We start from the raw sequence: 113,549 nt of genomic DNA, 5'->3' as shown, positions 1-113,549 counted from the left end.
CTTGAAAGCAAAAATAGCCCGTATGTAAACTACGTTGTAGTAAAGTCTGGTAACGAAAATAGCCCTAAAATAAAGGCTCTTGATAAAGCAATAAACTCATCAGAAGTTAAAAAATTTATCGAGATCAAATACAACGGCGCTATTCTTCCAGCATTTTAATTAAAATTTTAAATAAGCGACGTGAAAGCTTTTACCTTTTTAGCGTCGCTTAAACCAAACAAAAAAGGAAAAACAATGAAATTTATCAAACTTTTAACCGCATCTTTAGTTGCTCTAAGCCTTCACGCAGCCGACAAAGACCACACTATCGTAGTCGGCGTTTCACCAGTACCACACGCTGAAATTTTAGAATTTGTAAAGCCAAAGCTAAAAGATAAAGGCTATGATCTTGTTATCTCTGAAATTTCAGACTACTCTATCCCAAATGTCGCGACAGAAGATGGCAGCTTGGATGCAAATTTCTTTCAGCATTTACCATATCTTGAGGAGCAAAACAAGGCTAGAGGCTTGCATCTTGTAAGCGTTGCAAATGTCCATGTCGAGCCACTTGGCTTTTACTCTAAAAAGATAAAAAACATAAAAGAGTTAAAAGATGGTGCAAAAGTTGCGATCGCTTACGATCCATCAAATGGCAATAGAGCGCTTAGAATTTTAGAAAAAGCTGGCCTTATCGAGATCGATAAAAACGTAAAAGTTGCAACCATAAATGATATAACTAAAAATTCTAAAAATTTACAATTTGTAGAGCTTGAGGGTGCTCAGATACCAAGAACGCTTGATGATGTCGATATTGCTGCCATTAGTACAAATTTCGTCCTTGATCTTGGCATGAGCGTGGCAAAAGACGCGCTTTTGCTTGAAGACGCAAACAGCCCTTATGCTAACATCATCGTCACAAAGGCTGGCAACGAAAATAACCCTAAGATCAAAGCTTTGATTGATGCGGTGCTTAGCCCTGATACTAAAAATTTCATCATCACTCGCTATAAAGGCGAAGTTATACCTGCATTTTAAAAATGGGGCGAGCTTTCGCCCTATTTTGTTTCTACTTTCATCTTGTTTTAATAAGCTATAAACTCTCTTTATTTTTGTCAAAAAGCTTAAGCTATGCTTTGCTAAAATGGCTCACTTTAAAATTTTTCAGGAATTTAAATGCTGCATGATGTTATTGATTTTATAGTTGCGAGCGTAAGTAGCTGGGGTTATGCTGGCATATTTGTGATGATGTTTTTAGAAAGCTCGTTTTTTCCATTTCCAAGCGAGGTCGCAATGATACCGGCTGGCTATTTGGCGCATAAAGGTGAAATGAGTTTAATTTTGGCCTTTCTTGTAGGCACGCTTGGAAGCCTGCTTGGCGCTATTTTTAACTATTATCTTTGCTACTTTTTTGGTCGCGAGATCGTTTTAAAATACGGCAAATTTGTGGGAATCACTCACGAAAAAATGGATAAATTTGAAGCATTTTTCAATAAACACGGCGAAATTTCTACATTTAACTCACGTCTGATTCCTGGCATTCGCCAATACATCAGCCTACCAGCTGGACTTGCTAAGATGAATATATTTAGATTTTGTCTATTTACCACACTTGGAGCTGGGATTTGGTGTGCTGTTTTGCTTGGAGTTGGCTATTTTCTAGGTTCAAATCCTAGCAAACAAACACTTTTAATAATCACGATCGCTCTTTTGGCTGTTGTTTCAGTAATAAGTGTGGTTTATATAATAAGGCAAAGAAAAGCCTAAATACATATAAAAATATGTAAAATTTAGTGTATTTTATAAAATTTTTATTTGTGGTATTTAGTTAGATTTAACCTAGCAAATCGCCCTCATCTTCTCTAATCTAGCTAAATTTCTTGAAATTTTATCTAGCTCAAATTTACTGAATACTTCATTGCCAGAATAGAAAAATCTAACTTTTGGGGCTTGATCTAAAGTAGAAATTTTTAGTCCAAGTTCACTTATAAGGCGATTTATTGTCCCTTCGTTGCCATCAATTATGCTTATATTTGACGGCAAAATTTCTCTTAGGCTATCTTTAAAATAGTTAAAGTGCGTGCAGCCAAGCACTAAAAACCCAAATTTGCTTAGATCAAATTTGGCTAACTCTTCTTTTAGATATGATTTTACGTTTTTGGTATCAAATTCCCCATTTTCAGCAAAATTTACAAGGCGAGGTAGAGCGAGCAGCTCAGTCTTATCTTTTGCGTGTAAATTTGCGATCAGCTCTTTTAGTTTTGCACCATTTACGGTGACCGGAGTGGCTATGACAAGCGTTTTTAAGGCATCATCATGGCTTAAGTCATGAGCCTTTTTTACGGCTGGCTCCATGCCTATTATAGGTATATTTAAATTTGTTCTAAGCTCTTTTATCGCTACGCTTGTTGCTGTATTACAAGCTACTACAACGGCATTTGCGCCATTTTCTATGAGAAATTTCACCGCATCAAAGCTAAATTTTAAGATATCATCCCTGCTCTTTTGTCCGTATGGGACATTTTTCACGTCTGCGTAATATAAAAATTCATGCTCGCTAAGCTTGCTTAAAGCTTCATTTAAGACACTTAGTCCGCCAAGCCCCGAGTCAAATATACCTATATTCATGCCCATCCTTAAAGCCTGCAATTATAGCAAATAATATCTTTGTAAGCCGTTTTTTATTATACTTTGGCACTTTTTAAACTTGGAGTTAAATTTGGCAGTTGATAAGATCATTTTCTATCTTTGTTCGACTTTGATCGCTATAAGCATTATTTTTTCACTATCTTTGCCAGTTTTTACGGTTTTATTTTTTAATTACGACGAATTTCACTTTTTTATTCGCCAGTTCATTGTTGGTTGTATCGGAATTTTCATTATGTGGTGGCTCTCTAGACTCAATCCTGAAAAGACGCTTGTTTGGATAGGGTTTGGCCTTCTTATATCTTGCGGTATCGCCATGGGGCTAATGCATGCATTGCCAGCTTCAATGGTGACTGATGCTGGTGGTGCTAGGCGTTGGATCAGGCTACCTGGTTTTTCACTAGCTCCAGTTGAGTTTTTTAAAATCGGTTTTGTCTACTTCTTGGCTTGGAGTTTTACTAGAAAATTTAGTGAAGGCAAAAGAACCTTGCTAGATGAGATTAAGATACTTATGCCTTATATTATTCTTTTTGGTGTTGCCATCTTTCTTATCGCTGTTATGCAAAATGACCTTGGTCAAGTGGTTGTGCTGGCGCTTACATTTGTGACGATGGCACTTTTCGCAGGAGCAAGTGCGAGACTTTTTAGCATCGGTATCTTAGGAGCTGCTTTTGTTATGACAGTAGCGATAATCAGCTCTGAGCATAGAATTTTACGTATAAAGTCATGGTGGGGCACGATACAAAATATGGTGCTTTCTTTCTTACCTGACAGCGTTGCAGATGTATTAAGAGTAGCTGATGCGCCAGAGCCATATCAAATTTCTCACTCATTAAACGCTATAAAGCATGGCGAATTTTTCGGCGAAGGGCTTGGCGCTGGTATCTTTAAGCTCGGCTTTTTAAGCGAGGTTCATACTGACTTTGTGCTAGCTGGTATCGCCGAAGAGGTCGGTGTATTTGGTATTTTGTGTATCGTAGCTATATTTATAACGCTACTTTATAGAATTTTTAGAATTTCAGCTAGAAGCGAAAATAAGGTCTATCATCTATTTACGCTTGGTGTCGGGCTTATCTTATCGTTTTCATTTTTAATGAATAGCTATGGCATCACATCGATCACGCCTATTAAGGGTATTGCTGTGCCATTTCTTAGTTACGGCGGTAGCTCTGTGCTTGCGATTTGTATCGGTATCGGCATGGTTTTGATGGTTAGTAAAAGGGCAAAATTATGATTGTTATTTGCGGTGGAGGCACTGGTGGGCATTTAGCGATCGCAAGAAGCTTTTGCGAGGAGCTAAATAGAAGAGATATTAAGCCCATTTTTATTGGTTCAACTAGTGGACAAGATAAATTTTGGTTTGAAAATGATGAGAATTTTTTAGAAAAATTTTTCTTGCCAAGTAGTGGCGTGGTAAATAAAAGAGGTTTTGCTAAACTAAAATCACTAACAAATATCGTAAATCTTGCTTTAAAATGTAGAAAAATTTTTAAGCAAAATGACATTAAGGCAGTCATTAGCGTTGGTGGCTATTCAGCAGCGCCAGCAGCCATTGCTGCCATTATCTCAAAAGTGCCACTTTTTATCCATGAACAAAATGCTGTAATGGGCAAATTAAATAAAATTTTAAAGCCCTACGCGAAAGGCTTTTTTAGCTCTTATGATGAAGCTTCGCCCTACCCTTACCCTGTGGCAAAGAAATTTTTCGATAGTGCAAGAATGAGAGAGGAGCTAAAGACTATTTTGTTTTTGGGCGGCTCGCAAGGCGCAAAAGCGATAAATGAACTAGCTATAAATTTAGCTCCATATCTTAAAGAAAAAGGCATAAATATAATTCATCAATGTGGTAAAAATGGCTTTGATGAACTTAAAAAAAGATATGATAAACTTGGCTTTGATAGCACAAATCTAGAAATTTTTGAATTTAGTAAAGAGATAGAAAAAAAGATGAGCAAGGCTGACCTTGCCATATCAAGAGCAGGAGCTAGCTCGCTTTGGGAGCTTTGTGCAAACGCCCTTCCATCTATCTTTGTGCCATTTCCTTATGCCGCTGGTAATCACCAGTTTTATAACGCTAAATTTTTAAAAGATAAAGGCATTGCTGAAATTTGCTTGCAAAATGGAGAAATTTTAAACAAAGACGAAGTTATAAGAATGATAGAAAATTTTGATCTAAACAAAAGCAGTAAAGCTCTAAAAGAGATCCTTTTGCCAAATGGAGCAAAAGAGATAATTGATAAAATTTTAAACTAGCTCCTCACCTATCGCACAAGCTTTTAGTTCTTTTAGCTCAAAGATTAAGTAGTGATAAATAAGCTCATTTGTGTTTAAAATTTTTGCACTAAAGACCGGTTTTATCATAGTTATTATCTTGTCAGTTATACCCGCGATCTCCACCAGTAAAAGCTCATCTTTGCGTTGTTTTGCAGCCTTAATACAATTATAAAAGAACGTATAAATTATCTTAAAATTTTGCAAAATAACATTTGAAACTATCCTAGAATGAATATGCAAAACATTATGTATACGCTCTTGTAGAGTATTTAGCTCCGCAAGTAGTGATTTTATTTGAGTAGTATCTGTTGTTCTAGAAAAGAGATTTTTCGCTTTATTTTTGTTTTGTATTTGATATTCTGCCACTAAAATTTCTATTATATTTAAAATGGCAACATAGCTTTCTTGCAAATTTTCATTTGCCTTAAAGCTCACACCGTTTTTCTCAATTTTATAATTTAAGCTTCTCTTTATCTGCTCCAAATAAGTACTAATATTTTCATAATAGTCCTCTGTATTGAAGACACTTTTAAAAAAATCGCTTTCACCTTTTAAATTTGTAAGCTTTTTTTTAAGTTCATCAGCATTTTTATTAAACTCAACAACTCCAACTGCCAAGCCGATCTCGTGCTCACTATTTTGTTCTAATGCTGTCAAACTCTCTTTTAGTACCGAAATTTGTTTTTGAATATTTTGAAAATCCATTTTTTCTCTTTTAATTTTTTGCTTATTTTACTATAAAAATCATGAAGTTTGTCATTAAGAATTAAAAAGATGGTGCGCCCGAGAGAATTCGAATCTCTGACCTTTTGAACCGCAATCAAATGCTCTATCCAGCTGAGCTACGAGCGCACAAGAAAGTTAAGTCGAAATATTAGCCAAACTTTCCTTAAAGAAAAATTGTATTCATTTTAATTTTATAACTGTTTTAGTAAAATCCGATAAAAACAAAAGGAGTAAAAATGAATGATTTTTTCGATAGTTTAAAAGAGATAAAAAAAGAACTTACTAAAGAGCAAGGTGAGATCAAAAAAACTCAAAAAGAAGCCGTTTCTCATACAAAAGAAGAGGCGATCTCATATAAAGAAAATAAACTAAAAAACGAATTTGCAGAGTACATTAAAGGCCAAGATATAAGAAAAATATAAATTTGGAATGCTTATTGCTAAAACATGTAATATTTTATGTGGAGTAAGCAATGAAAGTTACGCAAACATTAGAATCTCTAAGTATTTTAACTGATAATGACACTTTGTTTCGTGAGCTTAGAGATATGATAAGCAGAAATTTTACAAAAATTTTATCTAATAAAAATAAGGTTATTTCGTTTTATGAAGAGAGCGAAATCCCACAACGCAAGTGCTTTTTAAAATTTATAAAAAAACTTTATGAAAAGCAAAGTGATGATAAGCTTGATATTCGTTTTGCAAACTATAAAACCATAAAGCTTGGCTTTGTTCAAAAAAATACCCTAACTCCAGTCATTAGCCTAAACGTAAATTTTGTAAAAAATGAAGTCAAATTTGAACTAAAAGATGCACTTTGCAGAGACTTTGCTAGCTACATCAGCGAGAGTCTGGTAAAAAGTAATGTTACTTTTAGCAAAAATGATGATTTTTTAAACATCACCATCTCAAACGACAACGACATAAACACATTAAACAAACTGCTCTACAAAAGAAGCTATCCAAAATTTAGCGTAAATTTTATCTATGATGAAAAAGACTACAAAGCCTTTAAACAAGGTATAAAAATAAAAAGCTCATCTAAATTTGTAAGCAGATTTTCTGTGCTTGCAAATTTGCTTGAGGAAAATTTTGGGATTTTGGGTTGCAAAAAAGATGATGACTTTGAAACTATCAGACAAAGCTATCTTTCACTCGTAAATATCTATCACCCAGATAGGCACGCCAACAAAAATCCTCTCATACAAGAAGAATACGCAAAGAAATTTAAAAATATTCAATCTGCTTATGAGAGCCTAAAACCATACTTTAAAAATCAAGAAAATTTTGTGATGGTTGGCTAGAGTACAGCTTACCATAGAGCTATTAAAGAGAGCAAAAATGAATGGTGAAATGTTTAATATATGCGCCATTATTGTTGCCGTAAAGCAGGCCATAAAGTCAAATTCTCCTATCCTGTATAATGGTACTAACTACGAAAATAGTATAAATTTTCACTTTCTCTCAGGCCATAGGGCAAATGGCGTAAATGAGTGGTTTGAGCACGCATTAAAACTTGGATTAAGCGATGTAAGACTTACTGCAAATTTAACTGGCTCATCAGATGAACGTTTATTGCTTAGCTTTTCAAACTCTACCGCAAAATCGATCATTTGCATTTTTAAAGAGCACATAAGCTGCTTTGTGCCCTACTGGAAATACAACAAAGATCAAAGAGGCTGGGACATAATATATAAAGAATTTGGTTGTAAAAAAGATGTAAATTTAGAAAATTTTAGCGACAACACAGAGGCTTTTATGGCCATACTTACTAAGATAGCGGCCTTTGCAGATGAGATAGAGTGTGAGAATTTTGGTGAGTGTTTTCGCAGGGCATTAAAATCACTTAGATCTTCAAGCAATGATGATCAAAAGATATTTAATGCACCGCTTATGCCAAAGAAAAATTTAGCCCTTTTTGCTGCGGCAAGCTTGGCTGATGTCTTTGGTGGTATGGGCTCTTGGAACGACGATGCAGCAGGTATGGCACAATATAAAAAACGTGGCAAAGAGTACGAAGAGCTTAGCAACGAGCTTTTTGTGCAGATGCGCAAGGCCATACTTTTTGCTGTAAATGAGTGGTAGTTAGCCGTTTATCTGATAGACTCTTTTTCGCTGGCTTGAGCTGCCGATGTTTAGAATTTTGCGGTATTTTGTGATGGTTCGGCGAACGATTTGGATGTTAAATTTAGCTTGGATTAGCTCTTGGATTTTTAGGTCAGAAAGTGGTTTTTTGTGGTCTTCACCTTTAATAAGCTCTAGCAAAAATTCTTTTATCGCAGCGTTTGAGGTCTCCTCGTCAAAACCAGTTGAAAAGAAATTTTTAAGTGCGACCGTGCCTCTTGAGCAGCTTAGATATTTATTTGCGATCGCTCTTGATATGGTTGATGGGTTGCGCCCAAGCTCGTCTGCTAGGTCTTTTAGCTTCATAGGCTTTATATCGCCACCCAAAAAGTAGTCGTACTGATACTCAACTATCATGAGCCCTATCTTATAAAGCGTCGCTTTTCTCATCTCAAGGGCGTCTATGAGCTCGCTCGCCTCTTTTATGCGTGAGCTTACAAAAGCCTCTTTCTCGTCTAATCCCTCGGTATCGACCAAAATTTCTGGATAGTACTCGTCATTTATCTGCACACTTATACCGATACTTGTGCTTAGCACGAAGATGTCAGGTACTGCTTCTTTTTTATCTTCAAGATACTCAATGGCCGGTGGATTTTTAAATTTTTTTATGATTTTTAGCGCATCGTCGTAAAATTTAAGCTTTCTAAGCTTTTCTATATTTTCAAAATTTAAGATGATCTTTTTTGCGCACTCCATGATCTCATCACTTGCCTCTACCTCGCTTAGCTGAAACAAAAAGCTCTCTTTTACATCCTTTGCCCCCACGCCACATGGCTCAAGGTAGGCAAATCTCGCCCTAACCCGCTCTACTTCGCCCTCCTCAAAGCCCACAAAAATTTCATCATCATAAGAAAAATAGCCCTCATCATCTAAGCACTCGATGATCTTATATGCGATATCTTGGGACTTTTGCGTGGGGAAAAGTGGTGGATTTATCTGACTAATGAGCTTTTCATAGAGGCTTTCTTTACAAATGCTCAAAGCCTCGATACTCTCGCTAACCGAGTATTTGCCAACCTGCTCGAAAAAATTTCGCTTTTTCTCGCTTTTTTCTAAATTTTTATGTTCGATCGTGGCAAATGGATTGTCTTTTATAAAAGGCTCAAGCGTCTCTTTTAGCTCATCAAGCCCGCTTTGAAGGATAGGAAGCCAGCTTCTTAGCGTTTGGTTTAGTTTGATCTTTGGCGCTAAAGTTTGCTTTTGCCTTAGCATCATCTACTCAAGCAGCTTAAATTCTTCGCCAAGATAGTGCGTTCTAACGAGCTTGTTGTTTGCCACTTCGCTCGCACTGCCGCTTGCTAGTAGCGAGCCATCTTTGATGACGTAGGCCCTGTCACAAATAGCTAGCGTCTCACGAACGTTGTGGTCAGTTATCAAAACGCCGATACCTAGCTTTTTAAGGTCTCTAACGATACTTTGGATGTCGCTAACTGCGATAGGATCGACGCCTGCAAATGGCTCATCAAGAAGTAAAAATTTTGGCTTTATGATGAGGCTTCTTGCGATCTCACAGCGCCTGCGCTCGCCGCCACTTAGGCTAACGCCCTTTCTTAGGCGGATAGGCTCGATATTTAGCATATTTAGCATCTCATTTACTCTTTTTGCTATCTCTTCTTCGCTTTGATTTAAAATTTCAGCCCCAAGGAGTAAATTTTCTTCTACACTTAGCTCTTTAAATATACTTGACTCTTGCGGCAAATAGCCGATGCCAAGGTGTGCCCTTTTGTGAAGTGGGACATTTGTGATCTTTTCGTCATTTAAAAAAACATCTCCGCTAGTTGGCGAGATGAGCCCGCAGATCATATAAAAAGTGGTCGTCTTTCCAGCACCATTTGGCCCAAGAAGCCCCACGACTTCGCCGCTATTTACCTCTAAAGATATCCCTTTTATGATCTCAGTTTTCTTAATCGTCTTTTTTAGATCTTTTACTTCTAGTTTATGCACTTATAACCTCGTATTTTCTGCCGTTTTTGCTAGGAGAAATTTTTACTAACGTATAGCTCTCGCCATTTTTCTTTAGAGCTTTTTCTAAATTTTCATTGCCCCACTCTACTAGATGAAGCCCCTCTTCAAATAAATTTTCAAAAAGGCCATTTTTTGCCATCCCGTCAAATCCGATCTGGTAAATGTCGTAATGGTAGATGTCTTTACCATAAATTTGCATCAAAGAAAACGTAGGCGACGTCACGCTCTCATCTATGCCATGAGCCTTGATGATCGCCTTTACAAGCGTCGTTTTGCCACTTGCTAGATCGCCACTTAGTAACACCACGCCACTTTTTGGCAGCACCCGCACAAGCTCGTTAAGCTCATTTTCTAAAAGCTCAAAAACCATCAAAGCTCTTTTACATATTCGCTTTGAGCGCTTTTTGGTATGCTTTTTGTAGTTGGGATCGCTAGCACCTCGTATCTCGCCTCACGCGTTAGAAATTTGATGCTAACCACATCGCCAACCTTAACATCTTTTGCCGCTTTTGCCTGCACGCCGTTGATGCTCACAACGCCACTTTTGCACATATCTTCGCTAACAGCACGCCTTTTGGTGATATTTACTACGTTTAAAAATTTATCTACTCTCATGCGGCGGATTTTAACAAAAATAGCCTTAAATTTTTAATCCTTTAGATATTTTAAAAGCTCTTTTAAATTTAGAGGTATGACGCTGCCATGGGTTTTATTTTTAAAAAGCTCAAAGTGAGAATTTGCACCACTTTGCTTTAAAATTTGGGCTAGATCGCTCACCTTTAAAGTGCCAGGCTTGTCAGTCTTGCCCTTTCTCTTTTCAAGCTCGCCAACGCTAAGAAAGACAAATTTAGCCTTTAGTTTCTCTTTAAATTTACCCTCACTCACATTTTGCTTTAAAATTTCAGACTCACCCCACCAAAGAGATGGCGAAGCGATAAAGAAATTCGAAAATACGCCCTCGTTTTTAAGCAAGGCATAAAGCGTAAAAAGCCCGCCAAAAGAGTGTCCGTAAAGGCTCTTTTGGCTGCTTTTCACGTTAAATTTCTCATCAATTAACGGCACTAAATTTTTAGTTAAAAAGTGGTAAAACGCATCTGCGCCACCACCCTTGCTAAACTCCTCGCCATCCGCCTTTGGAGTGAGATCTCTTGTGCGTTTTTCTACCTCGTAGCTTTTGTCTGTGTCATATCCTATGCCTATTATTAATGGTGCAGCCTTGCCATCAAATTCATTTAAGAGCATATTAAACTGGGCATTTGCATCAAGCAAGAAAAGCACATTTTTAAACTCACTTTGCCCCTTTAGCTTGGCTGTGAAAATTTTATAAATTTCATCATTTGCACTCATTTTAAAGGTTGAAATTTCAAATTTACTAGCAGCTTTTTGGCTAAGTGGCTCAGGCGTTTGGCTGGGCCCTGCGTGCAAAGTCTGTGCCACACCAAGCGTAAAAAGCAAAAATTTAAACGCTCTTACCATTTTGCAGCGACCTTAAACCAAAATCTCCTGCCCTCTTGCGGATACCAGTAGTAGTTGCCGTCGTCTGCTAGCGCCTCATCGTATCTTACTTTATCAAAGATGTTGTAGGCATTTAGGCTAAGTGTTAGGTGCTTGTTTGCATCCCAGCTGACGCCTGTATCGAAGGTGAGTAGGTCCTTTGCGTTCTCTCTTATGCTGTTGCCAGCACCAAAATTTACACTTGTTAGCTTACTCTCATAGTTTGCGCCAAAAAATGTCTTGACACTTTTTATAGGCTTATATGTAAGCATGGCGTGAAGTGTGTGCTCTGGCGTTGCTGTTAGGCTTTTACCATCAAGTCTGTTAAGCCCTGTTTGGCTAAATTTCATAGGGCCTCTTGGCGTGTTTATAGTTGGATCACCAGTTTTTATCTTTGACTTATTATAGGTGTAGTTTGAGCTTAAATTTAGATTTGAAAGGATGTCATAGTCGCCACTTAGCTCCACGCCCCAAACGGTCGCACCCTCAATGTTAAAGTAAGTTCCCCAACCAGGGCAAGTAACGTCTGGTGCATTTGTGCAAGTGCCAAAGGCTGGAATTCCATTTACTCTTTTACTGCCATCAGTGTCTAGGATCTTATCTTTAAACTCATTTCTAAAAAGCGTCACAGAGCCTCTAAAATCAGCCTGATTGTCATAATATGCCCCAACTTCATAAGTCGTGCTCTTTTCTGGTTTTAGGTCCTTGTTGCCAAAATCAACTATACTCCAAGCCTTTTGAATAGTGCCTACTTCTGGAGAAATTTGATTGACATCTGGGGTTTTGTAGCCAGTCGCTACGCCACCTTTTAGGCTTAGTGTATCTGTGGCGTTATAGACTAAGTAGGCTCTTGGCGAGAGGTGGTTGCCAAAAAATTCGTTGTGTGTGAGCCTTGAGCCAAGCGTTAAAAAGAGCTTCTCATCTAAAATTTGCCACTCATCTTCGATAAATCCCGCATGCTCGCTCATCGAGTAGGTCTTTGGGTCTTTTAAGCCGTTTTTTGAAGCGTTTGAGATGATGAAGGTCGTGCCGACATTTTGCTTGCTAAAGTCATAGCCAAAAGTTAGAGTGTGTGCGCCAAAAAAGGTTGTAAATTTTGAGTTAAAGTTATGATTTTTAGCTTTTGCTGGTATAAATTTGTCAAAAAGGCTCGTTCTTTGCGTCTGGTCATAAATGTAGCTGATATCGGCATTTAGGCTATCAAATTCTCCAAGATAACCCACGCCATAGCTCTTTTTCTCGTAGTCGTAAGCATTTAAGACGTTCTTTTTTGGATCTGGATCGGCTGACTTGCCAACAGTGCGCGAGTAGTCGTGCCTTTCGTTTGAGCCAAGGATAAAAAATTTATTGTGCTCATCTGGCGTGATCCAAAGTTTTGCGCTTAAATTTCTCTTATCGCTCTTTTGATATCCGCCCTTGTAATTATCCTCATCTCTTAGCTTTTTATATCCCCAAAGCTGAAGCGCAAAAAGCTCTTTATAAAGAGGTAAATTTAGATAAAAGTCGCCCTGCCTGCCATCGCCTATGCCTTTATGCGCGTTTATCATCGTTGAGATGCCGACGTTGCCGCTAAATTTTGAAAAGTCCTTTTTGGTAATGATATTTATAACGCCTCCAACCGCGTCGCTACCATAAAGCGAGCTCATAGGACCGCGGATGATCTCTATGCGCTCGATCGCCTCGGCTGGTGGGATGAAATTTGAGTTCATATCCCCTGCTCCGCCTTTTGGATTTGCACTGCTTGAATTTACTCTTTTACCATCAATTAAAACTAGCGTTTGAGAGCTTTCCATACCGCGTATCGAGATACCGCTAGCTGCTCCGTCCTCACCGCCAACGACATTTACGCCTGGCACTTTTTGAGCGATTGAGTGAAGCGAAGTAAAGCTATCTTTTGTAAGCTCATCGCCACTTATCACGCTTATGCTCGCAGGAGCCTCTTTGATCTGCTGCGAAAAGCCACTCGCACTTACTACAACACCATCAAGCCTTGTTTCGTTATTGTCTTTATGCTCTGCTCCAAAGAGTGAATTTGCCACACAAACACTAAGGCAGATGGCAATAAATTCTGTTTTTCTCACGACTATCCTTTTAAAAATTTAATTTGAAAAAATTTGAAATTTAACAAAGTATCTTTTAAAACAATATTAATTATCATAATTTTAAATAGTAATCTTTTTTATAAAATTTTCTAAGAAAAAACTTACATTATTTATTAAATTAGTTTATTAAAAATTAATCAATTTAGGCTAAAATACGACCATTTTAACAAAAGGAAGAGCTATGAAAAAAGACGTAAAAAAAGTGGTTTTAGCATACTCTGGCGGACTTGACACAAGTATCATTTTAAAATGGCTTCAAGATGAATATAACTGCGAAGTAGTCACATTTACAGCTGACATCGGACAAGGCGAGGAGCTAGAGCCTGCACGCAAAAAAGCCTTAACACTTGGTGTAAAGCCTGAAAATATTTTTATAGAAGATTTAAGAGAAGAATTTGTACGTGATTATGTGTTTCCAATGTTTAGAGCAAATGCAGTCTACGAGGGCGAGTATCTGCTTGGCACTTCGATAGCGCGCCCACTAATAGCAAAACGCCAAAGCGAGATCGCAAGACTTGTTGGTGCTGATGGCGTGAGCCACGGAGCAACAGGCAAAGGCAACGACCAAGTTCGCTTTGAGCTTGGATACTACGCGCTCGGCGACAACCTAACTATTATAGCTCCATGGCGCGAGTGGGATCTAAATAGCCGCGAAAAACTTTTGGCATACGCTGAGAAAAACGGCATAGATATCACTAAAAAACCAGGCAAGAGCCCATACTCAATGGACGCAAATTTACTTCACATAAGCTATGAAGGTCTAGTACTTGAAGATCCAAGTCACGCACCAGAAGATGATATGTGGAGATGGAGCGTAGACCCTAAAAATGCCCCAGATAAGAGCGAGATCATCGAGATCGGCTATGAAAAAGGCGATCCAGTTAGTATAAATGGCAAAAAAATGAGCCCAGCTGAAATTTTAACCGAGCTAAACCGCCTTGGCGCAAAACACGGCATCGGCAGACTTGACATCGTAGAGAACCGCTCAGTTGGTATGAAGAGCCGCGGCTGCTACGAAACACCTGGTGGCACGATAATGCTAAAAGCTCACCGCGCGATCGAGAGCATCACGCTTGACCGCGGCGCAGCTCACCTAAAAGATGAGATCATGCCAAGATACGCTGAGCTAGTTTACAATGGCTACTGGTGGTCACCTGAGCGAAATATGCTTCAAGCTCTCATCGACAAGAGTCAAGAGCACGTAAATGGCTCAGTTAAAGTTGAGCTTTATAAAGGCAATGTGACTATCCTTGGCAGAAGCAGTAAAAATGATAATCTATTTAGCGAGGCATACTGCACATTTGAAGAAGATAGCGTTTATGATCAAAAAGATGCAGCTGGATTTATCAAACTAAACGCGCTTCGCTTCATCATCGCACGCAAAAATGGGCGAAAATTTGACTAAAAATAAAATTTAAAAGGATAAAAATGAAAGTACTACTAATAAAAGATGTAAAGGCGCTTGGTAAAGCTGGCGAGATAAAAGAGGTAAAAGACGGCTACGGCAACAACTTTTTAATCGGCAAAGGCTTTGCAAAAGCAGCTACTCCAGACGTTCTTCGCCAATATGAAGCAGCTCAAAAAAGAAAGGCCGAAGAGCTAAAATATGAGATCGCAAATTTAGAAAAGCTTAAAGAAGAGCTTGAAAAAGTGACAGTCGTCATCAAGAAAACTCTTGGTGCAAATGGCTCGCTTTTTGGCTCAGTTTCAAAAGAAGAGATCGCAGCAGAGCTTGAAAAAACGCATCATTTAGTTGTTGAGAAAAAAGCGATCGACATGGACACTCACCTAAAAGCAGTTGGCCTTTATGACGTTCATGTAAAGCTTGGACACTCGATAAATGCGAGCTTGAAGGTTGATGTGCAAGGAGAGTAGATGTTTCATGCGACAACCATCTTAGCCTACAAAGGCAAAAATAAAGCGGTCATCGGCGGTGACGGACAAGTGAGCTTTGGCAATACTGTCTTAAAAGGCAATGCCGTAAAAATTCGCAAAATTCACAACGGCAAAGTTCTAGCTGGTTTTGCTGGTAGCACTGCTGACGCGTTTAATCTTTTTGATATGTTTGAGAAAAATTTAGAGCATACAAAGGGCGATTTGCTAAAGGCGGTTATAGAATTTAGCAAAGAGTGGCGCAAAGACAAGTATCTAAGAAAGCTTGAAGCGATGATGCTTGTGCTTGATAGGGATAAAATTTTCTTACTTAGTGGCACTGGAGATGTTGTTGAGCCAGAAGATGGCAAGATAGCAGCTATTGGAAGTGGTGGCAACTACGCACTTTCAGCGGCCCGTGCCTTAGATAAATTTGCCGATATCGACGAAGAAGAGCTAGTCAAAGAGAGCCTCAAGATCGCCGGCGAAATTTGCATCTATACAAATACAAACATCAAAACTTATGTTTTAGAATAAGAGAGAAAATGAACTTAACACCAAGAGAAATTGTTAAATTTTTAGATGACTATGTGATTGGTCAAAAGGATGCCAAAAAGATAATAGCGATCGCGCTTCGCAACCGCTACCGCCGCATGAAGCTTGAAAAAAGCCTGCAAGATGACATCATGCCAAAAAATATCTTGATGATCGGCTCAACTGGCGTTGGCAAAACTGAGATCGCAAGGCGTCTTTCAAAGATGATGGGACTGCCTTTTATTAAGGTCGAGGCTAGTAAGTATACTGAGGTTGGTTTTGTTGGTCGTGACGTTGAGAGCATGGTAAGAGATCTTGCTATGGCATCATATAACCTCGTAAAAAACGAGCAAAGCGAGAAAAACCAAGATGAGATCAACGCCTACATCGAAAAAAAGATCGTCTCAAAACTTTTGCCACCACTTCCAAAAGGTGCTAGCGAAGAGAAGCAAGCAGAGTACGCAAAGAGCTATGAAAAGATTCTAAATAGGCTAAGAAACGGCGAGCTTGATGAGCTAAGCATCGAGATAGAGGTGCAGCAAAACCCGCTTGAGGCTGGCTCAAACGTGCCACCTGATATGGCGCAGATGCAAGAGAGCTTTATAAAGATAATTGGCATCGGCGGTAAAAACATCAAAAAAGAGATGAAGGTAAAAGACGCTAAAAAAGCCCTTCAAAGCGAAGCAAATGATAAAATTTTAGACATTGAGAGTATAAAAACCGAGGCTTTAAGAAGGGCTGAAAACGAAGGCATCATCTTTATAGACGAGATCGACAAAGTAGCCGTTGGCTCAGGTAGCTCAAATAGACAAGATCCTAGCAAAGAAGGCGTGCAAAGAGACTTGCTGCCTATCGTTGAGGGCTCAAATGTAAATACAAAATTTGGAAATTTAAAGACAGATCATATTTTATTTATTGCTGCTGGTGCCTTTCATATAAGCAAACCAAGCGATCTCATCCCTGAGCTTCAAGGCCGTTTTCCACTAAGAGTAGAGCTTGATAGCCTTGATGAGGACGCGCTTTATCAAATTTTAACTCAGCCAAAAAATTCGCTTTTAAAACAATATATCGCCCTACTTTCAGCCGAAAATGTCGAGCTAGAATTTGACGATGAAGCAATAAAAGAGATAGCTAGGATCGCTCACGCAGCAAATGAAAAGATGGAAGATATCGGCGCTAGACGCCTTCATACGGTGATCGAGCGCGTGATAGAAGATATCAGCTTTGAGGCTAGCGAAAAGAGCGGCGAGAAGATAAATGTGACAAAAGAGCTTGTAAAAGAGCGTCTAAAAGACGTGGTCGAAGATCAAGATCTAGCGAGGTATATACTTTGAAATCAGGCTTTGTTAGCATCATAGGGCGCACAAATGCTGGCAAAAGCTCGTTTTTAAATGCTTTGTTAAACGAAAAGATCGCCATCGTCTCGCACAAACAAAATGCAACTCGCAGAAAGATAAATGGTATCGTAATGAACGGTGAAGATCAAATCATCTTCACCGACACACCTGGACTTCACGAGAGCACAAAGGCGATAAATCAACTACTAATTAGCCAAGCCATAAAATCGATGGGAGACTGCGATCTCATCGTATTTTTAGTGCCTATTCATGATGACACAAGCGACTATGAGAAATTTCTAGCACTAAATCCTGAAAAACCACACATCTTAGTGCTAACAAAAGTCGATGAGAGCTCAAATGCGAAAGTCTTAGAAAAGATCACCCAATATCAAAAATTTCAAGATAAATTTGCATCTTTGCTTACCTTTAGTACCAAGCAGCCAACCTATAAAAAGCCGCTTCTTGATGAAATTTGCAAGCTTTTGCCAGAGCATGAGTATTTTTACGATCCAGAATTTCTCACGCCGACAAACGAGAAGGAAATTTTTAGAGAATTTATACTTGAAGCGATCTATGAAAATTTAAGTGATGAGATCCCATATCTTAGCGATGCGATCATAAAAAGCGTAAAAGAAAAAACAGGCATAACTGAAATTTATGCGAGCATCATCACTGAGCGCGAAATTCACAAAAGTATGATCATCGGTAGGAATGGTGAAACGATAAAACGAATAGGAATTTTTGCAAGAAAGTTAATACAAAATTTAACCGGATCAAAGGTCTTTTTGAAACTCGATGTAATCGTTAAAAAAGGCTGGAGTAAAGAAGAAAAGAGCCTTAATAAAATAATTGGATATTGATTTTTTATTGTAAAAATATTAAAATACAGCCCAATTAGAGCATTATGAGGTAAATTTTTATGTTAAAGCTTAGAAAAATTAACGATAATCCAATCGTTACGCTAGATCCTTATGAATATGAAGGTTTTAGATTTTCTAATAGCAATGTCGATACGCTAAATCTCTCAAAGAATATTCTAAAAAGAGACTTCTTTATATCTTACATCGAGTACAAAGATATAATAACAGCTACCATAAATATCTCAAGAACAATAGATGATGAGGATATTGAGAACAATATCTCAATAAAAATTTACGAAGAGCTCTCTCTTGATCCTGCAATTGACTATAAAATAGTTTATTTTGAAAGCAATGTTGAAAAAGAAGATAGAATTTTTAATGTTTTTATTGCTACAAATGAAACGATAAATAAAATTTTTAAAAATATTTCTAAAAGAGTACCTTTTATAGATTATGTCGTTGTAGAGCCGCTTTTATATAGTGCTATATATAAAAAAGGCTTACTTCCTAGCACTCAGAGTGATTGTTTTTTGACATTTAGGGCCGATGAAGCATTTATAAGCATTTATGTAAATGGAGAATACCTTACATCAAGAGGTTTAAGATACACACTAAATTATCTAAAAGATAAATTTATAGAGCAAAGTGGCGAAAGAGTAAGCCTAGAAAGCTTTTTGGATATCCTGAAAACAAGAGGACTTTTAGATAGCAATGAAGAAGGCTTTAGCTACGATCTAAATACTGTTTTTGAGGACTACATATTTTACGTAAATGACACGATAAATGTTGTCAATAGAATCTATAGCATAAATATAAAAAATATCTATATTGACTGTGACTATAAAATAGAGCGTTTTGAAAAATTTATCAATACAAAACTTGGAACAAATGCTACGAAATTAAATACAAGCACTGTAATAAATTCTAAAAATTTAGCCATTAGCGAACGGTATAATATGATGGCTTTGTATGCAAATTTTTATAAAAAAGAGGCCTTTAATGCCGATTTTAACTTCTCAAATTTGCTTAGACCTGATCCATTCACAAAAAGAAAAAGTGGTAAATTTATACTGACATGTGCTGCTGCTTTTTGCCTAAGCATGTCCTATCCACTTTATAATTATATAGCTGGTAGTATTTTAGAAACAGATTCGCAAAGACTAAGCGATGAGCTTGATGTTCTTAATGCACAAGCAGCACAAATAAGAAGTACTCTTGAAAGACTAAAAAAAGAGCAAAATGATATAAAAGGATTAACTGATAAAGAGGAAGAGAAGTTAAATTTTAGAAAAGGGTTGCTTCAAGAAATTGAAAACAAAAAAGATCACTACGTAATGAAAGGTTTAAATCTTTTTGAAATTACAGATATGATAAACAACAATAGCATTTTTATAACAAATATTAAAAACAACGATAAAAATTTAACAGTAACAGTTGTTAGCGATAATGAAAAAAGGATTACGCAGCTAATAAAAGATATTAGCAAGATGCCTAAATATTCAGTAAATACAAAAAAAATTAAAGAAGATAGGCAAAACAACGAGTATGAAAGTAATATAAGTATAGAGATTAGACAATGAGACAAGATGTTTTAAGTAAAATAGATAAGTATTTTGATGCAAAAAAACAAAGCGAAACAAATATAATTTTTTTGGGTTCAGCTTTAATCATTATTTATATTGTTTATATGCTTTGCTTTGATCCGTCGCAAGATTTTTATGATGAAAGATTTAATGCGCATACTAAAATCAGCAACGATCTTTCAAGAACAAGAGATTATTTAAGATCGACTAGCTCACCTAGTGGGGATAAAAATTTTAAAATAAATGAAGAGTCAAAAATACTTGAAACGCTTAAAGGCAAATACTCTAGTGTTTTAAAATTTAATGCTCATTTTGACTCAAAGCTAAAAGAACTATCGTTTTTATTATTTAACGATCAAAATTGGGCAAATTTTTTAGATAACATCGTATCTTTAGCAAAGCAAAATAATATAAAAATTTTAGAATTAAAAAGTGATATAAAAGAGCCAAATTTCCAAAAAATTGAGCAAATTTTAAATATTGACTTGACATTTTTGGGAGGTTTTAAAGATATGCTTTCATATATAAATGGCCTTGAAGAATCAAAGCTAGTAGTTGATCTTCATAAAATGGATGTAAATTCTACCCAAAAAGAGCTTGGCGCTAAGATCTCAATATCTGTTTGGGGGATGAAATACTAATGAAAATAAAAATTTTATTGGCTTTTTTATTTTTAAATATTGCTTTTGCTAATCAGCTTCAAGAGGAAATGGACTCTTATGATAAAATTTTTGAAAAAATAAAGGAAAAAAGAAGCGGTCTTAGCGATATTGAGCTTTCTAGTATAAAAAATCCTTTTAAGCAAGAACCTATCAAGACGATAACAGATCAAAATTCATCAATTATCACTCAAGCTTCAAAAGGGCTTAGTTTAAAAGCAATTTTATTAAACAAAGCAAATATTGATTCCAAATGGTATGCTGTCGGTGATATTGTTGATGGTTACAAAATAGCCAATATTACTAGAAATAGTGTCTTTTTAGTAAAAGGCGATGAAAAACAAGAGCTAATTTTAAAAAATGGAAGTAAAAATGTTGAGATTAAAATTAAATAAAATATTAATAATAGGTGGACTCATTTGCTTGAATATGAATTATGCTAGTGCCAATGAAAGTAGTTGTTTAAGTAAGAATTTTAATATGAAAATTTCAGATGATGTTGCGCTAGTAGATGTGTTAAATCAGCTTTCAGAGATGTGTAACTTTAGTATTGTTGCAAAGGACACTTATAGCAAGACAGAGCTAAAAGATAAAGTTTTTGGCGTTAATATCAGAAATATGAGTCTTAGCGAAGTTTTTGACCTGCTTTTAAGTGAGAAAAATTTAAGCTACGAGTTTTCAAATAATGTATTAAAAATTTCATCTTTAAAAACTCAAATTTTTAAACTAGATTATATAACTTCTATTAGAGAAGGAACTGCTGTCACCCAAGCTTCGGTGGATGCCACTCCATCTGAAATTTCTAGTGGTTCAAGTAGTAGCGATAATTCCCAAGATGATAGTTCTCAAGGCTCAAGCAACCTTATAAAAACTACTGAGAGGTTTGACTTTTGGGAAAAACTAGATGCTGAACTCAAAGCTATTTTAAATAATAGTAGTGAACATATCACAGCGCCTGATCCTATCATAAATCAAAATGCGGGCCTTATCACTGTTACGGCTACTCCTTCTCAACTTAAGCGTGTCGAGAAATATATAGATGAAATGCAAAAAAGACTAAAAAAACAAGTAATTATTGATGTTTCTATTATTTCAGTTGAATTAAATAATGAATACAAACAAGGCGTTGACTGGAGTAAATTTGAACTTGGATTTAATACATACATTGGTAATTCAAGAAACAATCCGAGCTCAAGTGCAACTTGGACAAATAAAGGCAATAGCCTAAGCGATGGATTTGGACGTACATTAAATATCGCAGCTAATTTAAATTTTAGCCTTGATGGAATGATAAATTTTCTTGAAACAAATGGAAAGACAAAGGTTATATCAAGTCCAAAAGTAACAACACTTAATAATCAGCAAGCTCTAATCTCAGTTGGTGATAACATAAACTACCGTGTTCAACAAAAAACCGATAATGGAAACAGCAATAGTGATAGGCTAACAACTACTTATAAACAATACTCTGTTTTTATAGGCATATTATTAAATTTACTACCAGAAGTCTCTGATAATAATAAAATCATGCTTAGAATCAATCCATCGCTTAGTAACTTTAAATACGCTGAAGACGACACAAGACAAAATGCGTTAAGAGAGATTGCTCCAGATACAGTGCAAAAGAAGCTTTCAACTGTTGTTCAAGTTGATAGCGGTGATACTATTATTCTTGGTGGATTAATAGGTCAGACAAAGGGTAAAAACAATACTTCCGTACCTCTTCTTTCTGATATCCCACTTATAGGTGGTGTCTTTAAAAGCACAAGAGACAATATAAAAACAACAGAACTTATCTTTGTCATCACTCCTCATGTAGTTGATTTTGACAAAAAAAAGCCACTTAATCAATCATTAAAAGACTTAGGTTTTTCTAAAACGATCTATGAATAACAAGAATATTTATACAGATATAAAAGATATCTTTATCAACGAAGACGAAGTAGCTGATTTTGTTAATCTAGATAACTCAATCACTTGTTACAATAAGATCGTCTCGGCTCTAAAAAAGCCATTAAAACTTATACTTTTTTATGGCAAGCCTGGCAGTGGAAAGACTTTTTTGCTAAACAAGATAGCCTCTGATCTTCAAAAGGATAAAAAATTAATTTTTTTCCCACATCCTTTTTTTAGCGAGGCTACATTTATAGAAGCTCTTTGTGAAGATATATACGGAAATAAACTTGATAATATAAATAATTTTGAAAGTTTTGTTGCACACTACTCAAAAGAATTTAAAAATAAAGATGAAATTTTACAAAATCAAATAGTCGTTATCTTGGATGAAGCACAACTTTATCCTACTGAATTGATCGAAAAAATAAGGCTAATGGCCGATACAAGATTATTTAAATTTCTATTTACGATTCATAAAACTGAAAATGAAGATGTGTTAGCAAAGGACTATTTTCAAACTAGAATTTGGGAGAGCATAGAGCTTGGAAGTGCAAACACGAATGAAATCATAGTTTATTTGCAAAGAAAAATAGGACAAAAAGGCTACGATAAATACCTAAATTTTCAGAAAAAAGACTATAACAAAGCCTATGAGCTTTGTTGCGGAAATCTACGCACACTAAATAAAATTATGTATAAATTTTATGAAATTTGTGAATATTACGAACAAAATCAGCCATCAAAATTAAGTAGCGAGGACTCAAATATTAAAATTTTGACAATGTCTGCACTTGATACAGGAATAATTCATGCTTGAATTACAAGAAATTCAAAGGTTAGAAAAGCTTTATGAAGAGTACGAAAAAAAGAATAAAAATAGCCTTTTAAAATTGTTGTCACATAAAAAGCTAGGTCTTTTAATAATTACGATCTTGCTAATTGCTTTTATCTTTGGTGCTTTTTTATTTTTCTCAAATGCTAAAAACAAAAAAGAGACAAATCATACTCCAGCTTTAGTTGAGAAAAATTTGACAATACAAACAGATATAAAAGAAAAGAACATAACCTTTGCTGAAACTAATGTCAGCAAAAATATTTTAGAAGATGGCAAACAAAAAAGCGAGCAAGCAAAAGAGAGGTTTGAATCAGATAAGAAGCAAGATGAGCTTGCTGAGAAAATAGCCAAAAAGCTAGAACAATCCATAAAATTAAATGAAGATAACAAAGAGCAGACAGCAGATAAAAAGCAAAGAAGCGGTGGCGGTTGGTTAAAGCTAAATTTACCAACTGAAAATGAAAATATGCAAAATGAACAGCCTTTACCAAATGAAGAGATAATAGAATTAGAACCAAAGGCAAAGCCAAAAATTGATATTCAAATTTCAAGTGAAAACAATGAAATTTCTATACTAAAAGAAAATTTTAATAAAAATAAAAATCCAGAAATCGCCCTTAAAATAGCAAGAAAATGCTATCAAGATAAAAGATATAGTGACACTATAAAATGGGCACTATCGGCAAATAATTTAGATAGTAACATTGAGGAGTCTTGGGTTATGTTTGCTAAGGCAAAATATATGCTAAAACAAAAAGATGACGCATTGCGCGCATTAGAAGAATATAATAAAAATAAAAATAAGCTAGAAATAAATGAGCTAATAAATAAGATAAAAAGTGATACGTTGTGAAATTTTTGCTTATTATATTTTTATCATTAAATGCCTTTGCACTTGGGGCGGCTGACATTAAAAGTTATTTTGAAAAAGCTGAATATCCTAAAATTTGTAATCAAAAAATACAAGATCTTTTAAAAGATTCACAAAATGAAGAATTTCTTAATATCTTTGGCATATCTTGCTTAAAAACAAATGATATAGATAGGCTCGCTCTTCCAGCAAGCAAACTATCAAAAACGCAAAGCTCAAGAGAGAATGCAGCATATTTTGCAGATATATTGCTTAAAAAAAAGCTGTTGCTTCATGCTATCTTAGATGGGGCTGATATAAGTTATATTAGGCTTCCAAAGAGCGATTACATTCTTTCATTTATATTTGATAAATTTGTCAAAAAAGAATACGTTGAGGAGCTTGGCGTATTTATTTTTGAAGAGCCAAATTCAGACACAAGATATGAACTTAGTACAATCGTTAGCCCAAATTTTGCAAAAATGATTTTAAAAATTTTTAAAAATGACGATCTTACTTCGCAGATTGAGTATAGATAAAGAGAAGAGATGAATAATTTAGAAAATTTAACGCTAAAAACATTAGAGCAACTTAATAAACTAAATGATGAGCAAATTTTAAAGATTATAGAGATAAAAAAGATAAATAAAAAAAGTCTTTTGGCTATTTTGCTTGAAGAAAATATGCTAGAAGAAGAGATTTTTTTTGAAATTCTATCTGATATTTATAGAAGAGGACACACTGACATTGATGAAATTTCAACTAGCCTTCAGATAGATCAAAAGCGCTTCATTCAATATGTATGTGATAAATTTAAAATCACATTTTTTGATCTTGATGATATAGATATCGACTACCGTATCAGTGAAAAGCTAAGCACCTCGCAGCTAAAATCATATAATGCGATCCCTGTAAAAGAAGATGAGATAAGCGTTTATGTTGCTTTTAAAAATCCTTTTGATGTGATCATTCAGGATAAAGTTCAAAATTTATTTAACAGAAAGCTATTAAAAGTAGCTTGCGCCGATCCAGCCCAGATAGAAAAATATATAAACAAAATAGCTCTTAATGAAAGCATTAAAGACGTTATTACAGAGATCAGAAAAGAGCTTTCAAGCTCTAGTAGTCAAGGGCAAAGCACAGAAAGCTCTGGAATTTTAAAGCTAATTGAGATAATTTTAAAAACATCTATTCAAAGCAGAGCAAGCGATATTCACATCGAGCCAACCGAGACAAACTGTATCGTAAGAAGCAGAATAGATGGCATGCTAAGTGAGACATTTATATTTGATAAAGATATCTATCCGCCGATGGTAAGCCGAATGAAGCTACTTTCAAATATGGATATCGCGGAGCGCCGCCGCCCACAAGATGGTAGATTTTCAGCTCAAATTTTAGATAAAGAGTACGATTTCCGTATCTCTACACTACCTATTTTAAACGGCGAAAGCATAGTTTTAAGAATTTTGGACAAATCAAAAGTTATCATAAACATTGAAGACCTCGGTATGCATCCAGATAACTTTGCTAAATTTAAAAAGAGCATGAAAGCACCTTACGGCATCATCCTAGTTACTGGTCCGACAGGATCAGGAAAAACGACTACACTTTATGGTGCATTAAATGACATAAAAAGTGTAAAAACTAAGATTATTACCGTTGAAGATCCGGTCGAGTATCAGCTAAATATGATCCAACAAGTACATGTAAATGAGAAGGCTGGGCTTACTTTTATATCAGCTCTTCGCTCTATTTTAAGGCAAGATCCAGATATTATCATGATAGGTGAGATCAGAGATCAAGAGACGCTTAGGATCGCAATTCAAGCGGCACTAACTGGTCACTTGGTTTTTTCTACACTTCATACAAACGACGCTATTAGCGCTTTACCTCGTATGGTTGATATGGGTATTGAGCCATATCTAGTAAGTGGCGCACTAGTTTGCATCGAGGCTCAAAGGCTTGTAAGAAAGCTTTGTCCGTATTGCAAACAAAAAGTCACGCTATCTCAAAAAGCTCTTGACGAGATTAAGAAATTTCTTCCTGAAGATTATCAATTTTATAAAAGCATAGGTTGCCAACACTGCTCACAAACTGGATATCTAGGGCGTGAAATGATAAGCGAAATATTATCTATCAGCGATCATATAGCAAGTATCGTAGCAAATAACACTTCAAAAGAAGAGCTTAAAAAGGCCGCCTATGACGAAGGCTTTATAGATATGTTCCATGATGGCGTTATACGCGCAGCAAATGGTGTAACAACAATCGAAGAAGTATATAGAGTTGCCAAGATATGAAATTTTACGAAATAGAATATATAAAAGATGGCAAACGCCAAAAGATGAGCCTAAAGGCCAATAGCAAAAATGATGTTAAAAATCGCGCAAATATTCAAGGCATGATAGTAAAGATCAAAGAAACTCAGGTTTCAAGTATCAACAATGATTTTTTGGACTTGCAAGAAAAATTTAACAAAATATTCTCTTCTTCAAAAGTAAAAATTCCAGCTCTAGTCGCTACCATAAGGCAACTTAGCGTTATGACTAATGCTGGTATATCAATACATGATGGCATAAAAGAGACAGCAAATGCTACTGAGGATAAAAGGCTAAAAACAATATTTCAAACGCTAGATGAAGACCTAAATCAAGGTGCAAGTTTAACTCAAAGTATAGAAAATTTTCAAGAAGAGCTAGGCGATGTCACTGTCGCTATGGTAAGGCTTGGAGAGAGCACTGGTAATATGGCTGATGCATTATCAAAGCTAGCTTCTATCTTGCAAGAAGTCTGGGATAACCAACAAAAATTTAAAAAAGCTATAAGGTATCCAATAACCGTAATATGCTCTATAATTTTGGCTTTTATTGTGCTCATGACATCAGTTGTTCCACAATTTCGAGAAATTTTTAGCCAGCTTAATGCCGACCTACCTCTTCCTACTAAAATTTTACTAAACATTGAATACATAATGAGCAATTACGGTATATACATAATAGTTGTTCTTGTCGCATTTGCTTTTTTGCTAAAAAGGCAATATTCAAATGATGAAAATTTTAGGGATAAGGTCGATAAATATCTACTAAAAGTCTATCTTGTGGGCAAAATAATATTTTTTGCAAATATGAGTAGGTTTAATCTAATATTTACAGAGCTTGTTCGCGCTGGACTTCCTATCGCTGATGCACTAGATACCGCCGTTGTAACTGTTTCAAATCAAGACATAAGAAATAAACTAACTGCTGTAAAAGTACTAGTTGGTCGCGGCATAAGCTTAACCGAGGCCTTTAGGCAAACTGGGCTTTATGAGGGTATGCTTATACAGATGATAGGTGCTGGCGAACAAAGTGGTAGCTTAGACGACATGACACAAAAAGTTACTGATTATTATAGAGTGAAATTTAATGATATTATTGATAATATTTCAAACTATATTGAGCCGATACTACTAATATTTATCGCAGCTATGGTGCTTTTGCTCGCCCTTGGTATATTTATGCCAATGTGGGATATGGCAAAAGCTGTTAAAAATTAAATCAACATTTAAAGGAGTAAAATGCCTATAGAAAGAGAATATGGCGTTGATGAGAACGCATTTTTAGTTTCAAAAACGGATACAAAAGGAAGGATCACTTATTGTAACGAGCCTTTTTTAAATATCGTAGGAGTAAAACAAGGTGATCTCTTGGGAAAACCGCACAATATAATAAGGCACACTGATATGCCAAGAGTTATTTTCAAGCTACTTTGGGAACGTATACAAAATAAAGAGGAAATTTTTGCCTTTATTAAAAATAAAACTCTAAATGGTGGATTTTACTGGGTATTTGGCAATATCACAGCCTCGCTTGATCAGCAAGATAATATCGTTGGATACTATTCTGTTAGACGTAAGCCAAATGCAAAAGCAATAGAGATCATAAAACCACTTTATGCAAAATTACTTGAACTAGAACGAGATGGCGGTATTGAAGCATCTAAAAAATATTTATTAAAATTTTTGGAAGAAAAATCAACAAGCTATGATGAATTTATAAACAACTTGCAAAGGTTCTAGATATGTTTAAGAAAAAATCAAATGCAATAAATGAGATTTTAAGTGTTGTCAAATCGGCAAGCAATGGCATACTAGAGCCTCGCATTGTAAATGTTGGAGAAAAGGACGAGATGTATGAAGTCGCCCTTGGCATAAATGATTTGTTAGATCAAGTTGAAGCACTTCAACGTGAAATTTCAACCTCAGTCCAAGCTGCACAAAACTCAAAAACATATAGAAATATATTTGTAGAAGGGTTTAGGGGTTTATTTAAACGAAATGCCATATCTATGAGCAGGGGTGTCACAGGCATAAAAGACGGCCAAAAAAGCAAGGTTAGAGGTCTTCTATCAAGCGAGCTTGACAAACTTGGAAACGGTATAAATGGCATAAATTATGTAAGAGATGATCTAAATGAAAGTATCAAAAATTTAAGCCAAACAGCAACAGATGCTAAACAAACTGCACAAATAGCAAGAGAAAATATGTCAAATATCGTCGAACTTAGTCAAAACATGGGAGAGCTTGATGGTCTAGTACAAAGCTGCTCAAATGCTACTGGTATGCTAAGCACTAGGGCTTCTGAAATAAGCTCTGTTTTAAATTTAATAAAAGATATTGCCGATCAGACAAATCTACTTGCTCTTAACGCCGCCATTGAAGCTGCTCGTGCAGGAGAGCACGGACGTGGTTTTGCGGTAGTTGCTGATGAGGTAAGAAAGCTAGCTGAAAACACACAAAAAGCCGCAAGCGACATAGAAGTTAATATAAAAACGCTTCAGCAAGAGGTAAATGATATCGATGAAAATTCTAAAAAAATCGATGAAATTTCTAAACTAACAACACAAAATGTAGAAAATTTCAAAAAGGTATTGAGCGAGTTTAATGCAAACGCACAAAATACTGCTCAAACATCAAAATATGTCGAAAATAAAACCTTTGCCATAATCGCAAAAATTTCACAAATCGCTTACAAAACTAAAGTGTACTCTGATCTTATAAACGAGCAAGGATACAGCGAGGAAATACGTAATTTAGCACAAAACCTGCTAGACTGGTATGAGAACGAGAGTATAAGTGAACACAAGCAAAATAAAAATTTTGATAAGTCAAAAGAGCTTACATCGTCGCTAAATAATGAAATCAAACTCTTGCTCGAGAAGTCAGCTTCTGGCTATAATGAACAAAATTTAAATTATTTTGTTGATAAGTCTAAAAAAATAGAAGATCTAAGCGAGCAAATTTTTGCTTCGTATAACGAAATTTTTAAAGATAAAAACTAAAGTGTTAAATTATCTTTGATGTTTTTTGGGGTGGTCAAAAAATAACGCTTTTGCACTACCCTCTTTTAACTCACTAAATTTACATCCAAACTCAACGCAAAATATTCCAGAAGTTGGGATATTGTCTATTGATGAATCGCTTAAATACTCGCAAATTTCAGTTATGCTTGGATTATGCGTGATGATAAAAATTTCATCCAAACTCTCATTTATATTTTTAACAAATTTTAAAAGATCTTCAAAACTTATATCATAAAGCTCATCTATAAGACTGGTCTCTTCTTTAAATTTTAAAGTTTTAGCGATAATCTTTGCCGTTTGCTCGCACCTTCTAGCACTGCTTGAAAAGATAGCCCCTGGCATCACATCATACATTTTTAGTCTGTTTGCCATAAATTTAGCGTCTTCTTTGCCTTTTTGACTAAGCTCCCTTAAAGCATCTTTAGCTCCGTCCTTATTCTCATCAACCGCTTTTGAATGTCTTATGAAATAAATTTTACTCACTATCTCTCCTTTGAGAAATTCTTTATCAAGCAAAGCTCTTCTTTACTAAATCCAGCTTTTAAGCGATCTTGCTCATTGATCTCTCTAACATTTTTAAATGAATTTGGATATAAACTTAAGATAATGTCAAAGTAGCTATTTTCGTCAATGCCCTCTTTTTTGCAAGAAAATTTAAACCACTTATCGCCTTTATAAACATGAGAGATTTCTTCTTTTAAGATGACTTTCAGGCACTCAATAAGCTCTTCATTTCCGCCCTCGCCTTCAAGCCTTTTTATAATATGAGCGTTTGCATCAAGCCCATTTGCCTCCATATATCTTGGCAGTAGCGCCATACGGCTAGTTAGACTACTTGAAGTCTTTTGAAGTGCGATAAAAAGCCCATCATGTACACTTAGCTCGCCGTATATACCGCCACGCTTTAAGAGCAAATTCTCTATCATACAAAAGTGTCTGATCTCATCTTCAGCTACTTCTAGCCAGTCTTCATAAAATTCTCTTGGCAAATTTCTAAATCTATAACAAGCATCAAGCGCGATGTCAATAGCATTAAATTCAATATGAGCTACCGAATGGATAAAATTTAAATTTTTATCCTTTGGCTTTACTTTTTTGTTTAGCTCTTTCATGCTAATTACTTCACAAAATTTTGCATAGCTAGGCGTTATTAGCTCATTTGGTTTAGAGCTTTCACAAAAATTTATATTAAAATCTCGTTTAAATTTCTCATAAAATAGCTCAAATTTTAAAAATTTAAGCCCAATCTCGCCTTCATTTAAAATTTCCCAAATTTCATCGTAAAAATTCATATTTTCTCTTTATATAAATCTGTATTTACGAGTTTAAATTTATATAAATAATGCTTAAAATTTGAGCCTAGTATTTGTTTTAAAAGGTTTTTAGTAAAAATTTCTGATTTATTTTGCTTTGCCATATCCAGCAAATCTATTTGCTGCCAAGCAACTTGAGTTTGAACATCTTACAAGGTAGCTATTTATCTCTTGATTTCCTTTTAGATGCACATTTTTTTGTTTTAGATTCATATAGCTATGAATTATCTTTCCGCCAGAATTATGTATAAATTTTACCGTCTCATCGCCAAGAACAGCTGTAACTATGCCGACATGAGTGATATTTTTCTTATCTTTATTTTTCTGAACACCCTTGCCAAGAGTATTTGAGAAAAATACAAGATCGCCTATTTTTGGATTTTTATGAGTAATTAAATTTTTACTTTCATAAAAATTATAGATCGCTTTTGACTTTCTACCGCCATTATCGTAGTAGCGATTTATTGTCTTTTCATCAAAATACATATTTTGATACTTTGCATTTACGATAGAAACGAATCCTGAACAATCACCGCCAGCTCTTGTATTTAGGTATTTTTTAAAAAAAGAACCAAATTTTTTATCTTCTCTATCATTATCTTCATCTATGATTTCACCAATCATTTGCTCGCTAAAATCAACACTTGAAGTTACGGTTTGATTTGTTTCATTTTGCGGAGTTGTCGGTTGATTAGAGGTAAAAGAACAACCTGTAAAAAATATAATGCTAAGAATAAAAAAGATTTTTTTATTTATTGAATTTGACATATTTATATCCAAAATTTTAATGTTTGCAATTTTAACTTTTAAACGTAAATGAACCGGAAATAGTGCTTTGCTTTCTTTATTCTAAGTTAAAAAGCAATATAATATCGGCAAAAAACATATTTTCTTAAGGCAAAAAAACAATGATGCACTATTTAAAGATAAAAGGAAATGCCAAATTAAGTGGCGAAGTAAAAATAAGCGGTGCCAAAAATGCTGCTCTACCGATCATCGCCCTAACCTTACTTGCAAAAAAAAGTGTAAATTTAACAAATATCCCAAATGTCGCTGATATAAAAACGCTTTGCCAACTGCTAACTAACCTAGGAGCAAAGTGCGAATTTAAAGATAAAAACTCACTAAGCATAGACACAAGCAGTGTAAGCTCAACTACTGCAAATTATGACATCGTTAGAAAGATGAGAGCATCTATCTTAACTCTTGGACCGCTTCTTGCACGCTTTGGCCACTGCGAAGTGAGCCTACCTGGAGGATGTGCGATCGGACAAAGACCTATTGATCTGCATCTAAATGCGCTTGAAAAAATGGGAGCAAATATAGAAATAAAGCAAGGCTACGTCATTGCAACAGCGCCAAATGGCCTAAAAGGCGCAAAGATCGTTTTTGATAAGATCACCGTAACTGGCAGCGAAAATATCATCATGGCTGCAGCTCTAGCGCACGGTACGACAGAGCTTTTAAACGTAGCGCTTGAGCCTGAAGTGGTACAAATTTGTGAAATTTTGGCTAAGAGTGGCGTTAAAATAGAAGGCATCGGCACAAGTGAACTAAAGATAACTGGAAGTGGCCAAAAATTGCTTGAAATTTGCGATATTGAAGTAATTCCTGATAGGATCGAAGCTGGCACATATCTTTGTGCTGGAGCTATAACAAATAGCAAAATTTCAGTCACAAAGGCAAATGCTGCACACATGACAGCCATTTTAAATAAATTTGAAGAGATGGGCTTTGGTATCGAAGTAGACGGCGATAAGATCACGATATTGCCAGCAAAAGAGATAAAACCAGTGGAGATAAGAACCACTGAGTATCCGGGCTTTCCAACAGATATGCAAGCTCAATTTATGGCGCTTTGCCTTGCAGCAAATGGCGTTAGTACGATAGATGAGAGACTTTTTGAAAACCGCTTTATGCATGTTAGTGAGCTTGCTAGAATGGGAGCAGATATTAAATTAAATGGGCATATCGCAAGTGTTTATGCGCCAGCTAAGCTAAACGCAGCCGATGTAATGGCAACAGATCTTAGAGCAAGCTCAGCGCTGATACTAGCTGCTCTTATAGCAAATGGCGAAAGCTTGGTACATAGAATTTATCACCTTGATAGAGGATATGAAAATTTAGAAGAGAAATTTCAAGGCCTTGGTGCAAATATTATTAGGCTTGAGGAGTAAAAATGCTACTAAATGATGCATTAGATGCGCTTAAATCTAAGTTCAAATTAAAAATAGATAGTGAAATTTTACCTATCATCATGGCTCTTGGTAAAACATTGGCAAATGATGTAGTGGCGGTAAAAGACTTGCCATGTTTTGATAACTCTGCGCTTGATGGCTTTGCTGTGAAATTTGAAGATAAAGACAAGCCATATAAAATAGTTGCAAGTGCCTTTGCAGGCGATGAAGAGCAGCTAATAATCGGCAAAAACGAGTGCGTGAAGATAATGACAGGCGCAAAGATGCCAAAGGGTGCTGACACGGTCATGAGATTTGAAGATTGTGTGGTTGAGGGTGAGTTTGTAAAAGCACCAGAAAAGCTTAAAAAAGGTGACGCTTACCGCTTTAAAGGCGAGGAGGCAAAAATAGGTGAAATTCTCCTAAAAAGTGGCGAAATTTTAAATACTAGAAGCGTGATGATGCTAGCAGCTCAGGGCATAAGTTTTATAAATGTTAAAAAACAGCCTAGTGTTGGAATTTATTCAAGTGGAAACGAGATCATCGAGCCTTGGCAAAGAGCGAGCGAGGATGAAATTTACAATGCAAATGCCTTTGGCATCGCTGCACTTTTAAGTTCTATTGGGCAAGATAGCTCATATCTTGGCATCATAAAAGATAATTTAGACGCCGTAAAACAGGCGTTTTTAAATACTACAAACTATGACATTATTATCTGCTCTGGTGGAGCAAGCGCTGGTGAGGCTGACTTTATGAAAATAGCTCTAAGTGAGCTTGGATACAATGAAATTTTCTCACATCTTGATATAAGACCTGGCAGACCTTGTAAGGCTTATGAAAAAGATGGCAAGCTTGTCTTTGTGCTCCCTGGAAACCCTATGGCAGCTTATGTTTGCATGATGATGCTTGTTTTGCCTCTTTTAAGAGAGGATTGCTTTGTGATGCAAAATACTACGAATGCGCAAAATTTAAAGGTAAAATCAGGTAGGATCAATGCCATTTTTGGAAATATTGAAAATGATAAATTTATAGCAACAAATGGTGGAAAATACGGCTCTGGCATGATAGATCATATTTTAAAAAGCACTTTTATTTTTTTAACTAGCCCAGATCAAAGCGAAATTTTGCAAAATAGTGAAATTTCTCTTATAAAACTTCCATAAAATCTTGACAAATGAAAAACAATCTGATAGAATGCGGACTTCATTTTAACTGCGGGAATAGCTCAGGGGTAGAGCACAACCTTGCCAAGGTTGGGGTCGCGAGTTCGAATCTCGTTTCCCGCTCCATCTTTTTTATACTCATTTTTTTATTTTCCACAAAACTTTTTGCAAATGAAGTCAGTATCTATCCAATGTATTGCGTTGTAAATGATCAAATTTCACTTAGTACTTTTGGCTTTGAAGGCGAAGACAATGAAATTTTAAACCTAGAGGGCAAAAGAGCTGCCAAGATAGATAGCAAAAGACTCTATGAAATTCTAACAGCAAATTTTAAAACATATAATGACAAAAGCGGTGGAAGCGTTGCTTTTGTAAAAAACTGCTCTATCATGGATGAGATTCAAATGCAATTTTTAAGATCAATTAGTGATGAATATCCAGGTATCAGCATAAGTGATCTTAGCATCAGTCCACAAAATAAACTTCCAGCAAATTTTAAAGACTTAGTTTTTAAAAATATATTTTTAAACGATCAAAATAGCCAAAAAGGCGTCTTTAGAGCCTCATTTGAGGACGTTGATCTAAGCTTAAAGAGCCTTTATTTTAAATTTAGCTTTAACGCCAAAATGCCAGTTTTTATCGCTATAAATTCAATAAATACAAACCACATTTTAAGCTTGCTTGACTATCAACCAACGATGATCGAGTTTAGCAAATGGCCACGTGACGCACTCTTTGGACTTAGTGCCTCAACGCTTGTCACAAAAGTACAGATAAAAAGTGGCGAAATTTTAACCAAGCGTCAGTTTAACGCCATAAGCTTAGTCAAAAAAGGTCAAATGCTAAATGCGGTTTTAAGCGAGGATGGCGTTAAGATAATAGCTGAAGTAAAGGCACTTGAGGATGGAAATTTAGGCGATATGATAAAAATAAGAACAAAAGATAATAAAATTTTACAGGCTACAGTTTCAGGTAAAGATGAGGCAGTGATAAGATGAAAAAGGTAGTTTTTGCAGCCACTGGAGCAAGCGGGGCTGGATTCTTTTTAAAGCTTGTCAAGGCTGCCAAAGATAGTTGCGAGGCTCATGTCATAGTTAGTAAAAATGCCTTGAAAGTTTTGGAGGCTGAAGAAAATTTGAAGTTAAATTTAAATGATCTTGGCGTGAAAATTTATGATGATCAAGACCTTAGCGCAGGCCCAGCATCAGGCTCGTTTGGCACGAATGCTATGATCATAGCGCCCTGCTCTACTAATACTTTGGCAAAGGTCGCAAATGGTATAAGCGACACGCTCATTACAAGAGCTGCAAGTGTCGCGCTAAAGGAGAGACAAAGGCTAGTTTTGGGAGTTAGAGAGATGCCGTTTTCTACGATCACGCTTTCTCAGATGCAGCTTCTCTCATCTCTTGGAGCCATCATTGCTCCACCAGTTTTGGGCTACTACGCAGGCATAAAGAGCCTTCTTGATATGGAAAATTTCATCATCGGCAAGTGGCTTGATGCCTTAAAAATCCAAAATAATCTTTACAAAAGGTGGCAAATTTGAAAAAATCTTGCATCTATCCAGGGACCTTTGACCCCATAACAAACGGCCATTTGGACGTTATCATAAGAGCTACAAAAATTTTTGACAAGGTAATCGTCGCAGTCGCAAAAAGTGACAGCAAACAGCCGATGTTCGCACATGAAAAGCGCATAGAGATGGCAAAAGAGGCAGTTTGTGAGCTAAAAAACGTAAGCGTTCTTGGCTTTGATAACTTACTTGTTGATTTTGCTAAATCACACGGTATAAACACCGTCATCAGGGGACTCCGCGCGGTTAGTGACTTTGAGTATGAGCTACAAATCGGCTACGCAAACGCTGCACTTTGGGACGAATTTGAGACGGTTTATCTTATGCCAAGCTTAAATAACGCCTTCATCTCAAGCTCGATCGTCCGCTCAGTCTTGCGCCACGACGGCGATGTGAGCAACCTAGTGCCAGCAAAAATTCTTAAAAATTTAAAGGCGTAAAATGTATGTTTTGTTTGAGGGCATTGACGGCGTTGGCAAGAGCACGCAGATAGAAATTTTAGCTTCTAAATTTAGTGATGCCATCGTCACAAAAGAGCCAGGTGGCACGCAGCTTGGTGAAAATTTACGAGAAATTTTACTAAGCTCAAGCATAAAAATAGGCAAAAGGGCTGAAATTTTACTTTTTTTAGCTGACAGGGCTGAGCATTTTGAAAAGCTAGTCGCTCCAAATTTAGGCAAACTGATTTTAAGCGACAGAGGCTTTATCTCTGGCATCGCCTACGCTTTGGCAAATGATGAAAACTTAGATGAAAACGTTCTTTTAGAGCTTAATAAATTTGCACTAAATGATAAATTTGCAGACAAAATAGTCTTTTTTGAAGCAAGTCATGAGCTTATAAGCTCGCGCCTAAAAAGTAGAGGCACCAGCGATAAGATCGAGGCTCGCGGGCTAGAGTATCTTTTAAAAGTGCAAAGCCTGATGAAACAAATTCTTATTAAAAATGGCTTTGAGACGCTTTTTATAGACGCATCTAAAAGCATAGAGCTAATTTCAAAAGAGATAGAAAATTTTATAAATTTTAAGTAAAATCACAAAAAAATAAAAAAAGGATAATGCGATGATAACGGCACTTCGTGGCATGAAAGATATGCTTCCAGCTCGCGCTAAACTTTACGCACGGATAATCAAAACCTGCGAGGAAGTCGCAAAAAACTACGGATATGAGCAAATTTTGACCCCACACCTCGAGGAGACAGCACTTTTTAAAAGAAGTGTCGGCGAGAGCAGTGACATTGTTGGCAAAGAGATGTATCAGTTTGAAGACAAAGGCGGCAACGACGTTTGCTTGCGTCCTGAGGGCACAGCTGGCGTGGTTAGAGCCTTTATCGAGGCAAAACTTGACAGGGCAAATGTGACAAAGCGCTGCTTTTATCACGGCTCGATGTTTCGCTACGAACGCCCACAAAAAGGCCGTTTGAGAGAATTTCACCAGTTTGGCTGTGAGTGCTTTGGCGAGGGCAGCGTCTATGAGGATGCGAGCATTATCTTGATGGTGAGCGAAATTTTTAACAGACTAAACATAAAAACAACCCTAAAAATAAACTCCCTTGGCGACGAGAGCTCGATGAAGTCTTACAAAGAAAAGCTCGTTAAATTTTTAGATGAAAATGACGACAGAATTTGCGAGGACTGTAAAAGACGCAAGCTTTTAAATCCTATCCGCGTGCTTGACTGCAAGGTTGAGAGTTGCCAAGAAATTTATAAAAATGCCCCAGTTATCACTGATAGCTTAAGCGATAAGGCGCAGGCTGACTTTGAAAAACTGCAAGAAATTTTAACGGCAAATGGCGTTAAATTTGAGATAGACACTAAGCTTGTTCGTGGGCTAGACTACTACTGCAAGACGGCTTTTGAGTTTATCAGCAATGAGATAGGCTCACAAAGCGCAGTCGCGGGCGGAGGCAGATACGACAGGCTCGTAGAGTACCTTGGCGGTAGAGCAAGTTATGGCGTTGGATTTGCGATGGGCGTTGAGAGGATAATGGAAATTTTAGGTGAAGCTGAGGATGAGCGAGCTGGAATTTATCTTTGTGCGCTTGATGCGACGAATTTAGACTTTATCTATGCGCTTGGCTCAAAGCTTCGCAAAAAATATCAGGTTGAAATTTCTTATGAAGCTAAAAAGCTTCAAAAACATATGCAAAATGCCGACAATAAAAATGCAAAAATTTTCCTTTGCGTGGGCGAAAACGAGATGAAAGAGAATAAAATTTGGTATAAAAATTTAGAGACCAAAGATGAAAAAACGATAAATTTAGATGAGCTTGAAAAGGAGCTGGGATGAATGATTTTGGACTTAGCATTTGGGGCAATTCAAATTTTATTATAGAAGATGGCAAAGTCTGTATAAATGCAGCCAGCAAACCAGCGATCATCGACATCGTAAAAGAGATAAGAGACGACGGATATAGAGGGCCACTACTGCTTCGCTTTCCACACCTTATCCAAAAGCAGATTGAGCAGATCCACGCAAGCTTTGCGAAAGCAAAGAAAGAATTTGCCTACAAAGGCAGCTTTAATGCCGTATTTCCACTTAAAGTGAATCAATATCCTGGCTTTGTAAAAAATTTAGTGCACCTTGGCAAGCCCTACAACTACGGCCTTGAAGCTGGCAGTAAGGCTGAGCTACTTTTAACTATGGCTTACAATAACGAAAAAGCTCCAATAACCGTAAATGGCTTTAAAGATAAAGAGATGATAAATATAGGCTTTATCGCCGCTGAGATGGGACACAACATCACGCTAACGATCGAGGGCTTAAACGAGCTTGAAGCGATAATCGCCATCGCAAAAGAGCGCTTCAAACCAAAACCAAAGATCGGACTTAGAGTAAGACTACACTCTACAGGATCGGGTCTTTGGGCAAAGAGTGGTGGCATACACTCTAAATTTGGCCTAACATCAACAGAGCTAATAGAAGCTGTAAAGATGCTAAAAAAGGCAAATTTACTCGAAAATTTCACGATGATACACTTTCACATCGGCTCTCAAATAAGCGAAATTCACCCGCTCAAAAAAGCACTCATCGAAGCTGGCAATATCTACGCTGAGCTTAGAAAAATGGGTGCCTCAAATTTAAAAGCGATAAATTTAGGTGGTGGCCTTGCGATCGAGTACTCGCAGTTTAAAGAAGAAAGCAGCAGAAACTATACTCTAAACGAATATGCAAACGACGTTGTTTATATGCTCAAAACCATAAGCGAGCAAAAAAAGGAGATCGAGCCAGATATTTTTATAGAGTCAGGCCGCTACATCGCCGCTTCTCACGCGCTTTTGGTCGCCCCTGTGCTTGAGCTATTTTCTCAAGAATACACCGAAGAGAAGCTAAATTTAAAGAAAAATAATCCAAATTTAATAACCGAGCTAGTTGATCTTTACAAGTCAATCAAGCCTTCAAACGCCCTAGAATACCTACACGACGCCATTCACCACACCGAGAGCATCCTCACACTTTTTGACCTAGGCTATGTCGATCTGCAAGATAGATCAAACGCAGAGGTGCTTTTAAGGCTCATTAGCAAAAAAGCTGTCGTGATGCTTGGCAACAAGAGCAACTCAAGCGATCTAACTAAAATTCAAAAAGAAGTGCAAGAGAGATACTTGCTAAATTTCTCTATTTTTCAAAGCTTGCCAGACTTTTGGGGTCTAAAGCAAAATTTCCCTATCATGCCACTTGATAGGCTCGATGAGCGCCCTACTCTGCCAGCTTCGATCTGGGATATCACCTGCGATAGCGACGGCGAGATCAGCTATGATGACGAGAAAAACCCACTACTTTTGCACGACGTGGATGTGGAAAAAGAAGATTATTTCTTGGGATTTTTCCTAGTTGGCGCATATCAAGAGGTGATCGGCATGAAACACAACCTCTTCACCCATCCGACAGAAGCCACGATAGAGCTTTCAAATGATGGCTACAAGATCACAAATTTACTTGAGAGCCAGTCTATTTTAGACATTATGGAAGACATGGACTATGATATCTACGAGATCCAAGACACCCTAAACGAGCGCTTAGTAAAATCAACTTTGATAAACGAAACACAAAAGAAGCAAATTTTAGGCGAACTTTATCTATTTTTAAATGATAATAGCTACTTAAAGACAATCAACTAAAAAGGACGAAAATGCAACTAGCAAACAGAATGCAAACATTAAGCGAATCAATCACAATCGCTATCAGCACAAAAGCCAAAGAGATGAAGGCTGCTGGTATCGATGTGATCTCGCTTTCAGCTGGTGAGCCTGACTTTATGACTCCAAAAAAGATAAGAGAAACTGTAAAAAACGCACTTGATAATGACAGCAAAAGTGGCAAATACACGCCAGTGCCTGGCCTGCCTGAAGTGATAGAGGCTATCAGAGTAAAGCTAAAAAGAGATAACGGACTTGACTACAAAGCAAGCCAAGTGGTGACAAATATCGGCGCAAAACACTCACTTTTTAACGTATTTCAAGCGCTTATCAACCCAGGCGATGAGGTCATAATCCCTTCTCCATACTGGGTGAGCTACCCTGAGATCGTTAAATTTTGTGGTGGCGTGCCTGTCTTTATCGAGGCAAATGAGAGTACAAATTTCAAAATCACAGCCGAGCAGCTAAAGAAAGCGATCACACCAAAAACAAAAGTCTTTTCACTAAATCACCCAACAAATCCAACTGGGGCTGTATATACAAAAGAGGAGATCGCGGCATTTGGCGAGGTTCTAAAGGGCACTGACATCATCATCACAAGCGATGAAATTTATGAAAAAGTGATCTACGGCAAAGAATTTCACGCAGTAGCCTCAGTGAGCGAGGATCTTTTCAAAAGAACGGTCACGATAAATGGCCTAAGCAAGTGCGGAGCGATGCCTGGCTGGAGATTTGGCTATATAGCAAGCTCGATGGACTGGCTCATCGCTGGCATCAAAAAGCTTCAAAGTCAAAGCACAAGTAACATCAGCTCGATCGTGCAAATAGGTGCAATACCATCACTTCTGGGTGAAACTGACGAAGATATCGAAAACATGAGAAAAGAGTACGAAAAAAGACGTGATGTGGCTGCAAAAATGATAAACGATATCCCGGGACTAAGCGTTGTAGCACCTGATGGCGCGTTTTATCTATTTGTAAAATGCAAAGATGTAGATAGTGACTCGCTTAGATTTTGCAAAAAAATGCTTGAAGAGGCAAATGTAGCCACCGTGCCAGGTGTGGGCTTTGGCATGGAGGGATACTTTAGAATTTCCTTTGCGACAGACATCGAGAGCATAAAAAGAGCGATCGAGAGGATCGCAAATTTTGTTAAAAGCTACAAAATTTAATGATCAAATTTACTATTAATGGCAAAAATTTCGAGCTTGAAAACGATATCAGCGTTTATGAATTTTTAGCAAAAAATGGCTATGAGTTTAAATTTATAGCCCTTGAGCGAGACGGAGAAATTTTGCCAAAAAAGCTTTGGCGTGAAAGCTTTATGAGCGAGGGCAAAACTTATGAGATCGTCACTTTAGTTGGCGGTGGATGAGGAGAAAATGATAGAGATTGTATTAAATGGCGCAAAATTTAAGGTGCCAGTAAAGAGCCTTGGCGAGCTAAAAGAGCTTGCGCTTGGCGATAAAGAGAGTGAAATTTATAAATTTTTAGAGAAATTTAACGCGACAAAGCCAGACATTTTTATCGTTGATGGCTTTGCTATAAAAGAAGATAGCGAGCTAAAAGATGGCTCAAACGTCGTATTTATAAGGCGTGGCGTGATGCCTGAGCGTGAAGTTTTACGCGCGATGATCGCTTCACGAAACAGCCCTGAGCTAAATTTAGCCCTAAGCAAGGCAGTGATCGGCGTGGCTGGACTTGGTGGCCTTGGCTCAAATATCGCGCTAAGCCTAGCTAGAGTTGGCGTAAAAAAGCTAGTGCTTGCCGACTTTGACGTCGTTGAGCCAAGCAATCTAAACCGCCAGCAGTATTTCGTCCGCCACATCGGCATGAAAAAGACGCAGGCACTTAAAGAGCTGATAAATGATGTAAATCCCTTTGTCGAGGTCGAAACGCACGATATATTTTTAGATGAAAAAAACGTAGCTAGCGTCTTTGGCGAGTGCGAAATTTTATGCGAGGCCTTTGACAATGTCGCTGGAAAGGCGATGATACTAAATGAAGCAGGTGCTAGTCTAAAAGATAAAAAGATCATCGGCGCTTCTGGTATGGCAGGATACTTTAGCTCAAATCTCATAAAAACCATAAAATTTGCCAAAAATGTCTATCTTTGCGGTGACCTCACAAATGAAGCAAAGATCGGTCAGGGGCTCATGGCTCCGCGCGTTGCGATCTGTGCAAATCATGAGGCAAATTTGGCCATTAGGCTACTTATGGGCTTGGAGGCGTAAGTGCAAAGTGATAGCTTGATCCTTGGCGGCAAGGAGTTTCAAAGCCGCTTTATCCTTGGCTCTGGCAAGTACTCGCACGAGCTCATCGACTCAGCCATAAACGAGGCTGGAGCGCAGATCCTAACCCTTGCTCTTAGGCGCATAAATGAGAGCAAAGAGCGAAATATACTTGACTTTATCCCAAAAGGTGTGACGCTTTTGCCAAACACAAGTGGCGCTAGAAATGCCAAAGAGGCCGTTCGCATCGCCCAGCTCGCACGTGAGCTTGGATGCGGCGAGCTTGTTAAGATAGAGATCATAACTGACTCTAAATTTCTCTTCCCAGACAATATTGAAACGATAAAAGCGTGCGAAGCCTTGGCAAATGACGGCTTTGTGCCAATGCCATATATGTTTCCAGATCTAAATGCCGCAAGAGCGATGCTAAGCGCAGGGGCAAGCTGCATAATGCCTCTAGCTGCGCCCATTGGCTCAAACCAAGGGCTAGTTTTTAAAGATATTATTGAGATTTTGATAAACGAGCTTGATACGCAGATCATAGTTGATGCTGGCATAGGTAGGCCATCACAAGCGTGCGAAGCGATGGAGATGGGAGCGGCTGCGATCATGGCAAACACAGCCATCGCCTCATCTAAAAATATCCCGCTCATGGCAAGAGCCTTTAAAGAGGCGATCATCGCTGGTCGCAACGCCTATCTAGCAGGCCTTGGCGCAAAGAGCAAAAGCGCAAATGCCTCATCGCCGCTCACTGGATTTTTAGACTGATGAAATTTACAAGAACCGACCACATGCAGCTGCTACCTCACATGCAGGATGTTGGTAGCGACATTATGGATGTGATTTTAAAAGAGCGCGCGAGCTACAAGCCTGAAATTTACACCGAGGCAGACGTAAAAGCAGCTCTTAATGCAAAGCACTGCTCACTTGAAAATTTAAAAGCCCTGCTCTCGCCTGCTGCAGCGCCATTTTTAGAGCAAATAGCCCAGATCGCCCAAGCAAAAACAAGGGCAAATTTTGGCTCAAACATCACGCTTTTTACCCCACTTTACATAGCAAACTATTGCGATAACCTCTGCGTTTATTGCGGTTTTAACGCTAAAAATAATATAAAAAGAGCAAAGCTAAGCGACGAGGAGATCACAAGGGAGCTAAGAGAAATTTCAAAGAGTGGCTTAGAAGAAATTTTGATCCTAACTGGCGAGAGTGAGACTAACTCAAGTGTCGCTTATATCGCAAACGCCTGCGCTTTGGCAAAGAAATTTTTTAAAGTCGTTGGGGTTGAAATTTACCCGCTAAACTCTGAGGGCTACGCCCTGCTTCACAAAAGCGGCGCAGACTACGTGACCGTCTTTCAAGAGACCTACAATCCCACAAAATACGAGAAAATCCACCTTGGTGGCAATAAAAGAATTTTTCCATACCGTTTAAATGCGCAAGAGCGAGCGCTTCTTGGAGGCATGAGAGGGGTCGGCTTTGCGGCACTTCTTGGCATAGACGACTTTAGGCTTGATGCTTTTGCGACCGCACTTCACGCAAGCTTAGTTCAAAAAAAGTATCCGCACGCAGAGATCGCATTTTCATGCCCAAGACTTCGCCCTATCATAAACAACGACCGCATCAACCCGCGTGACGTGGGCGAGCGCGAGCTTTTACAAGTGATCTGTGCTTATAGAATTTTCATGCCAACAGCTAGCATAACGATCTCAACCAGAGAAAAGGCAAAATTTCGTGACAACGCCGTAAAGATCGCCGCAAATAAGATAAGCGCTGGCGTAAAAGTAAGCATCGGCGCTCACGGCGAAGAGAAAAAGGGCGACGAGCAGTTTGAGATAAGCGACGACAGAAGCGTGGATGAGATAAAAGCAATGATAAAATCAAACGGCCTAGAACCACTAATGAGCGAGTATGTCTATGTTTAAAATTCTCTGCATTGCAGACTTTGAAAGCTATAATGGTGATGACTTTTTAAAGAGGATACAGCTACTTTGCAAGGCTGGCGTGGATGAAATTTTGCTTCGTGCAAAGGGGCTTAGTGAAGCTAATTTTTACGACCTTGCTAGGGTTGTGGCTCAAATTTGTGAAAACTACCGCAAGAAATTTATCATTAATCAATTTTTTGACGTAGCTTGCAAGCTAAAGAGCGACTTTTTGGCTCACTTCAGCGCAGCTTGATTTTTTTAAAAATCACGCCGTTTTTTTAGAGGAATTTAGAAAAACAGCTAAAATTTACGCCCCAGCTCACGACCTAGAGCAGGCTAAAATTTCAGCTACAATCGCTGACGTGCTCGTTGCTTCTCATATATTTGCCACCTCTTGCAAGGCTGGTTTAGAGCCAAAAGGGGTAAATTTTATAAATGAGCTAAAAAGCTTTGATAAAGAAATTTACGCACTTGGTGGACTAGACAGTGGAAACTACAAAGAGGCCATAAAAGCAGGCGCAAGCGGAGTTTGTTTTATGAGCCTAGCGATGAACGACGATATAGAGCTTATAAAAAGATAGTAAAGAGCAAAAATGGCTAAATTTAGCATAAATTACATAAAATAATACGTAAAATTTTACTCATTTTTGCTAGCGATATATGTTTTTATATCAAATATAAGTAGCGTAACAAGCGATGGCAGCATATAGGAGTTTAGCACTAAAAGCAGCGACTTTGTCAAATTTGACTTTATTAAAGTCTCTATATCAAAGCTGCTGTTGTAGTTAAAAAAATATAGCAAGGCAAACTCGCTAACAAGAACTATGCGAGTGATCTTTAGCAAGATGTCATTTCCCAGTCTTGCAAATTTATCATCGACCACAAGCGACAAAGTGATCCAGTCAAGCAGCTAAATTGAGCAGGCTAAAGCATAAACAGTAATGCTTTCATCAAATTTTTCAAGTAGTAAAAATACCAAAGGTTGCAAAAATACAAGGCTAGCGATAAACCAAAGAAGTGAGCTAAAGGCTAGCAGGCAAACACAGCCAAAGATAGAAATGGCAGAGATAAAGCCAAAAAACCTCTAACCCAAGATAGTAGGCCAGCGCATAGGATAAAAAAGAAAAAACAAGCCAAATTTTAATAATAAGTCGCCACCTATTTGCAAAGGCAGCGGCTTTTAAATTTAGGCTATCTGTCAAACCCATTTACGAGATTTTCTTTTGTTTTGGACGGAAAACTTTCATCACGTTTTCATCTGTCTCGATAAATGCACCCTCGATCAGGTCGATGCAGTATGGCACCGCTGGAAATACCGGCTCCAAGCACTCTTTTATCGCTTTTGGCTGGCCTGGTAAATTTATGATTAGCGCATGGCCTCTTATGCCTGCTGTTTGGCGTGATAGGATCGCTGTTGGGACGTATTGCAAGCTTGCAGCTCTCATTAGCTCGCCAAAGCCTGGCATCATCTTCTCGCAAACTGCCTCAGTAGCCTCTGGGGTGACATCTCTCACTGCTGGTCCTGTGCCACCGGTAGTGAGCACAAGGTCGCAGCCAAGCACGTCCACCATGTACACAAGCCTCTCTTTTATCAGCTCAAACTCATCTGGTATAACCTCGTAAAAGTACTCACGCTCGCTCACTATCCAGCTGTCAAGCACCTCTTTGATCGCTGGACCTGATTTGTCCTCGTATGTGCCTTCGCTTGCACGGTCAGAAAGGGTTAATATACCTATTTTTGCTTTCACTTTTTCTCCTTTAGTAGTTTTCATTTAAAATTTTTGCCAGCGTCTCTTTATCTACACTCTCGTACGCTAGCAGATATGAGCTGATCTTTGCGATCTGCTCGTTTGTACCCTTTAAAAAGGACATTATCTCTTCTTTTGCTTGTTTTAAAATTTCTTCTACATCATTTGGATTAGGGACAAATGAACTTCCCATGCCATACTCATAAACCATCTTTGAAGCGATCTCTTTTGCTAAATTTAGATCATTGCTAGAGTTTGAAAAGATATCGTTCTCATCTATCTCGAGCTTGCACATGCCAGAGATTAAAACCTTTATGCGTGAGAGCATCTGTGACTTTGATTCGATCTCTTGCTCAGTCGCCATAAAGCGGTCTTCAATGAGCGAAATTTTTTCAAATTTCACATCAAACCAGTAAGCACTTAGCGCCTTTGCACCTTGATAGATGGCTTGAATTTTCTTCTCGCTCTCGCTATAGCTTAGCACCTTTTTCTTGCCGAGCAAGACCTTGTTTAAAACAACCTCAAAGTCCCTCATCCTAAGCACGCTTTCGCCGTTTCTTAGGGCATTTATCGCTGCTTCATTTACAAGCGTGCTAAGTGCCGCACCAGAAAAGCCAACGCTCATTCTAGCGATATCCTCAGCTGACACTTCGCAGTTTTTATCTCTTAGATATGTGTTTAGGATCGCCACCCTGTCGTTAAAATCAGGCATTGACAAAAATATACGCCTATCAAAACGCCCTGATCTAAGCAGCGCCTCGTCGATCATCTCGATCCTGTTTGTTGCAGCTATTACTATGACACCTGAGTTATCTTCAAAGCCGTCCATCTCGGTTAGCAGCTGATTTAGCGTAGCTTCTCGCTCGTCGTTTCTAGCGCCACCCCTACTCTTACCAACAGCGTCTATCTCGTCGATAAAGATGATTGAAGGTGCGTAGGATTTGGCTCTACTAAAGAGCTCTCTAACTCTTTTTGCGCCCATGCCGACGTAAATTTGCACAAAGCTTGCGCCATTTTGGTAAAAAAACGGCACATTTGCCTCACCAGCAACTGCCTTTGCCACAAGCGTCTTACCAACGCCTGGAGGGCCGATCATTAGCACGCCTTTTGGCATTTTGATACCAAAATTTCTATATTTTTGTGGATTTTTAAGAAAATCAACTATCTCACTAAGCTCGCTTTTAACCTCGCTAATACCTGCCACATCGCTAAATCTCACATTTGAGATGACTGGCATCGTGTTTTGATTTAGCACGCTTTCTATCTCAAATGCGCCCTCTTTTTTGCTAAGCAGACTCTCCTCTTTTTTTCTGATACTTCTAAAGATATAAGCGTACCAAAGCACGAAGCAGACAAAGATGATAAATCCCCAGATCATACCAGGAGTTATGTATTGCTTAGTCTTTTCAACAGGCACTTTTTTAATAAGCTCTTTTAGATCGATACCCTCTTTTATGATTGAAAAACGATTGTTTTGTGCATAAAGCACGACTTCATCGTCATCGATTACAGCGCGGTCTATAAAATTTCCATCCATTAGCTGCATATATTGCGAATATGTGATATTTCTTGGTTCTTTACTAACGGCAAATAGCAATACGCTGATTAATGCGATAGCTGCGATTATTAGGATATTTTTCTTATTAAATTTAAATTTTTGCATAATTGGCATCTGGCTTAACTTCATATTCGCTTACCTCCACCCACTCTTTTGTTATATCTTTTTGGCTTAAAATTTTAGCTTTGTTGTAAAACTGATCAAAACCCTCGTAAAACTCACCATTTTTTTGCTCGACTAAAATTTTCAAAGCTCCGTTATGCTTTTTTCTAAAATTTTCATTATTTTGCAAAGCTATGCCTTGTAAAATTTTTAGCCTACTTTTTGCCACATCGCCGCTAACATCGCTTTTTAGCGTAGCTGAGTGCGTATCACGCCTTGGCGAATAGACAAAAGCATGCAGATGTGTGATAGGAAATTTTTTAAAATTTTCCACCGCCTCTGCCCAAATTTCCTCACTCTCGCATGGATGACCCACGATGTAGTCCGTACCAAGCGCAAAGCCAAGTGAGCTAAGCTCATTAAAAAGTTCCAAATCACTAAATGCGTTATTTCGTCTTCGCATGATCTTTAGCATAGCCTGACTCGTGTGCTGAAGTGCGATGTGTAAATGACGCTCCAGCCACTCTTCTTTTAAAATTTCTCTAAAGCTCTCATCTATCTGGCTTGGCTCAATACTTCCAAGTCTAATGCGCCTTATGCCAGAAATTTTACCTAAGTTTGCCAAAAGCTTACCAAGAGAGCTATTTGTATCTTTGCCGTAACTGCCTATATTTGTGCCGGTTAAGACAAGCTCATTATAGCCGTTTTGGGCTAAAATTCTTGCCTCTTTTAATATCATAGCCTCATCCATGCTTCTAGCCTTACCACGAACTGAAGGGATGATGCAGTAGCTGCAGCTAAAGTTACAGCCTTCTTGAATCTTTATAAAAGCCTTTGTGTGATTTTCGTAATTTGTAACTATATTTTTATCAACTGAGTTTAAATTTCCAAGCTCAAAAAATGGTTTTTCTTGCTTTAAAAGCTCATTTAGATCGCTCTTTTTACTGGCTCCTAGCACACCAAATATACCGCTATTAAATAGCTCTTTGCCCTTGCTAACCGCTCCACATCCAGTCAGCACCACCTTAGCCCCGCGCCTTTTTACGCCGTTTATGTAGTTTCTGACACCGCTATCAGCAGAATTTGTAACAGTGCACGAGTTTATGACCACGATATCAGCGCTCTCTTCATCATTTGTGATCTCGTAGTCTTTGATGTAGCTTTTTAAAAGCTCGGTATCATAGATATTTGTACGACACCCAAATGTTTTAAAAAATATCTTTTGCATCAAATATTTTCGCTCTCTTGCTCACCGTGTGCGGTATGATCGCTTGGATTTTCTTTTTTACCTATAAACATGGTTTGTGTTGGATAAGCGATCTTTATATCATCTTGAGCTAAAAACGCTTCTATAATCTCAGCGCTAATAGTACTTCTAAGAGCCAAAGTCGCATAAGAATTTGCCATATACCAGCATGAGACATTTATACCATAAGGCTCAAAAAATGTATAAATTCTTGGCTCGACGTTTGGATTTTTGATGCTGTATTGACTTCTTAGTTTATTCATCTGGCGTTTTGCGATATCGGTATAGCCTTTTGAGTATTTTTTAACGACATTTCTTGCTAAATACACAGCTTTTTTATGATTACTATCAAAGCTTATAACGATATCTATACCATCCCAAACGGTCTTCATACCATAATGAGCATAGTTTGCGATGAGGTCAGTAAAGATATAGTTATTTGGCACAAAGATAATTCTACCTGCACGGCGATTTGTTTTATAGGTTGAGTAGCTAACATCCTCAAAAACGGTCAGCCTAAGTAAAGAGATATCGATCACATCACCCACAAATTCACTGCCATCATGAAGCACTCTGATCCTGTCACCCACATGTATAGAGCCGCCAAACATGATCACCATCCAGCCAAGCATACTCATAAACATATCTTTCATCGCAATGGCGATACCAGCTGAAGCAAAACCTAGCACGGTTACTAGATATGTGACATTTTCGATGTATGAAAAAAGTAAGATTATGATGATAACGGTGATATTTAAAACATTTAAAAATTTATTGACCGTGTAAAATCTCTCATTATCAGTAATCGTTCTTTTAACGATAAATTTAGCGATAAATGTTAGTCCGATCGTCAAAAGGATGATGATAGCTGTATAGCCCATACTTAAAAACTGGGCTTTTATATCAGAGGTGGTTAAATTTATAGCCTCATCAGCCCTTTTTTCATAGACATTATAAGTTGTATCAGCGATCTGTTTTGCCGCTTTAAAGTCGCCTATTTCTTGTTTTACCAAGTTTAAGCTTTCCCTATTTTGCTCATTTTCTTCGATCAAATTTAGTCTATTTAGTAAATTTTCTTTTGTTTCAAGCTTTTCTAAAAGCGTATCAAGCTCTTTTATATGCCTTTGATACTCAATCTTATCACTCTTTATCTTTTTGATATACGAAAAGCCAGATATAAGTGCAACAGGACTTGTTATCCTTGGTGGAGTATCCATTTCAGGAGCTGCCAACATATTTGAAAATGGCGTTTTTTCATACTCTTTTAGTAAATTTATCTGCTCTTTTAGAGTTTGGATTCTCTTTATGATATCGCTGCCTCTTCTTGAGCTTTTGTCTAGCTTTTTTAGTTCATTTTCATTTTTTTCAAGCTCATCAATAAGCCTTTGATAAGTGTTATAGTTCGCATATCTTGTGATCCAGATATTGTTTTTTAAGGAGTTATCTAGATTTGAAATATCTTTTATAAGCTCGTTATTTTGTAAATTTTGCGAGCCATTTTGCTCAAGCGTAACGTTCTCCTCAGCGTAAAGGGCAAAGCAAAAAAGTATTAAAACTAGGATTTTTTTCATTTAAATTCTCTTAAAATTTTTAAAACATCTTCTTTTTTGACGTCATTTTTGATGATCGCACTGCCGATTTTATCTGCAATGATGAAATTTATCTTATCATCTTTTGTCTTTTTATCCATAAAAAATGCCTCGTAAAATGCATATTCATTTTCTATTTTGTAGTTTACTGGAAGGCCAAATTTCATTAAAACCTGTTTGATATCCTCTGCCTGCGCCTCACTCATGAGCCCTAGTCTTACACTTAAGCGATTTGCCATATTAATACCTATTGCTACTGCTTCGCCGTGTAAAAATTCTTTATAATTTGTCTCATTTTCTATAACGTGAGCAAAGGTATGGCCGTAGTTTAGGATAGCTCTTAGCCCTTTTTCTTTCTCATCTTGTTCAACCACTTTTGCTTTTAAAATTACCGACTTTTCAACCAGCTTAGCTAAATTTTCATCGTCTAAATTTATGCTTTTTAGCCAATCAAACATCTCTTTATCAAAGGTTATCGCCATTTTTAAAGCCTCAGCCACGCCAGCTGCAAATTCTCTTTTTGGCAATGTCTTTAAGAAATTTATCTCGCAAAAAACTGCCTTAGGCTGACAAAAAGAGCCTATTAAATTTTTGCCAAATTTATTATTCACTCCAGTTTTTCCGCCCACACTCGCATCAACTTGTGCTAGAAGCGTGGTTGGGATATTTATGAAATTTATCCCCCTTTCATAGATACTCGCCGCAAAGCCAGTCATATCGCTTATGACACCACCACCAAAGGCGATTAGCGTAGATGAGCGATCAAATTTACTCACAAAAAGCTGCTCTAAAATTTGCTCTACCGTTTCAAGGTTTTTATACTCTTCGCCGTCAGGCACACTTATGATAAATTTCTCATCACACTTCAAAACACTAAGTAGCTTTTCAAGATGAAGCCCCGCTACTTTGGCGTTTGTAACGATGCCAACCTTGCCTTTTAGCTCTAGTCTCTCAAGCTCATTTATATAAATTTTATAGCTTGATGCTTTTTCTTTAAGATTTAAATTTATCTGCATTTTTACTCACTTACTGGCACAAAAAGCTGTGCATTTTGGCTTAGTTTTTTATAAAGCCTATTTAAATTTGTCGATAAAAAGGCAAATGCCCCACCATTTGCCACGCTTTTAGTAAACATCACAAAATGAAGCAGATCTTTTGTATTTTTTAGTTTTACAAGTGGATTTTTAAGATTGTGATTTTCTATCTTTATACGCTTAGAAAATAGCGCGCTAATGCTCTCAAAATGCTCTCTTAACGCTTCATCGTCGCTGTGTTTATTATCAAAATAGTAAAATTTCATCTCCAAATCAAGCTGTGCACAGCAGTCAGTTATCACAGCTGATTGATTCTCCACTTCTTGACTTTGATCGCCTAGTATCACGCCCTCTTTTATATTTGAGAGCAAAATTTTACCCGTTTTTAGCACTGGAAGTTTTAGCTCATAAAATAGCTTTTTAAATTTAAAAAAGTATTTATCATCGCTTAAGATTAGGCCGATGTCGTGCTTTAAAACATCATATTTTATAGATTTGTTATCACTATTAAAATAATCCATCAAAACGATGATATTTTTCTCTTTTATCGCTTTTAAAGTATCTAAATTTTCACCTAAAGTTGGATTTATCACTCTAAAAAAAAGGCGTTTATTATTTAGCTTTGAATGCAAATACAAGCTATCCTTTATGAGCTTGCTAACACGTTCTTTATCCATTGAGATCATATCGATCAGCACATAGATGTTGCTACCAAATGGACTTGGAAACTGCCCACTTTCACGCTTGATCGAGCGATAAACATTTTGAAGCACATTTGGATCACCAACGATTAGTAATATATCGCTTGGCTGTATCATTACATTTGGCTTTGGCAAGATGATCTCGCTACCTCGATATATGAGAGCTATTCGCCATTTCTTTTGAGCTACTGAGCTAATGTGACGATACATATAAGAGCTACCTATTGGCACCTTAACTTCCATGATCTCGCCCTCACTAAGCCCGATATTATCAGCTAAAACCGGCAGATCTGGTAAATAGTCCATAAGCCTTGATGCTGCAATATCTCTGATATCAACCACGCTTAAGTGTTTATCGCTTGCAAATGTTTCTTTGCATTTTTCATCAAGCTCCCATGAGCTCATAAAAACAGTCTCGGTCTTTGTGCTGATCTGTCTTAAATTTTCATAAATAGCAACCGCCTCATTTTTATCATCACAAACTATACAAAACTGACTAAAATAGCCATCGCTCACGCTTTTTAGCTTTGAGAGGCTAGTTGGATCAAACTGGTAAAATGTAAAATTTTCATAATTTGATTTTTGGCTGTAATCTTCACTTGAAACAACGATATAGTGATGTAAATTTGATTTTGTTTCAAGCAGTCTGTTTAAAAAATTTCTTGCGAAAGTTCCATCTGCGATTATTAAAATTTTCTTCATCAATTCTCCGTATTTTAAAGCTCACATTATAACAAAAGGTCTTTAAAATAAGCTATTTTGGCTATAAATTTAAAAATTTACAGCCAAGAAAATTTAAGAGATTATTTCAGAGATTAGCGTATCGATTGCTAAATTTGTAGCCTTATTTATCGTATCAAAAATAGTACTTGAGCTTGGATCTGGACAGAAAATTTCTTTTGTGATCATGCCTGATTTTAGTGAAGTGTTTACATTAAATAGCTCATAAGCTAGCGAAACTTCAGCCTTGTCACCTCTTATTTGAAGAGAGATAATGCTTACTTTTAGTCTAAGATCTTTTGCATTTGGTGAAAATATCGGCTTAGCAGCACAGTTTGAATAAAGCCCTTTTACAAGCGATTTATAAACCATTTCACTTGGCTCAGAGACAAATTTAGCATCACTTAGGTATCTGATTTTGTTATTTTCAGCCACAATCAAAATTTTTCTAGTATCAACCATATCAAGAGCACTCACATTTTCGATAAATACATTTTTTAGCTCTTTTTGTTTATTTTCAGCTGAGCACTCTTTGTTTGAGTAGTGTATCTCATACATCGTGGCTTGTGGTACGTCGGTCTTTAGCGAGCAGCCAAAAAAGAAAAAAGCAGCCGCTATGTATATCAAATTTCTCATTTTTTATCTCCTTTGTCATTTGGCACCGGATTTGTGAAGAAAAACTCGTAAGGATTATCTTCAAGCCTTTGAAGTGCGCCTCTAAATTCACGAAGTGTCTTGTCAAATCCATTTAAAAAATCACTCGCTTCTCTTAATAACGGCCCAACTGTATTTCTAAGGTCGTATTCGCCATCTTTAGCCTTTTTGGCGATGAGCTCTTGCAGCGAATTATATCCGGTAATAGCCGAATTTGCCGATACAAAAACTTGGTTTGCATTTGAAATTAGAGTGTTTAAATTTTTAGCAAGCTCTTTTGTGTCGGTTTTGTTTAGGCTATCGGTGAAATTTTTTACATTTTTAACGATGCTATCAACCTCGCTTAATCCATCTTCGTCTGTTAAAACCTGAGTAAATTTATCGATATTTTTAAGGATCGACTCTACGTGAGCGATATTTTCAGGAGAGAAAAAGTTATCGACCTTGTCAAGGGTTTGATTTATCTTTAAAGTGATGTTTTCTGCATTGTTTCCAAGTTTTGAAAACAAGCTCTCTTCAAGCTGCAAGACAGGCTTTTGATCTGGTGAAAAATTTTTTGTGCCACGGCTTATATTTATACTAGCAACGCCACTAATAGCCTGAACTTCAATACTTGCAATACTGTCAGCCTTTATAGGCAGATCTTCTCTTATCTTCATCGTGATATTTATAAGAGCGTTTTTGTCATCGACAAAATTTATATTACTGACCGTTCCAGCCGGCACTCCGATAAATTTAACTGTTGAATCGACCTTTAGGCCACTTGGTAGCTCGGTTGTATGAATGTAGTACTCTTTAAAATCAACCTTTGTGTTGTTTTTGCTAGTCATCCACCAGATAAATACCGCAAACGCTGTAAGGCAAGCCATAAAAAACATGCCAACAATAGTATAAGAATTTCTATTTTCCATCTACTTTTTCCTCATTTTAAATAGCTCTTCAAGTGGGTTGTTTTTAAGATATTCAAGCTCTTTTATATTTCCCTCAAAGGCTATTTTTTTGTTATCTATTATCAAAAATCTATCCAAAATATCAAAAATACTATCCGCATCATGTGTCACCATGACAACGGTCACGCCGATGCTATCACGAAGCTCTTTTATGAGTGCATCCATCTGGCGTGAACTAACAGGATCAAGGCCGCTATTTGGCTCATCTAAAAATAGCACCCTAGGACTTAGCACCAAGGCTCTTGCTAGCGCAGCACGCTTTTTCATACCGCCACTTAGCTCACTTGGATAAAGCATAGAAACCTCTTTTTTAAGTCCAACTTTTTGTATCCAAAACATCGCTATCTCATCGATCTGGCGCTTGCTAAATTTAGAGTACTCATGCAGTAAAACACCTACGTTATCAAGAATTGTCATAGAGCTATAAAGTGCACCAAACTGAAACATTGTCCCACTTTTTAGCTTTATCTCTTGCTGTTCTTTGGGGTTACTTTTCCACATATTGACGCCATCAAAGGTTATATCGCCCTTATTTGGCTTTTTTAGATATATCATCGTCTTCATGAGCGTCGTTTTACCAGTGCCGCTACCACCTAAAAAGCCATAAATTTCTGCCTCTTTTACACTCCAGCTCACGTTATCGTGCATGATCTTATCGCCATAACTTGTAGTTATATTTTTTCCAACTATTATCTCATTCATATTTTTAACCACATAAAAATTATCGCAAAAAAAGCATCAAGCGCGATGACCCAAAATATCGCATTTACAACGCTAACAGTTGTCATTGCTCCAAGACTCTGAGCATTTTGACTCACGCCAAACCCTCTCATGCACCCAATGATCGCTATTACCGCGCCAAAAAATGGAGCTTTTATCATACCAACAGCAAAATGCCTAAGCTCGACCATCTCGCGAAATCTATTTAGATAGTCGCTAAAACTGATATCAAGTATCGTTTGGCAAATGATCATCTGTCCTAAGATGCTTATCGCGTCAGCTATAAAGATAATAACAGGCACACAAAGCACCATGGCAATGATGCGTGGCAGCACCAAAAAGTTAAACGGCTCAAACCCCATCGTCTTCATCGCATCTATCTCCTCAGTTAGCTTCATGGCGCCTATTTGCGCTGTAAAGCTAGAAGCTGACCTACCTGCGATGACAATAGCAGCGATGAGTGGAGCCACTTCTCTAAGCGTCAGCATACCCATGATCTCTACTATAAAGATACTTGCCCCAAAGCTTGCAAGCATCGCACTGCCAAGATAGGCAAGCACGACACCTATCAAAAAAGCGGTGAGTGAAACGATAAAAACGGCATTTACGCCGCCATCTTTTATATAGTTACTAAATTCTCTAAATCTAAGACTGGCTGGATTAAATAAAATTTTTACGCTTTTTATTAAAAATTCGCCCAAAAATGTACCAAACTCAGCTAAATTCACAAAACCTTCACAAATTTTTTCACCGAGTCGTGAGAAAAAATTTAGACTATTGTGCGGCGGCATGTAGTTAAAATCGATCTTTTCATCATTTAAAAGATCGCCCATTGCCTTTATATTCTCATCATTTGTAATGATCTCAAATTTCTTACCATTTAGTGCATTTCTTAAAAGTATCAAAACAGCGTAATCAATGCTTTTTAGCTCACTAAAATCAAATTTAACATTGCCGCTAAGTTTTTGGATTTTTTTAAAAATGCTTTGTAAATTTTTTGCGTCTTTATAGCTAAACTCACCTATAAATTTTATAGTCTGAGCGCCATTTGCCACTACAAAAATGACATCATTTTTATTTTGCAAAAAGTTCCTTTGCCTTAAAATTTCTGGATTATACTATAAATTTTGTTAAAATAAAAAATCAGAAAATAAGGGATAACAATGAAATTTGAAGTTATAAAAAAAGATGGCAACGCAAGGCGTGGTATCCTAACAACTGCCCATAGCGTTATACAAACGCCAGTTTTCATGCCAGTTGGCACGGTTGGCGCGGTTAAAAGCTTAGACGCCTTTGATATGAGTGAAATTTTAGACGCAAAGATAATCTTAGCAAACACTTACCACATGTATCTACGCCCTGGTAGCAAGGTCGTGCGCGAGTTTGGCGGACTTCATGGATTTTCTAAATTTGAGCGCTCATTTTTAACTGATAGCGGTGGATTTCAGGCATTCTCGCTTAGATCAAACACCAAAAATGATGATGGCGGGATAAAATTTAAAAGCCATATCGACGGCAGCACGCACTATTTTACGCCAAAGTCCGTTCTTGATACGCAATACGATCTAGGTAGCGACATTATGATGATACTTGATGATTTGGTTGCCCTACCTGCTGAGCCAAAGAGGATCGATCTAAGCATAAAGCGAACGATAAAATGGGCAAAAGAGGCGATTGATTATCATAAATTTATGCAAAGTAAAGGCGTTGGCTTACAGCAAAATATCTTTGGTATCGTTCAAGGAGGTACTGATTATGATGCGCGTAAATTTTGTGCGCAGGCCTTAAATGAAATGCCATTTGATGGCCTTGCGATAGGAGGTCTAAGCGTTGGCGAGAGCAACGAGGCGATGTATGACACTGTTGAGGCGGTTATGCCATTTATGGATGAGCTAAGGCCGCGTTATCTAATGGGCGTTGGCACACCAGAAGATCTCGTGGAAAACGTGGAGCGAGGCGTTGATATGTTTGACTGCGTAATGCCAACAAGAAATGCAAGAAACGGCACGCTCTTTACTAGCTTTGGCAAGATAAATATAAAATCAGCCAAATTTATAAACGACCACGCGCCAATCGACCCACAGTGTCAGTGCTATACCTGCAAGCACTACTCCAGAGGCTATCTAAATCACCTTTTTAAGGCAAGGGAGCTCACATTTTTTAGGCTAGCAAGCCTTCACAACCTGCACTACTATCTAAATTTAATGAAAGAGATGAGAGAGGCGATAGAAAGAGGCGAATTTGCCAAATTTAAGAAAGATTTTTATGCTAAAAGGGTAAAAAATGAGCTATAAAAGTTCAGTTTGTGGATATTTTTATGGCGATGAATACGACTATATTTTACTTGTTTCTTTCACACAAAAACAAAGCTATAAATTTTTATTTAAAAATAGCAAAATTTACAAAGAAGATTTTGATCACGAATGCGATAAAAACGAGTTTGAAGCGGCCCTTAAAAAACTATGTAATGAATATGCAAATAAAATTTTAGAGCATCAAGAAGAGCTAAACGAGTATGAAAAAATTTATGCTAGTCGAAAAAACTTTAATAAATTTATCAAAAGACACCACTTTTTAAAATACGAGATTAGAAAATTTCAAAACAAGATATCTCATTTTTATGAAACCCTTTCGATTTGTCAAAGCGAGCAACAAAATTTAAAAAAAGAGCTTAAAAATAGTACTCATGAGGCAAATGTTTTTAGAACAATGGCTAATGAATATGCCTGCAGAATCGATGATATTTATACATTTATACAAAGTATAAAAAACGACAAAATTAATCAAAACATTTATATTTTGACAATGATATCAGCTGTAATGCTACCACTAAATCTAATAACTGGGTTTTTTGGCATGAATACACAAGGCTTGCCATTTAATGAAACTAAAAATGCCACTATGATAGTTGTATCAATAATGCTTGGAGTAATTCTTTGTTGTGTTATTTTTTTATTTTGGTATACAAATAAGAAGAAGTAGAAAATAAATAAATTTAGTATATAAGGTATCTGAAACTTTATATAAAATTTTTTATATATTTTAAATTTTTATAGCCTAGCGGTAAAAACAATAAAAATAAATAGATTTTTTAATATTAAAAAAACAAAAAATATTTAAAAAAATTAAATTTAAAAAGAAGATTAAAAGTCCTGAATAGACTTCAGGACAGATAGTAGAATTATTTTCTAAGTTCGCGGATCTTAGCAGCTTTACCACGAAGGTCACGTAGATAGAATAATTTAGCTCTTCTAACACGACCTTTTCTAAGAACTTTTATCTCTTCTATAGAATCACTAAAAATTGGAAAAATTCTCTCAACGCCAACACTATTAGCGCCAATTTTTCTAATGATAAATGTTTCGCCAGTACCGCTACCACGTCTAGCTATACAAATACCTTCAAAATTTTGAATTCTAGTTTTATCGCCTTCGTGAATACGAGTAGCAACACGCAATGTATCTCCTGCACGGAAGTCAGGAATATTTTTACTAGCAATTTGAGCATTTTCAAATGCTTCAATGTATTTATTTCTCATGTTTTTCCTTATTTATGTGGCTTAAGCTTTTGATATAAATCAGGGCGAAAGAACCTTGTTTTGCAGTGAGCCATCTTATTTTTTAAAGTGTGGATTCTAGCATGGTTACCCTTTAAAAACTCTGAAACCACAAAGATTGATCTAAAATTATCAGGCTTTGTAAAAGATGGGGCTTCAAGCAAATTATCCTCAAAACTCTCAACTTCAAGGCTCATATCGTTTCCTAAAACTCCAGGTACATTTCTTGATATTGCATCGCTCATACAAAGCGCAGGAAGCTCTCCACCAGTTAAAACAAAATCACCTATACAAAAAACTTCATCTGCCCAAAGCTCAACAACTCGTTCATCAAGACCTTCATATCTACTGCAAACAAAACAAATGTGATCTTTTTTAGAAAGCCTCTTTGCATCATTTTGATTAAATCTTTTACCAACTGGTGTCAAAAATATCACGTGAATATTTTTATCTTTTGCTTTTAGAAATTTGATCGACTCATCCAAAGGCTGTGGAAACATCAAAAGCCCTGCTCCGCCTCCGATCATATAATCATCAACTTTATTATGCTTATCTTTAGTAAAATTTCTTGGATTTATAAAATCAATTTCAATAAATTTATTACTAATCGCACGTTTTAAAATAGAATCACAAAAATAAGGTTTAACTAAATTTTCAAAAAGTGTAATAAATGTAAATTTCATGAATTTTCTAAAATGGATATAGCACCTTTTACCAAAATCTCTTCATTATCTAAATTTACACTTATAATAAAATGCTCTAAATATGGAATGTAAAAATTCTTTGGATTGCCGCTCATAATAAGCTTTTCATCTGTTTTTATGTATAAAAGTGAATTTGCAAAATTATCTTGGATATCTTCTACAATACCCAAAATTTCACCATTTTCTATAACTTTTAAGCCAATAATATCAAACTGAAAAAATTCATTTTTTTTTAATTTGCAGTTTTTTCTAGTGAGCTCTTTTGTGGTGTATATAGTTCTATTTACAAGCACTTTAGCAAGATCTAAGTCATCAAAATTTTCAAACAAAACCAGTTCTTTTTGTCTATTGTAGTCTTTTATAGTCAGCTGATCATTGTTTTTATCAAAAAAGGTTGCACCTTTTTTAAACTGTTCTGGGAAGTCGCTCTTATTGTGAAGCTTCAAGTAGCCCTTTAAACCAACACATCTTCCGATGGTAGCGACTTCAACAACATCACTATTCAATAGCTTTTACCGTTACTCTATAGCTTGTATTATCTTTAGCTTTACAACCAATAATAACGGTCTTTATAGCGTTTATCATTTTGCCATCTTTACCGATAAGTTTTCCCGTATCAACCTTGTCGGCACTTATAATTATCTCAGCAAAATTTTCACCAAGTTCCTGACGATCAACACTTACTTTATCAGGAAAATCGGCAATCAACTTGGCATATTCGTATAAAAAATTTTTAACCATTATTTTGTAATTTGTGCAACTCTATCGCTAAGTTTAGCACCAACGCTTTTCCAGTAATCTAATCTCTCTTTGTTGAAATTTATAACATTTGGCTCAACCATAGGATTGTAATAGCCAATACTTTCTATCCAGCCACTATCACGTCTTTTTCTGCTATCTGTAACAACTATACGATAAAAAGGTCTTTTCTTACGTCCCATTCTTGTTAGTCTTACTACTGTTGCCATATTATATTTCTCCTCTTGTTTTTAAATAAAGTTTAAATTTGGATAACAAATATCCAAATTTAAACCCTTTTATCAAACAGGTCTTTTAAAATTTGCTTGAGAAAGCATATTTGCAAGTCCTTTTGCTCCACCTTTTCCTGAAAATTTCTTAGCAAGTTTTGAGGCATTTTCAAACTGCTTTAAAAATCGATTTACCTCTATCTGAGAAAGTCCAGAACCAGCCGCTAAACGTCTTTTTCTACTATTATTCAAAAGTTCAGGATTTTCACGCTCTTTTTGCGTCATAGAGTTTATCATAGCTTTAATATGTAAAATTTCTTTTGAATTATCAAGGTCTATATCTTTTATCTGATTTGCTATATTTGAAAGACCAGGTATCATCCCCATCAAAGACTTCATACTGCCAAGCTTTTTAACACTCTCCATCTGCTCTAAAAAGTCATTAAAGTTAAACTGACCTTTTTTTATCTTTTGATTTAGACGTTTTGCCTCTTTCTCATCTATAATAGTTGATGTTTTCTCTACCAAAGTGGCCAAGTCACCCTCACCCATTATACGGCTTACAATGCGGTCTGGTATAAAACTCTCGATATCAGCTACTTTCTCGCCGGTACCGACAAATCTAAGTGGAATGTTTAGCTGTTTTGCAATACTAATAGCTACGCCACCTTTTGAGTCAGAGTCAAATTTAGAAAGGATAACTCCAGAAATTCCTAAAATTTCATTAAAACTTGTAGCTGTTTTTACGGCATCTTGTCCGCTCATAGCATCAGCTACGTAGAAAATTTCATGTGGATTTATTGCATTTTTTACATCTTTTATCTCTTGCATCAACTTTTCATCGATCGCAAGACGACCAGCGGTATCCACTAAAAGCACATCATAAAGACCACTTTTTGCTTTTTCTAGTGCTTCTTTTGCTACTCTTATAGGATTACTTTCATTTTCTATATAAAAAAGATCGATTTCATTTGCTTCGCAAAGCTGTCTTAGCTGCTCGACAGCCGCTAATCTTTGCAAGTCACAAGCTGCAACTAAAACTTTTTTCTTTCTTAATTTTAGATAGTTTGCAAGCTTGATAGTTGTTGTTGTTTTACCACTACCTTGCAAACCAGCCATTAAAACAATGGTCGGTGCAACTGGTGCATAGACAAAGCCTTGATTGCCAGGAGCTGTTAAAATAGTCGTTAAATTTGACTTGATCGCATCTAAAAAATTTTTTTGACCAACGCCAGTTTGCTTTAGTTCGCTTTCGATAGATGCGAGTAGATCTTTGGTAACTTTGTGGTGAACATCAGCTTTTAAAAGAGCTTTTTTGAGCACGTCAAGTGCGTTTTTTAGAGCTTTTTCGTCATCTACAAAACGTATCTTACTAACGGCTAATCTAAAAGACTCGCTAATTTGTTCGAACACTAATCACCTTTCTAAGTTGTTATTAAAGGGCATATATTACTAAATAATTTCTTTATTGCTCTTTAAATTTCAAATTTATTAGATAGCTCAAATCCAAGAGAGCTAAATTCTCTTGGGATCGGCGCTTTAAATTTATAGTTTAAAAGAGCGATAGAATAAGCATGCAAGAACATTCTATTTGCCCTATTTTTGCCGTACTTCTCATCGCCAACGATAGGTAAATTTAAGCTAGCCAAATGCACTCTTATCTGGTGTGTTCTACCTGTTTTTATGACAACTTTCACCAGCGTTTTTTTGCCCACAACCATGAGAGGTGAAATTTCACTGATCGCCTCTTTGCCATCTTTTGATATCTTTGAAAAAGCACCATTTTTATTTTTTATCGTTAAGATTGGCTCATTTACGACCACTTCCTCGCTCATGATACCTCTAACTGCGGCCACATAATTTTTCTCAACCTTCATCTTTTTAAACTCATTTATAGCAAGGCTCGCAAATTCATCATTTTTTACAAGAAGTAGCACACCACTCGTGTCTTTATCGAGTCTATGAAGGAGTGGAAATTTATAAATTTGACTGATTTTTTCGCTAGTTATAGCAGCAGGCTTACTGATGGCTATTAAATTTTCATCTTCAAATATAATGCTTGATTTTGGCATCTCTTCGACGCTAAATTTAGTATTTTCACTCATCAAGGCACGAGCGATCATTACCTTTTGGCCCTTGGCATAAACTAAGCCGCTGTCAATTAGCTCCTTTGCTTCGTTGTTCGATATGTTTTTTTGCTTGGCTAAAATTTTATAAGCTTTTTCTTCACTCATAAAGCGCTCCTTATATCTTCTATGATCGCATCAGCGCTTGCTTGCACAGCGATCTTACTCTTTTTAGTGTCACTACCCATTATGCCGCCTATCTCGCTAGCCTTTACAATATAAATGTTTTCAACTAGGCTAAATAACGCCTTTTGATTAAATATAAACTCGCCACTAATTATCACCGGGTTAAATTGCGCGCACTCGATTGGATTGTGCCCGCCAATATTTGGAACAAAACTGCCTCCAAGCACTACTATATCGCTAATAGCATAGACATTTACAAGCTCACCTAAAGTGTCAAGCAAATTTACTTTAGCTTCAAATTTATACGTTTGACTAAATTTTGAAAAGCTAAAATCATGCTTTTTGGCATACTCGCTTGCTAGCTTTTCCACCTCTGCAAATCTCTCAGGATGACGCGGCGCAACGATTAGAAGATCATTTTCTTTTAAATTTAAATTTTGCAAAATTATCTCTTCTTCGCCAGCGTGAGTACTTGCAAGCACGATCACCCTAGCTTTTGGCTTTTCATAAATTTTACTCGCACTTGGCAAAAACGCAGCTTTTATGTTGCCAACAACCTCTATTTCGCCTGCTCCAAGCGACTTTAACCGCTCTTTATCAAGCTCACTTTGGGTGTAAATCTTATCTATAAATTTAAAAAGATATCTATAAAAAAAACCAAATTTTAAGTAGCTTTTGTAGCTTCTATCTGAAATTCTTGCATTTATGAGGATCACACGGCTGCCCTTTAGCTTCGCCATGAAAACTAGCATAAGCCAAAGCTCAGCCTCAAAAATAACTAAAATTTTGCTCTTTTTTAGCCAAAATGGCAAAAAAATTTCAAATGGCAAAAATCTCGTGTTAGAGCAAATTTTACTTGCCGCTTCAAAGCCCGTATTTGTTACCACGCTTATAGCTTTACTATCAAATTTTTGCATCAAAGGCTTGAGTGCTTGCACCTCGCCAAACGAACAAGCATGAAAATGAACATCTGTATCTTGAAATTTAGGATTATTAAATAGGAAAAAACGTGCTGGAATCGACTTATGATACTTTTTTTTAAAACTTAAAATAAATAGAAAGATAGCCCCAAAGAGATAGAGTATTGAGGCTAAAAAATAATATATTATTATCACGAAATGTGTTATTGCTCTTGTTTGTATAAAATTCTACCACAATGCGGACATGTAACGATATCTTCGCCTTTTATAACCGCAGAGAAAGTTTTATCATTTATCTGCATAAAGCAACCATAACAAGCTTGTTTTTTAACAGGCACAACGGCTGTGTTGTGAGCCCATTTTCTGATCTTTTCGTAAAATGCTAGGATTTTTTGGTTCATCGCAGCGACAAGTTTATCTTTTTTAGCATAAACCTCTTTGCGCTCTTTTTCGATCTTTTCAAGCTCAGATGAAACCTCGCTTTTTATCTTTTCTAAATTTCCTTCAAGCTCTGTTTTTTTAGCATTTAGCTCATCTTTTTGACTATTTTTACTATCTATTAGCTTCTCAAGTCTAGCAATCTCTTCATTTGCAGCCTCAAGTTGCTCTTTTGCAATATCTTCTTCAAGACTTAGGGCTTTTATCTCCTTTTCACTTTTTGCACTTGAGCTTTTTTTAGCTACGTCTTTTATCTTCGCACTAAACTCGGTAATATGAGCATTTGTGCCTGATTTTTGAGACTTTAAGTCATTTACCTCTTCATCTAGTCTTTCTATATTAACCGTTATAGTTTCGCACTCTTCTTCTATATTTTTATAAGCCTTTTCTATATCCTGAATGCGTGGTATAAAGCCATCTATTTGTTTATCAAGGTCAGATAATTCAACTAATTGTTGTAAGTATTTATTCATAATGTTTCCTTTTTTGTTAGCAATATGTAAATGGATTTTTAGAATTGCGTATTATAACTTCAATTTTCAGATTTTGCAAATATTTTGCTAAAAAATCACCAAAATAACGTTCGCTTTCATAGTGATTTATATCGATTAAATTTAGCCCGTTTTCCTTTGCATAAAGAGCTTGGTGATACTTTAGATCGCCTGTCAAAAAGGTATCTGCTTTGACTTCTTGTATGAGATCTCCGCCACTTCCAGTGCAGATACAAATTTTAAAAATTTCATCTTTTGCATGAACTACTCTTAAATTTTCTAGCCCAAGTTTTTCTTTTACAAATTCACAAAGCTCGCTAAATTTCATCTTCACATCAGCATAGATCAAAAAGCCCTCTTTGTTTGAAATTTCAAGCCCCAAAACCTGCATCACAAATTTTTCATTTAAAAATGCAAGGTCAGCATTTGTGTGAAGCGAGATGAGCGAGATATTTTTTATCATCATCTCTCTTATGATTGAGCTTGGATAAAGGCTGTAGTCTAGGCTTTTTAGCCCCTTAAAAATGAGCGGATGATGAGTGATGATGAGCGAATTTGGCAATACACTTTGCAAAAGTTCGCTATCTAAATCAAGACTTAGATAAATTCGCTCAAATTCGCTATCAAATGAGCCAACTTGAAGGCCAGTATTATCCCAAGACTCTTGGCTCGCAAATGGGCAAATTTCATCTAGAATTTTATAAATTTCAGCTATTTTCATAAAATTTTACTTTTGCTCTAAACTCTCTTTATATGTTAACGCACACTCTTTGGCCAGCTCGCGGATTTTTAGGATGTAATCTTGCCTTTGTGTAACACTTATCGCCCCACGCGCATCAAGGACGTTAAATGTGTGAGCCGCAAGCATGCAGTAGTCGTAAGCTGGTAGTGAAATTTTAGCCTCTAAGCAGCGTTTGCACTCGTTAAATGCGTTTTCAAACTGGTTAAAAAGCATATCTACGTTTGCTACTTCAAAGTTATATTTACTCCACTCATACTCTCCTTGCTTATGCACGTCGGCATAGGTTACGATGTTGCCATTAGAGTCGTCCCAAACGATGTCATACACGCTATTTACGTCTTGGAGATACATGGCTAAGCGCTCAAGGCCGTATGTTATCTCACCAGAGATCAACTCGCATGCGATGCCACCAACTTGTTGAAAATATGTAAACTGCGTAACCTCCATGCCATCTAGCCAAACCTCCCAGCCAAGCCCCCAAGCGCCAAGTGTAGGGCTCTCCCAGTTATCTTCAATAAAACGGATGTCGTGATTTTTCAAATTTAGACCAAGTCTTTCAAGGCTTTTTAGGTAAAGCTCTTGGATATTTTCTGGGCTTGGTTTTATGAGCACTTGAAACTGATAGTAAGCACCAAGGCGGTTTGGGTTTTCGCCGTATCTGCCATCAGTCGGACGGCGGCTTGGAGCTACGTATGCAGTCGCCCACGGCTTTGGTCCGAGGCTTCTTAAAAATGTCGCTTGATGATAAGTACCAGCACCAGCTGGCATGTCGTATGGCTGGAGTATCACGCAGCCTTGCTCTTGCCAATAGTTTTGAAGGGTTAATATTATTTGTGAAAATGTCATTGCTTTCCTTTTAAAATTTTACTTTACATAGTGTATAACTGCGCCAGGTCCTAATGGTAGATCAAAAATGTACCAAAATGACATTAGCGCTGTCCAAGAAATTAAAAATGCAACCGTATAAGGAAGCATAATGGAAACTACTGATCCGATTTTTAACTCTTTATTGTATTTTTGCATAAAAGCTACTATCAAAACAAAAAATGGCATCAAAGGCGTTATGATATTTGTAGTAGAGTCGCCTATTCTAAAAGCAGCCTGTGTAAGCTCTGGCGAGAGTCCAAGATTCATAAACATTGGTACAAAAATCGGAGCCATCATCGCCCACTTTGCAGAATCAACAGCTATAAATAAATTTACAAAAGCAATCAAGAAGATAAAAACTATGATAAGACTAAGTCCAGTTAGTCCGACCTCTTTTAGAAAAATAGAACCTTTTATAGAAAGTACTAGCCCAATATTTGAGGTATTAAAAAGATATGTAAACTGGGCTGCAAAAAATATCAAGACCAAAAACCCTGATAGCTCAGAAATAGATTGTTCCATAAATTTTATGGCGTCATTACTGCTTTTTATAGTCCTAGCACCTACACCGTAAGCTACGCCTACCACTATAAAAAGCAACATCATAAAAATAACAATAGAATGCATAAAAGTAGATTTCATAAAGCTATCATTGCCTTTTGCCCCAAATAAAGAGCCTGAAGGTAAAATAGCCATAAGCAATAAAATCACAAAAACAATCAATGCTATTAGTGAAAATTTTTAAGCCACGTTTTTGCTCTGCACTTATCTCGCTATGCTCTTTTAGGCTAAAATCGCCCAAAAAATCAAATTTACCAAGCCTAGGCTCTACGATTTTATCCGTTACAAACCAGCCAACAAATACGATCAAAAATGTTGAAGCTATCATAAAGTACCAATTTGCAGTTGCTAGTACCACATAATCCGGATTTAACACGCTAGCTGCTTGCATAGAAAATGCCGCAAACATCGGGTCATTTGTACCGATTAATAAATTTGCCGACCAGCCACCGCTAACACCAGCAAAAGCAGCAGCTAATCCAGCAATTGGATGGCGACCAAATCCAGCAAATAAAATAGCTCCAAGCGGGATTAGCACGACATAGCCAACCGAGGAAGCAACATTTGACATTACGCCAAGAAAAATAACGATTGGAGTTACCCACATTTTGGAAGATTTTAAGGCAATCTTTGTCATAAGTGCTGATAAAAGTCCAGACTTGTCTGCAATACCAATGCCTAGAATAATCGCAAAGACTACTCCCAAAGGATAAAAATTAGTAAAATTTTTAAGTACAGACGAAACAAAAGATCTAAGACTATCAGCAGAAAGCAAATTTATAACATTTGCATTAAGCTGTGATATTTGTCCATCTTTGATAGCTTGATAGCTTACACCAACCCCCATCTTTTCTAACACAAACGATATTATTATCGTAATAATCGAAAGATATATAAAAAGCATAGTTGGATTCGGTAATTTGTTACCAAAATTTTCAATAAAACTTAAGATTGAACTATTGTTTTTTTTATTCATTTTTTTCTAACCTAAAATAGATATAAAAATTTTTATCTCATCGCTGCCGTAAAGCTCAAAATCCGTTTCATAAGCTCTTTTTGACTCACTACTTTCAAAATACTTCCAAATTTCACCCCAAAATTTTGCAACATTTTGCGGCTCTCTTGCAAAACTAAAAACGGCGTATTTGCCACTTTTTATCTCTAAAATTTCATCACTTTTGTGGCTTAATCTTGTGCCGATGAAGTTATCGTAATGTCCATCAAAATCGCTTTCATAGTTGCAGTAAACGCTATAAATTTCACTCTTGCCATCGTAGTGCTCACTCATAAATTTAGACCATAAAGCTGAAATTTTACCATTGATGCCTATCTCATCTTCATTTTTAGTACGAGTTTTTACTCCGTAAATTTCAAAGCTATCCTCTAAATTTATAATCTTCATAAACTACTTTTGCCCATTAAAATTTTCAACCGCTTGGTTCCACATGAGTTTGTATTTTCGTTTTAAAAATTCAACTTCATCTTGTGAAATTTTAAGCTGTTTTGTAAGAGTCTCTACCGTTTTTCTATCTTCGTCATAGAGCTCTTGCATCGAAATAAGCGCCTCTTTTAAAAATTTATTCTCATTTCTTAAGGTTTCAAGCGTCTCATCCTTTGCGTCAAGCACCTTTTCGTGTAAATTTAATATCGTTCCAATCGTCTTTTCAACAAAGCTGATACCATCTTGGCTTTGCGGCTGCATAGATAAATTTTGCGAAACACTAGGCACCACGCTCATCGTTCCTTCGCTCGCTTCTATCAAAATTTCTCCATTTTCCTCTTTGGTTTTCAAAACGCCACGATTTATCATATCTTCGATAACTTCACGCTCCAAGTGCACAAGTTTGCAAAATTCATCAACTCCAAGATAGGTCTGCACCGCTTCTCCTTTTTACAGTATCACTTCAACCTTTGAAGAGTCTTCCTCTAAAGCCTTTATCTTCGCCTCTCTGTCAGCTTTTAGAGCACTTGCTAGACTATCATCTTCAAGGGCTAAAATTTGCACCGCAAGATAGGCCGCATTTATCGCTCCAGCTTTTCCGATAGCTAAGGTTGCCACTGGCATGCCACTTGGCATTTGCACAGTTGAGTAAAGTGCGTCAACACCGCTAAGGGCCGAACCTGCCATTGGTATGCCGATCACTGGTTTTGTTGTATTTGCAGCAATCGCACCAGCTAGGTGAGCCGCCATACCAGCAGCTGCAATAAAGACCTTTGCACCCTTTTTCTCAGCATTTGCGACGTACTCACTAGTTCTTTTTGGACTTCTGTGGGCTGAGCTGATTATCAGTTCATATTTTACGCCAAATTTTTCAAGAGTTTTTGCCACCTCGCTAACGATCTCATAGTCACTTTTACTTCCCATTATAATAGAAATAAATTTCATATTTTCTCCCTTAAAAAGCTAAATTTTGGTAGCTTAACACCAAGGCTTATCTCATTTTCATTGCCGCTATGAATTTCACTCATAATCTTGCCTTTTTTGGTGATGAGCTGCTTAAATTTGATAAATTTCTTGCCCTCTTGTGAATAAACCTTTGAGATTTCATTTTCACTATCTTCTATAACCGATCCAGTAGGAGCCACGATCTCGTAGCTATTGCCTGGAAAAATTTTATATTTACACTTAAAAAATTCTCCATCTTTGCTTATTGCATTTACCTGATGTGTGCCCTCTTCTAGGCTGCTAACATGATTTTGTGTATCTATTCTCTCATAAGGCCTATGCACCAAGTAGCCATCCGTAAAGCCACGATTTTTCAGCGTATTTATTTCGTTTTCATAAATTTGCGCGTCAAATTTATCATCCATGGCATCATCTATCGCCATTTTATAGGCTCTTGCTGTGCAGGCTGCATAATACTCGCTCTTTGTGCGACCTTCTATTTTTAGGCTATCTATTACGCCACTATCAACGATCTCTTGAATGTGAGAGATGAGGCAAAGATCTTTTGAGTTCATAATATGAGTGCCATTTTCATCCTCTTCTAAGCGGAAAAGCACGCCACTCTCTTCGTTTTTAGCGTATAGTTCATACTTAAACCTGCAGTCGTTGGCACAGCTGCCGCGATTTGACATACGCCCGCTTTGCACTGAGCTTACTAAGCACCTACCAGAGTAAGCAAAACACATTGAGCCATGTACAAAAATTTCGATATCAAGAGTTGGAATTTCTTCTTTTATCTTTATGACATCTTTTAAGTTCATCTCGCGTGCTACGACGATACGTTTTGCACCCATATCGTGATAAATTTTTGCATCAAGCACATTCATAACGTTTGCCTGAGTTGAGAGATGTATCTCGATATCAGGAGCGATGGCTTTTGCTAAACTCATAACGCCTGGAGTTGCGATAATAAAAGCATCTGGCTTCATTGCCGAGATAGTCTGCAAGTGCCTTTTTAGTGGCTCGATCTGAGAATTGAAAGGAAAGGCATTTATGGTCGCATAAAATTTCTTTCCCTTTTCGTGTGTGTAGTCTATCGCCTCTTTGAATGTTTCAAGGTTAAATTCCCTTGCCGATCTAGTTCTTAGTGAAAAGCTAGCCACCGAGCCATAAACAGCGTCGGCTCCATACTCAAGGGCTATTTTAAGTTTTGTTAAATTTCCAGCTGGAGATAAAAGCTCAGGCCTTTTTAGCACTATTTTTTACCTAAACTTTCTATCAAGGCTTCGATATCGTCGTTGCTGACAAGATTTTCAGTCGTTGTATCACCAGCGATGTGAACAGCAGAGCTAACACGCTTATCATCATCAATTTTACCTTCAAACAAGGTATTCATATATTTGCTAAGTGCCCTCATAACGTTGATAACACGCTCGATCTTTTGTCTATGGATGTCTTGATACTGCATCATATCCATAGCCATCATGATCTCATCTTGTCCCATTTGTAAATTTCCGATGATATTATCGATCGTGCCAAGAAGTGAGTTATTTTTCTCCAAAGCCTCGCTAAATGCAGAGATATTTGGAAATTTCTCACTTAGCGTCGTAAATAGCTCAATGTTTGAGTTTATCGCGTCTTTTAGGCTGTTTGAGTCGCTCTCAGCATCCATAAAAAAGTTATTTATCGTCTCAAGCTTATCAAACATCTGAGTAGCTTTTTCTTCGCTATCTCTTGTCACATCGTCAAGCTGATGAACCATTTTGTGATCTTCCGTTGGTGGTGGTGGTGGCCAAACGCCATCTGCACTTACTCTATAATTTTCTGCATTCTTTGAATTACTTTCTGATTTTGACTGTGGCTCATCTTTAGTATCGATTGCTTCTGCAACTTCTGTTACCTCGTTCGTATCCTCTTTGACGTCCGCAACCTCTTGGCCAGCATCTTCTTTAGCATTATCTAACTCATCATCTAGCCCACCTGCCATAAGTGCGTCAAGTTCCTCTTGGGTCATAAAAGCTCCTAATAAAATTTGGCTTGATTATATAGGATTTAAATAAAAAGTAAGTTTAAAGGCAATGCTTTTATCTTTAAATTTATAAATTTTTAGATAGCATTTTTAAAAATAAACGACCTTAAAAGGCTAAAAATGACCGTCGATCTTCACAACCACACTCCACTTTGCAAACACGCAGTTGGCGAGCCAAGAGAGTATGTACAAAACGCAATAAAAGCTGGCACAAAATACTTTGGTTTTAGTGATCACGCACCGATGAACTACGATGAAGCTTACAGAATGAGCTTTGATGAAATGCAAGGCTACGAGGAAGAAATTTTACGTTTAAGAGATGAATTTAGCGGTGAGATAGAAATTTTGCTTGGCTATGAGATGGATTTTTTAGATGGATTTATGGATGAGCGAGTTTTTGCTAGAAAGGTTGATTATCTAATAGGCTCCGTGCATTTTTTTAATGGCTGGGCATTTGACAATCCAGATTTTATCGGTGGCTACGAGGGCAAAGACTTGGATCAAATTTGGCAAGAGTATTTTGATCATGTAGAAAGATCGGCTAAGCTTGGCAAATTTGACATTATGGGGCACATCGATCTTTTAAAACTTTTTAAATTTTTACCAAAAAAGGATGTTAGGATTTTGGCTAAAAATGCAGTAAATGCGATAGAAGAAGCAGATTTAGTTGTTGAGATAAATGCCGCTGGCTTTAGAAAACCTATCGGCGAGCAGTATCCAAGCGTAAATTTACTTGAACTAATAGCCGAAAAAGATATAACCATCACCTTTGGCTCAGACGCTCACGCAAAAGAAGATATCGGTAAAAATGGTGAAATTTGCGAGCAAATAGCTAGAGATTTAGGTTATTCAAAATGTGCTATTTTTAAAAATAGAGATAGAGAATTAGTAAAATTTTAGATTGGGTTCAAATAAAATATAAATTTAATCTTAAATATTAGGTTTTATGATAGAATACGAAAAATTTAAAAATTAAAAGGAGAAAAAAGTGGGAAAATTCGTCCAAAATATAGATCATTTTTTTGATTTTTGTAAAGAAAATGAAGTCAAATTTGTAGATTTTAGATTTACTGATTTAGGTGGTGCTTGGCATAGCATTAGCTACAACATAAAAGCTGTTACGAAAGAAAATTTTATAAATGGTATCCCGATGGATGCTAGCTCTATGCATGGCTGGCAACCGATTGACAAGAGCGATATGATAATGAAGCCAGAAGCTACAACTGCATTTTTAGACCCATTTACTTCTGATATTACAGTTGTTGTTTTTTGCGATATTTACGACATTTACAAAGGTCAAATTTATGAAAAATGCCCTCGCTCGATCGCAAAAAGAGCAATGCAGTACGTAAAAGATAGCGGTCTTGGCGATGAGGCGTATTTTGGCCCTGAGAATGAATTTTTTGTCTTTGACAACGTCAAAATCATCGATAGCCCAAACTGCGCGATGTATCAAGTAGATAGCGAGGAAGGCGAGTGGAACGATGCTACTGACTTCAAAGATAGCTACAACACAGGTCATCGCCCACGCAGAAAAGGCGGCTACTTGATGACTCAGCCAATCGACAGCATGGTAGATCTAAGAGCCGAGATGATGCAAGTTTTAGAGCAAGTTGGCCTTGAAGTATTTTTAGGACACCACGAGGTCGCACAAGGTCAAGGCGAGATCGGCGTAAAATTTGGCAACCTAGTCGAAGCTGCTGACAACGTTCAAATTTACAAATACGTCGTTCGCATGGTCGCTCACCTAAACGGCAAGACAGTTACATTTATGCCAAAACCACTTTACGGCGATAACGGTAGCGGCATGCACGTGCATCAATCAGTCTGGAAAGATGGTAAAAATTTATTCTACAAAGAAGGCAACTACGCAAATTTAAGTGATTTCGCAAGATACTACATTGGTGGCGTTTTAAAGCACGCAAGAAGCGTTGCAGCCTTTACTAACCCAAGCACAAACAGCTACAAACGCCTAATCCCAGGCTTTGAAGCGCCATCTATCCTCACCTACTCTAGCCAAAACCGCTCAGCAAGTATCCGCATACCTTATGGTTCAGGCGAAAAGTCAGTTAGGGCCGAGATGAGATTTCCAGATAGCACAGCAAACCCTTATCTAGCCTTCTCAGCGATGCTAATGGCAGGACTTGACGGCGTCAAAAACAAATACGAGCCAGTTGGTCCGATGGATGAAAATTTATTTAAACTTCACCTAGATGAGATCAGAGAGCGTGGCATAGAGCAGCTGCCACACACACTTCGTGGTAGCCTTGAAGCGCTAATTCGCGATAATGAATACTTAAAACCAATAATGACCGATCTTTTCATAGATACCTATCAGCACTTTAAATTTGAAACTCAAGTTTGGCCTTACGAAGCGCGCCCAACCGCTTATGAGTTTAAAACTTGCTTCTCTTGCTAATCTAAAATTTTGCCTTGGCGCACATGCCAAGGCTTTTTATACCAAGCACAATTCATACAAAAATACAAAATATTTAACATAAAATTTTATGTATTTTTATTATAAATTTTAAATCTATACGGCTATAGATCATTATAAAAAGGGATAATTTTTTATATTTTTTTGCAAATACACTAGAAATTTTATGCAAATCTATAAAAATTTTAAAGACAATTAAATATATAAATAATCATAAATTTATGCCTTTTTTTATAAAATCCTTGAACTTTATAAAAAGGATACCGCATTGCAAGCACTAGCTTTAAAATATCGCCCTAAAAATTTTGATGAACTTATCGGTCAAGAAGCAGTTAGTAAAAGTCTTATACACGCACTTGACGAGGGTCGCATAAGCCACGCATATCTATTTTCCGGACTTAGAGGAAGTGGAAAAACTTCAAGTGCCAGAATATTTTCAAAAGCTTTAGTGTGCGAAAAAGGACCTACTTCAAAACCATGTGAAGTATGCCCACAATGCATAATGGCAAATGAGTCAAGACATATGGACATCATCGAAATGGACGCAGCTAGCCACAGAAAGATAGATGACATAAGAGAGCTAATAGAACAAACAAAATATGCTCCAGCAATGGCAAGATATAAAATTTTTATAATCGATGAAGTACACATGCTAACCAAAGAGGCATTTAATGCTCTTTTAAAAACGCTTGAAGAGCCGCCAAGCTATGTAAAATTTATCCTAGCGACGACTGATCCATTAAAACTCCCAACAACGGTACTTTCAAGAACGCAGCATTTCAGATTTAAACAGATAAGCAGATACAGCATCATTAAACATCTTGAGTTTATTTTAAGCAAAGAAGGCATTAGCTACGAAAAAGAGGCGCTTGAAATTTTAGCAAGAAGTGGCGGAGGATCGCTAAGAGATACTTTGACGCTTCTTGATCAAGCTATTATTTACGGGGCAAATAATGTCACGGCAAATGGCGTAGCATCGATGTTAGGACTTCTTGACCCAGAAAAGATCGAAGAGATAATAACTCATGTTTTAAATCATGATAAAAATGCTATCAGAGTGCTTGTAAGCGAACTTGAAAGCTACGATCCAGAGATGATAATAGATGAAATTTTGGCAAATTTAAAGCAAAAATTTATAGAAAACGACTCAAAAATTTCACTACTTGTTTATGAGAGATTTTTTAGGATTTTGGCACAAGCTAAAGGTATGCTAAATGTAAGTAGCGATAATGGCTTTGTGCTAATGCTAATGCTTTTTATGATGATAGAAGCACTAAATTTACAAGATATCGATGACGCTATAAATGAAGTGATCTCAAAAAATAGCGAAAATTCCACTCAAATCACAGAAGTCATCACTCAAAAAAGCCAAGCAGCTCCTGCTAAAATGCAAGGTCCATACGAACTCTTTTTAACAAAAATTTATGATAGAAATTACGATCTTGGTGAGTTTTTTAAAGAATTTGTAGAATTTAGCTTTTTTAATAACAATGAGCTTGGACTGATAGTAAATGCAAAAGATGAAAATCTTGAATATTTTAAGAAAAATTGGAAAATTTTAAATGAGATATTGCGTACGCTTTTTGGACAAAATGCGAAGATAGTAAATGCAAAGAGTGATGAGCAAAAAGCACAAACTAAGACGCCTAAAGCCTCTTTAGAAAATAATGAAAAAAGCGAACTAGACGAGCTTGATGAGGAAATTTCAAGACTAAATGCAAATAACGTTGAAACTAAAAATGAGCCAAAAACCGAGATAAAAAGCGAGCTGCAAAACGAGAAAAATAACTTTGCTTTGATGCTAAATAAAGAGCCAAAAACGCCAGAAGAGCTTCAAAGACAAAGAGAACAAGGGGTTCTAAAAGAGGCAAATAGACTTTTTGGCGAGCCAACGATTGAGGGTTAAATTTTATCTTTATTAGATTCTGCTCTTTTTTTTAGGGCTTCTTTTTTGCGAAGCTCTAACTCATAAGCTTCATTTAGCGCATCTTCATCGTCTAAATTTGCTCCGTCCAAAAATTTTCGGTAGTCCTCAAATTGCTTATTTTTTATCCCCCAAAGCACGCCAAAAAGCAAAAATGCCCCCATCAAAACTGAGATAAAAACTAGCATCGCAAGTGTCGCGCTATCCATTATTTTTCCTTAAATTTTCTAACAATATAAAGCGAGTTTAAGATAACACTTAGCGAGCTAAGCGACATAAAAAGTGCAGCAAATAGCGGAATGACGTAGCCACATACGGCAAATGGCAGAGCAAGAACATTATAAAGAAGACAAAAGAGCAAATTTTGCTTTATCGTTTTGTAAGTAAATTTTGAGATTTTTATGGCCTTTGCTAGACTTTTTAAACTATCATCAAGTAGCACTACATCGCTTCTTTCTAAGCTTATTGCCGCCCCGCTTCCCATACAAATGGCAACATGAGCAAGGCTAAGTGCTGCTGCGTCGTTTATGCCATCTCCTACCATTAGCACCTTTTTGCCCTGCTCTTTTAGTTTGCTTATAAATTTAGCTTTCGTTTCAGGCAACATCTCTGCTCTAAACTCACTCACGCCAAGCTCATCTGCCACATTTTTTACCACTTTTTGCACGTCGCCACTTAAGATACACACTTTCATATTGGCATTCTTTAGCTCGTCTATCAAGGTCTTTGCTTCAGGTTTTATACTATCTTTTAGGTAAAATTTCGCCACTAGCTCACCATTAAGTCCCACAAAAAAGCTCACATTTTCTTCAGCTTCATCAAAACTAATACCATTTTCAACTAAAAATCGTTTGCTTCCTGCATAAAATTTTTTACCTGAAATTTCAGCCTCAACACCCTTTGCCACGCTTAAATTTGTATTTTTAAGCTCTATTTTCCTTGCGCCTTTTTGCTTTAGAAATTTAGCCACTGCCACGCTTATTTGATGATTTGATATAAGAGCTAGCGAATAAATTTCATCTAAGTTTATGCTCTCTTTTATGAAAAAATCACTAACTTCAAATTCCGCCTTTGTGAGCGTGCCAGTCTTATCAAATACCGCTACATCGCACTTTGCAAGGCTTTCAAAAAATTTAGCCTCCTTAAAAAGCACTCTATTTTTAAAAGCCACACCAAGGGCGCAAACGCTACTAACTGGCGTGGCAAGCGCAAGCGCACAAGGGCAAGCGATCACGATGACGCTAACAGCCGTGACAATGGCTTCTGAAAAGCCAAATTTAAAGTACCAAAACCAAAATGTAAAAAATGCTAACGTCAGCACGCTAAGAGAAAATTTAGAAGCGATTTTATTGACTACTAGCTCGATATTTGGCTTTTTTAGCTCTGCAGTTTGGAGCAAATTTATAAGCTGATTTAGATAAGAATTTTTAAAAATTTCCTTTGCTTCATAGATGATTTGTCCATTTTGGCAAATGATGCCACTTTTCACCTCTTGCCCCACTCCCAAGGTCACAGGCAGGCTCTCTCCAGTTAGGCTTGAGCTATCAACGCTTGCCTCGCCACTAAGCACTACTCCATCAAGTAGCGCCCTCTCGCCAGATCTAAGTACGATCTTTTCGCCCAAATTTACATCTCTTGGCTCTTTTAAAACATCCTTGCCATCCTCTAAAATGCATACCTTTGCAAGCAGCATATCATTTAAGAAATTTGAAGTCTCAAGCGCCTTTTTCTTGCCCAATATTTCTAAAAATTTACCGACAAAAACAAAGGTGATGATCATCGCAACCGAGTCAAAATAGCTCTCGCCACTTCTCGTAAACATCGCAAAAATGGAGTAGATATAGGTAATGCTAGCTCCGGTGATAACAAGCAGATCCATATTTGGCGAAGCGTTTTTAATGGCTATCTTTGCCCCTTTGAAAAACTCGCTACCAGTATAAAAAAGCACAGGCGTTGCTAATACAAACTGCGCAAAGCTTAAAATATCTTTTATATCGCCTCTTATGCCACTAAAATACCCACTATACTGAGCAATGGCTAGCCACATAATGTTCATCGTAGCAAAGATACCAACTAGCGCTTTTGTGTAAAAATCTCTTCTTTTCTTAGCTAGCTCGTCCTCTTTTTGACTCGTAGCATATGGCTTTGGGACGTAGCCAACAGCATAAATTTTTTCAATTATTTGCTCTACAAAAAGCTCTTGCTCATCAAAAACAATAACCGCTTTTTGGTTAAGCGAGTTGATATTTACCTCCAAGACGCCAGGCAAGCTAAAAAGCGCCTTTTCAAGTAGCCAGATGCAAGCTGAGCAAGTGATACCATCAATTAAAAATGAAATTTGACTAAAGTTGCCCTCTTTTGTCACAAGCTCGCTAAAATTTGCTGCTAAATTTTTGATATTTGCACCGTTGCTTGCCGGTGTAAGTGTATTTTTACCAAGACGTTCATAAAACTCGCTAAGCCCATTTTCATTTAAAATTTCATAAACGCCTTTGCAACCAACACAGCAAAATTTAAGTCCACTTTCATTTGAGATCATCACGCTTTCATCAAATTTTAATCTACAATGAGCACATCTACTTTGTGGCATTTTTACTTTCTTTTATCTAAAATTTTTACTAATATTATTGCATCACATGCCTATTACACACCATATAAATTTATGGCAGACAAACTACAAAAATAGGCACAAATTTCTTCTTTTATTATCGTTATAAAATGGCGAGATTATAGCAAATCAACCATTTTTGAGCAAAAATTTTATTTTATGCCATTTCTTGACAACAAAGTTTTATTTTTATAAAATGCCAAAACTTTCAAAAACTTCTTTTTGAAACTTAGAAATTCTGCAAAATTATCCCCGCATTTAAAGAGGAAATATGGAAAACAACCAAACCGAGCAAAGTGCTGCTCAAAACACAAAAACTACAAAAAAACATCAAGCATCAAGAACACACATACCAGTAGACGGACACAAGATCGAAGAGCTAAGAACGCTTAGCTTAGATGAGCTAGTACAGATCGCAAATAGCGTTGGTGTCGAAAATCCACGAGAATTTCGCAGGCAGGATTTGATATTTGAGATACTAAAAACCCAGACAAAACAAGGTGGCTTTATACTATTTACTGGAATTTTAGAGATCACAAATGAAGGTTATGGCTTTTTAAGAGCCGTTGATGCAAATTTAAGCGACAGCTCAAACGACGCCTACGTTTCAAACTCTCAAATCCGCAAATTTGCACTTCGCGTGGGCGACATCATCACCGGCCAAGTAAGAGAGCCAAAAGATCAAGAAAAATACTACGCTCTTTTAAAGATCGAGGCAGTGAACTACATGCCCCTAGCAGACGCTAAAGAGAGGCCACTCTTTGACAACCTAACACCACTTTTCCCAACTGAAAAGCTAAATTTAGAGTATGATCCAATGAAGCTAACGGGCCGTGTGCTTGATCTTTTTACGCCTATTGGTAAAGGTCAGCGTGGTCTAATCGTCGCACCTCCAAGAAGCGGTAAAACTGAGCTTATGAAAGAGCTAGCTCACGGCATCGCCAAAAATCATCCAGAAGCCCAGCTAATGGTGCTTCTAGTCGATGAGAGACCAGAAGAAGTTACCGATATGCAGCGCTGCGTAAAAGGTGAGGTATTTAGCTCGACATTTGACCTGCCAGCACTTAATCACGTCCGCGTAGCAGAGCTAGTCATCGAAAAGGCAAAACGTCTAGTTGAGATGGGCAAAGACGTCATTATATTGCTTGATAGCATAACCCGTCTAGCACGTGCCTACAACACAGTGACCCCACCAAGTGGCAAGGTGCTAACAGGCGGCGTGGACGCAAACGCGCTTCACAAACCAAAACGCTTTTTTGGTGCAGCTAGAAACATCGAACACGGCGGCTCACTAACCATCATCGCAACCGCACTAATAGACACTGGCTCACGCATGGATGAAGTGATATTTGAAGAGTTTAAAGGCACTGGAAACAGCGAGATCGTGCTTGATCGCAACATCTCAGACCGCAGAATTTACCCAGCTATCAATGTACTAAAATCAGGCACAAGAAAAGAAGAGCTACTTCAAAAACCTGACGAGCTTCAAAAAATTTGGGCTATCCGCTCTGCGATCGCTACAATGGACGATGTCGAAGCGCTTAAATTCTTATACGCAAAAATGCTAAAAACAAAAGATAATAAAGAGCTTCTCTCTATCTTAAACGAGTAAATTTAACTGAGCTTGAAGCGCTTGCTTTGAGCTCAAATTTCTTCACTTAAAATATCTAGCTAAAAATATCTTAGAAATTTTGAATTTTCTAACTATTGCTATTATAAAAGAGATTACGATTTTTAAACGATTATTTACTAAATTTTTCTATGTCTTGATTGATTAAATTTTCATATTCGCAAAGCTCGTTGCAAGTCTTTTTACTCTGATCGATAAGCTCATCAAATTTAAATCCAAGCATCACAATACGATAAAGGTTTGGCTTGTGTTTTCGCCAGTTGTAAAGCGTTGCGACATCAACATCTAAATGATAAGCCATATCACGTTTTGTCATCTTAGCCACTTTACACTCCTTTTTTTCGAGTAATTTTATAAATTTTATTCTGATAAGAAAACAATTGAATTATTTTATGTTTTTTATATATTTAATTGAATATTTAAACTTTATTTAATCCAATAAAATTTAGAATACCAGTCAAACATTTTTTAAATAAGAAGTAAAAATGAAAAATGTAGTCTTAAAAGTTGCTTTAGGTTTAAGCCTAGCTAGTGCCGCTGCTTTAGCGCAAGGAGCCTTTGTAGGAGTTGAGGGAGACTACTCTTTTGGATCAAAGCTTACTGTAAAAGGCGATGATGGCTCAAAGATCAAATTTAAAAAAGCTCAACCAGGTCTTGGTATAAAAGCTGGTTATGACTTTGATGTGGCTAGAGTTTATGGTGCTTACATTTATGATTTTAAAGTTAAGAAAACAGCAAATGACGAAGATAAAAGCGTAGCTGAGTGGAAAACTCATAAATTTATAGTTGGAGCTGACTACACTCCAAGCGTAGCAAAAGATCTTAAACTAGTTCTTGGTGGCTATACTGGTTTTTCAAAGCTTAAACTAAGAGGTGGCGATGCTGAAAATCCGATGGAAAGTGCTAGCACGAACGGCTGGATACTAGGTGCAAGAGTTGGTGCAGAATACTCTATCAATGAAAACAATGCAGTTGAATTTGGCATAAAAGCTAATAGAACTGACTACGGCAAGATCAGTAAATTTGATATGATTGATGCCAAAGAGACAAACCTCGGTCTTTATATGGGATATACATATAAATTTTAATCACTCACAAGCTCAAATTTTAAAGCAAATTTGAGCTTTTACTAGAAACTATTAAATTTACCAGCTTTTCTAAATTTTCGCCGTCTAAGCGGTATGTTCTCCACTCAAGAGATTGATTTTTAGCGCCCATGCTTTCATAAAATTTGATACTTGGCTCATTCCAGTTTAGGCAGCACCACTCAAGCCTTTTTAAATTTTCATCCTTGCAAATTTGAGCTAGAAATTTAAAAAATGCCTTGCCGATACCTTGATTTCTAAACTCTTTTTTGACGTAGATGTCCTCAAGATAGATCCCGCCAAGCCCCAAAAATGTAGAAAATGTGTAAAAATAGATAGCATAGCCAATAGCCCTGCCCTCACTCTCACAAACAAGGGCTTTTGCGTGATTTTTATTAAAAATGGAGTCTGCAAAAATTTCATTTGTAAAAGTTACTTGATCACTCATCTTTTCATAGCTCGCAAGCTCTCTTACAAGCTCGCAGATCACGTCTATATCGCCCTCAGTCGCTTTTCTTATTTGAAATTTCATTAGTTATCACCAAAGAGTGCTTTTAGATCCTTGACCATTTCGCCATTTTCACCACTGCTGCTAGTTTTTGAGCCAAGCTCGTTTAGCTCGATCTCATAGCCAGTTAGCATGCTTGCAAGGCGGATATTTATGCCATTTTTGCCGATCGCCTTGCTCTTTTGCTCGCTCGCAAGTGTCACGATCGCCTTGTTTTCTTCGATTTTTACAGATGTGATGATGGCAGGTGCCATAGCGCGAGCTACCAAGATCGCTGGCTCGGTGGTGTATTCGATCGCATCGATGCTCTCACCATGAAGCTCTTTGCTTACGGCATTTATCCTAACGCCCTTTGTGCCGACAGTTGCGCCGACTGGATCGATGTTTGGAGTGGTTGAGATGAGTGCTACTTTAGCCCTTTCTCCAGGGATCCTCGCACTTCCTTGGATGATGATGCCGCCATCTTTTATCTCAGGCACCTCTGAAGTTAGCAGCGCTTCAAGAAATTTAGGCGAAGTCCTTGAAAGCTCGACCTTTATGCCTAAATTTTTATCTGTAAAAACTTTTCTAATGACAGCTTTTACCACGTCGCCTACTTTAAATTTTTCGCCTTTTATGCGGTTTTTACGTGGCAAGATGGCGCGAAGCTCGTCTATCTCGATAAAAGTGTTTTCGTCGTTATCAACCCTTACAACTGGACCAAAAACCATGTGACCGCTCATCTCATTATATTTTTGTAAAATTTTCTCTTCTACTAGGCGCTGGATGTGATACTCAAGCTCCTTGTGAAGCGTTTGAGCGGCGGTTCTGCCAAGGTTATCAAGGCTTAGTTCGTAAGTGAGCTCATCACCGATCTCTACGCCACTATCTATCTTTTTAGCCTCTTTTAAGCTTAAAAAGTGTTCATTGTCTTCAGCAAGCCTCTCATCGTCGTTTGCTACGATTGAAATTTTTTGATAAAGCTTTAAATTTTTATTAGCATCGATGCTCACGTCATACTCATAATTTTCTCCATAAACCCTTTTTGAAGTGTTTATTAAGGCTCTTATGACACGCTCTTTTACATCTTCTATCTCTAAATTTTTCTCATTTGCAATTGACTCGATGATATCTGATATTCTTTCCATTTTTTCTCCATTGTGACGATAAATTTCGGGGATTTTTCGTGAAGTTTTGAAATTATACATAAGCCATACTTTTAATAACTTTAAGCTTGTTATTAACTTTTATTTAATCCTTTTTTTATGATGATTTGGGTATATTGACCGATTAAAATTTAAGATTTTGAAAGGATTAAAAATGGAGCTAAAACTTGCAAGAGCCGAATTAGACGCAAAACCAAAAACGATTTCACTAGAAAAGATAGAGGCAGCTGTCGAAAAAGAGGGTCAGAAAATTTTCTATTTTGATAAAGAAAACACACACAAACAACTAATCGCCTTAGTCGAGCACTTTGAAGAAAAAGGGCTAAGCGTTTATCACAGAACCGTAAAATACGGGCTAGATGATAGCGATTATATGTATGAAGTGCATATACTTTAATGAGTAAAAAACTCTTTATCCAAACTCTAGGTTGTGCTATGAATGTTCGTGACAGCGAGCATATCATAGCCGAGCTCTCACAAAAAGAAGACTACTCCTTAACACAAAACATCGAAGAAGCTGATTTAATCCTTATAAATACCTGCTCGGTTCGTGAAAAGCCAGTTCATAAGCTCTTTAGCGAGGTTGGAGCCTTTGAAAAAGCCAAAAAAAGAGGCGCAAAAATAGGCGTTTGCGGCTGCACTGCAAGCCATTTGGGTAGTGAAATTTTTAAGCGCGCACCTTATGTTGACTTTGTCCTTGGCGCAAGAAATGTTAGTAAGATCACAAAGGCGGTAAATACGCCTAAATTTATCTCAACCGACATCAACCACGACGAGAGCGAATACGCATTTGGTGAATTTAGAGGCTCGCCATATAAAAGCCACATCAACATCTCGATCGGCTGTGATAAAAAATGCACCTACTGCATCGTCCCACACACCAGAGGCGATGAAATTTCTATCCCTTCAAGCCTTATCTTAAAAGAGGTAGAAAAGGCAGCAAAAAGCGGTGCAAAAGAGATATTTTTACTAGGACAAAATGTCAATAACTACGGCAAAAGATTTTCTGGTGTGCAAGAAAATATCGATTTTAGCGACTTGCTAGTAAAGATAAGCGAGATAGAGGGCGTTGAGAGGATAAGATTTACCAGTCCACACCCACTTCACATGGATGATAAATTTCTTGAAATTTTCACTAATAATCCAAAAATTTGTAAATCAATGCACATGCCGCTTCAAAGCGGAAACACCAAAGTTTTACGCGAAATGAAGCGCGGATACACGAAAGAGTGGTTTTTAGACCGTGCGCTAAGACTTAGAAAGATGTGTCCAGATGTGAGCATCTCAACTGATATCATCGTCGCATTTCCAGGCGAGAGTGATAGCGAGTTTGAAGATACAATGGATGTGCTTGAACAAGTTAGATTTGAGCAAATTTTTAGTTTTAAGTATTCGCCTCGTCCGCTTACAAAGGCAGCTACTTTCACAAATCAAATAGATGATAAAACCGCTTCAGCAAGGCTAACGCGCCTACAAAATCGCCATAATGAAATTTTAGACGAGATCGTGGCAGCACAAAAAGATAAAATTTTTGATGTATATTTTGAAGAGCTAAGAGCAAACGGCGGCGTTGCTGGGCGAAGCTTTAATAACTTTTTAGTTCAAGTTGATGGAAGCGAAGAGCTTCTTGGCACTACACAAAAAATCAAGATCACAAACCCAAAACGAATGGTTTTGTATGGCGAGCTGCAAATTTAAAAACACGTTTGAAAAGCTCGCCCTAAGCGTTGGCGTCTTTTTCATCTATATTTTGATGTGGCTCATTTTTCTAACCTGCAAAAAGAGCTACACTTCAAATTTCTTGCCGCAAAATGGTTGCGTCGTCGTCTTTTGGCATGGCAGACTTAGCTTTATGAGCTTTGCTTACAGACGCTGGTGGAGCAGCCAAAACAGAAAACAGGGCAAGGTGATAATCAGCGATCACAAAGATGGTGAGCTCATCACTAGAATAATTAATTTTTTTGGCATCGGCACCATTAGAGGCAGCAGCTCAAAAGGCGGTGCAAGGGCACTTATAGAAGCTCTAAGAGAGATAAAGCAAGGTCACGACGTCATCATCACGCCAGATGGTCCAAGAGGGCCAAGACATAGCGTAGCAGACGGAGCAGTAGTGATCGCACAAAAGTCATCTTGTGAAATTTATGCTCTAAATTTTGAAGCAAGCTCGTTTTGGGAGTTTAAAAGCTGGGATAAGATGATACTTCCTAAGCCATTTTCAACTATAAATTTTAGCCTCTCAGCCCCATTTAGCGTGGCAAATTTAGAGCAAAAAGAGGCAAAAGAAAAGATACAAAATGAGCTTTGGCAAGCCTCACAAAATGATGGAGGCAAGAGCATTTTGCAAAACAAAGAGGATTTTAGATCAAATTTAAAAATTTGGTGGAAAAAGTATGCGCATAAAAATCCGCAAATAAGAGACGAGATAAAAGAAATTTTGGATGAAATTTATGAAAAATAAACTATCTATTTTTATAGCCATCTTTCTAATTGTTTTATTCGGACTATTTTTTTATAGCGACAGCTCCTACAAACTCACCCTTGAAGCAAAATTTTTATACGAAAACAAAGAATACGAAAAGGCCTTAAATTTAAGCCAAAAAGCACTTGATATAGATATTTATAACAAAATGGCAAATACTATACTAAACCAAAGCAAGGCTGCTATCAAATTTAGCTTATACATAAAAAATGGCAAAGAGTATCTTGAGCGTATCAAAAAAATGAGCCAAAGTAGCGTCAGCAAAGCTGATAGTGAACGCATTAAGATGATGTATGATGTGATGATAGAGGATTTTGACGACCTTAAAAACTCGGCCCTACTTGATAGTGAGCTAAAAAATGAAGCTTTAAATACAAAAGAGATTTTCGTTAAACTTAAAAACGAGCTGTTTTAAACTTATTTAATCCCTTTTTAGCTACCATAACGAAAATTATGCACTAAATTTAGGAGATTTATGTCTTTTAGCGTCAAAAAGCTTTTTTCTAACCTTTTTTTAAGCGTCGTGTTGGAGGGCAATGAGTGCATATTCTTCGGTCAGGTCTTTAGAAATGGCAAACTTTTAAAAACCATAAACGCTAAATTTACAGATATAAATATCGATAATATCGATGAAAAAATCATAAAATACATAGAAGAACAAGAAAAAACATATTTTGGTGTATATGTCTCAGTTTTTTTTAACGACGACTCGCAAGGCGCGCTTCCTAGTGTTAGCTTCGATGAATACAAAAAATTTAATATAAATACTAAAAACCTTACAAGCCTTATCATGCAAGATAGCTGGAGTATTTATGCAAATTTAAATGCTATAAAAAAATATAAAAATTTATTTGGACAAGATAGCGTGGATCTCATCTACTCACCTATTGCCCTACTCTTTCACGAGCTCTTAAAACGCGGAATTTCTCCAAAAACTACACTTTATCTTTATATCCATGCACATTCGTTTACGCTTGCGATATTTAAAGATAAACAAATGAAATTATCCACTTTTTTAAATATATCTGGTATTGAGGAAGCTAATCAGGAAGCTGAAAGCCTAAAAGAAGAAGATATAACAGATATTGATAACTTAATAATTAAAGAAGAAAATGACGCAACATCACTTGATGATTTTAAAAGTTTAGACGATTTTTTAAGTGATGATAAGCCAAAAGAATTTGAAGATCTAAACTATGAACTAAATATGCCAGTTTCTACAAATGTAGAAAAGTCGGTTGCTATTTTTGGGTATGACATGAAGATGTTTGATTACATCGTAAAGGCTGTAAAAGAATTTTATGAAAATCCTCTCTACGGCGGTGATTTTATTGAACAAATAATTGTTTTTGAAAACACAAAAACAAGTGCAACCTTTTTACAATATCTGCAATCTGAGCTTTTAGTGGAGACTTCGGTGTATCCAGTGAATACAAATCATATTATGAATGAAATCATGCAAGAAGAGATAATATTATGAGATTTAGCTTTATTGCTCCGGAACCAAGACCACTTATATCTATCTTTAGCAAAATTTGGCTAAGCCTTATAAGTTTTGTGTTTGTAGCTCTTTTGGCAACAAATTTCTTTATACTTTACAAAAATTATTCAATTGAAAAAAATATAAATTTTTTATCAAATGAGCAAAAAGAACTTAGTCAAAAAATAGTCACAACAGATGAAATTTCATCTAAACTAGCTGTACAAATAGAATCTGCAAATGATATTTTCACTTCAAATTCTATTCTCAAACAAAGTTTGCACAATCTTTTTGATCTAGTGCCTGACAGTATAACGCTTGAAGAGGTTTTTATGGATAAAAGCTCGCTCATCATTCGCGGTATAACGCCGACAAAAGATGTATTTAATCAGCTTCTAGCTTCACCTTTAAGATCTATTTTTACGACTTCAAATACCAGCTTTTATCAAAGCAAAAACGGCTGGTATGGCTTTATAAGCACAAATAAAATTGATAATTCTGAGGGATATAATGAGTAAAAAAGATACGAGCTTAGAAAAAATAGATCCCGTCAAGCTTTTACTTTTTATATTTGCTTTTATTGTAGTTTGCTTCATTATGATATTTGGTTTTATCGTGCCAAATATAAAAGAATTTAAAAGCCTAACTAGACAAAATTATTCACAGACCTCATCTTATACAAAAGTAAAAAATGAATTTGAAGCTAAATTTAAAGTCCTTGAAGCAACCAAACAAAAAGATGGAGCTATCATTTCAGCTTTTGAGACTAAATTTGATAAAGATAAATTTATAGATTTTGCCTCCAAATTTTTTAGTGAAGTAAGCCTTAGTAAAATAGAAGAAAGTGATAATAACGCTAGTGAGAAATTTTTCAGATTTCGCCTAAATGTAACTAGCTCTCTAAGGACACCACAAAAATTTTATGACTTTTTAGATGCGCTTAGCAGCTATGATAGTATCGTAAAGACCGAATTTCCTATCGTCATGAAAGGCGAAAAGGATAAAATCCATACTACTTTTAATATAAAAGTCTTTGGGTTGAAGTGAAATTTTAGATTTTATTTAAAAAAGCTACAAATAGATAACATTTCTCTCAAGTTCTTAGTTATAGAAATTATATTTTTATAGACATAAATTTATGTATTTCATCGGTATTGATATAAGCTCAACATCTACAAAAGTAGCGATACTAGATGATCAAGATAATTTTTGTAATCTATTTTGTTATCAAGTAGTTTTAGTGCCATAAAAATAGTACGCGATATAAAAGAAATTTTAGAACAAAAAGGCTATCAGTATGCCTCAATCACAGCTACTGGGCATGGAAGAGTAAGTGTAGAAGCGGATGTAGTAGTTTTTGAAAACTGTATAGGAACTAAAAATTTAAAAATAATATGAGTACACAAGGCGACCTTATAGAAAATATCGCTAAACGTTACTTAAAGATACCCTATTCTGTAATATACAAAAACGACGCAAGATCTGATGCTATCAAAAAATTTGTAGATGAATATAAAGCAGATAGTGCAATAGATATCGTTTTAAGTGGCTGTCACACTTACGTAATAGAAACAAACAAGATAAAAGAAGCCAGCAAAGAGAAGCTGGTGTAAGCTATATAAGTCTTTAAACTAACTACTCCAAACAAGATATTGGCGAGATCTGTACACACTTGGAGACATTTTTAGAATTTCTCGAATAAAACATCAAATTGTAAAAGACTCAAGAAGAACCTTTGTTGATTTATTGCGAATTTTTAGAACAGCTTTTTGACTAGTATCGCTTTTTCTCCACACACTTACCAAGCTGGCAAGCTCTTTTGTAAAGTGTGTCTGCCTTTGCTTCATTGCCGCTTAGCTTTGCAAGCAAAAAGCATGACTGAGCATACTCAAGCTCGCAGCTCTTTGCCAAAAGCCTCAGCACTCTAGCCTCGGCCTTAGTTCTATCTATCTTATGAGTCTTTAAATTTTCACTTTCGATGTAGGATTTTAGCCCCATAGCCTCATTATAGCAGCCAACGCCATCGCCACTATCACAAGCTAGTTTATAAAGTTTTAGAGCTTTTTCTATATCTTTTTGCTCATCAATCAGCCCTTGCTCATAAATTTGACCTAAATTTGAGCACGCCGTTACAAGCCCAGCATTGCAAGCCTTTTCGTAGTAGCCTTTTGCTTTTACAAAGTCCTTTTCGTTGCTAAAATTTACAGCTAGGTTGTTGCAGTCGATGCTATTTCCGCTCTCGCAGTTTTGCATCATCTTCTCTTTTTCAAGCTCAAGACGCTCTACCCTAGCCTCTTCATCACTTTGCCAAAAGCCAAAGCTTACCATCTTTTGCCACGACCAGCAACCACTAAGCATAAAACTCATAGTCAAAATAAGACCAAAATTTAAGACCTTTTTCACTTACATTCCTAGCTTTGTGCCTAGTCTTTTCATCTGCGGGCATGCCTTGCTTAGCCCACGAAAGCAAGCGACTTTATAAATTCCATAAGCCCTTTTTTCGTCTTTATTAACACCAAGACCAAGCTCATACATCGCTCCGATATTGGCGCAACTTGGCAAATCACCAGCATTGCATGCATTTGTATAAGCTTGCATTGCTAAGTAATAATCTCTCTTAACGATTTCGCCTTTTCTGTAAGCATTGCCTAAGTGATAGCAAGCTTGCATGCCTCCGCCATTGCAACTTTCTTTATAAATTGAAATTGCTTTTTTTGGATTTTTTTTAACTCCGAGTCCAAGCTCATAAAGAGTGCCCAAATTTGCACAACCGACTTGCACCTTAGCATCGCAAGCTTTTTTATAATTTGTTAAAGCATTTTCATATTCTTTTAAAAGCTCGTAATTTACACCCAAATCGTTGCAAGCTTCCGCATCGCCTTCTTCGCATTTTGGTATTAAAATTTCGATTGCATTTCTTGAAATTTGCTCTTTGTTTTGCACCACCTTTTCGTCCTTTGGTTGCTGCCACGAATCATCTTGTTTTTGTCCTATACCAATCACATTTAAGCAGCCAGTGAAAAATAAAGCCGATAAAAGCAATAAATATTTTTTCATTCTTTTCCTTTTAAAATTGTCCAAATAAGTCATTTAGTGCTTCACTGATACTTGGATGAGTGAAAATTTGATTTTTAAAGAAATTTGAGTTTGCTTTTAAATTCATTGCAATTGCGATTTCATTTATCAGCTCATTTGCATAGATGCAGTGAAAGCTAGCACCCAAAATTTCTCCACTTTGTGCATCAACGATAGCTTTTAGCATACCTACATCGTGATTTAGTACTTTTGCGCCTGGTACTGTTGCCATGCTAAGCTTTAGCTCTTTAAAATTTAGCCCAAGCTTGCTAGCTTCTTTTGCATTTACGCCGACTCTTGCTAGTGGAGTATCGGTAAACAGCACATTTGCATGAATGCTTCTATTTTTAGTATTTCTCTTTTTATCGCCAAAAATTTGTGAGAAAACTATCCTAAAATCATCCAAGCTCGTATAAGTGAAAAGCTCTCCGCCACGTACATCACCCACCGCGTATATATTTGGCACATTTGTTTGAAGTGTGTCATTTATCTTTATAAAGCCTTTTTCATTTAGCTCAACTCCAGCAGCTTTTAAATTTAAATCATCTACATTTGCCACTCTGCCAAGTGCGATCAAAAATGCATCAGCTCTAAGGCATCTTTGCTCGCCATTTTGCTTGAAATTTAATACATTTTCTTTAATACACCCTATCTCGCAACCCTCTAAAATTTCAACGCCTTGGACTCTAAGAGCTTCTTTTACGCTATTAGCTATATCATCATCTTCGTTTTTAAGTAGTTTTGAACGCCCTACGATAGTCACTTTTGAGCCAAAATTTGCAAACATTGATGCAAACTCTATACCGATAAAACCACTACCGATAATGACAAAATGCTTTGGTAAATTTTTTAGATCAAGCAAAGTTTGGCTTGAAAATACATTTGAGCTTACAACCTCAAAAGGAGTATCTGCCTCTTTTGAGCCACTATTTATGATAATAAAATCGCCCTCTATTATCTTTTTCTCACCACTTGGCGTTGTTACAAGTACGCTATTTTCACTAGCAAATGAGCCAATACCATCGATCACATCTATATTTTCTTTATCATTTAGCATCGCATAGTTTTTAGCATTCAAAGCTGAGATTAGCTTATTTTTATTTTCAACGCTAAGTGTGTAATATTCGCTTTCAACGCTATTATTTACAAATTTTGCCTCTTTAGCGGCTGTTATTAGACGTTTGGTTGGTATGCAGCCAACATTTATGCAAGTGCCTCCATACATTTTTGGCGATCTCTCTACAAGAGCTACTTTTTTGCCAAGTGCGGCAGCTTTAACCGCTAGCGTTTTGCCAGCTTTTCCAAAACCAATAATTACAATATCATATTTCATTTTCAGTCCCTTATCTTTCCCATTATATAGTAAGTTGTTTCATTTATCTTTTTTAGCTCCATTTTATATTTATTAGCCCAGTTTTTTATAATCTCATCAACTCGCTCTTTTATTTCATTAACGGTAGCTACATTTTTTATCTTTAGTCTATCTTCACTTCCACTCATCGCCACAAAACAAAGGTGTGGCTTTAAATGATCGTTTAGTTCAATTATGCTCTTTGGCAAAAGACCATCAGTATTGTTTAAAATTCTACACATTTGAGCAGTGGTCGTTTCATTGACGTTATAGCCAAGCTGGATTAAAAGTGCATTATGATCCATATCGTTCCTTTTGCTTAAAATTTGCGGGCATTATAAGATAAAATTGGATAAAATCGCCTAAATTTTCAAGGACAAATATGAAAAAATTTATCATTTTTGTGTTTAGTGTTTTGCTATTTTGGGGATGTTCGTTAGATCAAATTTCACAAAATTTTGGCCTTAGCGAGCCACCACTTGATCCAGAGGTCGAACAAATAGCAGATGCTATATATCTATACAATGAAGGTAACTATCCAAAAGCTTGTAAGAGATTTTATGATTACGCAAAAGATGGAAATGTGCTTGCCATGCAGCAAACTGGCGTTTGTTTTCGTGATGGCAAAGGCTTTAGCAAAGATATCTTAAGAGCACTTTTTTGGTTTGAGACAGCTGGCAGATATGGCAATATAGACGGACTAAGAAGTGCTGGATATATATACGAATACGGCCTTGGGGTCAATAAAAATTTAGAAAAAGCGATATATTTTTATGAAAAAGCTACAAGCCTTGGCTCAAGCGAGGCTAGCTACGATCTGGGGCTTATCTATCTAGGTAAAAATGACTATAAGAAAGCAAGAATTTATCTTGATGAGGCTTGCTTTAAAGGTAAAGAAGAAGCGTGCATAAAGCTAAAAGAGATGAAATTTTAGCTCTCATCTCTTTTTATAAATTTACTACGCGTCCGCCTTTTGAGCGATCAAAACACCTTCTATCATCTTTTTGATGTCGCCATCAAGTATCGCATCAGTTTGTGAGTATGCCTCGCCGCTGCGGTTATCTTTTACCTGCTGATATGGGAAAAGCACATATGATCTTATCTGATGCCCCCAGCCGATTTCGCTTTTTTCGATGCTGTTACTTGCCTCTTGTTGTTTCATCAGCTCAAGCTCGTAAAGACGAGATTTTAGCATTTTCATCGCTGTAGCTCTATTTTTGTGCTGGCTGCGGTCGTTTTGGCACTGCACGACGATGCCAGTTGGTATATGCGTGATGCGGATGGCTGATTCTGTTTTATTTACGTGCTGACCGCCTGCACCGCTTGCTCTATAAGTATCTATCTTTAGATCTTTTTCCTCGATCTCGATCTCTATATCATCATCTATTTCAGGACTTACCATGACACTTGAAAAGCTTGTATGACGGCGCCCTGCACTATCAAATGGACTTGTGCGAACGAGCCTGTGGATGCCATTTTCTGCTTTAAAGTACCCATAGGCATTTTCACCTTTTACGATAAAGCTCACATCCTTTAGCCCTGCCTCATCGCCTTCTTGAAAGTCAAGAGTCTCGACCTTAAAGCCCTCACGCTCGCAAAATCTAAGATACATCCTATAAAGCATGCTCGCCCAGTCGTTACTCTCAGTGCCGCCCGCTCCAGGATGGATCGATACGATCGCATTTTTGCCGTCATCTTCGCCGCTTAAAAGCATAGAAATTTCTAAATTTACTATCTTTTCATCTAAATTTTTAGCGTCATCAAAAAGAGATTTTATAGTCTCCTCGTCATTTTCAGAATTTGCTAGCTCAAAGAGCTCCTTTGCATCACTTACTGCCTGATTAGCGTCGTTAAATTTTGCAAGCATATTTGAAATTTTAGTTTTTTCTTTATTTAGTGCCCCAGCTCTTGCGATATCTTGCCAAAAATCAGGATCTTGCTCGGTGGCCTCGATCTCTTTTAGTCTAGCCTTTATCTCTTCAGGCTTTACAATAGAGCCTATGTTTTCAACTTTTGTTTGTAGCTTCTTTAAAAGCTCGTTGTATTCGTAACTATCCAAGTTTTTCTCCAAAAATTTTTGCCGATTTTAGCCAAAAGTTGCTTACATTTTTAAATTTACGCCCTTTTAATCCTTTTTTGTTACAATGCCAAGTTAAAATTTCAAATAAAAAGAGTCAAAATGCAAATCATAAGAACTATAAAAGAACTTGAAAATTTCGTCTCTAGCACAAGCGCAAAGATCGGTTTTGTGCCGACCATGGGCGCGCTTCATAACGGACACGTTAGCCTTATTAAAAAATGCGTGAACGAAAATGAGATAAGTATCGTCTCAACATTCGTTAATCCAACTCAATTTTTACCAGGCGAAGATCTGGACAAATACCCAAGAAACGAACAAAACGACATTAAAATTTGCGAGCAAAATGGCGTTAGTGCTATTTTTATCCCAGATGCTAATGAACTTTACTTTGATGATGAGCCTCTAATTATCGCTCCAAAGAAATTTTCAGCCATCTTAGAGGGCAAAACTAGACCAGGCCACTTTGATGGCGTGCTAAGAGTGCTAAACAAGCTATTTCGCCTAACTCGTGCAAATAGCGTTTACATGGGCAAAAAAGATACACAACAATTAATCATCGTGCAAAACATGATAAAGACATTTTTTCTTAATACTAGCCTAGTGGCTTGCGATATCGTTAGAGAGCCAGACGGACTTGCACTTTCAAGTAGAAATGTCTATATCTGCGACGAAGATAAATGTAATGCTCTAAGGCTTTCAAGATCGCTAAATAAAGCACAAAATTTGATCCAAAACGGCGAGGAAGACACAAGTGAGATCAAAACAAAGATGCTTGAAGTGTTAGAGCCATTAAAGGTTGATTATGTCGCCATTACGGATAGAAATTTAAATGAAATTTCCAAAATAGAAAAAAATAACACCATCATTTTAGTAGCAGCTTACGTTGGTAAAACTAGGCTAATAGACAACATCTGGATCTAAAAATGCCAAAACTTCACTTAATTTCACTTGGCTGTAACAAAAATTTAGTTGATTCTGAGATCATGCTTGGTAGACTGCAAAACTACGACATTACGGATGATATCAGTGACGCTGACGTCATCATCGTAAATACCTGCGGCTTTATAAAATCTGCCAAAGAAGAGAGTATCCAAACCATACTTGAAATGCACGAAGCTCGTAAAAATGGCTCTTTGCTAGTAGTGACTGGCTGTCTTATGCAGCGATATAAAGATGAGCTTATGAAAGAGCTACCAGAGGTCGATCTCTTTACCGGCGTGGCTGACTATGACAAGATCGATGAGATCATCTTGAAAAAGCAAAATTTATTTAGCCCGCAAACTTATCTGCAAGCAAATGAAGAGCGTGTGATAACTGGCTCAAACTACCACGCCTACATCAAAATTTCAGAGGGCTGTAACCAAAAATGCAGTTTTTGTGCGATACCGACATTTAAAGGCAAGCTAAAATCACGCTCGCTTGAAAACATCGTAAATGAGGTTAAAAATCTAGTCAAAAAAGGCTACTACGACTTTAGCTTTTTATCTCAGGACTCAAGCTCATATATGCGCGATCAAGGCGTTAGCGACGGGCTTATAAATTTAATAGACGAGATAGAAAAGATAAAGGGCGTAAGAAGTGCTAGGATACTCTACCTCTACCCAAGTACGACCAGCAAGGAGCTAATTGAGCGTATCATCGCCTCGCCTGTCTTTCACAACTACTTTGACATGCCGATCCAACACATCAGCGAAGATATGCTAAAGATAATGAAGCGTGGAAGTGGCGCTAAAAAGATAAAAGAGCTTTTAAATTTGATGAGAAATGCCAAAAATTCATTCTTACGAACTGGCGTCATCGTAGGACATCCAGGCGAGAGCGAGGAGGATTTTGAGGAGCTTTGCAAATTTTTAGAAGAGTTTAATTTCGATAGAATTTCAGCCTTTGCCTACTCAAAAGAAGAAGACACAGTATCTTTTGAAATGGAGCAAATCCCAGCCAAGATCATCTCAAAAAGACTAAACAAGATAGAAAAAATCACTAAAAAATCGATAAATGAGAGCTTGCAAAAAGAGATTGGAAAGCAAATTTATGCTTCCCTTGAGGGTGAAAGCAGCGAGGGTGAGATGTTTTACGCAGCCAAAAAAGACATCTGGGATAAAGATATAGACGGTGAAATTTTAATAAACGAGAGCGATGTAAAAGAGCTTGAGATCGGCTCACTCTACCTTTGTGAGGTCACTGACGTGGTCGATCAAAAGCTGATCGCTAAAATCATCAAAAAAGCAAAATGATAAGCCAAAATGTGCGAGAAAAGCTAAACTCAGGTGCAAACCTGCTTGCATTCTCGCACGGTATAGACAGCACTGCACTTTTTTACATTTTAGAAGATGCTGGGATCAAATTTGATCTAGCGATAGTTGATTACAATGTTCGAGAGCAAAGCAAAAACGAGATAAAAAGTGCAAAAGAGCTCGCAGATAAATTTGGTAAAAAAATTTATACTAAAAGCGTTTTTTTAGATAAATCAAATTTTGAAAAAAATGCGCGCGAGGCAAGATATGAGTTTTTTGGAGAAATTTGCCAAAAATTTGGCTATGAAAATTTGATCCTAGCGCATCAGTTTGATGATAAATTTGAGTGGTTTTTGATGCAGCTTAGTAAGGGTGCTGGACTAAAAGAGCTCTTTAGCATGAGCGAGCTTGAAAAGAGAAAGCACTTTTGGCTAGTTAGGCCGCTTTTAAATTTACGCAAAAAAGAGCTTCAAAGCTACCTTGACGAGCGAGGTTTGCGCTACTTTGTCGATAAGACAAATTTAAAAGGTGAGTTTAAAAGAAGCTTCATGAGGCTAAATTTTAGTGAGCCATTTTTAGATAATTATTTTAGTGGCGTGCAAAAGAGCTTTGAGTTTTTGGAAGCCGATAGACAAATTTTAATGCCAAATATCACAAAAATAAGTGATGAAATTTTTATCATAAAAAAAGATAGTAATGCGATACGAGGCGTTGATATGGCGGCAAAAGAGCTAAATGTGCTTTTAAGTAAGGCTCAAAAAGATGAGCTAAATGCAAATTTAGCAAAGCAAACAAGCGTGGTGCTAAGTGGCAAGATTGCTGTCGGATACGCAGATACTTACCTTCTAGTAACTCCAATTTGCAAAGCCATAATGCCAAAAATTTTTAAAGAGAAGGCTAGAATTTTAAAAATTCCAGCTATAAATAGAGGCTATCTTTTTGCTACAAATTTTGATTTATCAAAATTAAATTCTAATAAGCATTAAAGATTTGGCTTTTGCCTGCAACACTCAAAGCAAAAGCCAAGATTAATTAAAATAAGCTATTTACGCTTTCATTGTGATATACACGGCGTATCACTTCGCCAAATAAAGAAGCTGCACTTAGCACTTTTATACAAGGAAGCTCCTCAGCTAGAGGGATTGTATCTGTTACCACTAGCTCATCTAAAAAGCCTAGTCTTAGCCTATCGTAAGCTGGTCCACTAAGGACTGGATGCGTACAAAATGCCATAACGCTAGTTGCACCACGCTCTTTAAAAATTTCAGCTGCCTTTACGATCGTACCAGCGGTATCGATCATATCATCGACTAAAATCACATCTTTACCATTTACGTCACCGATTATATTCATCACTTCGCTCTCGTTTGCTTTTTCGCGGCGTTTATCTACGATAACCATGTCAAGATTTAGATTTTTAGCCAAGGCTCTAGCACGAGCAACGCCGCCTACATCAGGACTTGCAACGATTGGATTTGGTAAATTTTTAGCTCTTACGTAGTCATTAAAAATGATACTTCCATAAAGGTTATCAACCGGAATATCAAAAAATCCTTGAATTTGTCCTGCGTGAAGGTCCATAGTGACGACTCTATCGATACCTGCTGTTTGCATCATGTTTGCCACTAGTTTTGCAGTGATCGGCACTCTAGGAGCTGCTTTTCTATCTTGTCTAGCGTAGCCAAAATACGGCACAATCGCTGTTATTGAGCTTGCACTGCTACGTCTTAAAGCATCAGTCAAGATAAGCAGCTCCATTAAATTTGTATTTGTCGGTGCACATGTTGGCTGAATGACAAAAACATCTTTTCCGCGCACGCTCTCGCCGATTTGCACGCTGATCTCTCCATCGCTAAATCTTTTTATACTTGCCTCGCTAAGAGGAAGTGAAAGATATTGCGAAATTTTCTTTGAAAGCTCAATATTAGCCGTTCCTGAGAAAATTTTATAGCCTCTCATAATGATAACCTTTTTAGTGATTTTTATGTTGGGATTTTATCGAAACGAGCTTTAATTTAAATTTATTCTTTTCAGGACTATTTTCTAGTCCTAGTTTAATTCTTATCACCACAATCAAAAATTTGAGCTTTGATTTTACAAACCTTAAAATTTAAACAAGTATAAAAAATATAAGATAACTAAGAATATTTTTTTATTTATAAACATTATAGGACTACAATCACAACATGTTTAAAGCTTATAGAATTTATGATTTTATCAAAGATGATAGTTTGGATATGAAGGCGGCTTTTGTTGATAGACTCTATCCAAGAGGCATAAGAAAAGAGATATTTTCAAATTTCCTTTGGCTAAAAGATATCACACCAAGCACTGCTTTAAGAGAGTGGTTTCATGAAGATAGAGAAGCTAGATTTGGTGAGTTTTGTGAGAAATTTGAGCTCGAGCTTGATAATGAAAAAGCGCAATCTTGCTTTAAAATGCTAAAAAAACTAGAAAAAGAGCATGGCGATATAGCACTTCTAACAGCTAGCAAAGATATAAATCTTTGCCATATCGTTGTGTTATTAAAAATTTTAAATAAGTAGTTTGCCAGCCTATTTTGCAAGAGTGCCAAGCATCTTTTCAAACTGCACACCATACCATGTGCGGTTCTTATCTTTTAGCGTGACTTTAATGCTGCTAAGCACAAAATTTGCCGCCTTTTTTATAGCAGTTTCTATCGTTTCGCCATTTACTAGCGAGCCAAAAAGCACTGAAGCAAATATATCTCCAGTTCCACTCGTGTGAAATGGCAAAAACTCGTGAAAATACTCCACTTTTTCTTTTGTCTTTGCGTCGTAAGCTATGATGCCGCATTCATTTTGCTTGTATCTAATGCCCTTTAGCACGATCTTTCTAGCTCCAAAGCTAGCTAAGCCTTCAAGCAACTCTAAAATATAATCTTGCGTATAGTCACTGCCAAAAAACGGCATCCCGCACATAAAGCTTGCCTCTGTTATATTTGGCGTGATGACGTGAGCCTTTGTGCAAAGTTCGCGCATTTTCATAACAAATTTTTCATCAAATCCGTGATAGAGCTTGCCATTGTCGCCCATACAAGGATCTACAAGTATTAGTGGAGCAGAGTCATTAAACTCATTAAAAATTTTCTCTATCAGCTCAAGCTGGCTAAAGCTGCCTAAAAATCCAGTATAAATTCCATCAAATGCGATATTTTCTTTGTGCCATACTTGTGTTATCTCGTCAAATTCATCAGTCAGATCACGAAATGTGAAATTTTTAAAGCCAGTGTGGGTCGAAAGTAGCGCAGTAGGCAATATGCACGTCTCAATGCCTTGAGCGCTAATTATCGGAAGTGCAACGGTAAGGGAACATTTGCCAACGCACGAGATATCTTGTATTGTAAGGATTCTTTTCATTTATGCTCTTAATTTATAAAATTTTACTCCAGCAACATCGGCTAGATAAACCATATCTTGTTGCAAGAGCTTGTTTAAAATTTGCTTTGAGTGCTCTGAGAAATTTTCTTCAATATTTGCAATAGTTTGCGGACGACGCCTTAGCATTTCTAAAATTTCTTCCTCACTAAAGTTATACTTTTGCTCTATTTTGTGAGCCTTAGCTATATTAACCGGTACGCAACTTATCTGCTTGGCTAGCTCCTCTAGTTTTTTGGCGTCTACACCCTTTACATTGTAAGCTGGTGGGCGATCTATCGTGCCAATATCCACTCGGTGCGGAGCTATCTCATTTATAGCCTCATTAAGCGCTACAAATTCCTCTTCTTTGTCGTTAAATCCAGCCACGACCAAAATTTCAAGCACAAGCTCGCCAGCAAATTCCTTACGAAATTTAGCCATTGCTTTTATAAGTTCATTTACTTCTATGCCGCTTTTGTTGCGATCTATCTTTTTAAATGTACTTTGTACTGCGCTATCAAGGCTAAATTTCACTATATCAAGCCCATGTAGTGCTTCACAAATTTTTGGGTCACACACGCCTGAGCCATTACTCAAAATAAGTGTTTTTGCACTACCTTTTAGCTCATTTACTTTTGCTATCAGCTCTTTTAAGTACGGGTAAAGAGTTGGTTCGCCATTTGCTGTAAGCGTGATGACGTCGATGTTTTGATGAGTTTTTAATGCTTCTTTTAAAGCGCTTATAATCTCATCAACGCTTGGTGGATTTTCTATTGTTTCAACAGTCTTTGCGCCACTTAGCTCGCAATAAACACAGTCAAAATTACATGATTTTTGTTTATGGCTTAGATCAATGCCTAGGCTCATACCAAAACGGCGAGAATTTATCGGTCCAAAGACGATGCAAGGCTTATTACCTTGCACTTTTTGTCTGTACCTGTTTTATAAAATATTTTGCATTCTCAACTGGCACATCAGGCAAAATTCCATGACCGAGGTTAAAAATATGCGGCACCCCTTTCATCGTACTTAAAATTTTATCTACGCCTTCATCTATCGCCTTTTTGCTATAAAGTCTAGTTGGCTCCATATTACCCTGAAGGACGTATCTTGGACTAAGTTTTGCTTTGGCTAGCTTAATCGGTGTACTCCAGTCGACACCAAAAACATCAAAGTTTCCTGAAATTTTATCTAGATAGCCGCTTATACCTTTTGGGAAAACGATGACTGGGATCTCTGGAAACTCAGACTTGACGCTATCAACTATTTTGTTTATGTAGTTAAACCCAAACTCAAAATATGCCTGCTCTTCAAGCGCAGCCGCCCAGCTGTCAAAAATTTGCACTGCATTTACGCCTGCTCTTATCTGCTCTTTGACGTAAAGGATGAGTGCTTGCGTCACTTTTTCTAAGATTTGATGTAAAAATTCTGGATTTTGATAGAGCATTTTTTTGCAAACTGCATAAGTTTTACTGCCACCACCCTCGATCATATATGTAGCTATCGTCCAAGGTGCGCCACAAAAGCCAATGAGCGCCTTATCTTTGGCTAAATTTGCTCTTGTAAGTTTGATCGTATCATAGACGTATGCTAGATTTTTAGTCGATTTTTCGATACTAAGTGCGTCAAGTGCGGCTTTATCACGCAAAGGCTCTGTAAAAACTGGGCCCTCACCCTTTTCAAAACGTAGATCCATGCCCATTTCAAGAGGCACAACGAGAATGTCGCTAAATAAAATCGCCGCATCAACGCCAAGAATTTCAACTGGTTGAAGCGTAACTTCGCTAGCCTTTTTGTAGTCTTTGCAAAGAGATAAAAAATCCCCTGCTTGCGCGCGTACTCGCATATACTCTGGCAAATATCTACCGGCTTGGCGCATCATCCAAACAGGCGTATAAGGGGTAGGTTTTTTAAGACAAGCGTCTATAAAAATCATTAAATTTCCTTTAAATTTTTAAAGGGATATTACCTAAAAATAGCTAAAGAAAAGATGTAGGGGAAATTTTAAGCGTAAAAACGCTTAAAATTTTAGTGATCTCCCTTGTGAAGGAAGTAAAGTCCAAGGCAAAGTGCTAGGATAGAAGCCGCAAGATATGCCATTTCAAGCGGTGTTGTAAAGCTTGCGTGAAGCACCCTTTGGAAGAAATTTACGATTAAGACCATGACGATCACTTTGCCAAGCTTGTCTTTTAGCTCATCAAGTGAATGCACCTCAAGCACCTTGCTCTGCTTTGACTGCTTTAACTGTGTGATCTCTGAGATGAAAAGCTCGTAAATTCCAAAGCTAAATATATAAAGAACAAGCGCCATCAAGTATAGATCGATCGCTCCAACTATCTCGCCAACGACCTCTGAGTGGAAATTTTCAACGTGAAAATCTGCAGCAAAGAAATATTTATAAACCTCTAAAAGTACCTTGCCGACGTCGTAACTTGCGATGATAAAAAGCACGATCGCACCTAAAAGTCCAAAAACTACTGGAAAAAGTGTAAAGCTGTTACTAGCAAGCAAAATTTTTTCAAATATCTTACGCAATAAAAATCCTTCTTATTTACTCTTGCATCGCAATCCACTTTTGCGCGATCCTGACAGCATTTGTAGCAGCCCCTACGCGGATCTGATCGGCACTGCACCAAAGGTGAAGCACATTAGGTCTGTAATTATCAACTCTGATCCTGCCGACATAAGTCTCATTTGTATCGCTTGAAATGATAGGCATCGGATACTCTTTATTTGCTGGATTATCGACCACAACGACGCTTGGAGCTTTGCTTAAAACCTCTCTTGCCGCATCTGCACTCACATCTTTGTCAAAGTGGATAGTGATCGCCTCAGAGTGGCTTCTAAGCACTGGCACACGCACACAGGTAGCGCTAACTTCTATATCTTTGTGAAGAATTTTTTGCGTCTCATTGACCATTTTCATCTCTTCTTTTGTATAGTCATTGTCCAAAAAAACATCGATATGTGGGATCACGTTTAGTGCTAGGCGGTGTGCAAATACCTTTGGCTCGCACTCATCAAGTTTAAACTCAAAGAATTTTTGCATCTGAACGACAAGCTCTTCCATGCCCTCTTTGCCAGCACCGCTTGCTGCTTGGTAAGTAGAGACATCGACTCTATTGATACTAAAAGCGTCGTTTAGCGGTTTTAAAATTTGCACCATTTGGATAGTCGAGCAGTTTGGATTTGCGATGATGCCGCGATTTTTCCACATAGCAATGTCGCTTGGATTGCACTCTGGCACAACAAGAGGGATATCTTTATCCATCCTAAAATGGCTGGTGTTATCGATGACTACTGCGCCACTATCAGCTGCAAATTTGGCAAATTTCTCTGAGACTGAACCGCCCGCACTAAAAAAAGCAATATCAATCTCGTGCTCGCAAAAAACCTTTTCGGTTAGCTCTTTTACCTTGTAATATTTGCCATTAAATTCGATCTCGCTACCAGCACTTTTTGCACTAGCAAGCGGTAAAAGCTCTCCAACTGGAAAATCAACCTCTTCCATAACTCTAAAAAGCTCTTCGCCGACCGCTCCAGTAGCACCAACGACTGCTACGTTAAATTTTCTCATCTGCTCTCCTTATCTTTTTTAATTTTCGTAATTTTACTTAAATTTATGGCTATTTTTTGCTTCTGGCTTGTAAAAATAGATCATTTGGCAAAATTTCATCACCCTCGCTTAGTATCACTGCTCTTTGCACGACTGAAATGAGCTCTCTTATGTTGCCTGGATAGTCATAGCTCAAAAGCTCCTCTTTTGCCGCTTTTGAGAAATTTTTAGCCTCAAAGCCATACTCTTTGCAACATTTTTCCAAAGTATCCTGCGCGATAGGTAAAATTTCATCTTTTCGCTCACGAAGTGGCGGGATGAAAAGCGGGATCGTATTTAGGCGGTAGAAAAGATCCTCTCTAAACCTGCCCTCTTTCATCGCAAGCTCTAAATTTGCGTTTGTAGCGCAGATGATGCGAACATCTATCTTTTCGCTCTTTGTAGCGCCAAGTCTTGTTATCTCGCGCTCCTGCAAGGCACGAAGCAGCTTTGGTTGTAAATTTATAGGCATCTCGCCGATCTCATCTAAAAATAGCGTTCCACCATTTGCTAGCTCAAACTGTCCTTTTTTTGTAGTCGCAGCGTCAGTAAATGCGCCTTTTTCAAAGCCAAAAAGCTCACTTTCTATCAAATTTTCAGGGATCGCTGCCATATTTAAAGCAACAAATACAGCATCTTTTCTAGGTGAGTTTGCGTGGATAAATTTAGCAAAGACCTCCTTGCCAACGCCACTTTCGCCACTAAGCATGACTGAAGCGTCAGTCCTTGCAGCTTTTAGCGCGATATTTAGCGTCGCTTCAAGTGCCTTTGAAGTGGCTAAAAAGCCGTTATTTTCGCTTTTTGTTTCTATTTTTTTTATAGTTTTTGGAGTTTTTTGCTTAAGAAGCTCGACCCTTTTTATCGCTTCATATAGCGTCGAGACGTCAAATGGCTTTGTTAAAAAGTCCTTCACGCCGAGCCTAACGCTCTCTATCGCCTTATTAAGCGTCGCATTTCCTGTCATTATGATGACGTCAAATTTGCCGTTTAACTCTTTAATGAACTCAAGTCCGTCCATCTTTGGCATGTTTATGTCGGTTATGATTAGATCAGTGTCGTCGCTTAGCTTTTTTAGAGCTTCAACTGCGCTCTTATAGCTCTTGATGTTTAGCTCGTCGTACTCGCCAAGTGCGATCTCAAGCGACTTTCGCATATTGATGTCATCTTCTACTATGACGATATTCATTTGATCTCTTTTTTATTGAAGTGTGCCGATGATAGCGGATTTTGGCTTAAATTCCACCATAAATCTAACTGGCAAAATTTTCAAATTTGAAGCGTTTGAGATCTGTGTATTTTTGACATTAAGCTCATTTTTTATCATCACTTTTTTTAAGGCAAAGCAGTCAAAAATTTCATCTTTGTGTAAATTTAAAAAGCCAAGAGTTGTGGTGTTTTCATCTTTAAAAGCATCTATCTGGCAAAGAAATTTTGGTTTTGGATTTGATGTTAAAGTCATCGCCTTTGAAAATGAAATTTCCTCAAAGGCAACTATTTGATTTTTCGTATCGACCTTCGCCCAGAAGATAAACTCCTCCAGGCAAAAGGAGAAATTTAAAAGTATTGTTAGTAAGAAAAGACTTCTCGCCACTTATCTTCGTCTATCTTAAGCTCCATATTTACCTTATAAAGCCCGTCTTTGAAATTTTCATTCACGATCCTTGCGTTTTTAACAAGGCCTTGAACCTTTGAAGTGATAGATGAGTCGTTTAGCATCGCGTCTCTTACGGTGTCTTCAGCATTGATCTTTACGCCATAAAGCTTACCAGCAAGCTGCGAATAAGCATCAGCCATAGCTGCTCTTTTTGCAAGAGTGACTGACTGAGCGTATGAGAGCGAATTTAGCGGAGCTATGCCCTCGCCTGTGGCTCTAAAAGTGGTCTCTCTTGGAGCGCTATCATATATCATCTTCTCTTTTTTCATCACCTCTCTAAGATCGTCTTTATCGACCTTTTGGATGACTACATTACGGTTTGATGTGCTAGTTGGCTCGCCCATAAAGCCGTTAAATGAGCAACCGCCAAATAAAGCTACCATCAAAGCAAAAGATAAAATTTTAATCTTCATAAACAACCTTTTTTATGCTTTTATTTAAAATTTAATAGCAAAATTTATTCCAAAAGCCCCATATCTTCGCTTGGTGCTTCTTCCTCATCCTCGCCATCATCTGCCTTAGGGCATCTTGCGATACTTACAACATCATCGCCATCGACGTTTACGACGATAACGCCGCTTGTATTACGTCCTGCTTTGCGGATGCTTTGCATATCTACTCTTATCATCTTGCCGCTTGATGTTAGAGCCATTAGATCTTGCTCTTCATCAACCATCACAACGCCCACAAGATCACCTGTTCTGCTTGTTAGTTTCATGCAGATGACGCCTTTACCGCCGCGGTTTGTCAAGCGGTACTCATCAGCGGTTGTGCGCTTGCCGATACCTTTTTGAGATATGCTTAAAATTTCTTGATCATTGCTTTCGATGACTGCTGCACCTACGACTTCGTCACCTGGCTCTTTAAATTTGATGCCCGTTACGCCGCGTGCAGTTCTTCCCATTTGGCGAACCTTGCTGATCTTAAATTTAAGACACATACCCTTTTTAGTAACGACAAATAGCATTGTCTCATCGCTTGAGTCTGCGTCCTCTTCAGCATTTGCACTATCTTCATCGATCTCATTCTGAAGCTCTTCTACTTCAAGCACCTCTGTCTCTACGCTTAGCTCATTTTCAGGGTCAGTCACTGGTATATCATCGTATGTTTGAGCGATAAGCGCAGTTACTAGCTCGTCGTTCTCATCGAGGCTTATAGCTCTTACACCAACTGAGCGGATATTTTTAAACTCGCTTAAATTTGTGCGTTTTACGATGCCATTTTTAGTAAAGAACGCTAACGATTTGCTCTCGTCAAAATCAGTCGTTGGGATGATCGCTTTGATCTTCTCGTCAGGCTGCAATTGAATCAAATTTACAACTGCTTTGCCTTTTGCTGTTCGGCTTCCCTCTGGAATCTTATAGACTTTTAGCCAGTATAGCTGTCCGCGGTCAGTCACAAACATAAGTGTGTCGTGGGTATTTGAAGTAAAGAAACTCTCTATAAAATCATCATCGTATGTAGTGACCGCTACTTTGCCCTTGCCACCACGTTTTTGCTTCTCGTACTGCTTGCTTGGCACACGCTTGATGTAGCCGCGGTGAGTTATGGTTACGACCATATTTTCATTTGGTATCAGATCTTCAATGTCGATATCATCGTAGTCATCAACGATCTCAGTAACTCTTGGCACTTTAAATTTATTTTTGATCTCAAGAAGCTCTTCTTTTATCAAATTTTCAAGCAATGTCTCACTTTTTAAAATTTCATCAAGTCTTGCGATCTCAGCCATCAGCTCGGCTAACTCGGCCTCTAGTTTTTCGCGCTCAAGACCCGTTAGCTTGCTTAGCCTCATATCTAGGATCGCGTTTGCTTGTAGCTCTGAGAGGTTAAATTTACTCATCAAGCCTTCTCTAGCAACCGCCGTATCAGCACTATTTCTAATAAGCTCGATCACCTCGTCGATGTTATCAAGTGCGATCTTTAGACCCTCTAAGATGTGGGCTCTTGCGCGCGCTTTTTCAAGCTCAAATATCGTCCTTCTAATAATGACCGTTTTTCTGTGATTTAAAAATAGCTTAAGTAGCTCAATAAGGTTAAATACCTTTGGCTCTTTGTTATTAATAGCAAGCATAATAACGCCAAAAGTGCTCTCCATAGTGGTTGATTTAAAGAGGTTATTTAGCACGATGTCGCTCATAGCGTCGCGTTTTAGCTCTATAACGACGCGGATGCCGTCTTTGTCAGACTCATCTCTAACCTCGCTGATGCCATCTATCTGCTTATCTTTTACGAGCTCAGCGATCTGCTCAATAAGCCTTGCTTTGTTTGTTTGATAAGGCAGCTCGTCGATAACGATGACGTCTTTATTTGGCTTTTTTTCTATGTGCGTTTTAGCTCTTAGTTTGACCCTGCCGCGACCTGTGCGGTAAGCCTCTATGATGCCTTTTTTACCAAAGATGATACCGCCAGTTGGGAAGTCTGGACCTTTTATAAATTCCATTACCTCTTCAAGCGTCGCCTCTTTGTTTTCAAGAAGTAGTAAAAGACCGTCTATAAGCTCATCAAGGCTGTGTGGCGGGATATTTGTCGCCATACCAACAGCAATACCACTTGAGCCGTTTAATAATAAATTTGGCACACGGCTTGGAAGTACATCTGGCTCAACCTCTCTATCGTCGTAGTTTGGTACAAAATCAACCGTGTCTTTGTCGATATCTTTTAAAAGCTCTTCAGTAAGCATGGTCATTCTAGCTTCGGTATAACGCATCGCAGCTGCGCTGTCGCCATCTATCGAGCCAAAGTTTCCTTGCCCGTCAACGACTGGATAACGCATAGAAAATTTCTGAGCCATACGAACAAGTGCGTCATAAACCGCTGTGTCGCCGTGCGGGTGATATTTACCGATTACTTCACCGACGATACGAGCTGACTTCATATAGGCACTTCTGCTACCAACGCCAAGATTGTCCATAGCGTATAAAATTCTTCTATGAACTGGCTTTAATCCGTCTCTAGCGTCAGGCAAAGCACGTCCGACGATGACGCTCATGGAGTAGTCAAGATAGCTAGTTTTTATAGACTCTTCGATATCAACAGATGCGATATCTTGGGTTAATTCAAGTAGATTGTCTTTCATTTTTTTCCTTAAATTTAGCTTGGCTGATTTTAGCTTAAAATTAATAAAAACTTGCTAAATAGCAAATCAGCGACTTTGGCAATAGTGCGATGAAAATTTTAGTCTAAAATTTTTTCTATCTGCTCTTTTTTAAGAATAAAATCATAGCTAAATGCATCAACCACGACTCCAGCGTAGCTGCTCTCTTTTAGCATCGCAAGATACTCTTTTAGTCCTATCTCAATGCTTTCTTGCTCGCTGTCATTTCGCCAAAGTTTCATCGCCTCTTTGCTTGTAAATGCCGGAAAATAGCTAAGTTTTTCGCCCTCATCTTCAAGCAGGATAAATTTGATATTTGAGCCCTCCTCCTCGTAAACAACGCCGCCATCAGGCTTTGCAAGCGCTTGGTTTAAAAGCACCGGAGCGAAAAAGCTAGCCTTTTTTAAAGCCGCTATCAAATTTATCTCATTTTGCCGGCTGGGATCACTTAAAAATTTATCCATCACTTCTTGCATTTTAGCCCCTAAAAGCCTCGTCTACAGCCTGGCAAATTGTGTGAATAAAAAATATGTGCGACTCTTGTATCCTTGCAGTATCGCTTGAGCTAACGACTAAATTTAGATCACAATCCTCATTCATAGCGCCTCCGCCTTTGCCACTAAGTCCAAGCACTGATGCGCCCATTTTCTTGGCACTTTTTATAGCTTCAAGGACGTTTTTGCTGTTGCCGCTTGTTGAGATCGCTACGAGTAAGTCGCCAGGACGAGCTAAGGCCTCAAACTGGCGTGAGAAAACGTAGTCAAAGCCGTAGTCGTTGCCAATGGCCGTAAGTGCCGAAGTGTCGGTAGTCAGCGCGATGCCTGGTAGTGGCTGGCGCTCACTTTTATATCTGCCAGTTAACTCAGCTGCAAAGTGCTGAGCGTCCGCCGCAGAGCCGCCGTTACCGCAAATGAGCACCTTTTTGCCATTTTTTAGTGTATCAACTACCATCTGGCAAGCGCGCTCCAAGCTACCCAGCAAATTTACATGCTCACTAAAGGTCTTTTGGTGAGCCTCGAGCTCATTTTTTATCATTGTTTTTAGCATCTTTTATCCTTTTTATTATCCCTGTCGTGCTTTTGCCCTCGACAAAGTCGATCAGCCTGACCTCTTTTACGATATCGCTGCCAACGACCTCTTTGCCTTTATAATCAGCCCCTTTTACAAGCACATCTGGCTTTATCTTTGTTATCAAATTTAAAGGCGTATCCTCATCAAATATCACGACATAATCGACAAATCCAAGCCCGCTTAGCACGCAGGCTCTATCATTTTGCGAATTTATAGGACGCTCATCGCCTTTTAGTCTCTTAACTGAAGCGTCCGAGTTTAGCCCAACAACCAAAAGATCGCCAAGCTCCCTTGCGCGCGCAAGGTATTTTACGTGTCCAGCGTGTAAGATATCAAAGCAGCCATTTGTGAAAACGACCTTTTTCTTATCCTTTTGGCTCAAAATTTCTTCTAACTCCTCAACGCTTTTAAGCTTGTGCTCGAAATTTGCCCCAAACGAGCTATTTAGCAGCTGCTCGATCTCGCTAAAGCTAGCCGTTGCACTGCCAATTTTAGCTACGACGACGGCTGCTGCGAGGTTTGCTATCTTTATCGCCTCTTTTATGTCAGCCCCAGTTGCTAGCATGTAGCCAAGTGTGGCAAGCACCGTATCTCCAGCGCCAGTGACATCAAAGACCTCTTTTGCTTTAGCGGCAAAGATGTGCAATTTGTCATCATATAGCGCGATACCCTCTTCTGAGATTGTGATGATCGAATAGGTCAAATTTAGCTCATCTTTTAGCTGTTTTATCGCCTTTTCAAGCTCGGCCTTATCTTTTATCTTTAAATTTGTAGCCTCACTCGCCTCTTTTTTATTTGGTGTTAGAAGGGTTGCGTTTTTGTATTTTGAGTAGTCGCTACCTTTTGGATCGATAAGCACTGGGATATTTAGCCTCACGCACTCGTTTATGATCTCTTGGCAGACCTTTTCGCTAAGCACGCCTTTGCCGTAGTCACTTAACAAGACAGCCTTGAAATTTGCAAGGTTTTCTTTTACTTTTAAGATGAGCTCATCTTCTAAATTTATCTTGACGACGCTCTCTTTATCGATCCTGACAACTTGCTGGTGCGATGCCATGATACGGCTTTTTATCGAGCTTTCGCGTCCTTTTTCGGTGAGTATGAGCTCATCTTTTACGTTTAGCTCAGCAAGCTTCTCTTTTATCTTTTTACCAGCCTCATCATCTCCTAAGACGCTAGCCACACTCACATTTGCGCCAAGCGAGAGTAAATTTCTCACCACGTTGCCAGCGCCACCAAGCGTGTAGGTTTCGTTATTTATCTTTACTACCTGCACTGGCGCTTCTGGCGAGATACGGTCGCAGCTACCCCAGATGTAGTGATCTAACATGAGATCGCCAACGACTAAAATTTTAACTCTCTTAGCCATTTATCTCTTCCTTATAAATTCTCTTTATCTCTGGTAAGTAGTCTTTTATCGCCTCTTCCAAACTCCAAGTCGCACTAAAGCCAAATGCCTCGCGAGCTGGGGCTACGTCGGCCTCGGTGTGAAACTGATATGAGCCAATAAATGGATTTTTTATGTATTCGTTGCCTAAATTTACGCCAATCTCTCGCTGCAAGATGTCAGCGATATCTTGAAAGCTCCTTGCCTTGCCAGTAGCTGCGTTATAGACGCCACTTGGTGCGTCAAGCGCTTTTATGTTTGCATCAATGATATCTTTTATGTAAACAAAGTCTCTTTTGATCTGGTCGCTACCCTCAAAGAGTCTTGGGGTCTTGCCAGCTAAAATTTGCAGGCCAAACTGAAGCACCATTGAGGCGGTTTTGTTTTTGAAAAACTCGCCCTTGCCAAAGACGTTAAAATACCTCAGTCCAACCACGCTTACACCGCGTTTTGCGTAAATTTTATTGATATTATCCATGCTTAGCTTGCTAAAGCCATAGACGTTATTTGGCGCTTCGCACTCGCCAACGGTTTGTGGGCTCTTTGCGTTGCCATAAGTCGCCCCTGAGCTAGCGTAGATCATCTTTGCGCCCAAACTCTCGCAGATATCAAGCAAATTTACAAAGGCATTTACATTTGTTTTTATTAGCTCGTCTTGCTCTTTTACGGTCGTATCAGAGATCGCTGCTTCGTGGTAGATGACGTCTGGGCGAAAGCTCTTTATCTTCTCAAGCGTGCTAGGATCGTTGATGTCGCCGGCGTAAATTTCACCCTTAAAGCCAAGTAAATTTTTAAAATGTCCAAAGCTTTTTAGGTTGCCATTGCTAAATGTCTCGTCGTTTCTAAATTTATCTACGACAAGCACGTGAGCGTCTTTATAGTTTTCATCAAAATAATGCGCCAAGGCTGAGCCGATAAAGCCAGCACCGCCAGTTATAACTATCTTTTTTTCATTTAAATTCATAGTGATTTTTCCTTTTTTAGCTTATTTAAAACATCTCTTACATTTTTAAAATTTATGCCATCAAGCAAGAAATTTCTACCAACGCCAGCTCTTTTGCCAGCCTCGACGTCGCTTGGCTTATCACCTATCATGAGCGAGTTTTTAGGGTTTATGTTAAATTCTTTGCAGGCATCAAGTATCATCTTTGGATTTGGTTTTCTACAAGCGCAATCCGCCTCTGGGGCATGTGGGCAAAAATAGACTTTTGTGATGGAAATTTGCTCTTTTTTGAAAATTTCAAGCATAAATTTAGTTAGAGTCTCAAACTGCTCCTTCGTGTAGTAGCCTCTGCCGATACCTGATTGATTTGTCACGACAAAGAGCTTGTAGCCAGCCCCAGCAAATTCTCTTAACGCATCAAAAATACCATCGATAAATTTAAAATCTTTTATATCGTAAACATATCCAGCATCTTCGTTTATTACGCCGTCTCTATCCAGAAAAAGTGCTTTAATAGGCTCATTTTTATTCATTTGGTGATTATAGCCAAAATATTTTAACTAGCTTCTTGCGAATTTACCTTTTTGTACTATAATGCACAAACTTTTTTACAAAGGATGAAAAATGAAAAAATTACTAATTGTTTCTAGTGTTGCGGCTCTACTTTCAACTGCTGCCTTTGCTGCAGATGGTGCTGCTATCTATAAAAAATGTATCGCCTGTCATGGTGCAAAAGCTGAAAAAATGTTTAATAATAAAGTTCCAGCTTTAACATCTCTTGATGCAGCAGCTATCGAAGAGGCACTAAAGGGTTATAAAACAGGAGCAAATAAATTTGGTCTTGGCGCTATGATGAAACCAATCGCTACTCCAATGAGTGACGAAGATGCAAAAGCAGTAGCTGAATACATCCAAACTTTAAAATAATAATTAGGGGCATTCGCCCCTCCTGCATTTTTAAATTTATACTAATAATCCATAAAACATATAGTAGATGGGAATTTCTCTTTTTATATTTAAAAGTTATGAAACCTATTTTTACTAATCTTTCTTTTTACATATTAAAACAAAACTATTCTAGTCTTCAAAGCCATAAAACAACGCTTAGAAATAGCTAAGAGTGTAAGTAAAATAGAGGCTCGTAAACTCTTTACTGAAACAAAAAACGACCAAGTGCTTCGTATGGCTTACTACTGGGTATCTCAAGGGGCTTATGACAACTGCAAAGACCTACCCTTAAACAAGTGCCCCATAACTCATCTAAACCACGATACAGCAAATCGTATGTGGTGGGCTGTAAGAAACCATCTAGGATATAAGGGAGAAAACAACACTCACGGACTATACGTATTACGCCATACAGTGGCTTCTAGGTTAGTGAGTTTGAAGGGATTTAATGCTCATAAACTGATGGCTTTTATGGGTCATACAGATATCAAAAGTAGCTTACACTACGTTCATCTCAATGTTGATGATATACGTGACGGTATGGGAGTTGGCGTTTAGTTTTTAGATGATAAAGATATGAGGCATTTGGTTGCGGAGGACGGATTTGAACCGCCGACCTTCGGGTTATGAGCGTTAAGGACTTATTTTATGTTATAATGTTTGCAAAGGATAGTTATGGAAAATAAGAATTTATGGGAGTTTTTAAAAATTAAACTTGATTTCTTAAAGCCTTTTCTTACCACGCTTTTACTTTTAGATGCTGGTTTAATAGGTTTTATCTTTCTTAATTTTGATAAAAATGGGTTTATTTTAAATTTTTGCTCTACCATTGCAATCTTTTTGGTAAGTATTTTATTTTGTTATCTTTTAAAAGCATGTTTAGACGTATTAAAAGAAATGAAAGGATTATTATAATGTCAATATTTGGTTTATTCTTAATAGTTGTTTTTGCTGTTTTAGTAACTTGGGCTGGTGTAAAAATATCTAAGGTTTGATCTTGAAAGAAGAATTTACAAAATTTAATCTAGAAGACTATTTAACAACCGATAAACTTAGAAAAGAATATTTAAATCAGGTTTTGTCTGATGGCGATATCGAAGAATTGAAAAGAGCATTATTCTATATAGTAAAATCAATTTGATATCTGTTATTAAAAAATGCAAAGTAATAATAAAGCTTTTAGTATTCTCACTTTATTAACCTATTTCTTTTTTAAGTATTCTTGCTCTTATGTCTGATAAATAAAATTGCTGTTCCATTTCACTTAACTTATCAAATAGTTCTATTAGCTCTTTATGCGTTGGATTAATTTCACTTTCTTTTTGAAAATAAAATTCTAGTATTTTGTATAGGTTGGGGTTAGTTTTTTTCCAGTTATAGATAGTGCTTATATCTTTTTCTATAAATTTGGCTGCTTTTCTTTTATTCATTTGTCTATTTCTTTTTTTAAAATTCTTGTTTTTATATCTAGGATATAGTATTGAATTTCTTGTTCTGATAGTTTTTCAAAGAGCTGTATTAATTCTTTATATGTATCATTTACATATAAGCTTTTCTTGTTTTCTTTTAAATTTAGTCCATTTTCTATAACTTCAAAAAGCTCTTTTCTATTTTTACGCCAGTTGTATATAGTTTTTTCGGCTATCTTAAGCTTTTTTGCTATTTCTGCATTTGTCATTTGTATGTTTCTGTTTGTTTTATTTCTTTTTCTAATACTTTTACTTTTAGGCTAGATAAAAAATATTCTTGTTCTATGTCTGATAATTTTTCAAAATATTTTTTTAATTCATCTATTTTTGAAGCATTTTCTTGTGTAGAGTTAATATTTTCCATAATAAAATTATATAGTTTAGGTCTTGATTTTTCCCAGTTATAGAGAGTTCTTAGCTCTATTTCAAGTAAATTTGCGATTTCTTTTTTTTCCATATTCTTTGAAATTCTTTCATTTTTAATTTTTATTTAAGTTACATTATGAAATAATTTCATTGTTCGTATGAAATGATTTCATATTTCCGATTTTATCGAAGGTATGTAAATTTTGCCCTTAATATGGCTTTAAACTATTTGTAAATTGACAAACTGCCCGCAACAGAGTGAAGATGTTTTGGGGCTTGGTTGTTACAACCTTAATACGTTGTAAAACTGTTGGGGGTGGTGTAGCTCTGCCCCTAAAATACTAAGCTACAAATAAATATTTCTTAAGGAGCTACACATGTACACTTACCTTTTAGGCCTTTGTGACGAAGTTCGTCCAATTTCTCGTATCGACAAGAAAACTGGCGAAGTTTCATCATCTATTGATGTAACTATTACCTTTGAAAGTCGTGACCAACATGGCTATCTTGTTAAATCAACCGAAACTATTAATTATGATTTTTCTTTAAAGCCTAAATTTGATTCCGTCAAAGGCAAATATATTGCTGTTCCATATCGTTTTTTAAATACTCGTAATGGTGCTTATATGTTCCCTGATGAGAGTTTGAGTTTTCAAGTCTTTAATGAAAATCCTTTTTTGAAAGAAACAAAGCCATCTAAATAACAAAAAGCGGGGGCTATGCCTTAATGTGAGTAGCAAACCACTCTCCCGCATTAATCTCTAGAAAGTTTATTTTTATAGATTTTCTAGAGTTTAAAGCTCGTAAATCTATAAAAAGGAGTTAGATATGGAAAAGACTAAAAATTTTCTAAAATCTACTAAGGTTAAAGTTGCTGCTGTTGGCTCTGCATTGCTTTCAGCTCCTGCTCTTTTCGCTGGAGATGCTCCAGTTATTCCAACTACGCCGTTAAAAGCTGACTATGCTTTATTTGACTACGTATTTGCTGGTGTTATCGCTGTTGCTTTCATCTTTATGATAGCTGGCAGAGTTAAATCTTTCATCAAGTAATTTTAGGGGCAAGAAGCCCCTAAAAT

Annotated in this window: 134 protein-coding genes and 2 tRNA genes (1 of these 136 running past the window's edge); 67 read left to right on the top strand and 69 right to left on the bottom strand. The window is 37.3% G+C overall.

Annotation, left to right across the window (positions count from 1 at the left end):
• The 3 genes from TH67_RS02635 to TH67_RS02625 all read left to right on the top strand — a co-directional run.
• Nucleotides 1-159 carry the final stretch of a MetQ/NlpA family ABC transporter substrate-binding protein gene (locus TH67_RS02635; protein WP_072594234.1) on the top strand. 624 nt of this gene lie to the left of the window's left edge, so only the last 159 of its 783 coding nucleotides appear in the window; the start codon falls outside the window, past its left edge; its stop codon occupies nt 157-159.
• Nucleotides 160-234: 75 nt separating this feature from the next.
• Nucleotides 235-1,014 carry a MetQ/NlpA family ABC transporter substrate-binding protein gene (locus TH67_RS02630; RefSeq protein WP_021091343.1) on the top strand — a complete coding sequence of 260 codons (780 nt, stop codon included), beginning with the start codon at nt 235-237 and terminating at the stop codon, nt 1,012-1,014.
• Nucleotides 1,015-1,152: 138 nt separating this feature from the next.
• Nucleotides 1,153-1,743 (top strand): DedA family protein, encoded by a 591-nt coding sequence (locus TH67_RS02625; protein ID WP_072594233.1) that lies wholly within the window; start codon nt 1,153-1,155, stop codon nt 1,741-1,743.
• A 72-nt stretch (nt 1,744-1,815) separates the two neighbouring features.
• Here TH67_RS02625 and murI read toward each other — a convergent pair whose 3' ends face one another.
• On the bottom strand, nt 1,816-2,604 hold the full coding sequence (murI, locus tag TH67_RS02620; RefSeq protein ID WP_072594232.1) for a glutamate racemase: 789 nt from the start codon (nt 2,602-2,604) through the stop codon (nt 1,816-1,818).
• A 91-nt stretch (nt 2,605-2,695) separates the two neighbouring features.
• Here murI and TH67_RS02615 point away from each other — a divergent pair, with 91 nt between their 5' ends.
• Both TH67_RS02615 and murG read left to right on the top strand, forming a co-directional pair.
• On the top strand, nt 2,696-3,856 hold the full coding sequence (locus TH67_RS02615) for an FtsW/RodA/SpoVE family cell cycle protein (protein ID WP_021091312.1): 1,161 nt from the start codon (nt 2,696-2,698) through the stop codon (nt 3,854-3,856).
• Nucleotides 3,853-4,875 carry an undecaprenyldiphospho-muramoylpentapeptide beta-N-acetylglucosaminyltransferase gene (murG, locus tag TH67_RS02610; protein WP_072594231.1) on the top strand — a complete coding sequence of 341 codons (1,023 nt, stop codon included), beginning with the start codon at nt 3,853-3,855 and terminating at the stop codon, nt 4,873-4,875. The genes TH67_RS02615 and murG overlap by 4 nt, the downstream gene beginning before the upstream one ends.
• On the opposite strand, the gene TH67_RS02605 is transcribed toward murG, so the two are convergent.
• Both TH67_RS02605 and TH67_RS02600 read right to left on the bottom strand, forming a co-directional pair.
• The gene (locus TH67_RS02605) at nt 4,867-5,601 is read right to left on the bottom strand and encodes a hypothetical protein (protein WP_021091403.1); all 735 of its coding nucleotides are present in this window, start codon (nt 5,599-5,601) and stop codon (nt 4,867-4,869) included. The two genes, murG and TH67_RS02605, sit on opposite strands and share 9 nt — an antisense overlap.
• A 70-nt stretch (nt 5,602-5,671) precedes the next feature.
• Nucleotides 5,672-5,748, bottom strand: a tRNA-Arg gene (locus TH67_RS02600).
• A gap of 110 nt (nt 5,749-5,858) precedes the next feature.
• Between TH67_RS02600 and TH67_RS02595 the strand changes: the two genes are divergently transcribed.
• The 3 genes from TH67_RS02595 to TH67_RS02585 are packed head-to-tail and all read left to right on the top strand — an operon-like array spanning nt 5,859 to nt 7,706.
• Nucleotides 5,859-6,044 carry a hypothetical protein gene (locus TH67_RS02595; RefSeq protein WP_054196631.1) on the top strand — a complete coding sequence of 62 codons (186 nt, stop codon included), beginning with the start codon at nt 5,859-5,861 and terminating at the stop codon, nt 6,042-6,044.
• A 50-nt stretch (nt 6,045-6,094) separates the two neighbouring features.
• Nucleotides 6,095-6,925 carry an adenylosuccinate lyase gene (locus tag TH67_RS02590; RefSeq protein WP_072594230.1) on the top strand — a complete coding sequence of 277 codons (831 nt, stop codon included), beginning with the start codon at nt 6,095-6,097 and terminating at the stop codon, nt 6,923-6,925.
• 37 nt (nt 6,926-6,962) lie between these two features.
• On the top strand, nt 6,963-7,706 hold the full coding sequence (locus TH67_RS02585) for a hypothetical protein (protein WP_072594229.1): 744 nt from the start codon (nt 6,963-6,965) through the stop codon (nt 7,704-7,706).
• Here the strand turns inward: TH67_RS02585 and TH67_RS02580 are convergent, their stop codons facing one another.
• From TH67_RS02580 to TH67_RS02555, 6 genes are read right to left on the bottom strand one after another with little or no spacing between them, the layout of a single operon-like run.
• Nucleotides 7,707-8,957: an RNA polymerase factor sigma-54 gene (locus tag TH67_RS02580; RefSeq protein ID WP_072594410.1), complete on the bottom strand. Its 1,251-nt coding sequence runs from the start codon at nt 8,955-8,957 to the stop codon at nt 7,707-7,709.
• Between the two features lie 3 nt (nt 8,958-8,960).
• Complete coding sequence (gene lptB / locus TH67_RS02575; RefSeq protein WP_072594228.1) at nt 8,961-9,689, bottom strand: LPS export ABC transporter ATP-binding protein; 729 nt, start codon at nt 9,687-9,689, stop codon at nt 8,961-8,963.
• A complete protein-coding gene (gene tsaE / locus TH67_RS02570) occupies nt 9,682-10,080 on the bottom strand; it encodes a tRNA (adenosine(37)-N6)-threonylcarbamoyltransferase complex ATPase subunit type 1 TsaE (protein WP_072594227.1) in 399 nt (132 codons plus the stop codon). Before tsaE ends, lptB begins: the two co-directional genes overlap by 8 nt.
• Nucleotides 10,080-10,325: an RNA-binding S4 domain-containing protein gene (locus TH67_RS02565; RefSeq protein WP_072594226.1), complete on the bottom strand. Its 246-nt coding sequence runs from the start codon at nt 10,323-10,325 to the stop codon at nt 10,080-10,082. Before TH67_RS02565 ends, tsaE begins: the two co-directional genes overlap by 1 nt.
• Before the next feature lie 33 nt (nt 10,326-10,358).
• Nucleotides 10,359-11,186: an alpha/beta hydrolase gene (locus TH67_RS02560; RefSeq protein ID WP_072594225.1), complete on the bottom strand. Its 828-nt coding sequence runs from the start codon at nt 11,184-11,186 to the stop codon at nt 10,359-10,361.
• On the bottom strand, nt 11,180-13,285 hold the full coding sequence (locus tag TH67_RS02555) for a TonB-dependent receptor domain-containing protein (RefSeq protein ID WP_072594224.1): 2,106 nt from the start codon (nt 13,283-13,285) through the stop codon (nt 11,180-11,182). Before TH67_RS02555 ends, TH67_RS02560 begins: the two co-directional genes overlap by 7 nt.
• Nucleotides 13,286-13,487: 202 nt before the next feature.
• Between TH67_RS02555 and TH67_RS02550 the strand changes: the two genes are divergently transcribed.
• Genes TH67_RS02550 through TH67_RS02475 form a run of 16 tightly spaced genes read left to right on the top strand, consistent with a single transcriptional unit; the run spans nt 13,488 to nt 29,054 of the window.
• Nucleotides 13,488-14,711, top strand: a complete 1,224-nt coding sequence (locus TH67_RS02550; protein ID WP_072594223.1) for an argininosuccinate synthase — start codon at nt 13,488-13,490, stop codon at nt 14,709-14,711.
• 23 nt (nt 14,712-14,734) lie between these two features.
• A complete protein-coding gene (gene rplI, locus TH67_RS02545) occupies nt 14,735-15,181 on the top strand; it encodes a 50S ribosomal protein L9 (RefSeq protein WP_054196623.1) in 447 nt (148 codons plus the stop codon).
• A complete protein-coding gene (hslV, locus tag TH67_RS02540; protein WP_002940451.1) occupies nt 15,182-15,715 on the top strand; it encodes an ATP-dependent protease subunit HslV in 534 nt (177 codons plus the stop codon).
• Nucleotides 15,716-15,723: 8 nt separating this feature from the next.
• Nucleotides 15,724-17,046, top strand: a complete 1,323-nt coding sequence (gene hslU / locus TH67_RS02535) for an HslU--HslV peptidase ATPase subunit (RefSeq protein WP_072594222.1) — start codon at nt 15,724-15,726, stop codon at nt 17,044-17,046.
• Entirely contained in the window at nt 17,043-17,912 is an 870-nt protein-coding gene (gene era, locus TH67_RS02530; RefSeq protein ID WP_072594221.1) for a GTPase Era, read from the top strand. Before hslU ends, era begins: the two co-directional genes overlap by 4 nt.
• A 59-nt stretch (nt 17,913-17,971) precedes the next feature.
• A complete protein-coding gene (locus TH67_RS02525) occupies nt 17,972-19,492 on the top strand; it encodes a C4-dicarboxylate ABC transporter (protein ID WP_072594220.1) in 1,521 nt (506 codons plus the stop codon).
• Entirely contained in the window at nt 19,489-20,136 is a 648-nt protein-coding gene (locus tag TH67_RS02520; protein WP_072594219.1) for a pilus assembly protein PilO, read from the top strand. The genes TH67_RS02525 and TH67_RS02520 overlap by 4 nt, the downstream gene beginning before the upstream one ends.
• Nucleotides 20,136-20,549 carry a hypothetical protein gene (locus TH67_RS02515; RefSeq protein WP_180371715.1) on the top strand — a complete coding sequence of 138 codons (414 nt, stop codon included), beginning with the start codon at nt 20,136-20,138 and terminating at the stop codon, nt 20,547-20,549. The genes TH67_RS02520 and TH67_RS02515 overlap by 1 nt, the downstream gene beginning before the upstream one ends.
• Complete coding sequence (gene mshL / locus TH67_RS02510) at nt 20,527-22,047, top strand: pilus (MSHA type) biogenesis protein MshL (protein WP_072594218.1); 1,521 nt, start codon at nt 20,527-20,529, stop codon at nt 22,045-22,047. The genes TH67_RS02515 and mshL overlap by 23 nt, the downstream gene beginning before the upstream one ends.
• On the top strand, nt 22,040-22,867 hold the full coding sequence (locus TH67_RS02505; protein ID WP_072594217.1) for an ATP-binding protein: 828 nt from the start codon (nt 22,040-22,042) through the stop codon (nt 22,865-22,867). Before mshL ends, TH67_RS02505 begins: the two co-directional genes overlap by 8 nt.
• Complete coding sequence (locus TH67_RS02500) at nt 22,860-23,738, top strand: hypothetical protein (protein WP_072594216.1); 879 nt, start codon at nt 22,860-22,862, stop codon at nt 23,736-23,738. The genes TH67_RS02505 and TH67_RS02500 overlap by 8 nt, the downstream gene beginning before the upstream one ends.
• Nucleotides 23,735-24,274: a hypothetical protein gene (locus TH67_RS02495; RefSeq protein ID WP_072594215.1), complete on the top strand. Its 540-nt coding sequence runs from the start codon at nt 23,735-23,737 to the stop codon at nt 24,272-24,274. Before TH67_RS02500 ends, TH67_RS02495 begins: the two co-directional genes overlap by 4 nt.
• A gap of 9 nt (nt 24,275-24,283) precedes the next feature.
• Nucleotides 24,284-26,035, top strand: coding sequence for a GspE/PulE family protein (locus TH67_RS02490; protein ID WP_072594214.1), 1,752 nt, complete (start codon nt 24,284-24,286; stop codon nt 26,033-26,035).
• Nucleotides 26,032-27,270, top strand: coding sequence for a type II secretion system F family protein (locus TH67_RS02485; protein ID WP_072594213.1), 1,239 nt, complete (start codon nt 26,032-26,034; stop codon nt 27,268-27,270). Before TH67_RS02490 ends, TH67_RS02485 begins: the two co-directional genes overlap by 4 nt.
• Before the next feature lie 21 nt (nt 27,271-27,291).
• Nucleotides 27,292-27,792 (top strand): PAS domain-containing protein, encoded by a 501-nt coding sequence (locus tag TH67_RS02480; RefSeq protein WP_072594212.1) that lies wholly within the window; start codon nt 27,292-27,294, stop codon nt 27,790-27,792.
• A 2-nt stretch (nt 27,793-27,794) separates the two neighbouring features.
• Complete coding sequence (locus TH67_RS02475) at nt 27,795-29,054, top strand: methyl-accepting chemotaxis protein (protein ID WP_072594211.1); 1,260 nt, start codon at nt 27,795-27,797, stop codon at nt 29,052-29,054.
• Between the two features lie 9 nt (nt 29,055-29,063).
• Here the strand turns inward: TH67_RS02475 and TH67_RS02470 are convergent, their stop codons facing one another.
• The 3 genes from TH67_RS02470 to TH67_RS02460 form a co-directional block, all read right to left on the bottom strand.
• Nucleotides 29,064-29,558, bottom strand: a complete 495-nt coding sequence (locus tag TH67_RS02470) for a SixA phosphatase family protein (protein ID WP_072594210.1) — start codon at nt 29,556-29,558, stop codon at nt 29,064-29,066.
• Nucleotides 29,558-30,367, bottom strand: a complete 810-nt coding sequence (locus TH67_RS02465) for a ferritin-like domain-containing protein (RefSeq protein ID WP_072594209.1) — start codon at nt 30,365-30,367, stop codon at nt 29,558-29,560. Before TH67_RS02465 ends, TH67_RS02470 begins: the two co-directional genes overlap by 1 nt.
• Before the next feature lie 108 nt (nt 30,368-30,475).
• Nucleotides 30,476-31,156, bottom strand: coding sequence for an NlpC/P60 family protein (locus tag TH67_RS02460; RefSeq protein WP_072594208.1), 681 nt, complete (start codon nt 31,154-31,156; stop codon nt 30,476-30,478).
• A gap of 140 nt (nt 31,157-31,296) precedes the next feature.
• On the opposite strand from TH67_RS02460, the gene murA reads away from it, so the two are divergent.
• The 16 genes from murA to TH67_RS10570 all read left to right on the top strand — a co-directional run bounded on the left by murA (nt 31,297) and on the right by TH67_RS10570 (nt 44,172).
• On the top strand, nt 31,297-32,565 hold the full coding sequence (murA, locus tag TH67_RS02455; protein WP_072594207.1) for a UDP-N-acetylglucosamine 1-carboxyvinyltransferase: 1,269 nt from the start codon (nt 31,297-31,299) through the stop codon (nt 32,563-32,565).
• A gap of 2 nt (nt 32,566-32,567) precedes the next feature.
• Complete coding sequence (locus tag TH67_RS02450) at nt 32,568-33,728, top strand: molybdopterin molybdotransferase MoeA (protein ID WP_072594206.1); 1,161 nt, start codon at nt 32,568-32,570, stop codon at nt 33,726-33,728.
• 51 nt (nt 33,729-33,779) lie between these two features.
• Nucleotides 33,780-33,854: transfer RNA gene (locus tag TH67_RS02445), tRNA-Gly, on the top strand.
• Between the two features lie 65 nt (nt 33,855-33,919).
• Entirely contained in the window at nt 33,920-34,726 is an 807-nt protein-coding gene (flgA, locus tag TH67_RS02435) for a flagellar basal body P-ring formation chaperone FlgA (protein ID WP_072594205.1), read from the top strand.
• Entirely contained in the window at nt 34,723-35,274 is a 552-nt protein-coding gene (locus TH67_RS02430) for a UbiX family flavin prenyltransferase (RefSeq protein WP_072594204.1), read from the top strand. Before flgA ends, TH67_RS02430 begins: the two co-directional genes overlap by 4 nt.
• The gene (gene coaD, locus TH67_RS02425; protein WP_012001782.1) at nt 35,271-35,741 is read left to right on the top strand and encodes a pantetheine-phosphate adenylyltransferase; all 471 of its coding nucleotides are present in this window, start codon (nt 35,271-35,273) and stop codon (nt 35,739-35,741) included. Before TH67_RS02430 ends, coaD begins: the two co-directional genes overlap by 4 nt.
• A 1-nt stretch (nt 35,742) precedes the next feature.
• Nucleotides 35,743-36,330 carry a dTMP kinase gene (gene tmk, locus TH67_RS02420; protein WP_072594203.1) on the top strand — a complete coding sequence of 196 codons (588 nt, stop codon included), beginning with the start codon at nt 35,743-35,745 and terminating at the stop codon, nt 36,328-36,330.
• A 31-nt stretch (nt 36,331-36,361) separates the two neighbouring features.
• Complete coding sequence (gene hisS, locus TH67_RS02415) at nt 36,362-37,588, top strand: histidine--tRNA ligase (protein ID WP_072594202.1); 1,227 nt, start codon at nt 36,362-36,364, stop codon at nt 37,586-37,588.
• A complete protein-coding gene (speA, locus tag TH67_RS02410) occupies nt 37,585-39,420 on the top strand; it encodes a biosynthetic arginine decarboxylase (RefSeq protein ID WP_072594201.1) in 1,836 nt (611 codons plus the stop codon). The genes hisS and speA overlap by 4 nt, the downstream gene beginning before the upstream one ends.
• 11 nt (nt 39,421-39,431) lie before the next feature.
• On the top strand, nt 39,432-40,610 hold the full coding sequence (locus TH67_RS02405; RefSeq protein ID WP_072594200.1) for a pyridoxal phosphate-dependent aminotransferase: 1,179 nt from the start codon (nt 39,432-39,434) through the stop codon (nt 40,608-40,610).
• A complete protein-coding gene (gene thiS, locus TH67_RS02400; protein ID WP_072594199.1) occupies nt 40,610-40,813 on the top strand; it encodes a sulfur carrier protein ThiS in 204 nt (67 codons plus the stop codon). Before TH67_RS02405 ends, thiS begins: the two co-directional genes overlap by 1 nt.
• Before the next feature lie 7 nt (nt 40,814-40,820).
• Complete coding sequence (gene thiF, locus TH67_RS02395) at nt 40,821-41,672, top strand: sulfur carrier protein ThiS adenylyltransferase ThiF (protein WP_072594198.1); 852 nt, start codon at nt 40,821-40,823, stop codon at nt 41,670-41,672.
• Entirely contained in the window at nt 41,673-42,437 is a 765-nt protein-coding gene (locus TH67_RS02390) for a thiazole synthase (protein WP_002940904.1), read from the top strand.
• On the top strand, nt 42,437-43,591 hold the full coding sequence (gene thiH, locus TH67_RS02385) for a 2-iminoacetate synthase ThiH (protein ID WP_072594197.1): 1,155 nt from the start codon (nt 42,437-42,439) through the stop codon (nt 43,589-43,591). Before TH67_RS02390 ends, thiH begins: the two co-directional genes overlap by 1 nt.
• Nucleotides 43,578-43,844, top strand: a complete 267-nt coding sequence (locus TH67_RS10575) for a thiamine phosphate synthase (RefSeq protein ID WP_257638019.1) — start codon at nt 43,578-43,580, stop codon at nt 43,842-43,844. The genes thiH and TH67_RS10575 overlap by 14 nt, the downstream gene beginning before the upstream one ends.
• A gap of 109 nt (nt 43,845-43,953) precedes the next feature.
• Entirely contained in the window at nt 43,954-44,172 is a 219-nt protein-coding gene (locus tag TH67_RS10570) for a thiamine phosphate synthase (RefSeq protein WP_257638018.1), read from the top strand.
• Between the two features lie 56 nt (nt 44,173-44,228).
• Here TH67_RS10570 and TH67_RS10280 read toward each other — a convergent pair whose 3' ends face one another.
• Complete coding sequence (locus tag TH67_RS10280; protein WP_180371714.1) at nt 44,229-44,483, bottom strand: hypothetical protein; 255 nt, start codon at nt 44,481-44,483, stop codon at nt 44,229-44,231.
• A 49-nt stretch (nt 44,484-44,532) separates the two neighbouring features.
• Here TH67_RS10280 and TH67_RS10275 point away from each other — a divergent pair, with 49 nt between their 5' ends.
• On the top strand, nt 44,533-44,679 hold the full coding sequence (locus TH67_RS10275; protein ID WP_180371713.1) for a hypothetical protein: 147 nt from the start codon (nt 44,533-44,535) through the stop codon (nt 44,677-44,679).
• A gap of 120 nt (nt 44,680-44,799) precedes the next feature.
• Here the strand turns inward: TH67_RS10275 and mog are convergent, their stop codons facing one another.
• From mog to TH67_RS02325, 10 genes are all read right to left on the bottom strand, one after another.
• Nucleotides 44,800-45,339, bottom strand: coding sequence for a molybdopterin adenylyltransferase (gene mog / locus TH67_RS02370; protein WP_072594196.1), 540 nt, complete (start codon nt 45,337-45,339; stop codon nt 44,800-44,802).
• 10 nt (nt 45,340-45,349) lie between these two features.
• A complete protein-coding gene (locus TH67_RS02365) occupies nt 45,350-47,026 on the bottom strand; it encodes an ATP-dependent metallopeptidase FtsH/Yme1/Tma family protein (protein ID WP_374057342.1) in 1,677 nt (558 codons plus the stop codon).
• Nucleotides 46,989-48,230 carry a tRNA (N(6)-L-threonylcarbamoyladenosine(37)-C(2))-methylthiotransferase MtaB gene (gene mtaB / locus TH67_RS02360; RefSeq protein WP_072594195.1) on the bottom strand — a complete coding sequence of 414 codons (1,242 nt, stop codon included), beginning with the start codon at nt 48,228-48,230 and terminating at the stop codon, nt 46,989-46,991. The genes TH67_RS02365 and mtaB overlap by 38 nt, the downstream gene beginning before the upstream one ends.
• Nucleotides 48,227-49,816 carry a mechanosensitive ion channel domain-containing protein gene (locus TH67_RS02355; RefSeq protein WP_072594194.1) on the bottom strand — a complete coding sequence of 530 codons (1,590 nt, stop codon included), beginning with the start codon at nt 49,814-49,816 and terminating at the stop codon, nt 48,227-48,229. The genes mtaB and TH67_RS02355 overlap by 4 nt, the downstream gene beginning before the upstream one ends.
• The gene (gene aroB, locus TH67_RS02350) at nt 49,813-50,850 is read right to left on the bottom strand and encodes a 3-dehydroquinate synthase (protein ID WP_072594193.1); all 1,038 of its coding nucleotides are present in this window, start codon (nt 50,848-50,850) and stop codon (nt 49,813-49,815) included. The genes TH67_RS02355 and aroB overlap by 4 nt, the downstream gene beginning before the upstream one ends.
• A gap of 2 nt (nt 50,851-50,852) precedes the next feature.
• A complete protein-coding gene (locus TH67_RS02345; RefSeq protein WP_072594192.1) occupies nt 50,853-52,271 on the bottom strand; it encodes a COG3400 family protein in 1,419 nt (472 codons plus the stop codon).
• Nucleotides 52,272-52,364: 93 nt separating this feature from the next.
• Nucleotides 52,365-52,925: an ABC-type transport auxiliary lipoprotein family protein gene (locus TH67_RS02340; protein WP_072594191.1), complete on the bottom strand. Its 561-nt coding sequence runs from the start codon at nt 52,923-52,925 to the stop codon at nt 52,365-52,367.
• Complete coding sequence (locus tag TH67_RS02335) at nt 52,922-53,854, bottom strand: MlaD family protein (RefSeq protein ID WP_072594190.1); 933 nt, start codon at nt 53,852-53,854, stop codon at nt 52,922-52,924. The genes TH67_RS02340 and TH67_RS02335 overlap by 4 nt, the downstream gene beginning before the upstream one ends.
• On the bottom strand, nt 53,855-54,595 hold the full coding sequence (locus tag TH67_RS02330) for an ABC transporter ATP-binding protein (protein WP_072594189.1): 741 nt from the start codon (nt 54,593-54,595) through the stop codon (nt 53,855-53,857).
• Entirely contained in the window at nt 54,592-55,698 is a 1,107-nt protein-coding gene (locus tag TH67_RS02325; RefSeq protein ID WP_072594188.1) for an MlaE family ABC transporter permease, read from the bottom strand. Before TH67_RS02325 ends, TH67_RS02330 begins: the two co-directional genes overlap by 4 nt.
• 78 nt (nt 55,699-55,776) lie before the next feature.
• Between TH67_RS02325 and tgt the strand changes: the two genes are divergently transcribed.
• Nucleotides 55,777-56,907: a tRNA guanosine(34) transglycosylase Tgt gene (gene tgt, locus TH67_RS02320; RefSeq protein WP_072594187.1), complete on the top strand. Its 1,131-nt coding sequence runs from the start codon at nt 55,777-55,779 to the stop codon at nt 56,905-56,907.
• A complete protein-coding gene (locus TH67_RS02315; protein WP_072594186.1) occupies nt 56,897-57,595 on the top strand; it encodes a CorA family divalent cation transporter in 699 nt (232 codons plus the stop codon). The genes tgt and TH67_RS02315 overlap by 11 nt, the downstream gene beginning before the upstream one ends.
• Before the next feature lie 199 nt (nt 57,596-57,794).
• Here TH67_RS02315 and rplS read toward each other — a convergent pair whose 3' ends face one another.
• From rplS to TH67_RS02230, 18 genes are all read right to left on the bottom strand, one after another.
• Entirely contained in the window at nt 57,795-58,151 is a 357-nt protein-coding gene (gene rplS, locus TH67_RS02310; RefSeq protein ID WP_021090978.1) for a 50S ribosomal protein L19, read from the bottom strand.
• An 8-nt stretch (nt 58,152-58,159) separates the two neighbouring features.
• Nucleotides 58,160-58,852, bottom strand: coding sequence for a tRNA (guanosine(37)-N1)-methyltransferase TrmD (gene trmD, locus TH67_RS02305; RefSeq protein ID WP_072594185.1), 693 nt, complete (start codon nt 58,850-58,852; stop codon nt 58,160-58,162).
• A complete protein-coding gene (gene rimM, locus TH67_RS02300) occupies nt 58,849-59,379 on the bottom strand; it encodes a ribosome maturation factor RimM (RefSeq protein WP_072594184.1) in 531 nt (176 codons plus the stop codon). The genes trmD and rimM overlap by 4 nt, the downstream gene beginning before the upstream one ends.
• Complete coding sequence (locus tag TH67_RS02295) at nt 59,372-59,614, bottom strand: KH domain-containing protein (protein ID WP_072594183.1); 243 nt, start codon at nt 59,612-59,614, stop codon at nt 59,372-59,374. Before TH67_RS02295 ends, rimM begins: the two co-directional genes overlap by 8 nt.
• Nucleotides 59,614-59,841, bottom strand: coding sequence for a 30S ribosomal protein S16 (gene rpsP, locus TH67_RS02290; RefSeq protein WP_009293992.1), 228 nt, complete (start codon nt 59,839-59,841; stop codon nt 59,614-59,616). Before rpsP ends, TH67_RS02295 begins: the two co-directional genes overlap by 1 nt.
• A gap of 72 nt (nt 59,842-59,913) precedes the next feature.
• Nucleotides 59,914-61,254, bottom strand: coding sequence for a signal recognition particle protein (ffh, locus tag TH67_RS02285; RefSeq protein ID WP_072594182.1), 1,341 nt, complete (start codon nt 61,252-61,254; stop codon nt 59,914-59,916).
• 62 nt (nt 61,255-61,316) lie between these two features.
• Nucleotides 61,317-62,075 (bottom strand): RluA family pseudouridine synthase, encoded by a 759-nt coding sequence (locus TH67_RS02280; protein ID WP_072594181.1) that lies wholly within the window; start codon nt 62,073-62,075, stop codon nt 61,317-61,319.
• On the bottom strand, nt 62,072-63,208 hold the full coding sequence (waaA, locus tag TH67_RS02275; protein WP_072594180.1) for a lipid IV(A) 3-deoxy-D-manno-octulosonic acid transferase: 1,137 nt from the start codon (nt 63,206-63,208) through the stop codon (nt 62,072-62,074). The genes TH67_RS02280 and waaA overlap by 4 nt, the downstream gene beginning before the upstream one ends.
• Before the next feature lie 8 nt (nt 63,209-63,216).
• Entirely contained in the window at nt 63,217-63,924 is a 708-nt protein-coding gene (locus TH67_RS02270) for a zinc ribbon domain-containing protein (protein WP_072594179.1), read from the bottom strand.
• A 16-nt stretch (nt 63,925-63,940) separates the two neighbouring features.
• Nucleotides 63,941-64,663, bottom strand: coding sequence for a Nif3-like dinuclear metal center hexameric protein (locus TH67_RS02265; protein ID WP_072594178.1), 723 nt, complete (start codon nt 64,661-64,663; stop codon nt 63,941-63,943).
• A gap of 6 nt (nt 64,664-64,669) precedes the next feature.
• Nucleotides 64,670-65,530, bottom strand: coding sequence for a glycine--tRNA ligase subunit alpha (gene glyQ, locus TH67_RS02260; RefSeq protein ID WP_072594177.1), 861 nt, complete (start codon nt 65,528-65,530; stop codon nt 64,670-64,672).
• 18 nt (nt 65,531-65,548) lie between these two features.
• The gene (locus TH67_RS10565; protein ID WP_257638017.1) at nt 65,549-66,247 is read right to left on the bottom strand and encodes an AbgT family transporter; all 699 of its coding nucleotides are present in this window, start codon (nt 66,245-66,247) and stop codon (nt 65,549-65,551) included.
• A complete protein-coding gene (locus TH67_RS10560) occupies nt 66,201-67,088 on the bottom strand; it encodes an AbgT family transporter (protein ID WP_257638016.1) in 888 nt (295 codons plus the stop codon). The genes TH67_RS10565 and TH67_RS10560 overlap by 47 nt, the downstream gene beginning before the upstream one ends.
• Nucleotides 67,089-67,094: 6 nt before the next feature.
• Entirely contained in the window at nt 67,095-67,514 is a 420-nt protein-coding gene (locus tag TH67_RS02250) for a GyrI-like domain-containing protein (RefSeq protein ID WP_072594176.1), read from the bottom strand.
• A 3-nt stretch (nt 67,515-67,517) separates the two neighbouring features.
• Nucleotides 67,518-67,991, bottom strand: coding sequence for a DUF3972 domain-containing protein (locus TH67_RS02245; protein WP_072594175.1), 474 nt, complete (start codon nt 67,989-67,991; stop codon nt 67,518-67,520).
• Between the two features lie 12 nt (nt 67,992-68,003).
• Nucleotides 68,004-68,498 (bottom strand): 5-(carboxyamino)imidazole ribonucleotide mutase, encoded by a 495-nt coding sequence (purE, locus tag TH67_RS02240; protein ID WP_072594174.1) that lies wholly within the window; start codon nt 68,496-68,498, stop codon nt 68,004-68,006.
• Nucleotides 68,495-69,754, bottom strand: coding sequence for a peptidase U32 family protein (locus TH67_RS02235; RefSeq protein ID WP_072594173.1), 1,260 nt, complete (start codon nt 69,752-69,754; stop codon nt 68,495-68,497). Before TH67_RS02235 ends, purE begins: the two co-directional genes overlap by 4 nt.
• Nucleotides 69,754-70,512, bottom strand: coding sequence for a chemotaxis protein (locus tag TH67_RS02230; protein WP_072594172.1), 759 nt, complete (start codon nt 70,510-70,512; stop codon nt 69,754-69,756). Before TH67_RS02230 ends, TH67_RS02235 begins: the two co-directional genes overlap by 1 nt.
• 135 nt (nt 70,513-70,647) lie before the next feature.
• Here TH67_RS02230 and TH67_RS02225 point away from each other — a divergent pair, with 135 nt between their 5' ends.
• The 3 genes from TH67_RS02225 (at nt 70,648) to TH67_RS02215 (ending at nt 74,870) form a co-directional block, all read left to right on the top strand.
• A complete protein-coding gene (locus TH67_RS02225) occupies nt 70,648-71,427 on the top strand; it encodes a histidinol-phosphatase (protein ID WP_072594171.1) in 780 nt (259 codons plus the stop codon).
• An 88-nt stretch (nt 71,428-71,515) separates the two neighbouring features.
• Nucleotides 71,516-72,946, top strand: a complete 1,431-nt coding sequence (gene glnA, locus TH67_RS02220) for a type I glutamate--ammonia ligase (protein ID WP_054196569.1) — start codon at nt 71,516-71,518, stop codon at nt 72,944-72,946.
• Nucleotides 72,947-73,232: 286 nt separating this feature from the next.
• Nucleotides 73,233-74,870 (top strand): DNA polymerase III subunit gamma/tau, encoded by a 1,638-nt coding sequence (locus TH67_RS02215; protein ID WP_072594170.1) that lies wholly within the window; start codon nt 73,233-73,235, stop codon nt 74,868-74,870.
• Here the strand turns inward: TH67_RS02215 and ccoS are convergent.
• Complete coding sequence (gene ccoS, locus TH67_RS02210; protein WP_072594169.1) at nt 74,867-75,097, bottom strand: cbb3-type cytochrome oxidase assembly protein CcoS; 231 nt, start codon at nt 75,095-75,097, stop codon at nt 74,867-74,869. The two genes, TH67_RS02215 and ccoS, sit on opposite strands and share 4 nt — an antisense overlap.
• Nucleotides 75,097-77,478 (bottom strand): heavy metal translocating P-type ATPase, encoded by a 2,382-nt coding sequence (locus tag TH67_RS02205; RefSeq protein WP_072594168.1) that lies wholly within the window; start codon nt 77,476-77,478, stop codon nt 75,097-75,099. Before TH67_RS02205 ends, ccoS begins: the two co-directional genes overlap by 1 nt.
• 289 nt (nt 77,479-77,767) lie before the next feature.
• On the opposite strand from TH67_RS02205, the gene rho reads away from it, so the two are divergent.
• Entirely contained in the window at nt 77,768-79,108 is a 1,341-nt protein-coding gene (rho, locus tag TH67_RS02200) for a transcription termination factor Rho (RefSeq protein WP_021090510.1), read from the top strand.
• Between the two features lie 130 nt (nt 79,109-79,238).
• On the opposite strand, the gene TH67_RS02195 is transcribed toward rho, so the two are convergent.
• Entirely contained in the window at nt 79,239-79,451 is a 213-nt protein-coding gene (locus tag TH67_RS02195) for a transcriptional regulator (protein WP_072594167.1), read from the bottom strand.
• Nucleotides 79,452-79,611: 160 nt separating this feature from the next.
• Between TH67_RS02195 and TH67_RS02190 the strand changes: the two genes are divergently transcribed.
• A complete protein-coding gene (locus TH67_RS02190; protein ID WP_072594166.1) occupies nt 79,612-80,214 on the top strand; it encodes an outer membrane beta-barrel protein in 603 nt (200 codons plus the stop codon).
• A 19-nt stretch (nt 80,215-80,233) separates the two neighbouring features.
• On the opposite strand, the gene TH67_RS02185 is transcribed toward TH67_RS02190, so the two are convergent.
• Entirely contained in the window at nt 80,234-80,743 is a 510-nt protein-coding gene (locus TH67_RS02185) for a GNAT family N-acetyltransferase (protein WP_072594165.1), read from the bottom strand.
• Nucleotides 80,743-81,846 (bottom strand): transcription termination factor NusA, encoded by a 1,104-nt coding sequence (gene nusA / locus TH67_RS02180; protein WP_072594164.1) that lies wholly within the window; start codon nt 81,844-81,846, stop codon nt 80,743-80,745. Before nusA ends, TH67_RS02185 begins: the two co-directional genes overlap by 1 nt.
• A gap of 172 nt (nt 81,847-82,018) precedes the next feature.
• Here nusA and TH67_RS02175 point away from each other — a divergent pair, with 172 nt between their 5' ends.
• The 8 genes from TH67_RS02175 (at nt 82,019) to TH67_RS02140 (ending at nt 87,436) form a co-directional block, all read left to right on the top strand.
• Nucleotides 82,019-82,261: an HP0268 family nuclease gene (locus tag TH67_RS02175; protein WP_002941786.1), complete on the top strand. Its 243-nt coding sequence runs from the start codon at nt 82,019-82,021 to the stop codon at nt 82,259-82,261.
• The gene (miaB, locus tag TH67_RS02170) at nt 82,261-83,562 is read left to right on the top strand and encodes a tRNA (N6-isopentenyl adenosine(37)-C2)-methylthiotransferase MiaB (protein ID WP_054196561.1); all 1,302 of its coding nucleotides are present in this window, start codon (nt 82,261-82,263) and stop codon (nt 83,560-83,562) included. The genes TH67_RS02175 and miaB overlap by 1 nt, the downstream gene beginning before the upstream one ends.
• Entirely contained in the window at nt 83,543-84,322 is a 780-nt protein-coding gene (locus tag TH67_RS02165) for a lysophospholipid acyltransferase family protein (protein WP_072594163.1), read from the top strand. The genes miaB and TH67_RS02165 overlap by 20 nt, the downstream gene beginning before the upstream one ends.
• Entirely contained in the window at nt 84,312-84,758 is a 447-nt protein-coding gene (locus TH67_RS02160) for a hypothetical protein (RefSeq protein ID WP_072594407.1), read from the top strand. The genes TH67_RS02165 and TH67_RS02160 overlap by 11 nt, the downstream gene beginning before the upstream one ends.
• Before the next feature lie 60 nt (nt 84,759-84,818).
• Nucleotides 84,819-85,823: a hypothetical protein gene (locus TH67_RS02155; RefSeq protein WP_072594162.1), complete on the top strand. Its 1,005-nt coding sequence runs from the start codon at nt 84,819-84,821 to the stop codon at nt 85,821-85,823.
• Nucleotides 85,820-86,341 (top strand): hypothetical protein, encoded by a 522-nt coding sequence (locus TH67_RS02150; protein ID WP_072594161.1) that lies wholly within the window; start codon nt 85,820-85,822, stop codon nt 86,339-86,341. Before TH67_RS02155 ends, TH67_RS02150 begins: the two co-directional genes overlap by 4 nt.
• On the top strand, nt 86,334-86,870 hold the full coding sequence (locus TH67_RS02145; RefSeq protein WP_072594160.1) for a hypothetical protein: 537 nt from the start codon (nt 86,334-86,336) through the stop codon (nt 86,868-86,870). The genes TH67_RS02150 and TH67_RS02145 overlap by 8 nt, the downstream gene beginning before the upstream one ends.
• Nucleotides 86,871-87,217: 347 nt before the next feature.
• Nucleotides 87,218-87,436, top strand: coding sequence for a 2-hydroxyacyl-CoA dehydratase (locus tag TH67_RS02140; protein ID WP_072594159.1), 219 nt, complete (start codon nt 87,218-87,220; stop codon nt 87,434-87,436).
• A 160-nt stretch (nt 87,437-87,596) separates the two neighbouring features.
• Here TH67_RS02140 and TH67_RS02135 read toward each other — a convergent pair whose 3' ends face one another.
• Genes TH67_RS02135 through TH67_RS02120 form a run of 4 tightly spaced genes read right to left on the bottom strand, consistent with a single transcriptional unit; the run spans nt 87,597 to nt 90,554 of the window.
• Nucleotides 87,597-88,226 (bottom strand): tetratricopeptide repeat protein, encoded by a 630-nt coding sequence (locus TH67_RS02135; RefSeq protein WP_072594158.1) that lies wholly within the window; start codon nt 88,224-88,226, stop codon nt 87,597-87,599.
• Nucleotides 88,227-88,880 carry a tetratricopeptide repeat protein gene (locus TH67_RS02130; RefSeq protein WP_072594157.1) on the bottom strand — a complete coding sequence of 218 codons (654 nt, stop codon included), beginning with the start codon at nt 88,878-88,880 and terminating at the stop codon, nt 88,227-88,229.
• 10 nt (nt 88,881-88,890) lie between these two features.
• Nucleotides 88,891-90,231: a dihydrolipoyl dehydrogenase family protein gene (locus TH67_RS02125; protein WP_072594156.1), complete on the bottom strand. Its 1,341-nt coding sequence runs from the start codon at nt 90,229-90,231 to the stop codon at nt 88,891-88,893.
• Nucleotides 90,232-90,233: 2 nt separating this feature from the next.
• On the bottom strand, nt 90,234-90,554 hold the full coding sequence (locus tag TH67_RS02120) for a hypothetical protein (protein WP_054196551.1): 321 nt from the start codon (nt 90,552-90,554) through the stop codon (nt 90,234-90,236).
• Between the two features lie 77 nt (nt 90,555-90,631).
• Between TH67_RS02120 and TH67_RS02110 the strand changes: the two genes are divergently transcribed.
• Nucleotides 90,632-91,183, top strand: coding sequence for a tetratricopeptide repeat protein (locus tag TH67_RS02110; RefSeq protein ID WP_072594154.1), 552 nt, complete (start codon nt 90,632-90,634; stop codon nt 91,181-91,183).
• Nucleotides 91,184-91,207: 24 nt separating this feature from the next.
• Here the strand turns inward: TH67_RS02110 and prfB are convergent, their stop codons facing one another.
• Nucleotides 91,208-92,308, bottom strand: a complete 1,101-nt coding sequence (prfB, locus tag TH67_RS02105; RefSeq protein WP_072594153.1) for a peptide chain release factor 2 — start codon at nt 92,306-92,308, stop codon at nt 91,208-91,210.
• A gap of 120 nt (nt 92,309-92,428) precedes the next feature.
• Here prfB and panC point away from each other — a divergent pair, with 120 nt between their 5' ends.
• The 3 genes from panC to tilS are packed head-to-tail and all read left to right on the top strand — an operon-like array spanning nt 92,429 to nt 95,549.
• A complete protein-coding gene (panC, locus tag TH67_RS02100) occupies nt 92,429-93,250 on the top strand; it encodes a pantoate--beta-alanine ligase (RefSeq protein WP_072594152.1) in 822 nt (273 codons plus the stop codon).
• Nucleotides 93,251-93,252: 2 nt separating this feature from the next.
• A complete protein-coding gene (gene rimO, locus TH67_RS02095; protein ID WP_072594151.1) occupies nt 93,253-94,563 on the top strand; it encodes a 30S ribosomal protein S12 methylthiotransferase RimO in 1,311 nt (436 codons plus the stop codon).
• A complete protein-coding gene (gene tilS / locus TH67_RS02090; protein WP_072594150.1) occupies nt 94,560-95,549 on the top strand; it encodes a tRNA lysidine(34) synthetase TilS in 990 nt (329 codons plus the stop codon). Before rimO ends, tilS begins: the two co-directional genes overlap by 4 nt.
• Before the next feature lie 46 nt (nt 95,550-95,595).
• Here the strand turns inward: tilS and TH67_RS02085 are convergent, their stop codons facing one another.
• Nucleotides 95,596-96,522 (bottom strand): ribose-phosphate pyrophosphokinase, encoded by a 927-nt coding sequence (locus tag TH67_RS02085; RefSeq protein WP_072594149.1) that lies wholly within the window; start codon nt 96,520-96,522, stop codon nt 95,596-95,598.
• A 227-nt stretch (nt 96,523-96,749) separates the two neighbouring features.
• Between TH67_RS02085 and TH67_RS02080 the strand changes: the two genes are divergently transcribed.
• Entirely contained in the window at nt 96,750-97,109 is a 360-nt protein-coding gene (locus TH67_RS02080; protein ID WP_072594148.1) for a DUF488 domain-containing protein, read from the top strand.
• A gap of 9 nt (nt 97,110-97,118) precedes the next feature.
• Here the strand turns inward: TH67_RS02080 and TH67_RS02075 are convergent, their stop codons facing one another.
• The 14 genes from TH67_RS02075 to gmhB form a co-directional block, all read right to left on the bottom strand.
• Complete coding sequence (locus TH67_RS02075) at nt 97,119-97,943, bottom strand: pyridoxamine kinase (RefSeq protein ID WP_072594147.1); 825 nt, start codon at nt 97,941-97,943, stop codon at nt 97,119-97,121.
• Nucleotides 97,944-98,810, bottom strand: coding sequence for a radical SAM protein (locus tag TH67_RS02070; RefSeq protein WP_072594406.1), 867 nt, complete (start codon nt 98,808-98,810; stop codon nt 97,944-97,946).
• 46 nt (nt 98,811-98,856) lie between these two features.
• A complete protein-coding gene (gene hemE, locus TH67_RS02065; protein WP_072594146.1) occupies nt 98,857-99,879 on the bottom strand; it encodes a uroporphyrinogen decarboxylase in 1,023 nt (340 codons plus the stop codon).
• Nucleotides 99,880-99,971: 92 nt separating this feature from the next.
• Nucleotides 99,972-100,478 (bottom strand): YqhA family protein, encoded by a 507-nt coding sequence (locus TH67_RS02060; protein ID WP_072594145.1) that lies wholly within the window; start codon nt 100,476-100,478, stop codon nt 99,972-99,974.
• A 16-nt stretch (nt 100,479-100,494) separates the two neighbouring features.
• The gene (locus TH67_RS02055; RefSeq protein ID WP_072594144.1) at nt 100,495-101,520 is read right to left on the bottom strand and encodes an aspartate-semialdehyde dehydrogenase; all 1,026 of its coding nucleotides are present in this window, start codon (nt 101,518-101,520) and stop codon (nt 100,495-100,497) included.
• A gap of 49 nt (nt 101,521-101,569) precedes the next feature.
• Entirely contained in the window at nt 101,570-102,724 is a 1,155-nt protein-coding gene (locus TH67_RS02050) for a sigma-54-dependent transcriptional regulator (RefSeq protein WP_072594143.1), read from the bottom strand.
• A gap of 12 nt (nt 102,725-102,736) precedes the next feature.
• Nucleotides 102,737-103,129: a hypothetical protein gene (locus TH67_RS02045; RefSeq protein ID WP_072594142.1), complete on the bottom strand. Its 393-nt coding sequence runs from the start codon at nt 103,127-103,129 to the stop codon at nt 102,737-102,739.
• The gene (locus tag TH67_RS02040; protein WP_219334520.1) at nt 103,105-103,599 is read right to left on the bottom strand and encodes an LPP20 family lipoprotein; all 495 of its coding nucleotides are present in this window, start codon (nt 103,597-103,599) and stop codon (nt 103,105-103,107) included. Before TH67_RS02040 ends, TH67_RS02045 begins: the two co-directional genes overlap by 25 nt.
• A 50-nt stretch (nt 103,600-103,649) precedes the next feature.
• Nucleotides 103,650-106,271 (bottom strand): DNA gyrase subunit A, encoded by a 2,622-nt coding sequence (gyrA, locus tag TH67_RS02035; protein ID WP_072594140.1) that lies wholly within the window; start codon nt 106,269-106,271, stop codon nt 103,650-103,652.
• 98 nt (nt 106,272-106,369) lie between these two features.
• The gene (locus tag TH67_RS02030; RefSeq protein WP_072594139.1) at nt 106,370-106,765 is read right to left on the bottom strand and encodes an SseB family protein; all 396 of its coding nucleotides are present in this window, start codon (nt 106,763-106,765) and stop codon (nt 106,370-106,372) included.
• A gap of 1 nt (nt 106,766) precedes the next feature.
• On the bottom strand, nt 106,767-107,336 hold the full coding sequence (gene gmhA, locus TH67_RS02025) for a D-sedoheptulose 7-phosphate isomerase (RefSeq protein ID WP_072594138.1): 570 nt from the start codon (nt 107,334-107,336) through the stop codon (nt 106,767-106,769).
• Nucleotides 107,311-108,729 (bottom strand): D-glycero-beta-D-manno-heptose-7-phosphate kinase, encoded by a 1,419-nt coding sequence (gene rfaE1, locus TH67_RS02020; RefSeq protein WP_072594137.1) that lies wholly within the window; start codon nt 108,727-108,729, stop codon nt 107,311-107,313. Before rfaE1 ends, gmhA begins: the two co-directional genes overlap by 26 nt.
• On the bottom strand, nt 108,722-109,711 hold the full coding sequence (rfaD, locus tag TH67_RS02015; protein WP_072594136.1) for an ADP-glyceromanno-heptose 6-epimerase: 990 nt from the start codon (nt 109,709-109,711) through the stop codon (nt 108,722-108,724). Before rfaD ends, rfaE1 begins: the two co-directional genes overlap by 8 nt.
• Nucleotides 109,708-110,223 (bottom strand): D-glycero-beta-D-manno-heptose 1,7-bisphosphate 7-phosphatase, encoded by a 516-nt coding sequence (gmhB, locus tag TH67_RS02010; RefSeq protein ID WP_072594135.1) that lies wholly within the window; start codon nt 110,221-110,223, stop codon nt 109,708-109,710. The genes rfaD and gmhB overlap by 4 nt, the downstream gene beginning before the upstream one ends.
• A gap of 91 nt (nt 110,224-110,314) precedes the next feature.
• Between gmhB and TH67_RS02005 the strand changes: the two genes are divergently transcribed.
• From TH67_RS02005 to TH67_RS01990, 4 genes are all read left to right on the top strand, one after another.
• Nucleotides 110,315-110,617, top strand: coding sequence for a c-type cytochrome (locus TH67_RS02005; protein WP_072594134.1), 303 nt, complete (start codon nt 110,315-110,317; stop codon nt 110,615-110,617).
• Between the two features lie 255 nt (nt 110,618-110,872).
• Nucleotides 110,873-111,196: a tyrosine-type recombinase/integrase gene (locus TH67_RS02000; protein ID WP_072594133.1), complete on the top strand. Its 324-nt coding sequence runs from the start codon at nt 110,873-110,875 to the stop codon at nt 111,194-111,196.
• 117 nt (nt 111,197-111,313) lie between these two features.
• A complete protein-coding gene (locus TH67_RS01995; protein ID WP_072594132.1) occupies nt 111,314-111,553 on the top strand; it encodes a hypothetical protein in 240 nt (79 codons plus the stop codon).
• Between the two features lie 82 nt (nt 111,554-111,635).
• The gene (locus tag TH67_RS01990; protein WP_223154235.1) at nt 111,636-111,779 is read left to right on the top strand and encodes a helix-turn-helix domain-containing transcriptional regulator; all 144 of its coding nucleotides are present in this window, start codon (nt 111,636-111,638) and stop codon (nt 111,777-111,779) included.
• A 55-nt stretch (nt 111,780-111,834) separates the two neighbouring features.
• Here TH67_RS01990 and TH67_RS01985 read toward each other — a convergent pair whose 3' ends face one another.
• From TH67_RS01985 to TH67_RS01975, 3 genes are read right to left on the bottom strand one after another with little or no spacing between them, the layout of a single operon-like run.
• Nucleotides 111,835-112,068 (bottom strand): histidine kinase, encoded by a 234-nt coding sequence (locus tag TH67_RS01985; RefSeq protein ID WP_072594131.1) that lies wholly within the window; start codon nt 112,066-112,068, stop codon nt 111,835-111,837.
• Complete coding sequence (locus TH67_RS01980; RefSeq protein ID WP_072594130.1) at nt 112,065-112,316, bottom strand: hypothetical protein; 252 nt, start codon at nt 112,314-112,316, stop codon at nt 112,065-112,067. Before TH67_RS01980 ends, TH67_RS01985 begins: the two co-directional genes overlap by 4 nt.
• Nucleotides 112,313-112,564, bottom strand: coding sequence for a cobalt chelatase (locus TH67_RS01975; protein ID WP_072594129.1), 252 nt, complete (start codon nt 112,562-112,564; stop codon nt 112,313-112,315). The genes TH67_RS01980 and TH67_RS01975 overlap by 4 nt, the downstream gene beginning before the upstream one ends.
• Before the next feature lie 286 nt (nt 112,565-112,850).
• Here TH67_RS01975 and TH67_RS01970 point away from each other — a divergent pair, with 286 nt between their 5' ends.
• Both TH67_RS01970 and TH67_RS01965 read left to right on the top strand, forming a co-directional pair.
• Nucleotides 112,851-113,177: a hypothetical protein gene (locus tag TH67_RS01970; RefSeq protein ID WP_072594128.1), complete on the top strand. Its 327-nt coding sequence runs from the start codon at nt 112,851-112,853 to the stop codon at nt 113,175-113,177.
• Nucleotides 113,178-113,301: 124 nt separating this feature from the next.
• The gene (locus tag TH67_RS01965) at nt 113,302-113,523 is read left to right on the top strand and encodes a phosphonate transporter (protein WP_072594127.1); all 222 of its coding nucleotides are present in this window, start codon (nt 113,302-113,304) and stop codon (nt 113,521-113,523) included.
• The last annotated feature ends 26 nt before the right edge of the window (nt 113,524-113,549 follow it).

The organism is Campylobacter concisus (assembly GCF_001891085.1).
GTDB lineage: Bacteria > Campylobacterota > Campylobacteria > Campylobacterales > Campylobacteraceae > Campylobacter_A > Campylobacter_A concisus_O.
Note: the sequence above shows the minus strand (reverse complement) of the source record. Positions and strands in the feature narration are given on the sequence as shown.

Coding starts and splice junctions, on each gene's coding strand:
- TH67_RS02630 (WP_021091343.1), top strand. CDS start 235: ATGAAATTTATCAAACTTTTAACCGCATCTTTAGTTGCTCTAAGCCTT.
- TH67_RS02625 (WP_072594233.1), top strand. CDS start 1,153: ATGCTGCATGATGTTATTGATTTTATAGTTGCGAGCGTAAGTAGCTGG.
- murI (WP_072594232.1), bottom strand. CDS start 2,604: ATGAATATAGGTATATTTGACTCGGGGCTTGGCGGACTAAGTGTCTTA.
- murG (WP_072594231.1), top strand. CDS start 3,853: ATGATTGTTATTTGCGGTGGAGGCACTGGTGGGCATTTAGCGATCGCA.
- TH67_RS02605 (WP_021091403.1), bottom strand. CDS start 5,601: ATGGATTTTCAAAATATTCAAAAACAAATTTCGGTACTAAAAGAGAGT.
- TH67_RS02595 (WP_054196631.1), top strand. CDS start 5,859: ATGAATGATTTTTTCGATAGTTTAAAAGAGATAAAAAAAGAACTTACT.
- TH67_RS02590 (WP_072594230.1), top strand. CDS start 6,095: ATGAAAGTTACGCAAACATTAGAATCTCTAAGTATTTTAACTGATAAT.
- TH67_RS02585 (WP_072594229.1), top strand. CDS start 6,963: ATGAATGGTGAAATGTTTAATATATGCGCCATTATTGTTGCCGTAAAG.
- TH67_RS02580 (WP_072594410.1), bottom strand. CDS start 8,957: ATGCTAAGGCAAAAGCAAACTTTAGCGCCAAAGATCAAACTAAACCAA.
- tsaE (WP_072594227.1), bottom strand. CDS start 10,080: ATGGTTTTTGAGCTTTTAGAAAATGAGCTTAACGAGCTTGTGCGGGTG.
- TH67_RS02565 (WP_072594226.1), bottom strand. CDS start 10,325: ATGAGAGTAGATAAATTTTTAAACGTAGTAAATATCACCAAAAGGCGT.
- TH67_RS02560 (WP_072594225.1), bottom strand. CDS start 11,186: ATGGTAAGAGCGTTTAAATTTTTGCTTTTTACGCTTGGTGTGGCACAG.
- TH67_RS02550 (WP_072594223.1), top strand. CDS start 13,488: ATGAAAAAAGACGTAAAAAAAGTGGTTTTAGCATACTCTGGCGGACTT.
- rplI (WP_054196623.1), top strand. CDS start 14,735: ATGAAAGTACTACTAATAAAAGATGTAAAGGCGCTTGGTAAAGCTGGC.
- hslV (WP_002940451.1), top strand. CDS start 15,182: ATGTTTCATGCGACAACCATCTTAGCCTACAAAGGCAAAAATAAAGCG.
- hslU (WP_072594222.1), top strand. CDS start 15,724: ATGAACTTAACACCAAGAGAAATTGTTAAATTTTTAGATGACTATGTG.
- TH67_RS02525 (WP_072594220.1), top strand. CDS start 17,972: ATGTTAAAGCTTAGAAAAATTAACGATAATCCAATCGTTACGCTAGAT.
- TH67_RS02520 (WP_072594219.1), top strand. CDS start 19,489: ATGAGACAAGATGTTTTAAGTAAAATAGATAAGTATTTTGATGCAAAA.
- TH67_RS02515 (WP_180371715.1), top strand. CDS start 20,136: ATGAAAATAAAAATTTTATTGGCTTTTTTATTTTTAAATATTGCTTTT.
- mshL (WP_072594218.1), top strand. CDS start 20,527: ATGTTGAGATTAAAATTAAATAAAATATTAATAATAGGTGGACTCATT.
- TH67_RS02505 (WP_072594217.1), top strand. CDS start 22,040: ATGAATAACAAGAATATTTATACAGATATAAAAGATATCTTTATCAAC.
- TH67_RS02500 (WP_072594216.1), top strand. CDS start 22,860: ATGCTTGAATTACAAGAAATTCAAAGGTTAGAAAAGCTTTATGAAGAG.
- TH67_RS02490 (WP_072594214.1), top strand. CDS start 24,284: ATGAATAATTTAGAAAATTTAACGCTAAAAACATTAGAGCAACTTAAT.
- TH67_RS02485 (WP_072594213.1), top strand. CDS start 26,032: ATGAAATTTTACGAAATAGAATATATAAAAGATGGCAAACGCCAAAAG.
- TH67_RS02480 (WP_072594212.1), top strand. CDS start 27,292: ATGCCTATAGAAAGAGAATATGGCGTTGATGAGAACGCATTTTTAGTT.
- TH67_RS02475 (WP_072594211.1), top strand. CDS start 27,795: ATGTTTAAGAAAAAATCAAATGCAATAAATGAGATTTTAAGTGTTGTC.
- TH67_RS02465 (WP_072594209.1), bottom strand. CDS start 30,367: ATGAATTTTTACGATGAAATTTGGGAAATTTTAAATGAAGGCGAGATT.
- TH67_RS02460 (WP_072594208.1), bottom strand. CDS start 31,156: ATGTCAAATTCAATAAATAAAAAAATCTTTTTTATTCTTAGCATTATA.
- murA (WP_072594207.1), top strand. CDS start 31,297: ATGATGCACTATTTAAAGATAAAAGGAAATGCCAAATTAAGTGGCGAA.
- TH67_RS02450 (WP_072594206.1), top strand. CDS start 32,568: ATGCTACTAAATGATGCATTAGATGCGCTTAAATCTAAGTTCAAATTA.
- flgA (WP_072594205.1), top strand. CDS start 33,920: ATGTATTGCGTTGTAAATGATCAAATTTCACTTAGTACTTTTGGCTTT.
- TH67_RS02430 (WP_072594204.1), top strand. CDS start 34,723: ATGAAAAAGGTAGTTTTTGCAGCCACTGGAGCAAGCGGGGCTGGATTC.
- tmk (WP_072594203.1), top strand. CDS start 35,743: ATGTATGTTTTGTTTGAGGGCATTGACGGCGTTGGCAAGAGCACGCAG.
- hisS (WP_072594202.1), top strand. CDS start 36,362: ATGATAACGGCACTTCGTGGCATGAAAGATATGCTTCCAGCTCGCGCT.
- speA (WP_072594201.1), top strand. CDS start 37,585: ATGAATGATTTTGGACTTAGCATTTGGGGCAATTCAAATTTTATTATA.
- TH67_RS02405 (WP_072594200.1), top strand. CDS start 39,432: ATGCAACTAGCAAACAGAATGCAAACATTAAGCGAATCAATCACAATC.
- thiS (WP_072594199.1), top strand. CDS start 40,610: ATGATCAAATTTACTATTAATGGCAAAAATTTCGAGCTTGAAAACGAT.
- thiF (WP_072594198.1), top strand. CDS start 40,821: ATGATAGAGATTGTATTAAATGGCGCAAAATTTAAGGTGCCAGTAAAG.
- thiH (WP_072594197.1), top strand. CDS start 42,437: ATGAAATTTACAAGAACCGACCACATGCAGCTGCTACCTCACATGCAG.
- TH67_RS10575 (WP_257638019.1), top strand. CDS start 43,578: ATGTCTATGTTTAAAATTCTCTGCATTGCAGACTTTGAAAGCTATAAT.
- TH67_RS10275 (WP_180371713.1), top strand. CDS start 44,533: ATGCTTTCATCAAATTTTTCAAGTAGTAAAAATACCAAAGGTTGCAAA.
- TH67_RS02365 (WP_374057342.1), bottom strand. CDS start 47,026: ATGAAGTTAAGCCAGATGCCAATTATGCAAAAATTTAAATTTAATAAG.
- TH67_RS02355 (WP_072594194.1), bottom strand. CDS start 49,816: ATGAAAAAAATCCTAGTTTTAATACTTTTTTGCTTTGCCCTTTACGCT.
- aroB (WP_072594193.1), bottom strand. CDS start 50,850: ATGCAGATAAATTTAAATCTTAAAGAAAAAGCATCAAGCTATAAAATT.
- TH67_RS02345 (WP_072594192.1), bottom strand. CDS start 52,271: ATGAAGAAAATTTTAATAATCGCAGATGGAACTTTCGCAAGAAATTTT.
- TH67_RS02340 (WP_072594191.1), bottom strand. CDS start 52,925: ATGAGAAATTTGATATACATAGCGGCTGCTTTTTTCTTTTTTGGCTGC.
- TH67_RS02335 (WP_072594190.1), bottom strand. CDS start 53,854: ATGGAAAATAGAAATTCTTATACTATTGTTGGCATGTTTTTTATGGCT.
- TH67_RS02330 (WP_072594189.1), bottom strand. CDS start 54,595: ATGAATGAGATAATAGTTGGAAAAAATATAACTACAAGTTATGGCGAT.
- tgt (WP_072594187.1), top strand. CDS start 55,777: ATGAAATTTGAAGTTATAAAAAAAGATGGCAACGCAAGGCGTGGTATC.
- TH67_RS02315 (WP_072594186.1), top strand. CDS start 56,897: ATGAGCTATAAAAGTTCAGTTTGTGGATATTTTTATGGCGATGAATAC.
- rplS (WP_021090978.1), bottom strand. CDS start 58,151: ATGAGAAATAAATACATTGAAGCATTTGAAAATGCTCAAATTGCTAGT.
- trmD (WP_072594185.1), bottom strand. CDS start 58,852: ATGAAATTTACATTTATTACACTTTTTGAAAATTTAGTTAAACCTTAT.
- TH67_RS02295 (WP_072594183.1), bottom strand. CDS start 59,614: ATGGTTAAAAATTTTTTATACGAATATGCCAAGTTGATTGCCGATTTT.
- rpsP (WP_009293992.1), bottom strand. CDS start 59,841: ATGGCAACAGTAGTAAGACTAACAAGAATGGGACGTAAGAAAAGACCT.
- TH67_RS02280 (WP_072594181.1), bottom strand. CDS start 62,075: ATGAGTGAAGAAAAAGCTTATAAAATTTTAGCCAAGCAAAAAAACATA.
- TH67_RS02270 (WP_072594179.1), bottom strand. CDS start 63,924: ATGAATAAATACTTACAACAATTAGTTGAATTATCTGACCTTGATAAA.
- TH67_RS02265 (WP_072594178.1), bottom strand. CDS start 64,663: ATGAAAATAGCTGAAATTTATAAAATTCTAGATGAAATTTGCCCATTT.
- glyQ (WP_072594177.1), bottom strand. CDS start 65,530: ATGACATTTTCACAAATAATATTAACCCTTCAAAACTATTGGCAAGAG.
- TH67_RS10565 (WP_257638017.1), bottom strand. CDS start 66,247: ATGGCTATTTTACCTTCAGGCTCTTTATTTGGGGCAAAAGGCAATGAT.
- TH67_RS10560 (WP_257638016.1), bottom strand. CDS start 67,088: ATGAATAAAAAAAACAATAGTTCAATCTTAAGTTTTATTGAAAATTTT.
- TH67_RS02250 (WP_072594176.1), bottom strand. CDS start 67,514: ATGAAGATTATAAATTTAGAGGATAGCTTTGAAATTTACGGAGTAAAA.
- purE (WP_072594174.1), bottom strand. CDS start 68,498: ATGAAATTTATTTCTATTATAATGGGAAGTAAAAGTGACTATGAGATC.
- TH67_RS02230 (WP_072594172.1), bottom strand. CDS start 70,512: ATGACCCAAGAGGAACTTGACGCACTTATGGCAGGTGGGCTAGATGAT.
- TH67_RS02225 (WP_072594171.1), top strand. CDS start 70,648: ATGACCGTCGATCTTCACAACCACACTCCACTTTGCAAACACGCAGTT.
- ccoS (WP_072594169.1), bottom strand. CDS start 75,097: ATGGATAGCGCGACACTTGCGATGCTAGTTTTTATCTCAGTTTTGATG.
- TH67_RS02205 (WP_072594168.1), bottom strand. CDS start 77,478: ATGCCACAAAGTAGATGTGCTCATTGTAGATTAAAATTTGATGAAAGC.
- rho (WP_021090510.1), top strand. CDS start 77,768: ATGGAAAACAACCAAACCGAGCAAAGTGCTGCTCAAAACACAAAAACT.
- TH67_RS02190 (WP_072594166.1), top strand. CDS start 79,612: ATGAAAAATGTAGTCTTAAAAGTTGCTTTAGGTTTAAGCCTAGCTAGT.
- TH67_RS02185 (WP_072594165.1), bottom strand. CDS start 80,743: ATGAAATTTCAAATAAGAAAAGCGACTGAGGGCGATATAGACGTGATC.
- nusA (WP_072594164.1), bottom strand. CDS start 81,846: ATGGAAAGAATATCAGATATCATCGAGTCAATTGCAAATGAGAAAAAT.
- TH67_RS02175 (WP_002941786.1), top strand. CDS start 82,019: ATGGAGCTAAAACTTGCAAGAGCCGAATTAGACGCAAAACCAAAAACG.
- miaB (WP_054196561.1), top strand. CDS start 82,261: ATGAGTAAAAAACTCTTTATCCAAACTCTAGGTTGTGCTATGAATGTT.
- TH67_RS02165 (WP_072594163.1), top strand. CDS start 83,543: ATGGCGAGCTGCAAATTTAAAAACACGTTTGAAAAGCTCGCCCTAAGC.
- TH67_RS02160 (WP_072594407.1), top strand. CDS start 84,312: ATGAAAAATAAACTATCTATTTTTATAGCCATCTTTCTAATTGTTTTA.
- TH67_RS02155 (WP_072594162.1), top strand. CDS start 84,819: ATGTCTTTTAGCGTCAAAAAGCTTTTTTCTAACCTTTTTTTAAGCGTC.
- TH67_RS02150 (WP_072594161.1), top strand. CDS start 85,820: ATGAGATTTAGCTTTATTGCTCCGGAACCAAGACCACTTATATCTATC.
- TH67_RS02145 (WP_072594160.1), top strand. CDS start 86,334: ATGAGTAAAAAAGATACGAGCTTAGAAAAAATAGATCCCGTCAAGCTT.
- TH67_RS02140 (WP_072594159.1), top strand. CDS start 87,218: ATGAGTACACAAGGCGACCTTATAGAAAATATCGCTAAACGTTACTTA.
- TH67_RS02130 (WP_072594157.1), bottom strand. CDS start 88,880: ATGAAAAAATATTTATTGCTTTTATCGGCTTTATTTTTCACTGGCTGC.
- TH67_RS02125 (WP_072594156.1), bottom strand. CDS start 90,231: ATGAAATATGATATTGTAATTATTGGTTTTGGAAAAGCTGGCAAAACG.
- TH67_RS02120 (WP_054196551.1), bottom strand. CDS start 90,554: ATGGATCATAATGCACTTTTAATCCAGCTTGGCTATAACGTCAATGAA.
- TH67_RS02110 (WP_072594154.1), top strand. CDS start 90,632: ATGAAAAAATTTATCATTTTTGTGTTTAGTGTTTTGCTATTTTGGGGA.
- panC (WP_072594152.1), top strand. CDS start 92,429: ATGCAAATCATAAGAACTATAAAAGAACTTGAAAATTTCGTCTCTAGC.
- rimO (WP_072594151.1), top strand. CDS start 93,253: ATGCCAAAACTTCACTTAATTTCACTTGGCTGTAACAAAAATTTAGTT.
- tilS (WP_072594150.1), top strand. CDS start 94,560: ATGATAAGCCAAAATGTGCGAGAAAAGCTAAACTCAGGTGCAAACCTG.
- TH67_RS02085 (WP_072594149.1), bottom strand. CDS start 96,522: ATGAGAGGCTATAAAATTTTCTCAGGAACGGCTAATATTGAGCTTTCA.
- TH67_RS02080 (WP_072594148.1), top strand. CDS start 96,750: ATGTTTAAAGCTTATAGAATTTATGATTTTATCAAAGATGATAGTTTG.
- TH67_RS02075 (WP_072594147.1), bottom strand. CDS start 97,943: ATGAAAAGAATCCTTACAATACAAGATATCTCGTGCGTTGGCAAATGT.
- TH67_RS02070 (WP_072594406.1), bottom strand. CDS start 98,810: ATGAGCCTAGGCATTGATCTAAGCCATAAACAAAAATCATGTAATTTT.
- hemE (WP_072594146.1), bottom strand. CDS start 99,879: ATGATTTTTATAGACGCTTGTCTTAAAAAACCTACCCCTTATACGCCT.
- TH67_RS02055 (WP_072594144.1), bottom strand. CDS start 101,520: ATGAGAAAATTTAACGTAGCAGTCGTTGGTGCTACTGGAGCGGTCGGC.
- TH67_RS02050 (WP_072594143.1), bottom strand. CDS start 102,724: ATGAATATCGTCATAGTAGAAGATGACATCAATATGCGAAAGTCGCTT.
- gyrA (WP_072594140.1), bottom strand. CDS start 106,271: ATGAAAGACAATCTACTTGAATTAACCCAAGATATCGCATCTGTTGAT.
- TH67_RS02030 (WP_072594139.1), bottom strand. CDS start 106,765: ATGCAAGAAGTGATGGATAAATTTTTAAGTGATCCCAGCCGGCAAAAT.
- gmhA (WP_072594138.1), bottom strand. CDS start 107,336: ATGCTAAAAACAATGATAAAAAATGAGCTCGAGGCTCACCAAAAGACC.
- rfaE1 (WP_072594137.1), bottom strand. CDS start 108,729: ATGGCTAAGAGAGTTAAAATTTTAGTCGTTGGCGATCTCATGTTAGAT.
- rfaD (WP_072594136.1), bottom strand. CDS start 109,711: ATGAATTTAAATGAAAAAAAGATAGTTATAACTGGCGGTGCTGGCTTT.
- gmhB (WP_072594135.1), bottom strand. CDS start 110,223: ATGAATAAAAATGAGCCTATTAAAGCACTTTTTCTGGATAGAGACGGC.
- TH67_RS02005 (WP_072594134.1), top strand. CDS start 110,315: ATGAAAAAATTACTAATTGTTTCTAGTGTTGCGGCTCTACTTTCAACT.
- TH67_RS02000 (WP_072594133.1), top strand. CDS start 110,873: ATGGCTTACTACTGGGTATCTCAAGGGGCTTATGACAACTGCAAAGAC.
- TH67_RS01995 (WP_072594132.1), top strand. CDS start 111,314: ATGGAAAATAAGAATTTATGGGAGTTTTTAAAAATTAAACTTGATTTC.
- TH67_RS01985 (WP_072594131.1), bottom strand. CDS start 112,068: ATGAATAAAAGAAAAGCAGCCAAATTTATAGAAAAAGATATAAGCACT.
- TH67_RS01980 (WP_072594130.1), bottom strand. CDS start 112,316: ATGACAAATGCAGAAATAGCAAAAAAGCTTAAGATAGCCGAAAAAACT.
- TH67_RS01975 (WP_072594129.1), bottom strand. CDS start 112,564: ATGGAAAAAAAAGAAATCGCAAATTTACTTGAAATAGAGCTAAGAACT.
- TH67_RS01970 (WP_072594128.1), top strand. CDS start 112,851: ATGTACACTTACCTTTTAGGCCTTTGTGACGAAGTTCGTCCAATTTCT.
- TH67_RS01965 (WP_072594127.1), top strand. CDS start 113,302: ATGGAAAAGACTAAAAATTTTCTAAAATCTACTAAGGTTAAAGTTGCT.